Here is a 115,343-nt window from a genome sequence, read left to right on the forward strand (position 1 = left end):
AGCAATCGACTGAAATACCAAATCCACGGGAGCGCCGCGGTTGATCGCTTCTATCGTGTTGGTGACATGCGTCAGCACGCAGGATTGAGTAGGAATGCGGTATTGTTGAATGATCTGATCCAGCATCGATACCAGTTTGATGACTTGCCCGACGTTATCGGTGGCCGGATTGATACCAATCACCGCATCGCCGCTGCCATACATCAAGCCGTCTAGAATGCTAGCGGCAATTCCTGTGGCGTCATCGGTCGGATGGTTCGGTTGCAGGCGGGTCGATAGACGGTTAGCTAGTCCAATGGTATTGCGGAAGCGGGTGACGACGCGACATTTTTTGGCAACCAGAATCAAATCCTGGACGCGCATGATTTTTGAGACCGCTGCCGCCATCTCCGGCGTGATGCCGGGCGCGATCGCAGTGAGTAATAACTCTGTGGCAGCGTCGCTCAGAAGCCAGTTGCGGAAGTCGCCAATCGTTAAGTGTCGGATGGCGGCGAAGGCATTGGCATCGTGGTCATCGATAATCAATCGGCTGACCTCGTCGCTTTCGTAGGGGACCAGTAAATCGTTAAGGAATGTGGTTAGTGGCAGCGCCGCCAGAGTCATCTGTGCAGCGACACGCTCTTCGGCACTGGCGGCAGCGATACCCGCCAGATGGTCGCCCGAGCGTGTGGGAGTGGCTTTTGCCATCAGGTCTTTCAGGTCGCGAAATTGGTAGGTTTTAGTCCCTACCACGTGACTGAACCGGACAATCGGACGGTGCATAGGCGGCCTGTTTTACGTTTGAAAAAACGTGCGGTCCAAAGCGGAGCCGAACGACGTATTTACAGAGATTAGCAGAGATAAGCCGATATTAGCTGATATAAACTAAAAGTTGGCCGAGGATGCCAACGGCAATAGAAGCGCGTTGAACGTCGCGCGTCGTTTCTTTGGCGTCGATGTGGCTTTTTTAGTATCATCGGGGCGGTGATTCACGCGTGATGAATGAACCACAATTAACAAACCATGAAATACGGCGACTAATACTGAATCGCAGGAATTTAACGACCCGGCTTGGTAGCTGCTGATCGGATTTTAGCTATCGTCAGTCCGGACCAGACTGCTTTAGTTTGGGTCAGGATACTGTCTGTTTTCCAAGCAGTTGGGGCAACTTTGCCAATGCATCGTATTCCTCATCGCTAAACAGCCTTGATCGCGTCAAAAAGCGACGTCCTGATCCGTTGTCTAGTGAGAACATGCCACCGTTGCCATTGACAACGTCAATGATTAATTGCGTATGTTTCCAGTATTCGAATTGCTCGGCGCCGATATAAAACGGTTCACCATCCAGTTCACCCAAATACACATCTCCGTCGCCAACCTGAAAATCGTCTCGGGCGTAACACATGGGGGCACTGCCATCGCAGCAGCCGCCGGATTGAAAAAACATTAGCGCACCATGTCTTTTTCTTAGCGTTTGTAGCAATTCTAGCGTCGCTTCAGTCGCAACGACTCGGGCGGGGGTAGTTGACATAAGAAAGGCCTTTCGTGAAAAATAGGACTTACGCAAATCCGCACCAGCGGCGCTATGCTTCACAATTTTATAATGCGGCATAAGCTTCGTAAAATAGGGGCGATAAACCTGCTACTGAGCTGTTGCTGGGACGATTTTGCGTAAATCCTAAGAAAATTGAACTCTGCCTTAACCGGCGGTAAAGCAGAGTCCACATTACAATCTAGCAGCGAACTTTAGAAAAAGCCTAAAGCGTTAGGGCTATAACTGACCAACAGATTTTTGGTTTGTTGATAGTGATCCAACATCATCTTGTGATTCTCACGACCGATACCAGACTGCTTGTAACCACCAAATGCTGCATGCGCAGGGTACAGGTGATAACAGTTAGTCCAGACCCGACCCGCTTGAATCTCGCGACCCATACGGAAAGCACGTGAGCCATCGCGTGTCCACAGCCCTGCGCCCAGACCATACAATGTGTCGTTGGCGATTTCCAGCGCTTCTTCTTCGTCTTTGAAAGTCGTGACAGACAACACAGGTCCAAAAATTTCTTCCTGGAAGATGCGCATTTTGTTATTACCTTCGAACACGGTTGGTTCCATGTAATAACCCGCATCCAGATCACCGCCATGTTGCGTGCGACCGCCGCCGGTGAGCAACTTGGCGCCTTCTTGTTTGCCAATGTCGATGTATGACAGAATTTTTTCGAGCTGTTCCTGCGATGCTTGTGCACCGATCATCGTGCTCATTTCGAGTGGATTGCCTTGCTTGATGGCTTTTACGCGTTTTAATGCACGTTCCATAAAGCGGTCATAGATGGATTCTTGAATCAACGCGCGTGATGGGCAAGTGCACACTTCACCTTGATTTAGCGCGAACATGGCAAAGCCTTCCAGGCATTTGTCAAAGAACGCATCGTCCTGATCCATGACATCAGCAAAGAAGATGTTAGGCGATTTGCCGCCTAGTTCCAGCGTTACAGGGATGATGTTTTGCGATGCGTATTGCATGATGAGGCGGCCGGTAGTAGTTTCACCGGTGAAAGCGATCTTGGCAATCCGCTTGCTCGAAGCCAACGGTTTGCCTGCTTCCAGACCGAAACCTTGAATAATATTAAGCACACCCGGTGGCAACAAATCTTGCACTAGTTCAATCCACACCATAATCGAGGCTGGTGTTTGTTCAGCTGGCTTAAGGACGATGCAATTGCCTGCCGCCAACGCCGGTGCCATTTTCCAGACTGCCATCAATATCGGAAAATTCCACGGAATGATCTGACCAACGACGCCCAAAGGCTCATGGAAATGATAAGCGTAAGTTTCTGCATCGATGGTCGCGACAGTGCCTTCTTGGGCACGGATGCAACCGGCAAAATAGCGGAAATGATCAATAGCCAATGGAATGTCGGCTAATGTTGTTTCGCGCAGAGGTTTACCGTTGTCGATCGTTTCGGCAATAGCCAGCAACTCCAGATTAGCTTCCATCCGGTCTGCGATTTTAAGCAGGATGTTGGCGCGGTCGGCAGGTGAAGTCCGGCCCCAGGCACGCTTAGCGGCATGTGCGGCGTCTAATGCCAGATCGACATCTTCTGCGCTGGATCGTGCTACTTCGCAAAAAGCGCGACCGAGAACAGGACTAATGTTTTCAAAATACTCACCCTTTACCGGTGGGACAAATTTTCCACCGATGAAATTGTCGTAACGTTGCTTGAAGGGATTTTTAATGCCTAGTTTGGTGATGTCTGCTAGATTCATGTCGTCCTCCGAAAGGGATTTTAGTTAATTGATTACCAAGTTGGCGTTAGGCCAAGGTGCAACAGGCACTCAACCTATTTGCAAAGGTCGTGCCAATCAATATTCCGCAGATTATTAGCCGGAATTTTTTTGCCATAAATCGCTGAAAACCCGCATGGATATTAACTATCACCTATCCGTTATGGGATAAATTTATCAGTTTCAAATTGCCCATGTCACAAACATAAAACCACTGCTGTTTTATTTTGGAACACTCTTGCATTGGCAGTGTTCCGAATTTGAACTGCCTTTGAAGTGATGCAATTTTGATTAATGACAAGTGGAGAAGTTCAGTCGCTTTGTATTCGGCAACGATTGGTTTGACACAAAAAAAACAATAAAATGTGGCGGTTAAAACCACCAAATGCAACTTGGTTGCACTATAATCGGCACGCTGCAACTAGGTTGCAATTGGCTTTCATCTGATTACAAAGAGCAACTAGTGGGCGAATGTAAAGAGACCATAGAGCAAAAATAGAGCCGGTTCGGACTTGGTTTTGCCTTGGGTTTGCCGCGGTTTTGCCCTTTTGTGGCCCGATCGTGTCTAAACAATTTGTTGTAAATATAAAGCTAAGATGTCGATCAAATCGTCCTCCCTTATGAATAAAAAGCGCAGTAGTATGCTGGCGCGTTCGGCATGGTTTCGACTAATGCTGGTACTTCCCGTGTGCGTTTTATTTTGGGTTGGCGTCTGGTGGGCACTGGCGGGAGCGACAGGATGAAACCGGCAGTAACGTTGCACAACCTGACGGTCGCCTATCGTCAGCATCCGGCTTTGCACCATATCAGCGGAAGCTTTGAATCCGGTTCACTGACCGCGATTATTGGCCCGAATGGTGCAGGGAAAAGTACCTTATTGAAAAGCTTGCTAGGATTGGTTCGCATCGATAGCGGTCGCGTCGACATCAGCATTGCGCGCAAGCGTATCGCGTATTTGCCGCAGCAAGCTGAGATTGACCGCGGTTTTCCAATTTCAGTGATGGATTGCGTATTGCTGGGCTATTGGCAAAGTGCCGGGTTATTTGGTGGGATTACGAAGGCAATGTCAGAAAAAGGCGATGCCGCCTTACATGCGGTTGGCCTGGATGGATTTGCTGATCGCTCCATTGGCAGTTTGTCGGCGGGACAGTTTCAGCGTGTCTTGTTTGCGCGGATTTTGTTGCAGGATGCCGAGCTAATTTTGCTCGACGAACCGTTCAATGCCGTGGATGCAAAGACGACGGAAGATTTGCTGGTGATCGTACAGTCATGGCATGCGCAAAAGCGCACCGTGATTGCTGTGTTGCATGACAACGAACAGGTGCGCCGCTATTTTCCCCAATCGGTATTGCTGGCACGGCGCCTGGTGGCATGGGGTGACACGACACACGTATTAACCGACGATCATTTGCGGCTGGCTAAAAATATGCCTGAAGCGCAGGATCCGAACGCACCATTTTGCCAGCCGGAGACGACGGCATGAGTTTTTTCTCCCTGCATTGGTTGACCACGTTTTATCAATTTACCTTAGCGCCATTTCAGGAGTTTGCCTTCATGCGGCGCGCTCTGATCGGTATTCTGGCGCTTGCGCTCAGCAGTGCGCCCCTTGGCGTGTTGTTGACGTTGCGCCGGATGAGTCTGTTTGGTGATGCGCTTAGCCATGCCGTGCTGCCGGGTGTCGCAGTCGGATTCATGTTATTCGGCTTGTCGCTGCCAGCGTTAAGCATCGGTGGCTTTCTGGCTGGCGTGATTGTGGTGGCGATTGCCGCGTTGATCAGTCGCCATACCGATTTAAAGGAAGATGCCAGTCTTGCGTCGATCTATTTGATCGCGCTGGCACTGGGCGTGATGCTGATCTCGGTCAACGGCTCCAAGCTAGATTTATTACATATTCTTTTTGGCAACGTACTTGGGGTCGATCGCGAAGGCTTGTTTCTGGTCGCCGGTGTCACAACGATCAGTTTGGTAGTAGGTGCCATGATGTATCGCGGGCTGGTATTGGAAAGTTTTGACGCCTCGTTTCTGGCGGCTTGCGGTGTCAAGGGCGCACGTGGTGCACTATTCCAGCAACTATTTTTGATGCTGGTAGTGCTCAATCTGGTGGCGTCTTTTCAGACGTTGGGTACGCTTATGGCGGTGGGATTGATGATGTTGCCAGCAGTTTCTGCGCGTCTTTGGCATGATACTTTGCCCGCACAATTGCTCAACAGCGCTTTGCAAGCGGCAGCGGCGGGTTATATCGGTTTATTGTTATCGTATTACACATCAACCCCTTCCGGTCCGACCATCATTGTCTGCGCCGGTGGACTGTATTTGATCTCGTTGCTGATCGCACCGCGTGGTTGGTTGGCAAAATTATGGAAGCGACCGCATCGGCTTGCCTGATTTGCGAACAATTACCAGGAGCGACTTGTCAGTTGACGGATGAAAGCGGAACGTAAAAATAATCGACCAGAGTCAATTTTGTGATCGGTTTGGTTGCCGATTTTTCGAGGTTTGACGTTTAGTTCTCGATGGCGCTCTACGCCAACTCTTTCTAGTTTTGTGTTTTGTGGGCCGACGTCGTCGGCCCAGCAGCGCCGTGCCTAATAGTTTTTGATTCCAATCCTCAAGGAGTATCGCATGATGCGTTTTAAGCAATTTCTATCCATGATGATGGCGGCGGTTATAGTAACGATAGTCAGCAGTTCTGCATCGGCGGCCACAAAAATGCCGGTCGTGGTGAGCTTTAGTATACTCAGCGATATCGTCAGCAATGTTGGCCGGGAACACATCAGCATATCGACGCTGGTCGGGCCGGACGAAGATGCGCATGTATATGCGCCGACGCCAAAAGACGTGAGAACATTGGCGCAAGCAAAGGTCGTGGTCATTAATGGTCTTGGTTTTGAGGGCTGGATTGAGCGGCTTGCCGATGCGGCAAATTACAAAGGTGCAGTAGTGGTCGTTAGCAATGGTATAACAGCCCGTCAACGCCCGGACGGCGGCGATGCCGGGCATCATCTTGATCCGCATGCATGGCAAGATCCGGCTAATGTGATGGTCTACATCCGCAATATTGTTGCCGCACTGAGCAAGGCTGACCCAGCCAACGCTACAGCATATAAAAATAATGGTGCCGAATATACGCGCGCATTAGTGGCACTGGATAATTGGGCACAAGCGCAATTTGCGCAAATTCCCGACGCACGCCGTAACGTGATCACCTCCCATGATGCATTCGAATATTTTGGCGCACACTTTAAGGTACGTTTTCTTGCACCACAAGGCGTTTCAACCGAAAGCGAACCAAGTGCCAGAGATGTCGCGATGCTGATCCGGCAAATCCGTGAGGAGCATAGCAAAGCGCTCTTTTTTGAAAATATGAGTAATCCGAAGCTATTGCAACAAATCAGCGATGAGGTTGGCGTTAAGCCTGGCGGCAAGTTATATGCGGATGCATTGTCGCAGGCTAATGGGGATGCCCCGACCTATTTGCGCATGATGCGTTTTAATGTGGCGCAAATCATGGATCGTCTGAAGTAGGAGTAATTTGCAATGCACCACCGTCAAGTCACTACGCCATATTGCGCGTCTTTACGGTAGTCGTTCGGAAATGATGGCGCCAAGCAGATGTGACGATTGAACGGTAACATACTGACTTTCGTTAATGCGCCAAAATGCCCGATATTATGAAACCCAATCTGCTTATTCTCAGTGCTTTTTCCGATGAACATCTGGAACAGATTAAACAGGGTTACGAGGTTTTATACGCGCCGAACCTGAAGCAGCGCGCCGAAGCGATTACTACCAACGGAATACACTTTCAAGCTGTGCTGACAATCGGCAGCATAGGATTAACAGCGGATGAAATCGCCGCGATGCCAAAGTTGGAACTGATCTGCGCATTGGGTGCCGGATACGAAGAAATTGACATCGCGGCCGCTCGTGCGCGCGGGATCATCGTCTCGAATGGTGCTGGTACAAACGACGCGTGCGTTGCCGATCATGCAATGGGATTGTTGCTGGCGGCGGTGCGTGGGATTCCGCAACTGGGCGTGGCGTTACATCAAGGCATTTGGCGGACTGCACTACCATTGCCAGCAAGCGTATCGTTCAAGCGGCTTGGAATTCTGGGGCTTGGCACTATCGGGAAACAAATTGCCCGGCGTGCACTCGGATTTGACATGGAAATCGGTTATCACAGTCGCTCGGTTCGCAATGATGTGCCGTTTACCTATTTTGATTCGTTACTAGGCCTGGCCCAATGGGCTGATTTTTTGGTGGTGGCGACACCTGGAGGTAAAGCAACGCGTCACCTGGTGAATGGTCCCGTCCTTGATGCGCTTGGGCCAACTGGCGTATTGGTCAATATCGCGCGCGGAAGTGTGGTCGATACAGAGGCATTATCGCAAGCATTGCGGCAGCACCGCATCGCCGCAGCCGGTTTAGATGTGTACGAGAGCGAACCATTGCCGCCGCAACAGTTGATGCACTTGCCGAACGTGGTGTTGACGCCGCACGTCGCTGGTTGGTCGCCGGAATCGGTGGATGCGACGGTAAACTTATTTCTGGAGAATGCTAATCGGCATTTTTCCGGTCAGGCAGTATTGACGCCGGTCTAAGAATCTATCCTGATACATCGATTGCGCTTGTGTATGATGAATTGTCGAGTTGGGTGTTGATCAATCCTCTGCTGCGACTTCTATGAAGTGGAAGTAATTTTAATTAACTTGTGATCGACACCGAACCAAACCGGCTCATCAAAGCGTTTCACTACTTCGTCCCACTTAATCAAAATACCGCCGCACCGACTCAAAACGTTGCGCATAATATTTGGTCTCGAGACGATCTATTCTGACTTTGCCGTTGGTTGATGGCGCGTTAATAAAACGGCCATCGCCGATATAAATACCAACGTGCGAAAACGGCCGATTCATCGTATTAAAAAATACCAGATCACCCGGTCGCAATTCACTTTTTGGTACTTCTCTGCCTTGTCGGGCGATGGTTGCTGCGCTGCCGGTCACATTGAGGCCGGCAGCCTGTTTGAAGACATAACTGACCATGCCACTGCAATCGAGTCCGGCTTCAGGATTTTTACCGCCGAAGCGGTAATCCGTATCAATCAGCCCGAGCGAATAAATGACGATTTCGTTGCCCAAATCACTCGGTGCAACATGCGAGTTCATATAGGCGCTGCCAGACTGCGGATTTTTGCGAATGTTGTCGCCGCCGCTTCCACACGCTGCTAAAAGCAAAGCGCAACAACATATACAAAAAGTTTTTACTATCGTCATAGGACGCCCGAAGACAAAGGTCATGGCACTCACTCAGCTGAATGCAAACCGCATTCTAAGCAATATTCAATGCGGCGGTTTTATTTTTAATTTGATCCAGTACATCCGACAACATTGAGATCATTTGATCGATTTCTGCAATCGTGACATTAAGCGCCGGCATAAAACGCAGCAGGTCAGGGCGCGGTGAGTTTAACAACAAGCCGACCGGACCCATATCGCGTGCGATGTCGACGATTTGCGGGCCGATATCTTTGCCTAATTTAAGTGCGCGCAGCAACCCTTCACCACGCTCACCGTTCATGCCATATTTCTCAGATAGTTTGAGTAGTTCGGCGCTGAGATAGGCGCTTTTATCGTTAACCGATTGCATAAAGCCGGGCGCCAGCAAAGTCTTCAGAACCGCAGTGCCAACCGCGGTCATTAACGGATTGCCGTTATAAGTGCCGCCTTGATCGCCAGGTTCAAAGCACGCGACATCTTCACGCGCCAACAAGGCAGCTAATGGCACACCACCGCCAATACCTTTGCCGAGCGTCATAATATCGGGCTGAATATCCGAAAGTTGGTAAGCAAACAATTGGCCGGTACGGCCCATACCAGTTTGTACCTCGTCGACGATGAGCAGTAAATCGTGTTTCTCGGTCAGGGCGCGTAGGCCCTGCATGAATTCTCGCGTTGCAGGTAGGACGCCGCCTTCGCCTTGCACTGGTTCCAGCATGACTGCCACGGTGCGGTCGTTGATCAGGCGCTCGACGCTTGCCAGATCGTTGAGGTCGGCTTTTGGAAATCCGGAGACTTGTGGCGCAAAGATCGTGTCCCAACCTGGTTTGCCGCTGGCTGACATGGTTGCCAGAGTTCGACCATGAAAACTGTGGTCAAACGTGATGATTTCAAAGCGATTCTGGCCTGCTTTGTTAGGATTCTTTTTTCCCCATTTACGGGCTAGTTTTATGGCGCCTTCGTTCGCTTCCGCTCCGCTATTGGCAAAAAATACGCGATCAAAGCAGGAATTCGCGGTCAGTAACGACGCTAATTCAATCGATGGAGCGTTGTAAAAAGCGGGTGAAGGATTGAGGATTTTTTTCGATTGCACCACCAATGCATCTTGTATGCATTGTGGTGAATGGCCTAGCGCGTTGACTGCCCAACCTTGCAGGTAATCCAGATAGCGCTTGCCATTGTGATCTGTCATCCACATCCCGCGGCCTTCGGTGAAGACCAGCGGTGGGCGGTTGGTGATATACATCAAATCGTTGACGGCAAACTGGTTGAATTCCATGGTCGGGCTCCGGATAAAGGCGCTGAAGAGGCGCTAAAAAATTGTCAGTAAAGCAAATAAAACGAGGGTAAAAGTACGGGCCATCCATTGTAAACTTTTGTTGCGCGTTACGAGAGAACCGCGCCTCAAAACAAAATGGCCAAAAAAAAACCACAGGCATGGCCTGTGGCTTCGTGATCAAAAAACGCTCACGCGCACGGCATACCGGGCTGGGGTATTGGCGTATGACGTCGGAGAAGTGTAGTGATCATATTCATGTCGCTAATATTAGGGCCTTTTACGGCATGCGTCAAAAAGTTTTTCATGAGAACTTACAAGAACTTGCCGCAACGCCGTAATGTCTTTAAACCTGCCATCGGCATATTCTCGCAATATTTCACATTGGAACAACTTTTCGTCAACGCTTTTTATGTTGCTTAGTTGGTTTTGCCTTGACGCAAAAACATTCACTCTCCGGAAAGATCGGCTTCTGACGTAAACGAATCGGCATAAAACTCTTCCGCCGGTAATTTGCAAGTCCCGATAAAGTCACGTTGCGCCGATTCTACGACAATCGGTGCTCCGCAGGCATAGACTTGATAGTTGGATAAATCCACAAAATCCGTCATCACAGCCTGATGCACAAAGCCGCTACGACCCGTCCATTGATCTTCCTGATGCGCGTTTGATATGACGGGAACATAGGTGAAATGTGGAATGGTGCGCGCCCATTCTTCGCATAAGGCGTGCATGTAGATATCTTGTGGGCGGCGACCGCCCCAATATAAGGTCATCGGGCGACTCGATTCGTTATGAATCAGTTGCTCGATAATGGCTTTGATGGGTGCGAAACCGGTGCCGGACGCCAGAAATACCATCGGTTTTTCTGAATCCTCGCGTAAAAAGAAGGTCCCTAGCGGCCCCTCAAAACGTAAAATATCGCGTTCCTTCATGGTCGAAAACACCTGATCGGTAAATAATCCGCCTGGCATATGGCGAATGTGCACCGAAATTTGCCCCTCTTTATACGGCGCGTTTGCCATACTATAACTACGCCGTTTGCCGTCGCGCAGCATGAATTCGATATACTGACCTGCTAAATATTGCAGCCGTTCGTTTGCTGGCAATTGGAGTGAGATGATAACGACGTCGTCGGCAACTTTTTCAATGGTGGAGATGCGGGATGGCATTTTGCGTACCGGAAATTCGCCAACGCCAGCGACTTCGCGGGCTTCGATGGTGATATCGGAATGCGGTGTGGCGCAGCAAAACAGGGAAAGTCCCAGCGCTTCTTCGCTTACTGGTAGCGCTTTTTCCTGGTGCGCGCCGTGCGTGACGTTGCCCACCATCAACTTGCCTTTGCAGGAACTACATGCGCCATTTTTGCAACCGTAAGGCAAACCAACACCAGCGCGGATTGCTGCGCTTAAGATGGTCTCGCCTTCGTCACACGTGAATTGCCGACCGCTCGGCTGAACAGTTACCTGAAAACTCATACAATCCTGACTATGAAAAAAATATTACAAAATTCGGTTACTAACAGCACGTTACTCTCCAAATTGGGTAAGCCGCGCCTGATGATCTTGGGGTGTGGCGATGTTGGTATGCGATTGTTACCATTATTGCAACAACGGTTCAGGGTGTTTGCTGTCACCAGCCAAGTCGCCCGGTTTGCTGAATTACGCGATGCGGGAGCGCATCCGGTACTTGCAGACCTGGATCATCCTCACACGCTAGGGCGGTTAAGCCAATTGGCGCAAATCGTTGTACATTTGGCACCGCCACAATCGCATGGAAGCAAGGATCAGCGAACCCGTAATCTGGCCGCTATTTTACCCGAGCGCACGACGCTTGTTTATATTAGTACGAGCGGCGTATATGGCGATTGCGATGGGCGATCCATCGATGAGACGCGCACCGTCAATCCGCATAATGCGCGCGCCCAGCGCCGCGTTGACGCTGAGAATGTATTGCGTGCGTGGGCAAAGCGTCGCTCCGGCCGCCTGTCGATTCTGCGTGTGCCGGGGATTTACGCAGCCAATCGGTTGCCAATTGAACGTTTAAAAAAGGGCACGCCTGCGCTACGGGCAGAAGAGGACGTGTACACCAACCACATTCATGCAGACGATTTGGCACAGATTATTTTTTCGGCAATTTATAAGGCTGCGCCGTCGCGGGTGTATCACGCAGTCGATGATTCAGAGCTAAAGATGGCGGATTATTTCGATGCAGTCGCCGCTGCTTTCGACTTGCCGACCGCACCGCGCTTGCCACGCGAAGAACTTACGCAGCAGGTATCGCCGATGCTGTTGTCATTTATGTCGGAATCACGCCGTTTGCAAAATACCCGGATCAAAGCCGAGTTAGGCGTCCGCTTGCGGTATCCGGATATTCATTCAGCGCTGAACCAGATGGGCGCAGATGCCCGCCGTGCGTTGACCGACCAAATTTGACTAACGCAATTAGATCAGGTGGTGAGTTGTTAAAAATTAAACTTTATTAAATTTACAACAAATTTCAGCTTTCGCATAAGCATACAATCTAAAAGTTCTTGTAGCCTTATAGCAACGCCGATAAAGTCCGGTGAAAGCAGCAATGTGCACATTGTGCTTATTCTGACCGTTAAAGGTTATTCCGTTAAGCAACGATGCAATAATGCGTTTGCGCTATTTTGCAAGACCATTGCCACGTTTTTTGCTGCCATCTCTGGCCATTATTATTTACGAGAACAACTGCACATTTCTGATGAAGTTATCTTTTAATCATATTCATAAACAATATTCCGGCTTGCCAGTCGTCGACGACTTCAATTGCGACATCGAAGACGGCGAGTTGGTAGCGTTGGTCGGACCATCCGGCTGCGGAAAATCGACCTTATTGCATCTCGCAGCGGGTTTGGCCGAGGCCAGCAGCGGTAGCGTTCTTGCTGATGGTAAACAAATAACCCGGCCACATCCTGAGCGAATGTTGATGTTTCAGGAAAACGCGTTGTATCCGTGGCTAACATTAGAGGCAAACGTCGCCCTGGCACTGGAATTGCAGAAAATCGCTAAAGCGGAAGCACGCACCCAAGCCCGCGCTTGGCTCGCTAAAGTTAATTTGGAAGGTTTCGAAACTTACTATCCGCATCAGGTTTCCGGCGGAATGCGCCAGCGTGCCGCGTTGGCAAGGGCCTTTATCACCAAACCGCAGGCGTTATTATTGGATGAGCCCTTTGGTGCTCTCGATGCGTTGACCCGTATGACGTTGCAAGATGCGCTGCGCCAGTTGATTCGTGCCGATCATCCGACCGTGTTATTAGTGACGCATGACGTGGATGAGGCACTATTTCTTGCGGACCGGATTTTGGTATTTAGCCCGCGTCCGGCTAAAGTATTGCGCGAATTCAACCTGACCTATCACGAAAAAACCCACGATTTGTCTGAGTTTTCGACAATACGGCGAGAAATATTATGTCTGCTCGGCATTCACGCCGATCAGGATGAACTGTCTAAAACCCTGGAAGGAGTTGGCGTATGAAGATCGACAAGCGTGTACTTAAAAGTACGAACACCAGCATGAATATCAATATCAAACTGAAAAAATTTCTGCTGATTCCAACAATGCTCCTACTCGCTCTGGCATTCACCAGCCAGGCGTCAGCAGCGGAAAAATTCAAAATCGGCTATCTGCGCGTAATGGATGATGCGCAAGCGATTGCCGCATTCGAAGGCGGACTGTATAAAAAATATGGTCTGGATGTAGAACTGGTTGAATTTAAATCGGGCACCGACTTGATCAAGGCCATCCTTGGCGGTCAAATGGACACCGGGGTTTTAGGCTTTACGAACGCGGTAGCGTGGGCGTCCAAAGGTGCCGACCTGAAAGTCGTCGCCGGTGCGCAGCATGGCTATCATGCTCTGGTGGTGCGCAATGATAGCGGCATCAAGGACGTTGCTGGTCTCAAAGGGAAGACACTAGCATCGCAAGCGGAAGGCAGCACCGCCGACACAGTACTTAAAGGCGTCACCCTGAAAGCCGCCGGTCTCAAAGCGGACGATATCAATATCGTCGGCGTTAGCCCGCAAGTAGCGGTGCAATCGCTGGTCGGCAAGCGCGTAGATGCTGCGTTTCTGTTCGAACCGCAAGCCAGCATTGCCAAACTAGTCGCGCCAGTAACCCAGATTTATGAAGTCGGCGCGGTCTGGCCATTCCCGTGCATGGTCGTCATCACATCCGGCGAAACGTTGACCAAACGTCGCGATGCAGTGTGGAAATCGCTTGATGCACAACGCGAAGCCATTCAATTGCTAACGAAAGATCCAGCGGCGGCATCGAAGCTGATCTCGCCTTACTTTATTGCAGAACCCACTTTAAAAACGCTGAAGCATGGGGATTTGCCACGTGATGTCGTGATCACCGATGCGATTAAAACGCAGACATTTAATGCGGCCTTAATGCCGAAAGAATTGGCGCGGATGCAAGAGTTAGCGAATATTCTGCAAGATCAAGGCTCACTAAAAACCAAAGATGGAAAGCCTTTTAACGTCAACACCATAGTTGACCTAGACTGGCAAACTGCACGCAAGCTTTAGGTCTTGGTCGGACTTCCGAAAAACCGCCCCAGCGGCGTTGTGCTTTCCTTGCCGCCAACGTGGCCCGGTACTCGCGTGCTGTCTGCGTCGGCACGCCTTGCTGGGACGATTTTGCGAAAGTCCTGATTCGGTGGTTGGTTAAAGGTTGCCTGCGGCGTGGTTTTTCAGCCGTACCTTTGTGTGCTCTCTTCTTCGTCCGGATTGGTGAGTTCGTTGCTGGGAATATTTCTGATCCCGAAATAAGTAATTGGAATTTTTAGAGTTCTTTTTTTGCTTAAATTTAATCATTATCAATGGCCGGCTCGCAGTCGGCCATTGACCTTTACAGTGTATTTTGAACGTATTTAAATAATGTATGAGTGCTCAGATTCGTGTTGGTGGTGTTCGTAAAAAAATGGCGATGGCGCTGGCTATTGTGGTGATTTTGTTTGGTTGGCAAGTCGCTGCGTGGTCGTTGCCGGATTTTTTGATGCCGGGGGTTATTCCGGTTTTTCATCGGCTTTGGGAAGAAATTCAATCGCCTGATTTTCGTACCGCTTTGTGGGGAAGTCTGACGCGTCTTGGGTTTGGTTATGGGGCGGCGTTAGTTTTTGGTATCGGCTTCGGGCTGGTCGGTGCGGTGCTATTTTTCTTTCGAGAAGTGTTGAAGTCGGCGATCATTATTTTGCAGTCGATTCCATCGATTGCATGGGTTCCTTTGTTTCTGATTTTGATGGGTTTTGGGAATTTGCCGATTATCGTTGTAGTCGCTATCGCTGCTTTTTTTCCTGCCGCGTTAAGTGTGATGAATGCGACCGAAAGTGTGCAGCAAGTACACGTCTCCGCCGCCCGCGTAATGGGTGCGAACCGTTGGGATATGCTGAAGCGGGTGTATCTTCCAGCAGTCATGCCGGAGCTGATTACCGGCGCGCAACTGGCTTTTGGTAATGCCTGGCGTGCGTTAATATCGGCTGAAATGTTGATTGGATTTGGTAAGGGATTGGGGCGCACGTTAGCGTACTCAGGTGAGACCGCTGACATGGTCGGTGTAATGACAAATATTCTGGTGATTGCAGTGTTAGCCGCGTTGATTGATCAATTCATTTTGGAAAAACTTAAACATCATTTGTTACGCTATCAATACGTGTAATTAGTGCGCTATTATCAACAGACGTCATCAATATTAATCACTTATTTTGACCATGAAAATACGTTCGCCTTTGTGGTCTCATTTGCTGCGTAGATTGCATAGGGGGGCGATGACGTGTTTGCCGATCTGGTCCAGATTGCCCCGTTTTCCAGCACGGCAGATTACCATTTTATGTCTGGCAACAAGCGCCATGGTGTCATGGGCCCAGACCGATGTTCCTGGTCGCATCCTGCAACGTGACCGGCTGATTGTGGGGGTTGATTATGTCAGTCCGACTTACATTGCCGGCGCCAAGTTTCGGACCCCGGAAAGCCTTGACAGCGAGGTTGCAGCAGGGCTCGCCAAGCGCCTGAAGGTCGGTGTGTCGATGGTCCGGGTGAAGCCGGAAAATCGCTTGCAGTTACTCACTTCCGGCAAAGTGGATGCCTTATTGTTGCGCGTCTCCGAGGGGGAGATTGCCAGCATGGCAAGCGGCCAAAAAGTGGTGATGACCGGCTATCAGGCGCAACCTAAATTAATCATGCGGACGGACACGACTATCAAGCAGTGGTCGCATCTTAAGGGGCGCAGCGTGTGCGTCTCTGCGGGCAGTCCGTATGTGGACAGTATGCAGGCGCGTTACGGTGCGCAAGAAATAGTGGTGAAGGCGCCGGCCGATGCGCTGTTGGCGGTGCGAACCGGTGTTTGCGACGCGACCGTTCACGATGATGTCTTGCTGGATGAGATGTTAAAGCTTCCCGAGTGGAAAAAGTTTTCGGCGAGCTTGCCGCTAGCGGGGCCGACGACCAAACTGGTTTGGGTACTTCGTCCGGTGGATGTTGAGGTGCGGCGCGCTGCTTTCGACCTGATGCAAGATTGGCGTAGTAATGGATTTTGGTTGAATACGCGTAAAAAATGGGTCAATACCGTTGCTTTTGAGGTGTATCTCGACCAGAACGTGCCAGATTGCCATTAACGCCCATTAGTGTAAGACACTGTGAGTCACTATCAAATGGCCGACTCACTTCTGCTATTTTAGCTGCCGAGCTGCATTTTCTTTCTACTTCTTCTTCTTCTTTTTAGCAGTCACACCTATTTCTCCGCATTTGTCACTCTTTTGTGCGCAAACGTTGTTAATCGCGTTTGCCCTATCGACTTTTTGCCCGATCTAATTCCCCTTATTCCTAGCGATACCGCTTAGTCAAGCGACTTTGTTGTTTCTGAGTGAAGTAGGTATTTATTTGTCAGTAAATCGATATAAACTTGCGCTGTTCGCCATTGAATCTATGGGGAAACTGCCGCACAAAAAAATTAAATGCGGCAAGTACCCTGCTAGGATTGCGGTCTGCAAGAGGTGGTAAGGGAGTTGCATTCGTGCCGGTTGCAAGAGGAATGACAAAAATTAACATTACGAAGACAGACGAAAGGATTAGCCATGTACGCACGGACCAAATTGATGATGGTGATGTTGGCAGCACTTCCAGGACTCGCTATGGCGCAGGAGACACAAGTAGTACAAATCGGTTTCAGCGGCCCGTTGACCGGCCCACAAGCATCTGCCGGTAAGGATAACCAAGGCGGTTTGTCCATGGCGATCGACAAACTGAATGCTCAGGGACTTGTCATCGGCGGTAAAAAAATTAAGTTCGAAGCCTTGATGGAAGACGATCAGGCCGATCCACGTGCAGGCGTTAGCGTCGCTCAGAAACTGAGCGATCTGCACGTTAAAGCGATTATCGGACCTTATAATTCTGGGGTTACTATCCCTGCATCGCGTGTCTACAACGACAGCGGTATTGTGATGGCAACGGTTGCCTCGAATCCAAAAATCACGCAACAGGGCTTTGCCAATGTTTTCCGCGTTGCAGCTAGCGATAGCCAGCTTGGTGGAAAGATGGCGTTGTATGCAGCCAAGGAACTGAAAGTGAAGCAAGTATCGATCATTGATGATCGTACAGCTTATGGCCAAGGTCTGGCTGAAGAGTTTGCTAAAGTTGCCAAGGCCAATGGTATCAAAGTCGTCAGCACTGACTTCACCAACGACAAAGCGACTGATTTCACCGCGATACTGACCTCGATCAAAGCGAAAAAACCTGACGCGATTTTTTACGGTGGATACTCGCCACAAGGCGGTCCAATGACACGTCAAATGAAGCAACTGGGATTAAACACCAAGTTGCTGGGCGGCGATGGTATCTGCGCGCCAGAAATGGGCCGTTTGGGCGGCGATGCAGTGGGCGATCAGGTGTATTGCACCCAAGGTGGCGCGATGCTCGACAAATTGGCTGCAGGGAAGGCGTTTGCCGCTGAATACCAAAAACGTTTCAGCCGTCCTGCTGAAACTTACGCAGCGTCGTTTTACGACGGCATGATGGTCGTGGCTCAGGCAATGAAAGAAGCCAATTCGGTTGAGCCAAAGCAATATATCGCAGCGTTAGGCAAGATCAAATACAAAGGTGTTGCTGGTTTGTATGAGTTTGACGCGAATCATGATTTGAAACAATCGCCTGTGACCGTATTCCGGTTTAAGGACGGCTTGCCAGTCGCGCTGACAAGTTATTAATCAGCGGTGATATGGCGGCACCAGGATTGGTGTTGCCGGGTAATTTAAAATGTCGTCGCCGTTTTTACGGGGACGACATTTTTGTTTGTAAAGCTTAAATTTTAAAGCTTAAATGTTGAGATTTAAATGTTGGGATTTAAATTTTAGAAGCGTCATTTTTGAAATGTAAAAACGGTTTTTCGAGGAACAGCATCATGTTGAGTTACACACGCACCATACACACAGTTGACGCGCATACCGGCGGTGAGCCATTGCGCATCGTGATTTCGGGACTACCGCCGGTGCCGGGCGAGACTATATTGGCACGTCGCGCATGGCTGCAAAAAAACCGTGACAACGTGCGTCAATTCCTCATGAACGAGCCGCGCGGCCATGCTGACATGTACGGTGCGTATCTGTTGCCCGCAGTGACAGCTGAGGCCGACTTCGGCGTAATTTTTATCCACAATGAAGGTTATAGCGACATGTGCGGTCACGGCATTATTGCGCTCGGAAAGGTATTGGTGGAATTGAACCATGTCGAGCGCACGATTCCGTTGACGCGCATTGGTTTTGACACGCCAGCGGGATTTATTGAAGCACAGGTTGAATGGGATGGAACGCGCGCAGGCAGCGTCACTTTTCGTAACGTTCCGGCATTCATCTATCAACGCGATATTGAAGTTGATACCCCCAGTTTTGGAAAAATTATCGGTGATGTCGTGTTCGGTGGCGCTTTCTACTACTACATCAACGCAGATCAGGCGAATGTCCAGATCCGGCCAGAACAAGTCCGCACGTTAATTCAGCTCGGTGCAGAAACCAAGGCGGCGGTAAAAGCCAAAATCAACATTCAGCATCCCATCGAAACAGGACTGAATACACTGTACGGCACGATCGTCGACGGCGCGCCAAACAATCCAACGGCTGATCAGGCAAATGTGTGTATTTTTGCAGATCGTGAGGTCGATCGTTCGCCAACCGGAACCGGTACCTCGGGCCGTGCTGCCCAATTGTTTTTGAGAGGAAAACTTTCACTGGACCAACCGCTGATCAACGAAAGTATCGTTGGTAGCTGTTTTAGTGTGCGTGTTGTTGGCACAACCAAGGTTGCTGATTTTGATGCGGTAATGACAGAGGTAACCGGTGATGCGCATATCATGAGCTTCAATCAATGGGTGTTGGAAGAATCAGATCCATTCCCAGAGGGTTTCTTTTTACGCTAACGGCAATTCCTAAACGCAGTTTTAAAGGCGACCAAAATATGCATATTCTCAATTCGCAACAAACCGCAGCAGCGTTGCCGTACAAGGCTTTGGTTCCCGCAATCGCATTAGCTGCAAAACAGTTATATGATGGTCAGATCAACGCACCAGAGCGCATGGTCGTCGAGATCGATAAGGCTAGTGTGTTGCTGTGCATGCCGGCGATTGGTGCAGATATCAGTGTCACAAAATTGATTACCGTTCACGCGAATAATAGCCATCATCAGCTTCCTGCTATCCAAGGTGAAGTGGTGGTTTTTGAAACAGGGACCGGGCGCCGTCTGGCGCTACTTGACGGTCCGGTGGTATCGGCGCGCCGCACGGCGGCGGTTACGCTGCTAGGTATTCAAACGTTATTACCGCGTAAACCGGAGACCGCATTATTGATTGGGACAGGTGTTCAGGCGGCAGCGCACGCTGACGCACTCGCGGAGTATTTTGGCGTACGCACGTTTTGGATTGCTGCCCGCGACACGGCTAAAACCCAAGCATTTTGCGATGCATTAAGGCAACGTTATCCGCAAGTTTCAGTGCATCCGATTGCCGCCGATACGCTGGATAATGCGCTGCCGTTGACGGATGTAGTGATCGCGTTGACGACGTCACGGTCAGCGGTTATTCCAAAGCATATTTCGGCAGATACGTTAGCTGTTGGCGTGGGCGCGTTTAAACCGGACATGGTTGAGTTTCCTGCCGAGTTATTGCATGAGCGCACTATTATTGTCGATTATCTGGCAGGTGCGAAGCATGAAGCCGGTGATTTGCTACAGGCCAAAATTGATTGGTCTGCGGTCGTTGAATTGCCGCAAGTATTACGACAACGCTCGTTACAAACGGATACATTGCCTGTATTTAAAACCGTTGGCCATGCCGCCTGGGATTTGGCCGCAGCACGGGTTGCAATGACATCGTTAACGTTTTAAAAGAACTAAAACACAAACCATGTGTGGGGCAAAAGTGGGGTAAAAGTAAATGGTTTGGGCTGCAAAAACAGGGTCCGTAGATTGCCGCTTTTCATTGGCGTTTAACATCACTTTTCAAATAAGCATTGAACTTTTATTTTTGAGGGACGGTCTATCAGGAGCCTGTTTTGCATTTCTGCATACGAACGGCGAATTTGCTTGCTAACGCGGATTTTTAATTCTGTGTACATCGTGCCGCCGTTTTTCGAACGCGGTATTTGCCATGGTATTTACGCCAGCAATTAAGCTGGCAATCACCATGGTAATCAACCTTTTTGAAGGAGTTCTCATATGCTAACGTTACGCAATCTATTGACTGCCTCAGCTATCGCTGCCTGCGCCACTACTGCTTATGCACAAACACCTGCACCAGCAGCGCCTATGATGGATGCATCAGGGCAACAAGTGGTGATGATCCCTATTCCGGGCACTGATAATTCAATGATGAATCGCTTCGACGATCCTCTTGTTCAAGCGCGGGTTGCCAGATCGGGAGGCGACGCTTCTAGTAAAAATATGAAGATGAATCCGAAGCAAACAGTTGATGAAAAAGATAAAGGGAAGTAACGTATTTCAGCGTTATGCGGTCAATCCTGCAGGGCATTTGAGGCGGGATTAAATTAACATCTGCTGATGTTTCTTCGCATTTTTTGCTTAGCATTGCGCAGTATTCTACTTAGGGTTTTTCATTGCAATTGTGCGATTGGTATGTTTTAACATCGCTTCTGGCATTGAAGTTAGACCAAATCAATATCGTCCGCCAGACTGACAGCGGACGATATTGATTTCGGTGCATCTTTCCTTGTTGGGCTCACACTTTATGCATTTTATTTATCAGGAATGCGTAGTATTTGTTCATGCCCCCATCCAAGGCAAGTCGGCCTTGCACCATCCACCCACAGTTTTCCTATGTCCTGCGGCGTCTTTATCGCCTTCAAATCCTTCGAGAATATCAAAGCAAGCGACGTAGCCGTTTTCAGTCGCTAGCGTTGCTGCGTGACGCGAGCGTACGCCCGATCGGCACAGGAAGACTAGCGTTGTTTGTTTATTGGCAAATAATGCTAATTGATTTAAAAAGTCGGGGTTTGGCGTACCGCCCGGATATTGCGTCCATTGCACAGCGGCGTGTTGTTTCTCGTTGATCGTCACCCGACCAATCCAATCCCTTTCTGCATTGGTCCGAACGTCGACTAAAATTGTATCGGGACTAGCTGTTAACAACGCATAGGTCTCGGCTGGCGTAAAAGCGCCTGCATACGGTAAGTTTCCGGCTTGACCACGGGTGCGGCCGATTTCTAACAACTTCGCGGTGCCTGGCATGTTGTGTCTCCGAATAAAATGGTCGAATAGTAAAGATACATAACCATTATATGATTGAAAAAGAGTGTCCGAAAAGGATCGATCTTTATTGCACTAAATTGGTGCGCAATAATTCCGCTTGAATTCAAGAGCTTTATTTTGGTGCGTAAATTTGATATTGCCCCTGAATGAAGCATCTAAATTGATTGCGTATCGATAGCTGGCGTTATTTTTTTACAAATAAGCCTCCAAACTAGCAAATATGATGAATGAATAACGAATCGCGTTCCACCCGACGGTGGCATGGATTCTGCTATCATTCTCCGTTGAATTCAGTTGTATCGTTTTCTTGTTGTATTGATATTCTCTTGTTTCGCTTATGTGTTGCTTGCATGAGTGAGGCAGGCAGGACATTTATGCACATATTGAATACCCAAATTTGCAAGTCCATTTAAAACATTCGCAGTACTTTCTGATATTAGGAGCTCCACATGGCAATGACGGCCGCAGAAGTCTTGAAGATGGTGAAAGACAACGAAGTAAAGTTCGTTGATTTTCGCTTCGCTGATACCAAAGGCAAGGAGCAGCACGTAACTGTCCCTGTTTCCCATTTTGATATGGACAAATTTGAGTCCGGTCATGCTTTTGACGGTTCTTCGATTGCTGGCTGGAAGGGTATTGAAGCATCAGACATGATTCTGATTCCTGATCCTAATACCGCCAACATCGATCCGTTCATGGAAGAAACCACATTGTTCATGCAATGTGACGTAATCGAGCCAGCCGATGGTAAAGGTTATGATCGTGACCCGCGTTCGATCGCCAAGCGCGCTGAAGCGTACTTGAAATCGTCCGGTCTGGGCGACACTGCCTATTTCGGTCCAGAGCCGGAATTTTTCATTTTTGATAATGTTCGTTGGGGCGCCGACATGTCGGGTTCCTTCGTCAAGATCGGTTCCGAAGAAGCATCATGGAGTTCGAGCGCGGACCTGCCAAACGGCAATACAGGTCACCGTCCTACCGTAAAGGGTGGTTACTTCCCAGTCCCACCAGTCGACAGCTTCCAGGACATGCGTTCGGAAATGTGTTTGATTCTGGAATCTCTGGGTATCCCGGTTGAAGTACATCACCACGAAGTTGCAGGCGCTGGTCAGAACGAAATCGGTACCCGGTTCTCGACGCTGGTTGAGCGTGCTGACTGGACCCAGAATCTGAAATATGTGGTCTGGAACGTGGCCCATACCTACGGCAAAACAGCGACTTTTATGCCTAAGCCTATCGTTGGCGATAACGGCTCCGGTATGCACGTTCACCAATCGGTCTGGAAAGACGGCGTCAACCTGTTCGCAGGCGACGGTTATGCTGGTTTGTCTGAATTCGCACTGTATTACATAGGCGGTATCATCAAGCATGCCAAGGCATTGAACGCGATTACCAATCCGGGTACTAACTCGTACAAGCGTCTGGTCCCAGGCTACGAAGCGCCGGTCAAACTGGCTTATTCAGCTAAAAACCGTTCTGCTTCTATCCGTATTCCACACGTGTCGAATCCAAAAGGACGTCGGATCGAAACACGTTTCCCTGATCCACTGGCTAACCCGTACCTGTGTTTTGCTGCGTTGCTGATGGCTGGTCTGGACGGCGTGCAAAACAAAATCCATCCGGGCGAAGCAGCATCGAAAGATCTCTACCATTTGCCGCCAGAAGAAGACAAGTTGATCCCAACTGTCTGCGCGTCATTGGAAGAAGCATTGGAAGCGCTAGACAAGGATCGTGAATTCTTGACCCGCGGTGGTGTTTTCAGCGACAGCATGATCGATGCTTATCTAGAGTTGAAGATGCAAGAAGTACAGCGCTTCCGCATGGCGACGCATCCGATTGAGTTTGACATGTATTACTCGGTGTAATTCGTTACGAGTTCGTAATGAATTTATAACGGATTTGTTTCGAATTTGTATCGATAGATAGCGATTTAAAATATTGTTTTAATTCGTCATATTTTTTAAGCGATATTTTGATCAAAAAAAAAGGACCGGAAAAGTCATCTTTTCCGGTCCTTTTATACTATTGGACATCGTTTTAATAGTCATTCTGGCACGATAGAATACCAAGTAATTACCTAGCAACTACTTAGCAGGTAGTCACGACAGTCTGGTTTGACTTAAACTAACGTCTTCATTGAATTGCGAAGAGAGTCTATGAAGCACCTCATTCCGGGAATTCTGATCGTTGCTGCCATGAGCGCAATCGGTGGGGCTGCCATGGCCCAAAGTAATATCTATCTTTGTGTCGATGCGCAAGGCACCAGGGAATATAAAAATACAGGTGATACCAAAGGCTGCAAAAAGGTGGATTTACCACCGTTGTCAGTAGCGTCATCACCGCGTCCAGCAGTTGGATCAAACGCGGCGAATAAGTCGTCGCCAGTGACGCCGCCAGACTTTCCTAAAGTCGACGGTGGGACTCAAAAAACGCGTGACAATGACCGCCGTCAGATTCTGCAGGACGAATTAAAGACAGAACAGCAGAAGCTCGCAGATATTGAAAAAGTGTACAACAACGGTGTGCCGGAACGTCAGGGCAATGAGCGCAACTATGCGAAATACCAGGAACGGGTAGCATCGATGAAAGATGATTTGGCGCGCACTCAAAAAAATATTGAAGCGCTTAACCGCGAGCTTTCGAATTTAAAATAAAGATAGTGCGCTATTGCATGTAGCACTTGGTATTAACTTTGCTTGGAATAAGGCCGCGTATGCGGCTTTATTTTTTTGCTATAGATACTGCGCGGCAGCCTGCACTAAGTTCCACTCATTTAAGAGGACGTTGAGGTGTAAAGTGCATTCTCATAGTTTGTTTATATTAAAGAGATTTTTGAATGACAACTAAAACTGCAGTACCGACAGCAACTGAAGGGCTTGAACTACTGGCCTCGGCGGTTCTATTGCTGGACAGAGAAGGACGTATTGTCTATGCCAATCCTACCGCAGAAAGTTTACTCGAAAGTTCGGTTAAGGCACTCAAGCAACAAAAGCTGAGTGATCTATTTTTAAATGGTGGTCAGCTGGCTGCTGTCTTTGAGAAGGCGGTCGCGCATCAGTTTGACGATCTGCGGCAGGATTTGATTTTGGACCGCATTGGTCGCGAACCGCTTTGGGTCGATACCATCGCGAAGGTACTCGACAATCCCGCCACACCTGTTCTGATCGAGTTACGAGAAAATGTTCAACAACTCAGATTAGAAAGAGAAGAACGGCTGTTCGATCAAAGTCAGGTGAATAAGGAATTAATTCGCAATCTGGCGCATGAAATTAAAAATCCTCTCGGTGGCATTCGGGGTGCTGCGCAGTTGCTCGAACTGGAACTGCCCGAGCGTCACCTGAAAGAGTTACGCGAATACACGCAGGTAATTATTAAGGAAGCCGATCGGCTGCAAACATTGGTGGACCGTCTACTCGCGCCGCATCGACGAGCGCACATCGTCGGCGATGTCGACATCCATGAGGTGTGTGAGAGGGTGCGCAGCCTTATGGTCGCCGAGTTTCCGCATGGCTTAAGGATTAATCGCGATTACGACTTGTCGATCCCACAATTTCGCGGTGATAAAGAGCAGCTCATTCAAGCCATACTCAACATCGCGCATAATGCCGCGCAGGCTTTAGCGCACCGTATTCAGGACGGAGATGCCGATTTGACATTTCAGACCAGAATTGTGCGTCAGGTAACGTTGGCGAAGGTCCGTTATCGCCTGGCATTAGACTTGCATATCATTGATAACGGACCGGGTATTCCTATCGACATTCAGGAGCGTATTTTTTATCCTCTCGTATCGGGGCGTGATGGTGGGAGTGGTTTGGGGCTGACGCTGGCACAGACCTTTGTACAACAGCACTCGGGAGTAATCGAGTGCGAAAGTCGCCCGGGCTGTACTGATTTCAGGGTATTGATTCCTCTGCCTTAATAGACTGCGTGGACCGCGTAGTTGTGCAGCTCAGAGGATCACAAGGCCGAAAAGCTACCGACAGAATGCTAACCGCAAGATTATTGAAGCCTGGACACATATGAAACCAATTTGGATTGTTGACGACGACGAATCGATACGATGGGTGCTGGAAAAAGCGCTGGCCCGTGAAAATCTGGTCACCAAGAGTTTTTCGAATGCACGCGATGCGATGGATGCGTTGCAATCCAGCACACCACAAGTGCTTGTCTCAGACATTCGTATGCCGGGGACATCCGGACTTGAATTATTGCAAACAATTAAAGCGCAACATCCGGGCGTGCCGGTTATCATCATCACCGCGTTTTCGGATCTTGATTCAGCCGTCGCCGCATTTCAGGGCGGTGCGTTTGAATATCTCGCAAAGCCGTTCGATCTGGAAAAAGCAGTCGAACTCATTCGGCGTGCGCTGGACGAAAGCTTACGCGAAGTCAATATAGAGCAAGCCTCCGCCGAAACGCCGGAAATTCTGGGTCAGGCGCCCGCAATGCAGGATGTGTTTCGCGCCATTGGACGTCTTTCACAATCGCATGTAACCGTTTTGATAACGGGCGAATCGGGTACTGGAAAGGAACTGGTGGCGCGCGCTCTACATAAACACAGCCCACGTGCGTTACAACCTTTTATCGCATTGAACACAGCCGCAATTCCAAAAGATTTGCTTGAATCCGAATTGTTCGGGCACGAGCGTGGTGCATTTACCGGTGCGCAGGCGTCACGACGCGGGCGCTTTGAGCAAGCTGAAGGTGGAACCCTGTTTCTGGATGAAATTGGTGATATGCCGTTTGATTTACAAACGCGCTTATTACGCGTTCTCTCTGATGGTCATTTTTATCGGGTTGGCGGTCATCAGTCGCTCAAAGCCAATGTCCGTGTCATAGCCGCCACGCATCAGAATCTGGAAACGCGGGTGCGGGAAGGTCTGTTCCGTGAAGACTTATATCACCGACTAAATGTCATCCGTTTGCGCTTGCCAAGTTTGCGTGAGCGACGTGAAGATATTCCCATTCTGACGCGTCATTTTCTAGGACAAAGTGCTAAGCAACTAGGCGTTGAAAGCAAACGTGTTTCCGAAGGTGCGATGCGTTTTATCAGTGCTTTGGACTTGCCCGGTAACGTCCGACAGCTAGAAAATCTCTGCAACTGGATCACTGTGATGGCGCCCGGCCAGACAGTTGAAATCAAGGATTTGCCGCAGGAATTAATTGCTGAATATGATAAGCCGCTTGGCCAGCTTAGCCACGATGTGACTGGTAACACCTATGTATCGGCTGGTCTGGCGCCATTTGATCTGCACGTCGCGTCGACTACAAATATCTCTCCGGAAGATGTAAATCGATTTGCAAAGTTGTCAGATACGAACTTAACTTCTGCTGCCAACGATGGCCGAAATTGGATCAGTCTTTTAGAAGTGGAGGCCGCTACGATGCTGACCGGCGGTGATACCGACGTGATGGATGTATTGGGACGGCAATTTGAATCTGCGCTGATCAAGATCGCTCTGAAGCATACTCATGGACGCAAGAACGATGCAGCAATCAGATTGGGGATCGGGCGCAATACTATCACGCGGAAAATTCAGGAATTAGGAATAGCTGGCGCAAAGGACGATTAATCTGTGAAATTGGCAGGGCTAAAGCCGACGCTAGTGAGCGTTGGCTGGCTCGCTGATTATTTAATCGACACTGATTAGCCTCGAAGCAGTCAAAAATGGTGGACACCAGTAAAATAGGGCCTTTACTATCCTGGTGAGGCAAATAATGCGTCTTGCGATCCTGTCCGATCTACACCTGACCGTCGCGGAAATGTCCGTACCGCCCAGCAATTGCGATGTCGTGATTTTGGCCGGAGACATCGCTCGCCCGCAACAGGCGATTACCTGGGCGCGTCAATTTGACGTGCCGGTTGTCTATGTTCCTGGTAATCATGAATATTACGGTGGCAGCCTGACCGGTACTTTGGCAACCTTGCGCACACTTGCAGAAGGTACGAACGTTCATATTCTTGAGCGTGACGAAATGTGCTTGCATGGCGTACGCTTTCTAGGATGTACCTTGTGGACTGATTTTCGACTGGCACCGACCGTCGAAGAATGTGACGCATCAATGACCATGGCTCGCGAGCTTGTTCGTGATTTCAGTCGTATAAAACTGGATGTGGACAATGAAACTTTATTTACGCCTGTTATATCGCGGCAGATTTTTGATCAGTCGGTAACTTGGTTGGGGCACAAATTTGCTGAATCTTTCGACGGTACAACAGTCGTTGTCTCGCACCATGCGCCTACAAGAGATAGTATTCATCCAAAATATGAGGGCTCACCTTTCAATGGATGTTTCGTTTCTGACATTGAACAAAAACTTGCATCCTGGCAGCCAGCGTTATGGGTCCACGGACACCTGCATGACAGTTCCGATTACCAAATAAAGCAGACGCGTGTGGTGTGCAATCCGCGTGGTTATGTACGCGATGGCATTGCCGAGAATCCGTTGTTCGATCCGCATCTGGTGATCCAGATATGACCGATCAAGGTCTGCCGATCCTGTACACATTTCGTCGCTGCCCTTATGCGATCCGTGCACGTTTGGCAATCAAGGCCAGCGCAGTGCCGGTTCGGATGGTAGAAGTCAGCCTGCGTAATAAACCACAAGCGATGCTGGATTGCTCTCCAAAAGGGACTGTGCCGGTATTGCACTTTCAGGATGGAACAGTCATCGACCAAAGCATCGATATTATGCGATGGGCGCTGGCGATTAACGATCCGCAGGATTGGTTGATTGGGTGCGATGACTTGTCGCCTGATGTCGCTGCGTTGATCGCGCAAAATGATGGCAGCTTTAAGCACAGCCTTGATCGTTATAAATATGCAGAGCGATTTCCAACATTCTCCGCAGCAGATTATCGCCTTCAGTGTGAACTATTTCTATCGATCTTAAATGCGCGCCTGTCGTTGCATGGCTACTTATTGCGAGACCAGCCGAGCCTCGCCGACATGGCACTTTTTCCATTCATTCGGCAATTCGCGCACGTGGATAAGGAATGGTTTTATGGCGTCAATAATGCGCATATACACGTTATCCGATGGTTAGATTCGTTGATCGAATCGCCCCTGTTTGGTGCCGTCATGGAAAAGAAATGCGCGCCAACATAGCGACTTTTGTCGTTGTTGCCAACGCACGTCGAGTACATTTTTTTGGTGAGGTTCTACATTGACCGACAACATGCAAAAAATAAGATTCTTTCGGTCGCACATACCGACATTTGCTTGCGTTCCCGGTTGCCACGATTGCTGTGGACCGGTAAAGGCCTCATCTGACGAGATGGCGAGAATGCCCGTTAAAAGTGACACAGAACATGATGTTGCATTAGCCAACTTAAGCTGCCCACATCTCGGTGAGAAGGGCTGTCAGGTTTATGAAGACCGGCCGATCATTTGTCGTCTGTTTGGCACTACGCCGCGACTTGCATGTCCAAACGGGATGCGCCCGGACCAGATGATCGATACACGAATCGAGGCAAAAATTGATCAGTTTTTTCGAGGAGTGCGCCATGTGTTGGTGTGAAGTGGCAAACAGTTATGCTATGTGCTGCATGCGCCAGTCTGAGAGCGCGAGTTTGTAGAAATTTCTGCACGCGTTTGTTCTCCTCATAAAATACGATTTCCCTCAAAATCAGGTGCGACGCCCTATCGGTCATTAGTCCAAACACTCAAAATATTATCGCGTTTATGTGGAGCTTTCAGGGAAGCGCTATTTTGATTATGTCGACGCGTTTAGCTGCAAATCTTCTCATTAATTCTAAGCTGCCGTTGTTAAGTGTTGATGTTTGGATAGATACTACTATCGTTTTACCGGCCCACGCATTGGAGGGATGACCTGTTTCGTTGTTGTGGCGCAATCAGTTTTCTCATAAAAATTATTTTTTTGAGCAATACACGTTATCCCTATAAAGATAGATTGGATTATTTTCCATTGTAGGTCACGTGTAGGGAAGCACTGTCGGCGCTGACAGTTTCCTCCGACGAGAAAATCAGACGAAACACTATAGAAATCATCTGCTTCAACTCATACCATGGTTAGGCATTTCACCGGGTAATCTTTTCAGTTTAGTTGCCGGGAAAAAATGCGTATTTGCAGCATTGTCACTCTTTCGAACTTTGAAAAGGAACTATGATGAGCTCATCAAATAATACTGGTAATAATCAAAATGATCCAAGTAGAACAAGCCGCGACGGCACTCAAGGGCAGCATGTGAGAGCTGGCGACCAAAACCAAAAGAATACCCCTCAACAAGATACTGGCCGTAGTGGCACTCAGGATCAAAATACAAAGTCTAACGATCAAAATAAAAATGCTGGCGGCGGAGATAAAAACGGCCAACGTCAAAGTGATCAAAGAGACCAATCAGGCCCCGGACGTTCAAAATAGTTGAATCCATCCCGGCGGCGTTGGATGGGATTGGTTATACGAAAACTTGAGCCTTGCTGAATTGCATTAATTTTTATTGAAATCAATCATCTGTTCGGCAGAAATGAAGAAGTGAAGAAACAAAGAAACGAGGTAAAGCCAACTGACTAGTTGGCTTTACTTTTTTCTACTAATGTTTTGTACTAAACAGGGAGAGGGATGTTGGCCCATAAGTCGGCGCATCAATTAGAGAAAAGTGATGCGGTGCCAGCACAGGGAAGTGGCGACAAACTTTTTAACGTTATTTTTGATGAGGCAGGATGCGTGGTTAAGGGTGATTTTTACGAATATTGGACTGCTTATTTCATTTTCCGCCACAGGGTGGTTCGGCTAATGCCAAGGTGTTTCGCCGCGGCCTCCCGGTTTCCTGCAAAGCGCTTGAGAACCTCTTCGATCGATTCTGTCGGTATGTCGGCGATGCGCGTGGCGCTATCCTGATATTCAATCTTGATTGCACCCAATTCCGGTGCAAGTCTTAATATAAATGCGGGGGTTAGCGCCTGCAACGGTTCGGCTGCCAGATACAATGCCAGACGTTCCATCAGATTTCGGAGTTCGCGCACGTTGCCTGGCCATGAATAGCGTGCGAGCAACGGCATGCAGGCCACGACTTCGGCGTGTAGGTTGGCGTGTGGTCGCACTCCTAAGGATGCCAGCGCGTGTTTTAAACGCCACTCCGCAAGTGTGACCAGATCGTCCGGGTGTTCACGTAAAGGCGGCAAATTCATCCGCAATACCGTCAGGCGATAAAATAGGTCACCACGGAAGCGACCGTCTCGGACACGTTCGTCCAAATCGCAATGTGTGGCGCTGATAATGCGTACATCGACGGGAATTGGTCTGGTACCGCCGACACGCACGACTTCGCGTTCCTCCAGAACGCGCAGCAATCGGGTCTGTAACGGAAGCGGCATTTCGCCTATTTCATCAAGAAATAAGGTCCCTCGATTGGCGGCTTCGAACAAACCAGCCCGACCACCGCGACGGGAACCGGTGAAGGCACCTTCTTCATGCCCGAATAATTCCGACTCCAGTAACGACTCAGCCAATGCCCCGCAATTAACGGCGACGAAAGGCCGGCCTGTTTTGGCGGCGGTTCCTTGTTCGTGAGGATGCTCCCGATGAATAGCTTGCGCGGCTAGCTCTTTGCCGGTGCCGGTTTCTCCCTGAATCAACACGGTTGCTGGCGAGCGCGCAAATAAGACGATCGTTTGGCGTATTGTCTCCATCGCTTCCGAGTTGCCACGTAAATCGTTGATGCTATGTTTGGTACGTAAGGTGTCGCTGACGGAATGGCCGCGGCCGCGCGAAGATTCCAGCTGCGTTAAGCGTGCCACTTCCAAGGCATCTTCAAAAGCCTGCCGAATAGAATTGGAGGAGTAAACAAAAATGCCCGCCAGACCCGCTTCTTCCGCCAGATCGGTGATCAGTCCGGCACCGACGATCGCTTTAATGCCGATTGATTTCAGTTCGTTAATTTGGGCGCGTGCGTCCTCTTCTGTTGCATAAGCGCGCTGTTTGATATTCAAGCCGAACACGGTTTGAAATTCTCGTAAAGCCGGTAATGTTTCCTGATAAGTAATCACTCCCAGGTAAGGAGAAATTTTGCGCGCCTTTGCTAGCGCTTGCATAAAATCGAAGCCGCTGGCCTTGGCGATAATCACCGGCACGGACAAACGGCTTTTTAGGTAGGCGGCGTTTGAACCGGCTGCAATGACGGCATCACAACGTTCAGTGATCAGCCTTTCGCGAATATGTTGCACCGCATCTTCAAAGCCAAGATTGATCGGAACAATATGCGCCTGATGATCGTATTCCAGCGTGATGTCGCGGAAAAGGTCGAATAGGCGCGAAACCGATACTGTCCAAATGACAGGCTTATCGGCATTGTCGGTATTTCCCGCCTGACGATGCGGGGTAGCGTTGCTGGAAAAAGGACGAGACTGGGACATGATGGTTTTGCTTCAATGGATGTTCAATAGATGTTTCAATCAATCGTTCCATCACTGTTTCATATTCTCACATGTTACGCAACATGAAACGAGGAATAACCCGCGATAATAAAAATTATTCCTCCATCGGCATAATGTGGGTCCAGAAGACTTAGAATTTGTACTAATTGGTCTGCGAAAATAAACGCCTGAATGGAGAAGGGCTTGCAGAGTGCCAATTTATCTCATGTCCCGTTCTCTATTTTCAGGAAAATGCTATGAATGTATCAAAGATTGCAGTGAGTGTAATAAGCCGTCGGTTTGTGAAAATCTCGATTGTTGCTGCAGTGGTTGCTATGACGGGTTTGTTGGCCGCGTGCGGATCGTCGGTGCCGCTGACCGAAACCCGATCACCTGCCGCAGAGTTGCCGATACTCAGCAAGCTGGTTGCGCCGCCAGCATTGGTGACGGGACGATTTAATTGCGAATTAGGCAATCGCGTTGAAATTGAGTCGGATGGAAATACTGGTGCAAATTTAACCTGGAAGGGTAGTAAGTACCCGATGGTGCCGGTGGTAACAACGACTGGCGCAGTGCGTTTTGAAAATCTGGCCAGTGGGTTGGTGTGGATACAGATACCGGCCAAATCAATGTTGTTAAATACAAAGCAGGGCGCGCAGTTGGCGAATGAATGCAGAGTGCAGTAACACATTGATTTTTTTGCCAGATTGAAATTCAAACCGTGAGGGCGGTTTCGGAGCACAACTTTGCTTCCAGCAGGGAAGAAATTAAAGCAATCCAGCCAGCCGTGACCCCGCCATCAACAAGGAAAAAAATGCCTACTCATATTTCCAACGTCCGCCCAAAATACGACAAAGTCCTGGTCGATATCGTCGACTACGTCACCAATTACAAGATTGTCTCAAAAGTAGCCTTCGACACGGCACGCAACTGCCTGATCGACACGCTAGGTTGTGGTTTGGAAGCGTTGGAATATCCGGCTTGCAAAAAATTGATGGGTCCGATAGTGCCTGGTACCGTTGTGCCAAACGGTGCGAGAGTTCCCGGAACGCAATTTCAGCTTGATCCGGTGCAAGCCGCTTTCAATATCGGCATGATGATCCGCTGGCTCGATTTTAATGATACCTGGTTGGCCGCAGAATGGGGCCATCCATCGGATAACCTGGGCGGCATTCTGGCCACGGCTGATTGGTTGTCTCGTAACGCCGTCGCCGCTGGCAAAAAGCCGTTGAGGATGAAAGACGTGTTGACCGCCATGATTAAGGCGCACGAAATTCAAGGCTGTATTGCGCTCGAAAATTCTTTCAACAAAGTCGGTCTGGATCACGTTGTGCTGGTCAAGGTTGCTTCCACTGCGGTGGTCTCTGAAATGTTGGGACTGACGCGCGAAGAGGCGCTCAATGCCGTGTCGTTGGCGTGGGTCGACGGTCAGTCGCTACGGACATATCGTCATTCGCCCAATACCGGTTCACGCAAATCATGGGCCGCTGGCGATGCAACTTCGCGCGCGGTACGTCTGGCGTTGATGGCAAAGACCGGCGAGATGGGTTATCCGTCGGTCTTGACCGCCAAGACCTGGGGATTTTACGACGTCCTGTTTAAAGGTCAGGCGTTTACATTTCAGCGCAAATATGCGTCTTATGTGATGGAAAACGTCTTGTTCAAAATTTCGTTTCCTGCTGAATTTCACTCGCAAACAGCGGTCGAAGCCGCAATGGTATTGCATTTGCAATTAGCCAAAGCGGGGAGATCAGTTGACGACATCAAAAAAATCACGATCCGCACCCACGAAGCGTGCATTCGTATCATCGACAAAAAAGGTCCACTGAACAATCCCGCTGATCGCGACCACTGTATCCAGTACATGGTTGCTATACCATTGATTTATGGCCGACTGACAGCCGGCGATTACGAAGACCATATTGCTGCCGACAAACGTATTGATATCCTGCGTGACAAAATATTCTGCGTTGAAGATCCCGCTTTCACCAAGGATTATCATGATCCTAAAAAACGTTCAATCGCCAATGCGTTGACTGTTGAATTGAACGACGGCAAGAAACTGAAAGAAATCGTCGTAGAATATCCTGTCGGTCATGCACGGCGTCGCAAAGAAGGCATTCCATTGTTGGAAGAAAAGTTTAGAATCAACCTCGCGCGTCAGTTTCCGATCAAACAACAGCAGCGCATTCTGGAAGTGTCCCTCGACCAGAAAAAGCTGGAAGCAATGGCAGTGAATGAATATGTAGATCTATATGTCATTTAACGGCGGTTTACCTGTTTCAATGATAGTGTTATGGGGGAATGGCGCTACGTGATTTTCTGAGTGCGTAAAAAATAACAATGCAATAGTGTGGTAATCGATTTTTAAATCAAGACGTTCTGTAAGCCGTAGTGTGGTTTAAGCGCAACTCTGTGATGCTTCTCGCGGCAGTTAGAACATATGGACGACTGCATGTGGACGTGGATCTTGAATTGCTCGTGCGCGCTTCTGAAAACGTCCCTACGCGAGGAGACAGCATGACTTACGCCAGCCTGTATAAACGATCGATCGACGACCCACAAACTTTTTGGGCTGAGCAAGCCAGAAGAATCGATTGGCATAAACCCTTCACCCAAGTCCTTGATTACAGCAGACCACCTTTTACCAAATGGTTCGTGGGCGGTACCACCAATTTATGTCACAACGCCGTTGACCGCTGGGTTGCGACCCGAGGCGAGCAGGCAGCGCTGATCGCGATTTCCACTGAAACCAATAGCGAACGGGTGTATTCGTATCGCGAATTGCAGGCCGAAGTCATCCGTGCGGCAGCGATGATGCAATCACTTGGTGTGGAGAAGGGCGACCGCGTACTTATTTATATGCCGATGATCGCCGAAGCAGCGTTTGTGATGTTGGCATGCGCGCGGATTGGTGCGATCCATTCAGTGGTATTCGGCGGCTTTGCGTCCCATAGCCTGGCAACCCGCATTGATGATGTCAAGCCAGTGTTAATTGTCTCGGCAGATGCCGGATCACGCGGCGGCAAGGTCGTGCTTTACAAGGGTTTGCTGGACGCCGCCATCGCGCTTTCGCCGTATAAGCCAGCGCATGTCCTCATGGTCAATCGGGGATTGGCGGACATGCCGATGACGGGCGAGCGCGATGTTGATTACGCCGAACAAAGAGCGTTGCACATGAACGCAAATGTGCCGGTTGTCTGGCTAGAATCGAATGAAATATCGTATGTTTTGTACACATCCGGCACAACTGGCAAGCCAAAAGGCGTGCAGCGAGATGTCGGTGGTCAGGCGGTCGCGCTGGCGACGTCTATCGACTACATTTTCTGTGGCAAGGCGGGCGGTACGTTTTTCAGTACCTCCGATATCGGTTGGGTGGTGGGACATTCTTACATCGTCTATGGACCATTGATCGCGGGTATGGCGACCATTATGTACGAAGGATTGCCTATTTCTCCCGATGGTGGAATTTGGTGGAGCATCGTCGAAAAATATAAAGTTACACAGATGTTCTCAGCACCAACGGCCATCCGCGTGTTGAAAAAGCAACCGCCAGAATTGCTGGAGAAATACGACGTGTCGTCGCTACAAGCGCTTTACCTGGCCGGTGAACCACTTGATGAAACGACTTCTAGCTGGATTGCCGATGCGCTCGGCGTGCCGGTTTACGATAACTATTGGCAAACCGAATCCGGCTGGCCCATGATGACAATCGCCAAAAATGTCGAAGACAAACCGACGCGCCTGGGTAGTCCCGGCGTGCCGATGTACGGCTATAAAATGCAGCTCGTCAACGAAACCACAGGCGTCGTCTGCAAAGCGAACGAAAAAGGTGTGTTGGTGGTCGATGGACCACTACCGCCCGGCTGTCTGCAAACGATCTATGGTGATGACGAGCGGTATGTTAGTACTTACTGGTCGAATTTTGAGCGTCAGGTCTACTCGACCTTCGATTGGGGCGTACGTGATGATGACGGTTACTATTTCATTTTGGGTCGCACCGACGATGTGATTAATGTCGCCGGTCATCGTCTCGGCACGCGAGAAATTGAAGAGAGTATTTCCAGCCATCCAAACGTATCCGAAGTCGCGGTGGTTGGCGTCGAAGACAAACTGAAAGGACAGGCTGCCGTAGCGTTTGTGATTTTGAAGGATGCCAGCGGCCTGACCGATGACGCCGCCAGAGCAAAGACAGAAAAAGAAATCATGGGTGTCGTTGACAAGCAAATCGGTGCAGTCGGCCGCCCGTCGAGAGTGTATTTCGTCAACTTGCTACCGAAGACGCGTTCTGGCAAATTGTTGCGACGCGCGATTCAGGCAATTTGTGAGGGCCGTGATCCCGGCGATTTGCCGACGATTGAAGACATCACCTCACTCCAACAAATACGCAGCGTGCTGATTTAGGACTTACGGAAAACCGCTCCAGCGGCGTTGTGCGCTCCTTGCTGCCGACGCGGCCAGGTACTTGGGTACTATCTGCGTCGCAACGCGGCGTAAGCCAGTCTCCACAAAATGCGGCTTAATGCTCTGTACTCCTTTGGTCCCCGATAAAGAGGGGAGCGGGTTTGAACGCCTGATAACAAAAAACCGCACAGACGGCGTAAAGCCGGTTTTTACCTGTGTTGGTCTTCGTGCGTCCTCTTTGGGCGGCGGTGACGGGGAAGCCTTCGGGCTTGCCGGTTTTTTGTTGTTTTTTCACCGGTCGTTCAATCCTGTTATTTGCCGCCCACCCCGTTTGAACGCGGGAAGCGATTTAACCGTATAGAGAAAAAACACAATGCCTGACATCAAATTTCACCAAGCCTTGTTACACACCATTCCGCGCATTCCTGGTCGACTCAAAGTCGGAGGCGTAGCCGATGTTACCCTTCACGCAGCCAAAGTGATGCCATCATGATCCATGCAATGGCCTGCGTGCGTGACGATCTGTTCGGCCTCAAGCGCAACCACCTCTTTTGGTATGGCCGCAAGCAGCGTTTTCGCTTCCAGAAAAGTCAAACCAAGGCCGATTGGTGGAATGGTTGATTCGACGCTTTGTTCGATACGGAGAACTTCCCTTTCATTTGAGACACGGGAATCATCGTCCGAATCCATGATCATTTTCAGCGCAATATGCATCGCCGCCTCCACTCGACTATCGAGAGTTCTTATGGTGAAGCAAACGCGACCTTAATTCAGTGCTTTCAATTTCCCGCGTTTTTCGCACTCTCTGCTGCATGGGTGGGCAGCTTTTTGCATGTATTTTGTTACTTTATAATCAATATTTATCTCCATTATCAGGTATGGGAGTAGCTATTTTTTCATCATCCTTCGATTGTTGGCGCATTGGCAATTCCGCATGGTTATCAATAGCGCGTTATCATTACAGTCATTCGCTGGTTGAGTTCGTTATGCCGTAGTTGTTTGTCGCGGGGGTTACTTCGGATTTGACTGTGAATAACTTATTTTTACGCCGGCAGTTTCCTTTCTTCATATCCACACTATGACTTATATTATTCGTCCCGCGACGGTCAGCGATGCCGCCGCAATCTGCGACATTTACAATCCCTATGTATTGAATACAAACATTAGTTTTGAGACGGTCGCTGTAAGCGTGCCGGAGATGGCGCAGCGCATCCTGGATATCACGGCGTCTTTTCCCTGGTTGGTATGTGTTGACGATGGCGACGATGGTGACCATAGCGGCATAATCCAAGGTTACGCCTACGCGACTAAATGGCGCGCGCGTGCCGCCTACGCGCAGGCGGTGGAAAGCTCGGTTTATCTATCGGATAACGCTGCTGGAAAGGGCCTCGGAACAATGTTGTATCGTGCGCTGTTGGACGGTCTGGAAAAACTTCCCGTTCATACCGTGATCGGCGGGATTGCGCTGCCCAATGCCGGTAGCGTGGCTTTGCACGAAAAAATGGGTTTTGAAAAGGTCGGCGTTTTTCGAGAAGTCGGCATTAAATCGGATACGTGGATTGACGTTGGTTACTGGCAACTGAACCTTTCATGAGAGCGACCGCCACTCCGTCCGGAGTCAAGACAGAGGAATGCATAACGGCAGAACTGACCGAAATTTCTTTGTCCCCGGAATCGTCACCGCTGCCTATCGTCGACGGTGTTGCGCCCAGTTATGTCTGGTTGCCAGCGGGCGACTGGCCGGATTTGCTGACATTTTTGATTCAACGCTTTCCGGCTATTCCCGCAGCGACGTGGATTGCACGGATGGAGAGCGGCCAGGTGGCGGATGCTAACGGCGTCAAGCTGACATCATCGGCACCGTATCGGCATGGTTGTCGTATCTATTATTATCGCGCGCTGGATGCAGAAACGCCGATTCCTTTTGAAGAAGTCATCCTGTATCAGGATGAGCGTTTGTTGGTGGTGGATAAGCCCCATTTTCTGCCGGTGATTCCGGCGGGGCGCTTTTTGCGTGAGACACTATTGGTACGATTGAAAAAGAAGACGGGCCTGTCAGAACTTTCGCCGATTCACCGACTTGATAGAGAAACCGCGGGAGTGATGATGTTTTCACTCGACATTGCGACGCGTGGCGCTTATCAGTCATTATTTCAGCAGCGTTTAGTGAAGAAGGTTTATGAAGCGTTGGCACCGACCATGCCGCAAATGGCTTTTCCGTTGATACACCGTAGCCGCATGGTGGAGGGTACGCCTTTTTTTCGGATGGAAGAAGTTGACGGAGAGCCAAACTCTGAAACGCAGATTGATTTGATCGAACATCGGGAAGAAAATAGTTTGTATCGATTGCAACCGCTAACGGGGAAGAAACATCAGTTACGCGTTCACATGGCAGCGCTTGGTGTGCCTATCGTTAATGACATTTTTTATCCGACGATTAATCCATGCAAAGGCGATGACTGGTCGTCGCCACTAAAGTTGCTGGCGAAATCGATTTCTCTTAACGATCCGGTAACCGGCCAGCGCCTGGTCTTTGAAAGTAATCGCACGCTCTGAAATTGTTTGAAATTGTCTGAAACTATCGGGATAGTTTATCGCCTCAACGACGCTGACCTGGCCTTAGTTGAAAACGCGCAATGCAGCATGCGCGGGAAAGCCTTATGAGGCTAATTAAGCCTGAAAGCAATGAGGCAGATCCACCCAAAAGCGCCCGGAACTATATTACATCCTTGCATTAAGGTTATCAAGAATCTTCAGGGATCAGGAAAAAATGTATATCAGGAGTAAATTATGAGATCTACCCGCGCCACCTATGCTATTGAACGCCTCAATGCCCGAAGCACTGATTTGCGCTATTCAATGATCCGCACAGCGACTGAGTTATTTATTCTGGCTCAAAATGCGGGTCACGATCTTCCTATTCGGGTTAGCGAACCATTGGAACTGGATGCGTTTGTCAAGTTTGTTAACGCCTATGGACCGCAAAAACCCAAGCGCGTCAGCAAACTGGATGTCGAGTTCGAAAAGCAATTACAGAAAAGAGACTAATAGCCGTCATCATGGATGCCGATCATGCCGCGATAACCGACAAAAGCGCTACAAAAGTGCGCGCTATCCTGGTCCATGGAATGGGGCGCACCCCTTTGTCGATGCTGATTCTTGCTGCTCGTTTGCGCGCTGCAGGACTGCGCCCGGCGTTGTTCGGCTACTCTGCAGCATTCGAACGATGGGATCCATGCGTAAAAAAGCTGCATCACTATTTAGCGCGGAATGTAGCTGGGCAGCGTTATATTGTCATCGGACATTCGCTTGGTTGCCTGCTTACTCTTGCGGCTTTGCCGGATATGGTGCAACAACCAGAAGCATGTTTTTTTCTGGCACCTCCCATGCAAGCCAGTCAAATGGCGCGCACCTTTTCGCGTTGGCGTTTGTTCAAACTGATGACAGGCGAAATTGGCCAATTTCTTGGGCAACAAGATTGGACCAGGCAGTTGCCCATCCCCGCAGTCCCCACCACTATCTACGCTGGAAGCGCCGGACCACGCGGGCGCTGGTCTCCTTTTGGCGGTGAAGCGAATGACGGAATTCTGACCGTTTCTGAAACGCAAATGGCGAATATTCCGTCGATTGTTGTCCCTTCCCTGCATACTACGATCATGAACTCGCGGCGCGTTTGTGATGATATCGTCGCCAAGGTCAACAATAAAAAGTTTGTCGAGTGACGGATCAGCAAGCGATGAATTGAGCAAAATACGCAACAAAATTCAGCAACACATACATGCCGCACTCAGGAGAAATAATGGCTATAGGAATACTAGCGGCGATGCATGATGAAGTCGCCGACTTGATCAGCGTGATGACAAAGCAGAGCGGCAATCATGTGCAACGGATCGGTATGCGGGATTATCACGTGGGTAAACTGGATGGACAGGCCTGTGTGGTGGTTCTTGCCAGAATTGGTAAGGTCGCTGCGGCGGCGACGGCGGTGACATTGATCAGAGAGTTTGGGGTCACTGAGATTGTTTTTACGGGACTTGCGGGTGGAATTGGCGCGCAGGTTGCGGTGGGCGATATCGTTATCGCAGACCGCTTAATCCAACACGACCTGGATGCGCGTCCGCTATTTCCGCATCACGAGGTACCGCTATTGGGAATCGCCGAATTTATGGCAGATATCGCACTTAGCGCCGAATTGAAAACTGCCGCTGATATTTTTTTAAGAGAAGATTTGCAAAGTATTGTGCCAGCTCATGTGCGGCGACATTTTCAGATTGGTCAACCAGTCTTACATATTGGGTTGATTGCCAGCGGTGACCAGTTTGTGGCTGACCTTGAAAAAACGAATAACATCTTAGCTGATTTGCCCGATGCCCTGGCCGTTGAGATGGAAGGCGCTGCCGTGGCGCAAATTTGTTTTGAATACGGGGTATCTTGCGCGGTGTTACGCACCATTTCTGATCGCGCTGACGCCAGCGCCCACGTTGATTTTGGGTCATTTTTAGGTGAAGTTGCCAGCCACTATTCAAGCGGTATTTTGCGACGGTTTTTCGCTGGGCGTCTTGCTGATCGGGTGAAATAGAATACTGCGCCTATTTTTCCACTTCAACTTTTTCATTCTCGATATTTGATGGAATAAAAAATGGACCCACATAATCGTCTGTCCGTTTTAGGCGCTATATTAGTTGCTGTATTGGTCCCCGAGTATTAACGCATCGCGGAATAGGACGTTGGTGTCAGAAATTGATTTTCAATTCTCTCGACAATAATCGCTTGTGCCTCTGTTTCTGCACGTTTCGCCAGCCATTCCGGATCGCTGGCAAACGCGTTCCACTTGGTCTCACGTTCCGCTAAGCTTTCCCATTGCAACATATAAGTCAACGTTTGGTTGCTTGCACCCACCAACGTCGTCCAAAATCCGACTTGCCGAATCCCATACTGCTCCCAGAATTTGAGTGTAATTGTTTCAAATCGGTTATTCAACGCTGGTAATCGTCCTGGTGCACAATGATAAGTACGCATTTCATAGATCATTTTTCTTCTCTTTCTATTCTGCTTTGCTGTTGATAGTCGCCTGTTGGTAGGAGCGACAATTTAAATGCTTTGTGTTGCTTTGCTTCGCTTCGATCATAGCGCAGAGAATAAAACCGCGCTGGCGCTTATCCTAAGTCGAATATTACAGCGTTCGTTCTCCCCGCTATTTAAATCCCAGACTTGATCATAAAAATATCGCCAGTAATAAGCCACCCTCTGAAAGTCAGTCGTACTTTCTATTCAAAACATCGATTGATCATCGTTTTATTCACCAGAAATTTATCAAAAACTGTGGACGCCTAAAAATATAAAAAAAAGAAAAACTATTTTTGAATCCGCTTGGTTAGTTACTGCGTATCAACGTACGGGTTAAAAAAAATGTTGATCGGTTTCGCCTTTGGCGTCCGAATCTATCGGGATGGACAAATTTTAGGAGGACGATATGCGTATAAACACCACTATGGTGGCGATGGTTGGTTTGTTGATTTCCGTGAGTGTGCATGCAGATACGGGAAAACTGCTACTGACCGGCGGTGTGAGTTCAATTGACGGTGCGGCAGGCGGGGGATTGACGCCGTGGGCTGTGATTGGCAGCAATGCTACAGCAGATCAAATTGGCGGAACGGCACATATATCGCGCGCGGTAGTAAATGACTATTCGTTGACGACCTATGGCGCGGCTGTGGGAATTATGGACCGCGTGGAAGTCAGTCTGGCACGTCAAGACTTTAATGCGTCGCCGGTAGTTGGCGTCAACGGCTTGGGTTTTAATGTGAGTAACAACCAACACATAAGGATGGATATTTTAGGTGTGAAGGTAAAAGTTGCCGGTGATGCGATCCTGGACAGCGATTCATTCATGCCGCAAATTTCAGTCGGGATGGAGTATAAACACACGGATGCAGGATCGTTCGCCCCGGTCATTTCTGCGTTGGGCGCGAAGAACAGCGACACAGATTTCTACGTGAATGCGACTAAATTATTTTTAGCCCAGGGAATTTTGGTCAACGCCACGTTGCGGGCTACAAGAGCTAATCAAAATGGCTTGTTAGGTTTTGGTGGTGCCGTCGGTGAAAATAATTACAAATTCGAACCGGAACTATCAGTCGCTTATTTGGTTACGAGAAAAATCGTTATAGGTGCCGAATATCGCTTCAAACCAGACAATCTGCGGAGAGTGGGCAACACCTTGCCTTTGCCGGCGAACGGCCTGCGCGAAGAAGACTGGAAGGATATTTTTATTGCTTACGCCCCGACCAAAAATGTTTCGTTCACGCTGGCATATATTGATTTAGGTCACATTGCGCCGGTGCTGGTCAACAATCGGAAGCAGACCGGTGTCTTTCTTTCTTCACAGATAGCATTTTAAATTTCGGGGCATTAACATGAAAAAAATTCTTTATACTCTGCTATTCTCCGCTGCCGGCATGATGTCAACAAATCTGCTGGCTCAAAGTCCGCCGCTTCAAAATACGCCATTAATGAAGCCAGCCCCGGTTGCTGTGTATGAGGCGTTTGGCGAGAAGCCGGGCCTCGTTAAATTGATGGATGATTTTATGGTGCGACTGGTGGCGAACCCTCTGACCGGTCCTGTATTTGGTCCGGCCAATCAGGTCCGAATCAAGGCAGAACTCGTCGAGCAATTTTGTCAGCTCTTAAGTGGTCCGTGTACCTATCAAGGCCTTAGTATGAAAGCGGCACATGCCAGCCTTCACATCAATAAGCCGCAATTTAATGCATTGGTGGAAGAGTTGCAGAAATCGATGGATGCGATGAACATTCCGTTTCGGGACCAAAATCAACTTCTGGCACAACTCGCTCCGATGTATCGGGATGTGATAACCGTTAAGTAATGTATCAAGATTTGGTTGATAGATTGCTATAAAAAATGGTGATCTATTTAATCGACAATCGACTCTATCAAAAATGTCCCTTTGAAGTTCGGAGGGACATTTTTTAATGAGCAACGCAGGTAACGTAATGCAGTCTCGTTTGGATCTGTGATTTAGGTCAACACATCTGCCCAAATATTGAGTGCCCAATATTGCGCATCTGCAAATTCTTGAGAAGATGCATGGGCCGAAATGCCACCGCCCGGTGACGATTTCATTAATTTTTCCGCTGCATCATAGCGATACACTGTCGTTACATGCATTGCCGTTTTGTCGTCGGCGTAGCTATAACAAGTGTTCGCAAATACCGGAGCCGGGTCGGGCTTTTCGTTTCCCATCATAAACGCTAGCGCATTAGCGCACACTTTCGCCTGCGAGGTGGCGATGTGAGCAGATTTGGGTAGTCCTGAATCTACTGCATCGCCGATGACGTGAATGTTGGGAAATACTGTTGACTCGTAAGTCAGAAAATCAACTTCGCACCAACGTCGACTAACGTTTGCAAGGCCGGTATCGATAGTTAGTACGCTAGCTCTTTGGGGGGGAATCACGTTTAATACATCGGATTTTACTTTGTCAAAATCCGTTTTTACGGTGCGGGTAGCCACGTCAATGTCTTGTATGCTGCTGCTGGGAATATACTCAACCATGCCGGGATATAAATCTAACCATGCGCGCTCGAACAACGGTCTCTTTGAAGTGATGGCGGGATTGGCATCCAGCACTAGCACTTTCGATTTGGGCTTGTGATTTTTTAAATAGAAGGCTACCTGGCATGCGCGTTCATATGGCCCTGGTGGGCAGCGATAAGGCAGCGCTGGAATCGTGATAGCAAACACGCCGCCGTCCGGCATCGCCAACAATTGATTTCGCAGATTTTGTGTTTGTGGTCCGGCTTTCCACGCATGAGGAATCTTTTCTTGCGCTTCTTTATTGTTCAGCGTCGGCATACTTTCATACATAAAATCGATGCCTGTCGCGACGATCAACTTATCGTAAGAAAGCTTTCCTTTGGTAAAGCGTACTTCCGCTTTATCGGGATCAATGGCGACTACTTTATCCTGTATCCAATGTATCCCGTGATTATGTTTCAGGAGGTCATAGGGAAGGGTTATATCGTCCAGTGTTTTCTCTCCACCAAGAACAAGATTGCTGACCGGGCATGATACAAAATGGGGATTCGGTTCAATCACAAACACTTCTATTTTCCCGCCGCTCCACATTCTTAAATATTTCGCTGCAGTGGCACCGCCATAGCCTGCACCGATGATCACCACGCGTCCTAATTTTTTTTGGTTTGCATATACCGGTGACGACATGGATGCCCATAATGCACCGCCAACGCTATATTTTAAAATTTCCCGACGATCCATTTTATTCACCGAACCTTGTTTGAGAATGAGATTTCAAGGAGTGACTTTGAAAGCGAGTAAATGATCTTGGTTGCATCGAAAAGTATTCTCCAAGCAGGATGAGTTCTTCAGATGTCAGTGCCCGCGCTTGTTGCGGCATGACCTCGGTTGATTCAGTTTGCTTTTGATACTCTAGCATTCGCTTGACGAAATAGCCTTTATCTAATCCGGCGAGGACTGGCGTTCCGCCCAGGCTTAATCCGTTGGTTCCATGGCATGCTGCACAGGAACCTGCCAGCACCAGAATATGAGGATTACCCACGCTTGGGAGCGCGGGCGTTATAGACATTGCAGGCGTTGTAAATGAAAGCAAAACCAGTAATGTGAACAACGAATTTTTTAGCATGGATTTTTTTTATGGTTCTAGTGACGTTTCGGGCCGCGTAGTTAGTTTATATTTATCTCATCGCGCAGGTTCCTGCGTTGGCACGTTGGTTGAGGTCGAGGAAACGGTCCCTAATATGGACTGACCAGTTTGTCGTCATGTTTATTCCCATTCCAATACCGGATAAATTAAATTGACGTTGCGGCGATTCACCCTGTCAAAAAGCATCCATCGTGATTTTTCTGTTTGAGCGGCCGAACCCATGGCGCGGGTCATGTCTTCGCCATTTTTGATGCTGGTCCTGACATCTTTTAACAGTATTTCCAAATACCTACGTTCATCTTCAAATGCGGCATTCTTATTTTTGGTTGCCGGACCGTGGCCCGGTATCGTCAGATTAGCCTGCATTTCTTCTAGGGGCGCAATCACACTGAGCCAGCCTTTAATATCGCCATCGATCGAGGGTGTTCTTTCAACGAACAGCAAGTCGCCGGTCCAGAGGGTCTTGGTGTTCGTATCGAATACGGTCAAGTCGGTATTGGTATGTGCGGTTGGCCATGCTTTTAGTTCAAGAACGCGATTGCCTAAATCGATTTGCCGAGGTTTGCTGACAGTCTCAGTGGGGGCAATAATTTTGCTACGATCAGCATCCGTACCTAACTCGGTTTTAAGATTGCGTAAATAGGCGTCCTTGCGTAACGCCATCGCATGCGGCAAATTTTCATGTCCGAGAAAAACCGGATGATCATCGGTAAATGCCGCGTTGCCAAAGATATGATCAGGATGAACATGGGTATTGATTACATAGCGTATGGGGAGTTTGCTGATGAGCCGAAGCGCTTCTTTCAAAGACACCCCGGTTTTGTACGAGCCACCGGTATCAATGACAGCAACGGCATCAGCGCCGATGACAAAACCTATATTTGCTATATCACCGTGATAGTTCTCATCAAAATCTTCATGCACGCCCTGATGAACATACACACCGGCAGCTACCTCGGTTACTGACAGTGGCTTGGCTTGCGTTTGGTGAAAACCGCTGAGTGCTGTCAATAACGCGGTCGTTAGCAAGGCGGTGAAATAGTGTGAACGAAATCTCTGCATCAGGTTAGCTTTCCTCGACATCAATTGATGCACTGAATGTCTCACCTTCATTATCTTTTATCGTCAGCTCAAGCTTGCCAGGTTTGTCGGGTATAAATCCAAATTGTACATTTGGGTCCTCGCTAATTCCTATGAAGGTATCGGCATGCATGACGATTTTGCCGTTATATTTTGCCTCGATTTTATTGATAAAAAAGGCTGGGCGAAAGGACTGCGTCGCAAGATCTTTTTGTAGTCCAGTGAACATTGGATGTTTGATTAATAGCTTCACCCGATTGAGACTGCCTATCTTCAGTGGTTTCTCTATGGCTAACCGCATCTTTCCTGCCGAGGCTTTGGCTGCCGCTTCGTCGCCATCTACGGTACCACCACAGCCGCCTTCAGCGCGAATGGGGACCGCGTTTATGTAGAGTCGACCATCATTTGCTTGAGCTACTACATGGACAAGAGAATCACTTTCAAGGCGGATTCTTGTGGAAATTTCTGCTTTACCGCTGAGTGGATTAAAGTAAAAAGTAGCAGCCAGGGGAACCGGATTTTGGTCGACATATATCGCCACTGATTTGATGTATTTTTCAGCCAGCATCGGATAATCGACGCTAAAGACAAACGGTACTTGTGCACCGCTATCGGCGCGGCGCGGAGCAGTCAAGTGAATAAAGGGACCGGGTTCTATTTTTTTTCCGTGGTAATACATGTCTTGCAGCGGTGTCCAGTATTTATCAACTATCTCCGCTCGGACGTTAGCCGAGAGCAACACGTACGCGGCCATAACTAGCAGACGCACAATCACTTTTAGTTGAGTGTTCATGAGCGTGGCCTGCATGACTTTAGGCGGCGATATAAATGGCATTTTTTGCCGTGGTCGGGCATTGAGCGAAGGGGCAATGGCATTGCACTTCTCCAGTAAATATAGAACTTACCCAAAATCGTCTCAACTGCGCTGCGCTTTCCTAGCCACCTAAGCGGCTTGACCTACGAGGCCCGACCTACGAGGCCCGACCTACGAGGCCCGACCTACTCGAAACAGCATGCTGTATTCGTTGGCTGTGTTGATATGTCCGTTGCTAGGACAGTTTTGCGTAATTCCTAAAATAGATCGACGGACCATCGCCTTCATCTTTTATTGAAAGGTCAGGGCAGTGCTCGTTTCATTCATACAGGGTGAACAGATTCATGTCTCATTGGCGAGTTTTTATTAAATTCTTCGGCCCAATTATTTTTGAGTATGTTCTTATTTTTCTAAAGCGACAAGCCTAAATGTAAATAAATGCAGATGACATAGAGTGAAAACCATATGTTGGTTTGAGCATAAGCGAGGCTTATGGGTGATGTAAACGACGATCCTCTTCCGATTGTTTTTTGATAAAGCTTCGGGCGCGTTCACAGAAAAGCAGGGCAGGTCAGGTGATAGTCATCGCCGGTATTGAGACGAAACGTGAAATGCTAAAAATCTACGATAAACTGCTGAAAAACTCGTTTTAATCAAGGATTCGAAATAATGTTGAAAATCGCAACCTGGAATGTTAACTCTATCAAAGTACGCTTACCGCAAGTTCTGCAATGGTTAGCCGATAATCCGGTTGATGTGTTGGCGGTGCAAGAAACCAAAATGACTGACGATAAATTTCCTCAGGCTGAAATAGAAGCGGCTGGTTTTCACGTCGTGTTTAGCGGGCAGAAAACGTATAACGGGGTGGCAATCATTGCACGCCATCCTATCGAGGATGTCGTAAAAAATAATCCGCTATTCGAAGATGAGCAACAACGTTTGCTGACCGCCACGATCGCCGGAATTCGCATCGTCTGCGCCTATATTCCGAACGGACAATCGTTGGAATCGGATAAATATCAATACAAGCTGAAGTGGCTAGATGCCTTGCACGACTATCTGGATGCCGAGCGAAAGTTACATTCGAATCTTGCGTTGCTGGGCGATTACAATATCGCACCAGAAGATCGTGATGTCTACGATCCCGCCGCGTGGGTCGGTGAAAATCTGGTGTCACCACCGGAACGTGCCGCGTTCGTGCGCTTGCAGCATTTGGATCTGACCGACGCATTTCGGATGTTCGATCAAGCAGATAAGCTATTTAGCTGGTGGGATTATCGACGCATGGGATTTCGCCTGAACCGCGGCATGCGTATTGATCATATTTTATTGTCGCCGCCACTAGCTGCGAAATGTACGGCTTGCGTGATCGACAAAGTGCCGCGTAAATGGGAGCAGCCATCAGATCACGCCCCCGTCATTGCGACTCTGAGTGATTAATTGGCTAAATTGCGCTAGGTAATGTTGCCGGATGAATAGCAATTTATGTGTAGTGATTGCCTGGTATTGCTGGTCGACGGTTTACGAATTACCCACGGGAGTTGTGGCGTTTTATAAATTGCATTTTTAGCATTTAAATTTGCTAGCGAAATCACTGTGAAATTTTTTGAAAACCACTCAATTGAAGAGTGGTTTTTTTTTGCTTGATGCATTTAATGTGCTTGAATATAAAATTGATTGAACGTCCAATCAATTTAAAGTACACTCAAGTGATGAAACGGATTGGCTATTTGCCATTCTCGGCGGCTTTAGCGGAGAAATAGTGAGAAAAAGAAACGAAATGCTGCCTTTACGACGGCAGCAATTAATTCAGGCAACACTTGCCGTGATTGACCGGGTCGGTCTCGCTGATGCGACGATTGTATTGATTGCGCGTGAGGCGGGACTGTCTACAGGGATTATCAGCCACTATTTCGGTGATAAAAGCGGTTTGTTGGAAGCGACCATGCGTCAGATATTGCGCGATCTAAGCGACGATTCATCGCGTCGTCGACATACATTGTCGGGGCCAGAAGATACTGCCCGAAATCAGTTAATGGCATTAGTCGATACTAATTTTAGCGACAATCAGATTAGCGGCCCGGTGATGAAAACATGGTTTGCTTTTTGGTCGTCAAGCATGCATCAACCAGCGTTAAGGCGCCTCCAACGAGTGAATGATCGCCGTCTTTATTCCAACTTATGCAGTCAATTTGGACGCACGTTAGCATTGGCGCAGGCGCGTCAGGCGGCACGCGGTTTGGCGGCAATTGTCGATGGATTATGGTTGCGTGGATCGCTGTCGGCTGAAAAGTTTGATGTCAGCGCTGCCCGTCAAATTGCCTATGAATACCTGAATATGCAGTTGCGTCAAGCCAACTGAAACTATCGAAGAACGAAGGAACTCCTATGTCAGTCTTTCCATTGCAACAGCTTTATATTGACGGTCGTCGAGTCGACGCAACTGGTGGAAAAACCTTTGAAAGCATCAATCCCGCTAATGGCGAAGTGCTGGCGGAACTGCAATGCGCCTCAAAAGCCGACGTTGATTTAGCGGTTGATAGCGCAAAAAAAGGCCAACGTGTTTGGGCGGCGATGACTGCCATGCAACGTTCACGCATACTGCGCGGCGCCGTGGAAATTTTGCGTGAGCGTAATGATGAATTGGCAGCCATCGAAACCCTGGATACCGGAAAAGCTCTGTCGGAAACACGCTACGTCGATATCGTCACCGGTGCGGACGTGTTGGAGTACTACGCCGGTTTAGTGCCATCGATAGAAGGCCAGCAAATCCCTTTGCGTGAAAGTGCATTTGTCTATACTCGGCGTGAACCGCTTGGCGTCGTGGTCGGCATCGGCGCATGGAATTATCCGATTCAAATTGCATTGTGGAAATCAGCACCTGCGCTGGCTGCGGGAAATGCGATGGTTTTTAAGCCAAGCGAGGTGACGTCGCTGACGACCTTAAAATTAGCAGAAATTTATACGGAGGCAGGTTTGCCGGATGGTGTTTTTAACGTGCTAACAGGTGGTAGTGAAGTTGGAGCGTGGTTGACAGAACACCCTGGCGTGGCAAAAGTATCGTTCACTGGTGGTACCACTACTGGCAAAAAAGTGATGGCCAGTGCTTCAGGTTCAACACTAAAAGAAGTAACGATGGAGTTGGGCGGTAAGTCGCCATTGATCGTGTTTGCCGACGCTGATCTGGAGCGCGCCGCTGATGTTGCAGTGATGGCTAATTTCTACAGTTCTGGTCAGGTCTGCACCAACGGCACGAGAGTGTTTGTACATCGCTCGTTGAAAGAGTCGTTCGAGGCCAAGGTGTTGGAACGAGTTGCACGCGTCCGTCTTGGTGATCCGCAAGACATGAATACAAATTTTGGGCCTCTGGTCAGTTTTGCGCACATGAATAACGTGCTGGGTTATATCGCTTCCGGGATTGCGGAAGGTGCGCGATTACTCATCGGTGGTGAGCGTGAAATGCGCGGTGATTTTACGAAGGGCGCGTTTGTGCAGCCAACCGTGTTCACTGATTGCCATGACGAGATGAAGATTGTCAGGGAAGAGATTTTTGGCCCGGTGATGAGTATTTTGGTGTTTGATGACGAGGACGAGGTGATTCGCCGCGCCAACGATACGCAGTATGGATTAGCGGCTGGTTTGATCACGGAGAATGTAAGCCTTGCGCATCGGGTAATTCATCAGTTGGAAGCGGGGATTTGCTGGATTAATACGTGGGGTGAATCAGCGGCTGAGATGCCAGTTGGCGGGTATAAACAGTCGGGAGTCGGGCGGGAGAATGGCTTGGCTACGTTGCAGCATTACACGCGTGTTAAGTCGATTCAGGTGGAGTTAGGTGGTTTTTCGTCGGTATTTTAGGGCGTCTGGTGACGGTCTTACTTTATTTGCCAAGCATCCACAGAGTAAGAGCTGCGTTAATTAGAGATGACCATAAAAGACATGAACCTAAAACGCGTGAACGTTATAACTCATCGTCAACGTAGCTGAAATTACCTCAAAAAAACCGAAGGAGTGATCTCTTGCACCAATCAAAAGAATACGACTACATCATCATCGGAGCTGGTTCCGCTGGCAACGTTCTAGCGGCCCGCCTGACCGAAGACCCGGACGTTACCGTGCTATTGCTAGAGGCTGGCGGCCCGGATTACCGGCTCGATTTCCGTACGCAGATGCCAGCCGCATTGGCTTTCCCGCTCCAAGGACGTCGCTACAACTGGGCCTACGAAACCGATCCCGAGCCGTTTATGAATAATCGCCGGATGGAATGTGGGCGCGGTAAGGGGCTCGGTGGATCATCGCTTATTAACGGCATGTGCTACATCCGCGGCAACGCGATGGACTATGACGGTTGGGCGCAACTTGATGGACTGGAGAGCTGGTCTTATCTGGATTGTCTTCCCTACTTCAAAAAAGCGGAAACCCGCGACGTCGGCGGCAATGATTATCACGGCGGAGAAGGGCCGGTTAGCGTGACCACGCCAAAGGCGGGGAATAATGTATTGTTTCACGCTATGGTTGAGGCCGGGGTTCAGGCGGGATATCCCAGAACCGATGATCTCAATGGATTTCAGCAGGAGGGTTTCGGTCCGATGGATCGCACCACCACGCCTAATGGTCGTCGTGCCAGTACCGCGCGCGGTTATCTGGATCAGGCGCGTGGTCGTCCCAACTTGCATATCCAGACACATGCATTGACGGATCGCATTCTATTCTCCGGAAAGCGCGCTATCGGCGTCGCCTATCTACATCGCGATAAGTCAGTTGTATCTCGCGCTAAACAGGAGGTGTTGTTGTGTTCGGGGGCAATTGCGTCGCCCCAAATTTTACAGCGATCAGGTGTCGGACCGGCAACATTACTACGCCAACATGGCATCCCTGTGGTACAAGATCTGCTTGGTGTAGGAGCGAACTTACAGGATCATCTGGAAGTTTATCAGCAGTATGAATGCAAGCAACAGGTCTCACTTGCACCCGCATTGAAGCTATACAATCAGCCAGTGATTGGGGCGCAATGGTTGTTTATGGGAACCGGAACCGGGGCTAGCAACCAGTTTGAAGCTGGTGGGTTTATTCGTTCTGATGAACGCTTTGAATGGCCAAATATTCAGTATCATTTTTTGCCGGTGGCGATCAATTACAACGGTAGTAATCCGATTAAAGTGCATAGCTTTCAAGCGCATATGGGGTCGATGCGCTCGTTAAGTCGGGGGCGTATTCAGTTGCTTTCGAAAGATCCACGTGATCATCCGAGCATTCTGTTTAACTACATGTCTGATGATCAGGATTGGCAAGAGTTCCGCGCTGGTATTCGCATTACTCGCGAGATCATTGGCCAGCAAGCATTGGCCGCTTATGCTGGCAACGAAATTTCTCCAGGCAAAAATGTGCAGACGGATGCTGAGCTTGATCAGTTTGTCCGTGACCATGCAGAAACAGCGTTCCATCCATCTTGTTCAAACAAAATGGGAGTGGACGAAATGGCGGTGGTTGATGCGCAGGGGCGCGTACATGGAATTGAAGGATTACGCGTAGTTGATGCATCGATTATGCCGATTATCACCACTGGTAATTTGAATGCTCCAACGATTATGATCGCGGAAAAAATTGCTGATTTAATTCGTGGGCGTACACCTTTACCACGACTGGAAGTGCCGTACTACAAGGCAGGCGATGCACCTGCAAAACGTCTGAAATAGCGATTTATCTTAGTTGAAAAAAATGCGACCAGATGGTCGCTTTTTTTTGGCTATGCTATCTGTGCCCACTCCGAACTTTGAGTGCTTATAGTTAGATACTAGTTGCCAGGCAACATTTTCTAGGTGGCACACATTACCGTTACAGAGCATAAATACCCAATGACTAATGCCCAAGGAGCATTGGTTAATGACTTATTGACGTTTCTTTTCTTCTTTTTTAACTTTTTTATCAGCCTTTTTTTCTTTCATTGTCTTGGCTGGTTCTTTCTTTACCGCTTTTTTTGTATCTTGACCCTTGCTCATGATTTAACTCCATTGGTAAATTTCGATACGCCATCGTTGATCAAATAATCGCCGTAATCGGTATCGTTGCGTGATGATAATCCTTTAGTCACAGTCTGTGACGGGTTACATGCAATAACCGTAGGTATTGCATAGAAAAAACACTATTTATCTTCAATAGTTATTGGTCTGAGCAACTATCGCGTTGATCCATGCGTATTTTTACACTGAAATTTCTTTTGGTGTGTCAGGTTTTGAATGCAATTTTAATTCATAAACCGACTGTCAGATATAAGCAGATCGGTGCGATTTTGATGGAATCAGTCTATAAGCCAGACCATGATTTTATGAGGCGCTATTCTAGTGCGCTCATCCGAGCGCGTCCTGTTGATTGCTGCGGTTTATTGTCGATTTAAGACATCGCCTTAGAGAGTGTGGAAGCGCGGATAAAATTGACCAGTTCGCGCGCATATACCGGCAAAATATCTAATTTCTGAACCACGATACTTCTTTCACGTAGTGCCCATGGTTCATCTAGTTCAATGATAGAAAGTTGCATGGTGTGACTGTGGCGCTGCGCAGCTGATTGGGGCATGACGGCGATACCGACATTAGTTTCAACCATCCGACACATGGCTTCAAAACTCCGTACCTTAATCCGTAATCGTAGGGTTTTTCCGCTCTCAGAGACGATTTGATGCAAAAAATGCTGTAGCGAACTTCCTTCATACAAGCCGATTTGCTCGTAAGGAATTGTGTCGGCAAAGGTGATATTGCCGGTTACCGCAAGCGGATGATTGACCGCCGTCACCAAAACCAATCGGTCGGTCGAAAAATTAATAATCTCAAGGCCTTGATTGTGAACTGGTCCCGCGACAATACCGATGTCTGCAGTACCTTCCAGTATGCCTTGCAAAATACCCTGATTGAGTCGCTCTTCGAGTGAAATGTTGACATGCGGATACTTGGTGAGAAAAGCACCGAGAACTTCTGGCATGAATTCTGTTACGGCAGTAGTGTTGGCGAAAATCCGAATATGACCTTTGATGCCATTGTTGTATTGCTGCAAATCGCTTGTCAGTCGTTCAACCTGTTGCATGAATTGCTGTGCGTGATGTAAAAAAGTTTCGCCTGCGGGCGAAAGGCAAATGCCTTTATTTTCTCGATAAATCAGCCGCATACCGAAGCGTCCTTCCAACGCCTTGACCCGGCTGCTGGCAGCGGCAAGAGACATGTGAATTCGCTCGGCACTGCGGGTAAGACTTTTCAACTCAGCGATATATATAAATAAGCGTAAATCAGTCAGGTCAAACAACATAGAGTAATTTCCTTCGAAAAATAGCAAATGTCGGAATATTGTCGAACGGTAATGAATATGCTGTCTGCTTTGGTATTACCGCGATTATGAATGGGTTGCGTGTTATAGATTAGTTTGTAAGTTATTAAACTTTAATTTGGCTTTTTTTTTCTATATCCAGTGGGAAAATTCTTTTATTTTCATGTGTTTTTAGACCACAATTTATTCTTGGAAATGTTGTAAAATAAAAAATTCTTAGCTTCACGGTTGTTGTAATAAAACATCTTTCTGATAGTTTGAATGTGAAAATTCCCTATAAATATGTGGATGTAGCTAACTTCTCGTGGTTTGAATTACGAGGTAGCGCAGTTGTACACTATTTTCTGGGTTATAAATTTCTGTGTAAAAAATCCTTTAAACTTTGTCGGATTATGTTTGGTTTGCCGGATTTTATGTTCTGCATTTTTTTAGCTTACGCTTACTGCAATATAGAAAAAAATGGCTATGTGTTTAATTTCTTAAACCTTTTTGTTGTCCATCCTTTTTTAATTGTTGCGGCGCTGTTGATAAGCGTTCGGTTTTTTCTGAAACCTGCGTTGATGCGGACTTATTGCATGGCATGGTTGGCAATACAAGCTCTTTCCGAGATTAAGGTGGCAAGAAAATGTATTGCCCAAAAGATGAATTTTTTTGGGCTCAGGATGGATAGATAAAACTGATTTCTTATGCTATTCAACGGGATCGTTTAGCTATAACTTTTTTACGATCCGCATCTACTCTCTTAGACTAGTTTCTGAATGCCATTATTCAATCACCCTAAAACCCGGCGTTTTATCGAAGCCGGTAACCTATCTCAAATGTCCGCGTGGTACGAGGCTGAGCGAAATGTAATGTGGATGATGCTACACGCGCATCCTCGGCCCTGTTTCAACCCCGAACTTCTGAAGGACATTTCAAATCTCACGCGTGCGGCGCGTGAGTGTCATCTACCGATCGATTTTTGGGTCACTGGTTCAACGGTGCCCGGCCTTTACAATGTGGGTGGCGATCTATCTTACTTTGCGCAGCATATCAGGTCGGGTGAGCGCGCACCATTAATGGCATATGCCCGCGCTTGTGTCGACGCCGTCTATGAGGCGATGAATGGCTTTGGGGTTGGTGCCATTACGATTGCAATGATAGAAGGAACCGCTTTAGGAGGTGGTTTTGAAGCTGCTTTGGCGCACGAATATGTATTGGCGCAAAAGGACGCGAAGCTAGGCTTTCCAGAAATTGCGTTTAACCTATACCCCGGCATGGGAGCTTATTCGTTGGTCGCCCGGAAGGCGCATATGCGCCTTGCCGAACAGCTTATCAGCACGGGTGAAGCGCATAGTGCAACCTGGCACCACGAAAAAGGATTAGTTGATCGCTTATTCGAGCCGGGCGAGGCTTATAAGGCAACGCGCACTTTCATTGATAACGTCAGGCCAAAGCTCAACGGGATTCGCGCCATGCTGCGAACCCGTCGGCGCGTATTGCCGATTACGAAGACGGAACTGCTTGATATCACTGAAGATTGGGCGGAGTCGGCGTTTCGTCTGCAAGAGAAAGATCTCGCTTATATGGAGCGTTTGGTACTGCTTCAAAATAAGCGCGGTATTAAACCCGCTGCGATTTCTTCAAATGAAGGTCTGGCCACATCTACTGTAGTAAATGCCGGACCAGACAAACAAGCGTCGTCGAGCGTATCGTTGTCCAACGGTTAAATCGCGTTGCAAAGGCGGATGCGTGTTGGCACATTTTATTTATCGGTGAGCTGCTAACGCTTGTCATTGACTCGGCGTGTTCAAGAATAACTATTCCTGAGCACGCCGAGGTAGCATAAATTCCCGAGGGAAAGCTATTCTCAAGTCTGCTTTAATTCAGATTCCGGTGCGAATGCGCACTAGTAAATAGGTATTGATTTTGCATTAAATAGAGCGTGCCTTTGTCACGAGGCGCACGACCTTGTTAGAGGATGCTGGCATCCAAGCGTTAAAATCTGACAGTTTCATCGGTTTTGCAAACAGATAACCCTGCGCGTAGTCAATTCCTATATTACGCAGAAATTCTGCTTGCTCGGGTGTTTCGACGCACTCAGCCACAATTTTTAGACTCAACTCATGACCTACTGCAACCATAGAGCGGACTAAGGCCTGGGCTTTGGCATCGGTGTGAATCGAATGGATGAAGCTGCCGTCGAGTTTAATGACGTCTAATGGTAAACGGGATAATTGCGATAGCGACGAGTAGCCAGTACCGAAGTCATCCAGATGTACTTCTGCGCCCAGTTCGCGGAACATCCGAATAAGACGATGCGCTAGTTTTTCGTCCTCTATCAGGCAGCTCTCGGTTAACTCAATGTCGACCATGGATGGACATAAATCGTTAGACAGAATGGCTTTTGTAAAGTCTTCTATGATGGTTGGAATACGTAATTGGCGGGCCGATATATTAATGGCTACGCGCACGTTGAGGCCTTGCTTCTTCCATGCTCCAGCTTGCTTGGCAGCTGTCTCCATCACCCAGCGCCCGAGTGGAACGATCAATCCGGTCTCTTCAGCATAAGGTATAAACTCACCCGGCATGATTAGGCCTCGCTCTGGATGATTCCAGCGAATTAAGGCTTCAACGCTATCCACCTTGCCAGTCAAAAGCGATACTTTCGGTTGGTAGTACAACTCGAACTGATTATCAGCCAGTGCGTTGCGCATGTTAGTGTCAAGCCACACGTATTCGCTGGCTTTTTTATTCATCTCCCTTGAAAATATACAAAATGTGCGTTTACCGTTGTCCTTAGCGACATACATTGCGGTGTCGGCGCTTCGAATCAACTCTTCGAGGTTTGCCCCATGTTCCGGGAACATGGCAATACCAATTGAACAGCCGGAATAGACTTCTGTGCGTTTAAGGTGGAACGGCAACTTCATCCGTTCCAAAATACGTTGCGCGGTAGCCTCAATAACGTCCTGCGAAGGACTAGCTATCATGATCAGGAATTCATCTCCACCGATTCGCGCTAGCACATCCTTTTCTGTAAGGCATGATGAAAGAGCAACGGACACTTCTTTAATAAGCTCGTCACCGGTGATATGGCCATAATGGTCATTCACTTTCTTAAAGTTATCCAAATCAAGGAATATTAGCGCAAAGGCTTCAGCATTCGGTGGCGCAATGGCGGTTGTGATTTTATCTTGAATAGCATTGCGGTTCGGCAAACCGGTCAACATGTCCGTTGTAGCCATCTCGACCATTCGCTCTTGCGTACGAAGTTCGTCGGTCACATCGGTACCAGAGCAGACCAGAAATTTTTCTTGTACGCCGCTTCCAGATTCGATGATGGTGTTGCGCCACTTTATGATTCGCACCCCTTTCTTTGTATTGATGGGGCGCAATGTTTCGTAAGTCTTTTCGCGGTGAAAAAAACTATTGACATTTGACCGCGTGTCTTCGCGTTGTTTCTCGTGGACAAACAAATCCAAAGCATTTTTACCCACAACATCGGATTCCATGACGCCTGTCACTTCTTCGCACAGCCGATTGAATCGTTGAATTTTTCCTGCGCTGTCGATGATGACGACTAATGAGTTAACCTCGGAGACAACTTGTTCAGCAAATGAGAGACCGCTTTCTAAGTCCTTTGCGACAGTATCTGTATCCCCGTATTGCGCTGCAGTCCCGCCCCATAACCAGGTATCAGTTTTTCTACCCACGAGATGAAGGCGAATGGGGTTGCCAAAAATAGTTACTGAAATCGCTATGCTTGAAGTGACCCCGGTCATTGATCGAACGTCCCGAGCTTGTGCCGGAGAGAGTTCAACTGAAACGGTGACTGAATTAACGTCGCCAGATAAATCGAGTGCATCGCTATCGGTTGTTAATCTCCAGCAGGGACTAGAGGTGCCGAAATGGGTAAAAAGCTGTGGGTTATCAATGTCTTCTTCGAAGTTAAGCATTGCGACTCTTTCATGTCAGCGTCTAAAGATATGTTGTGGAATATGTTCTTATAAGTAACATTACGCTAATAGTGTTTTTTACGCCAGAAATAATAATTTGTTTTATCATAAGAACGTTCTTTCGACAGAATAGCAAAGGAATAGTCTTAGCAAGTGAAGAAAGTATGACATTAATTAATTAGCACCACTATGACGTAATGTTTAATTAATTTCATCAACCAATTTGAACTAATTTGCCCAATCGAAGGATGCACGATGGCTGTACATAATCAAGGTACCCCAATTGCGTCTCGCTCCCGTGTGTTCCTGAATGTCCAAAAACTCACGGTTAGTTCTTCCCTCAGCGACCGTAAGCTGACTAACAGATAATATATTTTCGCCCTTTTATTGACCTTAACGAAGGCTGACCTAAAGTCGCTATTCTTATTTATGTTGGTGATCTGGAAAACATGGCTGCAACGTTGTATTCTACGAGAAGTTTGGCAATATAATAATCATAAACATCTAGTGAATAATGTTAAGAACTGCATAATCATGCAAGCCTCTAGTGGGAAAAGAAAATGCATAACAAACCAGATCGAGGCAATTTCAAATTGTGTGATGAGTCGGTATATATGAGCAGAGATATAAGCCCAAATACGAACCCGGCCGGACAGGGGTCAGACAGGGGTTGCATCTTGAGCGTGCCGTTCCAATCATGCTGAGGAACGTAAGCATGTAACGGAAAGAGAAAGATTAGTCACTGCTTATTGCGCTTTTGCGTTGCACCATTCTGAGGATGGTGTTGTTGCTTATATAACTGGGCGCAATATTGCCAGCATCACCAGCGAGGCTAGTCTGTAGTCGTGGACATGTTAGCCGGTTGTTTGTAACTGATGGAATGACGACCCGCGGTGATCCCGCCGTACATCTTCGATTAAGGAATATAAAACGTGCGCTACTAAATTGATTCTGAAGTGGCGAATAGTCGACTAGACAGTGTGTGACCAAGAACCACCCAATACAATAATTACATGGAGATAACGATGTTAAAAACAGCAACTGGCAATACCACGCAAGAAAAGAGCTTTGAGGAGGAAACGTATGCCAAGGTGACCTGGCGTCTGATTCCGTTTCTATTCATATGCTACGTATTCGCTTACCTGGATCGGGTGAACGTCGGTTTCGCCAAACTACAAATGCTGTCAGATTTAAAGTTCAGCGAAACCGTTTATGGACTAGGTGCAGGGATCTTTTTCATCGGCTATTTTCTGTTTGAAGTGCCAAGTAACATCGCCTTACATCGTTATGGTGCGCGTAAATGGATTGCGCGAATAATGGTCACTTGGGGCGTTGTTGCGGCAGCGATGGTGTTTGTAAAGACGCCAACCATGTTTTATTTGCTGCGTTTTCTTCTGGGGGTTGCTGAAGCTGGCTTTTTCCCTGGCATCATTCTGTATCTGACCTACTGGTATCCTGCCGCACGTCGCGCAAAAATCACCGCGCTGTTCATGACTGGTATCCCTATTGCCGGAGTCGTCGGTGGACCGCTCTCGGGCTGGATTTTAAACAGGTTTCATGGCGTCAATGGCCTTCCTGGCTGGCAATGGTTGTTTTTGCTGGAAGCGATTCCATCGGTCTTGACCGGTATTGCTGTGTTCTTTTATCTTGACGATAAGATCAACGTGTCCAAATGGCTGACGCCAGCGGAGAAATCGTTATTGGAAAAAAATATCGCGGGCGATCAAGGCAATCTGGAAGTGCATAGTGCCATGGGCGCATTTAAAACCAAACGCGTCTGGGTGTTGTGTGCAGGCTACTTCGGTATCGTGATGGGACTTTACGGAGTCGGTTTTTGGTTGCCAACCTTGATCAAGGCATCCGGCGTTACTGATGCGCTCGATATTGGTTTGCTGACGATGATTCCATATGGCGCTGCCGCGATCGTGATGGTATTGGTAGGTCGTAGTGCTGATCGCATGAATGAGCGCCGCTGGCACGTTGCGGCACCTGCGGTGTTGGGCGCCATCGGTTTGGTGTTCAGTACCTTTTATGCGGACAACACAGTATTAGCCATTCTAACCTTGACCGTCGCAACAGTCGGTATCCTGGCAGCACTCTGCCAGTTCTGGTCAGTGCCAACCGCATTTTTGGGTGGTGCGGCAGCGGCAGCGGGTATTGCGCTGATTAATTCGGTCGGTAACCTTGCCGGTTTCGTCAGTCCTTACCTTGTCGGATGGATTAAGGACAAGACGCATAGTACAGATATTGGTCTGTACCTTATCGCCGTTTCATTGGTGATCGCTGCAGTGATAATGTTAAGGATGCCAAAAGCTATTGTAAATCGATAAATTCTAGCGATTGAGTCAGATTTTTTAGATAAGATTGCTGCGGCTGCGGAAATATTCGGCAGTCGCAGCTTTTGCATTTAAAAGTGCAATAAGCGTGCCATTAAGCGTGCCCATAAGTATGCCAATAAGCGCGTCAATAAGTCGCTAGACAGCGGTTCGGTCCATAATGCTGGAAGTGCTTTAAACAGGAGGTCATGATGCAAGCAGCCGTTCTCAATCCATTTAGTTTCGACACCGTGGCGCACATTCATTCTGAGCCTGGTGCGACCAAGCGTCTCGGCGCACTCTTGACGCAACGCTTTCCCGCGGCGAAATGTGTGCTGATCGTCACCGATAGTGGCTTTTTATCTACCGGTCTGGTTGATCCAATTGTGGCCAACGTACGCAGCGCCGGTCTAACGGTACAGATTTTTTCCGAAGTAGTGGCCGATCCACCTGAAGCCGTAGTGTTACAGGCGGCTGCTTTCGCGCGACAGCATCAGATTGATGTGGTGATCGGATTGGGCGGTGGTAGTTCTATGGACGTCGCCAAACTGATCGCTGTGTTAGCCGGAGGAGCGCAAGCACTTGATACGATGTATGGCATCGGTAATATCAACGGTCATCGCCTGCCGCTGGTGCAGATTCCGACGACCGCCGGGACGGGATCAGAGGCAACCCCGATTGCGATTGTGACGACCGGCGAGACGACCAAAATGGGCGTCGTTGCGCCGCAACTTTATGCCGATCTGGCGTTACTGGATGCCGAATTGACGCTCGGCTTACCATCGCACATTACTGCTGCTACCGGCATCGACGCCATGGTGCATGCGATTGAAGCTTACACCAGCAAGGTGAAGAAAAATCCACTATCAGATATGCTGGCGCGGCAAGCCCTGACGTTGTTATGGAATAACATTCTTCCAGCGTGCAGAGATGGCCGCAATTTGGCCGCCCGACAAGCCATGCTGCTGGGGGCGCTTTTAGCTGGGCAAGCCTTCGCGAATGCGCCAGTAGGTGCGGTGCACGCGCTGGCCTATCCGATTGGCGGCATTTTTCATGTTCCGCATGGACTATCGAACTCTTTAGTGTTGTCGCATGTTTTGCGTTTTAACGCGCCGATTGCAGCGCCGCAATACGCAGAGCTGGCCGACATCATCGCGCCATCTGCAAGCGGCAGCGCTGAAGCACGTGCCGAGACCATGATTATGGCAATGACGAGGCTGGCCCAAGAACTAGGGATTGAAACGCGGTTGCAGCAAGTTGGGATTAAGGCGACTGATCTTGATCGTCTGGCGGACGATGCAATGCTGCAAACACGACTGCTAGGCAACAACCCACGCGAAGTTACCCGGGCTGATGCGCATGCCATTTATAGCGCTGCATTATAAGAAGCAGCTAAAAGCTGGGCGGCTTATTGTGCATCTTGAATACTGAGCCGGTCGCGCATCACGTTTTATGCTGCGCACAGAACTTTGTCAACGTTTGTTTCGCAGCGGTTGAGGCGATATTTATGTAGGCTTATAAGCTGATCTGAAATACCACGGCGACGACCTTAAATGCACGTCGTCGCCGTTTTTTTTTCAAGTTTTTAGAGTTTGCTTATTTCCAGAGTGAGCATTTTGATTCTGCTTTGGTGGTGAATGCCTGATCGCCTGGAATCGTTTGAATGACTTTGTAGTAATCCCAAGGATATTTGGATTCTGCTGGCGTCTTGACTTGCATCAGGTACATCTCATGGACCATGCTGCCGTCTGGACGGATCTCACCATTTTTGGCGAAGAAGTCATTAACTTTGGTTTTGCGCATTTGCGCCATGACTTTCTCACCATCGTCAGTACCGGCGGCTTTAACCGCATTCAGATAAAACATGGTTGCTGAATAATCGGCGGCATGTAGCATCGATGGTTCTTTCTTTTCCTTGGCAAAATATTTTTTCGCCCAAGCGCGGCTTTCTTCATTTTGATCCCAGTACCAACCGTCGGTCAGGTACATGCCTTGGGTCAGCTTCAGACCGAGAGAATGCACATCGTTGATAAACATCAGAAGACCGGCCAGCTTCATGTTTTTAGTCAAACCAAATTCGTTGGCGGCCTTGATCGAGTTAATCGTATCGCCACCAGCGTTTGCCAAACCTAGAATTTGTGCCTTGGATGCTTGGGCCTGTAACATGAATGAAGAAAAATCGGCCGCTGAAAGGGGATGCTTGACTTCACCTAACACCGTACCACCGTTGGCTTTCACCACCGCAGATGTATCTTTTTCCAGTGACGCGCCAAACGCATAATCGGCGGTCAAAAAGTACCATGATTTACCACCTTGCTTAACGATTGCCGAACCTGTGCCTTTTGCCAGCGCCACGGTGTCATACGCATAATGAATGGTGTAAGGAGTGCAATCTTCATTGGTCAAACGGGCAGTGCCACCACCGATGGAGAGGAAAGGTTTTTTCTTTTCTGCCGCGACCTTGGCCATGGCCAGACTGGTTGCTGAATTGGTGCCACCAATCAACATGTCGACGCCTTGCTGATCGAACCACTCGCGTGCTTTGCTAGCCGCAATATCAGCTTTATTTTGATGATCAGCGACTATAAATTCAATTTTTTTACCGTTCAGCGTTCCGCCGAAATCGGCAATTGCCATTCGGATGGCATTGGCGCCACCGGGGCCATCGATATCTGCATACACGCCGGATAAGTCGGTAATGAAACCGATTTTAACCACGTCGCCTGAAATTTGCGCTGAAGCCGGACTGATCAACCCGGCCGTAGCCAGGGTGACGAATGTGGCAGCTAATATCTTCATTTTTGGTTTGATTTTCATGTCTTCTCCGTTGAGTGTCTGAACAGGGTCTTGAGGTTAAAAAATGCGTTGATGGTTCTTGTTTTTTATACGCCGGAATAGTGTGCAACACTGATAGCCTGGCCGTCAACCCCGTCTTATAGAGCTGCCGATAAATTATCCGTGTCGATCACTTAAAACTGATTCGTCAACTTGGTAAAAAATTTATTACTGTATTTTTCATGTTGATCTAATAAATTATAGAATTTACACAAAACCATCCCAACAACGGGCTTGCTAACCCTGCCGACGACGACAGTGTGCTAGTACCGGGCCACGCTGGCCGGGCCACGCTGGCCGGGCCACGCTGGCGGTTAGGAGAGCACAACGCAGTTGGGGCGATTTTGCGTAAGTCCTATTACAAACTGCTGCATAAATGGCCACCGTCGACCACGATTTCCGAACCTGTCATATAACGACCTGCATCGGAAGCCAGCAACAGCAATGCGCCATCCAAACTTGAACATTCTCCGAAGCTGCGTGAGGGTATTCGTGACTTGAGCTGATCGCCAGCCGGACTGCGTAAAAATTCTTCATTTAACTCGGTCACAATATAGCCCGGAGCAATCGCATTAACCCGTATTGCGTAGCGGGCCAGTTCCAGCGCCATGGAGCGGGTGAGATGACTTAATCCCGCTTTCGCTGCACAGTAAGGGCCGACGCCACCTGAAACGCGCTCTGCGAGGATAGAGGTCACGTTTATTATGCTGCCGCCACGGTTGAAACCGACCATGCGCTGGGCTGCTTCCTGTGCCAAAATCCATGCACCTTTGAGGTTGGTGTCGATGATGGCGTCCCAATCGTCATCGTCGTACTTTAAGACATTTTTAGTGTTGCTGACGCCCGCATTGTTGACGACAATATCGAGTCGGCCGCACGTCTCAACGGTGGCATCAAGACACGCCTGTATTGAGTGACGACGGGTGACGTCAAGTGCAATTGCATGGGCTTTACCGCCGTTGGCTTCGATTTCCGCGACCAGTGTATGCAGCAGATCAATGCGTCGGGCGGTGACCATAACCTCAGCACCAGCGGCAGCAAGCGTCACCGATAGATGTCGACCGATGCCGCTGGAAGCGCCGGTAACCAACGCGACGCGGCCACTGAGGTCAAAAATGCTCATAATCGATTTAACCGAACTATCAGTCATTTAATTCTCCGGTGACCGCAGCATAATTTTTTTAGCCAGACTCATCCGATGTATTTCGCTCGGACCATCGTAAATACGGAAAGCGCGCACATCGCGGAAGATGCGTTCGACGATGGTTTCACCAGTGACGCCTCGCCCACCGAGGATTTGGACGCAACGATCAACCACGCGCCAGATGGCTTCGGAGCTGATGACCTTGGTCATGCTGGATTCGACGTTACCGCGACCGCCGCCGTCAAGTACATCAGCGCAATGCCAGATCGCCAGTCTGGTTGTATGCATATCCATCTCGTTATCTGCCAACATAAAACCGACGCCTTGATGATCGCCTAGCGGTTTTCCGAAGGATTGCCGGGTGCGCGCGTAGTCGCAGGCGATATCGTGGGAGCGTTGCGCGGCACCTAGCCAACGCATGCAATGCGTCAGGCGCGCCGGTGCCAGGCGGATTTGTGCATAGCGAAATCCTTTGCCGATTTCGCCCAAAATGTCGGTCGCCGGTATCCGCAGATTTTCGAAACGGAGTACTTGATGACCGCCAGCAAAGCAGCTGTCGAGAGAATCCATGGCGCGCTCGATGATAAATCCCGGACGGTCGGTGTCGGTCAGAAACATGGTGGCTGAACCGTCTTCCATTTTCGCCATGATGATGGATACACTCGCACCTTCAGCGCCAGTGATAAGCCATTTGTGACCATTGATCACATAGTCGTCACCATCTCGCACCGCTGTGGTGGCGAGCATTTGAGGATCGGAACCAGCACCATCCGGTTCACTCATCGCAAAGCAGGAACGGGTTAAACCTTGAACCATTGGTACTAGCCAGCGTTCTTTTTGTGCTTCGGTAGCCACCACTTCCATCAGATGGACATTACCTTCATCAGGTGCATGGATGTTTAATGCAACCGGGCCAAGTGGCGAATAACCTGCCTCTTCAAACACGATCGCTTTTTCGATATGCGAAAGACCCAGGCCGCCCATTTTTTTCGACGCATGGGGCGTGAGCAAACCATGCGCCCGAGCTTTCTCGATCAGCACTTGCCGCAGTTCTGCACTTGGGCCATGCGGCGACTGACGTGGATCGTTCTCCATCGGAATAATTTCTTCGGCAATAAAGCGCCGGGTTTTCTTCTGCAAAGCCAGCAGATCTTCGGGAATACTAAAGTTCATCTTGTTATTCCTATCGTAAAAAATTGTGTCAATACCTGCTCAATGCGCCTGAATGTAAGCGCAGTTGGGATCGCCTTAGTGGGCTTGCGTATAGGCCTGGTATATTTTTTCCATGACTGTGAGATTGCTATCGGATTTTGATAAATCATATGGCGTCAGATTAACGGTCCTGACCAGACGACGTATTACCTGATCACCAAGCATATCGATATCGATAATATTGACGCAGGCGGTATCTTGCTCCAACGCAGACAATCCGCTCAGACCGCAGCCGATGGCCCACCCAAGAAGAACGCGATTGACGCCATCGTGACTGGCAATGAGCAAACTGTTCCAATCCGGCTCGGCCAGAAAAAGGAGAAATTGCTCCACAACGCGGCGCTCAAATGCGACCCATGCTTCGCCGCCGATAAACTGCCCATTTGTGCGGTTTGCCAGTTCGTAGGCATAGCCCATTTCCGCCGACTGTTCTGATGTTGGAATGTCTGATAACCGGCCCGCCCTGATCTCGCGTAATGATGCTGTTTCCTGGATGTCGAGGCCGCGCCCTGCGACTAATAGATCCAGCGTTTGCCGCGCGCGCGGGTAGTCTGAACAAACTGCGCGATCCAATGGTAACGGCTGCAACATTTCGGCCAGTTTTTCAACTTGCTGCACGCCTAGTGTGGATAGCGCTACTGTGCGTGGATCAAGCGGTTTTCCATCATCGCTAAAATAGCGCACGTCACCATGACGTACCAGATAACAGCGACGCCGGCGAATTGCGTGCACTGACGTCTCCGACGACGGTGTTAATGTATTTGATATCTCCATAGACAGTTTATCCACGGTGAATTGCTCGCGGATTGGAGATCGCCAGCTTGGCCAGGGTAATCTCTGTCAGCGCTGTTATTAACGCGTCTTGTTTAGTATCGGTGGTATCAAACTCTCCAGCGCGGATAGCGAGACACAATGTACGCTGGTCTTTTGCGATTTTCTCTGCAATAGTGGATGGAGAGATGCTGCTATCGGTCTGCGTGCTGCCGACTAGCTGACTTAATATGTCCAACTCCAGATGGTTGGTGCTGGCACCTAGCGCTAGCTCACGACTGGCAATGCGCATTGCATTGGCAATCATTCTGACTTCGTAGTGCAGTCCTTCCGGCAGGTTCGGCAAAATATTTTGCAGCAACGCGTCGCGTGCGGTTGTCAACAGTTCTCGTGCATCTACTTGCTTATTCATCGTGTGCCCCTTTTGTCAGAGCCAGGATTTCACGTTCCAGGTCTGGCAGCATGCGACCGGTCAGAGCGAGTTCTAAAGATGTCTGTTGGCCGGATAAATGACGGTCTGCTTGTTGTAGCGCAATAATGGCCCATCGTAAATGCGCCATGACTTGCCAATACGTCAGATCGCGGCGTGTTACGACCATGTCGGATACCGTGGCATATCCGCGTAAAAAGTCATCAATGTCACCGACACCGCCGGCTTCACGTTGCGGGGCGACAAAACGCCAGCACCTGGCGGTAAACCAGCCGATGTCTTCCCGTGGATCACCCCAGCCTGTGAATTCCCAATCGAGTAAGCCGCTCAATGCGCCGTCGTGAATCATGTAGTTTCCGGTGCGGTAATCCCGATGAAGCAAACAAATAGGGGCAACTGACGGACTGTTGAGTTCGCACCAGCGCAAGCCCCATTCCAACACCGGTGCAGATGCATTAAGTGCATCCAGATAACTTCGGTAGGCGGCAATGGTGGCGAGTGCCGGATTAAGGGCTGGCGGTGGTAAAAATGCGAGATCGTCATTCGGTGGTTTGATCGTATGCAAGCGTGCCATGTTGGCGCCGAGTTGTTCGACCAATGCAGAGCGATCAGGGACGAGAGCGTCATTGCCGGTGATGCGGTGTCCGGCCGCCACGCCCGGCACACATTCCATGAGGAAGAAATCGCGTCCGATGATGCTCCGATCCTGACAGCACCACAAAACCTTCGGAGCCTTCACGCCCGCCTGGTATGCCACACGCAATACGGCAAACTCTTGCGCCCGACTGAGACTGACAGGAACGCTGGACAGTGCGTCTGTGCGTAATACCCAACGCTGACAACCTTCGTAGGCACCACCGCTGACATGGGCAACGAGAAGCCAGTTCTCTTGTATTGCTCCACCTGAAAGTCGTTCGAGTTGCGTGATACGTACTTCCCTCGCGGCAGTCATCGCGCAAAGGTAATTTGTTAGTTGATCCTGTGATTCTGTTATTTCGCCTGAAGAAACGAGGGCTGCCTTATTGTTACTAGTTGTCATGTTTTACGTGCTCGCTTGTTCAAATAGTCGATGTCTGCGACATCAGAGTTTCATGAAGGCTAATACGCGAATAATGCAAAGGGCGTGCCAGATTAATTGGGAAGTAAAATGATTGCATAAGGGAAATTATCCACATAAAGAAAGATAGGATTTCCTCTGAGGAAGCACGTTCTTATTTTTTCTACAATACACCTATTCGCTGTGAATGTAAGGCGTCTTTTAAGTGTGAGTTTCAAACTATTGATTAACATATAGTGATTTTTTGTATCGCCTGAATATGTGTCATATTTGAAAAATAATGTTTCAAATTTGCGATACACTGAAATGCCAGAATCAATTAGCGTGAATTGATTAAAAGGCTATTTAGTCAAATGCCATGTCAGCAACTATGCGAAATACTATGTTTAACTCTTCTGTCGCCGCCATCTCCCCCGCTTCAGCCATCACTTCCTCTTATCGTCCGCAAGTCGTGGTGCTGATCAGTCACTTGCGACGCCCTGATTTTCCTAGTCGGCTGGCACAAGTGGTACAAGAGGTCATGCCTGCTTATGAAGCCAATGCCCGTATTCAAGTTGTCGATACGGCCCTTTCGGATGCTTTGCAGATTGCGCGTGAACTTGAGAAGAACAACGCTGTAGATGTTTTTGTGTGTGCCAGTGCGACTGCAGCCTATCTGCGAAAACGTCTCTCCAGCGCCGTAATCTCGATGCGCGTGGGCGGACCGGATTTATTGCGCACACTGGACCAGGCCCGTATTGTCTCGCCAAAAGTGGCGATTCTCAGCTATCGAAGGATTAATGCGGATCTCGACAAAATGGGGCCGCTGTTCACTGTACAAATTCGGCAAGAAAGTTACACCACATTGGAAGAGGCGAGGCGCATTGTTCAACGCCTGGCGGTAGATGGCTATAAGGTGCTGATCGGTTCTTCGTCGACTACGGATCTGGCAAAAGAAGCGGGTATCGAAGGTATCTTGTCGTTGACAACAGATGCCGTGCGAAAAGCGCTGGACGACGCATTGGCGATATGTCGTAGCCAGAGAATTGAGGTGGTTAAGAGTCAGCGACTTAACGTCGTTCTACAACATTTGACTGACGGCGTCATCGCGGTTGATAGCAAAGGCGATGTACAGTCGATTAACCCGTCAATGTTACGGCTTCTCGATGTGAGTCTGGAATGGGCGCAAGGACGACCGATTAGTTCCGTTGCTCCGGGATTGGATGTAACCGACGTTCTACGCACAGGAATTAGCGAAGAGAATCGGGTAATTTTGATCAGTCATAAGTCAGGCGTCAGGCCAGAGAATAAGCTCGGTGAAAAGCCAAATGAAAAGATCGGTACTTTCGGAGACGACAAAGTAAGCAATAAATCGGGCAATACGCTTAGTAATCGTACGGTGATCGCTAACATCATGCCGATTCATGAGGACGGAATACTGACTGGAGCGGTGCTGACCTGTCAGGAGATGACGGCAGTGCAGCGCGCAGACCGACGTATTCGTTCTGCTACACGACCTAGCCAGTTTACGGCCAAATACCAGTTGGATCAGATAAATGGGCATTGCCCCGAAATTCGTGAAGTAGTGCGTCTCGCTCAGCGCTATGCCAGTACCGATTCAACCATTCTGGTGACGGGAGAAAGTGGAACCGGAAAGGAACTCCTCGCGCAAGGTATTCATAATGCGAGCCGCCGTCATCGTGGTCCATTTGTCCCGATCAACTGTGCGGGCTTTCCTGAGACGTTAATTGAAAGCGAATTGTTTGGTTATGAAGAGGGCGCTTTTACTGGCTCACGCAAAGGTGGGAAGCCTGGTTTGTTTGAAGCAGCGCATACCGGCACGGTATTTTTGGATGAAATAGGCGATATGCCGGTTTTTTTACAAACGCGGCTACTCCGCGTTTTGCAAGAACGTGAAGTGTTACGTCTGGGGGCCACAGAGCCGATCCCGATTGATATTCGGATTGTGGCGGCCACGCATTGCGATCTTCGTCAGCGAATACGCGAAGGGCGATTCCGTGAAGATCTGTTCTACCGATTGAATATTTTGCGTCTGGAGGTACCATCCTTGCGCGAAAGAAAAGCCGATATTCCAGTTATTGCACGTAGCGTATTGCAGCATATGATTGCGCGTTCGGATAAGCCGATACAGATTGATTTGTTGCTTGAAGCACTCACACCTTATCTGCAAGAATATCACTGGCCAGGCAATATTCGGGAGCTTGAGAATATTATTGAACGTGCGGCATTATCGGTCGGTGATTTGGCCCAAGGTCGCGGTATTGACCAACACTGGCTGCGTAGTCTGGTCCCGGAGTTTTTTGAAAAGTCAGCCAGGATAGATTTTACAGATGGTATAGAGGGGATATCAACAGTAGGATCTGTCCCCGCAGTGTCTGATTTGCGCTCTCTAAGCAAAGCCGCAGAAATTTCGCATATCAAACAGGTACTCGACGATTGCGATGGCAATCTGGAGAGTGCAGCTCGCCAATTAGGCGTAAGTCGATCAACCTTGTGGCGGCGCTTGCGTTCCGGTCGGATAGTGGAATAGAAATAGGGTTTTTCAATTGCGTCCAACGTGTCATTTTTGTTTTGAGATTATCGCGCGCGATTGTGTTCGGTTGATTGTCTAAAATTGTGACCGGAAAAACACACAAAAATGCGCTGCGGGAACGCGCAAAAAATTATAGTGCGCGAAAGATATGTCCGGCAAATTGCACTCGGGAATATTATCCGATCGAGTTGTCGGGTAGATGTGAAGGCATTGAATAACTTTATTTCCCAGGTGATATTTTCATGGCGGATGTTGCATAATATTTAATTAATACATAATGTTTTATATCGTTTATGATCGGATTTTATGACCTTCTAAATGGTATGAAATGCTTCGCCGTCGCCTTCCTGTTTCCCTAAAGTTATCGGCGACTTGCATTTTGATGTTCGGATTACTTGTGTCCGTTGCGTTGTTTTTCTGGGTCTGTCATCAAGAGCAGCACAGCGAACAGATTAATTTTGAACGGCGTGCGCAGTTCCGGGCGGCAATGGTGAAACAGGGCATGCGGGATGCCGTGGAAGCGCTACGCGTGGTCAATCAGTTATTTGCGACAGACGGCAATGTCACTCGGGAGCAATTCCATTCTTTCACGCAGCCGCTGCAAGAACGCTATCCCTATATTGAAGCATTTGGCTTTCATCGATTGGTTTCTGCAGCGCAGAGATCTGCCTTTGAGGCGCGTATTCGTGCGCACTCTCCCGGTTTTACCATCGATGACATGGTCAACGGAAAGCGTGTAGTTGCAGGCGTAAAGAAAATTTATCGGGTGGTTGAATATATTGAACCGATGAAAGGTAATGAAGAAGTTTTTATTGTAGATGCCTCTTCTTTACCCTATCAAAATGAAGCGATTCAACGTGCCGAAGATACCGGTCTGCCTTCGGCAACCGGGTTGTTTCGATTCTTCAGGGTGACGGGTGAGCAGCGCGGTTTCCACATTATGATGGCGGTGTACCGGGATGGTGCGGCCCATGATAGTGTTGCTTCACGGCGACTCGCTGTCGTTGGCTATACCGTGGCGATGTTAAGGGCCGGCGATCTGTTTGAGAAAATATTTGCACCTTCGGATGGCTTTGCGAATGCTGGTCTGGATGTTCGTGTGTACGCTTCAGCGGCGGCGGATGAAAGCAAGCGTGTATATGGTGCATCAACTAGCATGGACGGTCAGCTTGACGGCAGGTGGTCGGAATGGATGCTTGGCGCTTCACCGCAACCTCTTGGCTATAGCATTGATATCGCAGGTACGACATGGCACATGATCGTTTCTGCACTTCCTAATCCGTTCATGGCAAGCCATGCCAGCGCAGTGTATGTCCTGATAATGGGGCTCATGGCCACGCTCGCCGCTACTGCTTACTTACAGTCGAACGCATTGGCCGCTCAGGGCGTAAAAAAATTAGTGACTCAGCGTACCGCCGAACTTAAACAGGTAAACCATCTGTTGATTGCAGATATCAAAGCGCGGAAACGGGCCGAAGAGGCGCTCCAGATTTCTCGCGCAAAGCTGCGCAAAATGGTTGATCACCAAGAGAGTATCAAAGAAGAGGAGCGCAAACGGATTGCGCGAGAAATACACGATGACCTGGGCGGCGTATTAACCGGCATTAAAGCAAACGTCTCGGTGTCTATCGAACGGGCTATCCGCGCAGGATACGCTGCAGACCCATTACTCCTTGAAGCAGCCGATCAGGCAGATACGGCCATCGAAACTGTTCGCCGCGTGATTTCTGACTTGCGACCAAGCGTGCTCGATCAGCTTGGCGTATGGGCGGCGTTGGAGTGGTACGCGGAGCAAATTCAAGAGCGGACCGGACTCCTTTGCATCTGCAGTATTAGCGAAAGCGCTGGCAAGATTGATCTTGATCCCGAGCGTAGCACGATGTTGTTTCGGGTAGTGCAGGAAGCGCTCACGAACGTGGTGCGACATGCTGGCGCAACTCAGGTATTGATCGTAATATTGCACGAAAAAAACACCATCATTGCAGATATTAGAGATAACGGTAAAGGCATTGATGCGCAGCAATTACTCAATGGCGAGGCTTGGGGTATCTTGGGTATGCATGAGCGTACGCGGCATTTCGGAGGAGAGTTAAAAGTCAGTGGCGTGTCAGGTGTTGGTACGGCGGTGCTGTTGCGCCTGCCATTGGAACAGGATTATGTTGAATAAAAAAATAAAAGTATTACTTGTGGACGATCATGCTGTCGTAAGAAACGGGGTGCGACTGATGCTGAGTGTGGCACAGGATATCTTGGTAATGGGCGAGGCAGAAACAGCCGAGCAAGCAGCAAGGCTGGTGAGAAAACAGGAGTTCGATGTTGCGTTGGTAGATATCGCACTCGCGGGACAAAGTGGTCTGGATCTGTTGAAGCGTCTGCGTGTCGAAAAGCCGACATTGGCTGTGTTGATTCTTTCGATGTATTCCGAAGAAGTGTATGCGGTCAGGGCGCTTAAGTTAGGTGCGGCCGGTTATCTGACCAAGAGCAATTCAGCTACAACGATGATTGAAGCAGTACGAAAAGCCGCCACAGGGGGGAAATATCTCAGTCCAGCCTTGGTAGAACGGTTAGCAAACATGATTGGGAATGACCGCGTGATCCCGCATGAGGCACTTTCTGATCGCGAACTGGAGGTGCTAAAACTGCTTGCACTGGGTGAAAGCTTGGTTAACATCGCCAAAAAACTACATCTAAGTCCGAAAACCGTCACGACTCACCGAACCCACATTTTGGAAAAAATGGGTATGAGTAGTAATACTGCTTTGGTGCGCTACGCCTTGGAAAATGGCCTCCTGATTTGATGGCACGCGCAAGGCGTGTCAGTTGGTTTCCGTCAGCAATAAGTCTGGTTATAGCAAAATATTCTCATTCCATATGGAACATTGTTTCTGTGTGGTATCAGGCAATCCCTTATACATAAAACTGTATTCCCCGATGGTAACTATCCCCTTGATTGGGGATACTGGTTGTGGAATCGCGATTTTATGCACCTTCTTTGCAGTTGCGGTGGTTTATCATTTTTATTGCTGTAAGGCTATTTATGGGGAGATATATATGTCGATTTCCAACGAATCGTACGGCACCATGGTTGCCGATTTTATTAATTCACAGCGCGCATTATCGAGGACACTTGGAGAAGCCTCTAGTGGCTGCTCTGAGGAATTAATGCGCATTAGTATGGTTGCTGTTAAAACCGGGCTCGCAGAGAGCATAGTTTTTACCCGTCAATTAATGACCGCGGTCAATGCTAGTGATCGGTTTGAATTGATCTCCGCTCGGATGCAAGCGCGGATAGAAAGTTCTCTTTCTCTCACGCAACGGATTAGCGACATTTGCTTCAATGCACGATCACAGATGAGCGATGCAGTTCAGCGACAGATAGAAGTCGTAAAACCCAATGTTGATGGCATAGAAAATAATGTTGTGATCGCGGCGATTGATGGTCTGGAAATTCCTGCCGAAGTTACGGAGCCAGTAGTAATCAACGCGCAACAAGAGCCTGACAATTTAATTAGGTTAGAGAAAAATAAATTGCAGATCGACAAGATTTGACTGAAATTTATGTAGTTGATTTACCCTAAATAACCAAAATCGTTACGACGAACCGTCGGCGTCCTTCACCGGCGAACCGCTCATGAGTAGCGACAAAAATAAGATGGAGACGTACAGATGAAACGTATTGCGTTAGTGACTGGTGGTATGGGTGGCTTGGGTGAAGCGGTGTGCATAAAGTTGGCTGCCTTGGGTTATCAGGTAGTGACGACTTATTCACCTGGTAATAAAACAGTGGATCAATGGTTGACGGCAATGCGTAAGATGGATTTTGAATTTCGTGCTTACCCGTGTGACGTCGCGGATTACGAGTCCGCCAGAGAGTGTATCAAAATGATTCAGACCGAAATTGGCGCCGTTGATGTGCTGGTTAACAACGCCGGTATAACGAGAGATATGACATTCAAGAAAATGGATAAAACCAACTGGGATGCAGTGATGAGTACCAATTTGGACTCAGTGTTCAACATGACCAAACCGGTCTGCGATGGCATGGTCGAGCGTGGTTGGGGGCGTATTGTGAATATTTCGTCGGTCAACGGTCAAAAAGGCGCATTCGGTCAAACCAATTATGCCGCGGCAAAAGCGGGTATGCATGGCTTCACCAAGGCTTTAGCGCTGGAAGTAGCGCGAAAAGGCGTAACTGTTAACACGATTTCGCCAGGGTATATCGGCACCAAGATGGTCATGGCGATTGATAAAGAGGTATTAGAGGCCAAAATCATTCCGCAAATTCCAATGGGACGCTTGGGGAAGCCAGAAGAGATAGCAGGGTTGGTCGCATACCTTGCATCGGATGAGGCGGCATTTTTGACAGGCGCGAATATTGCAATCAACGGTGGACAACATATGTCCTGAAGTGGACTGGATTCGTCGAAGTAAGGAGTTACTTATCGTTGATGTAGAAGCAGTGGAGCGCGCTGACCAGCGCATTCGCAGAGAATTTATTTTTAAAAATTTGTGCAACGTCTGGGGCGTCTCGGAAAAAGCGAATAAGGACAATATGGAACGCCAACAAAAAAGTAATCCGGAGATGCGGGAAATTGGACATCTTCAACCGGCCTTATTCGCAGAGCTTACAGCGCTTCGCTCCTGTGACGACAGTGAATTTGAGGACGGTTTCAGCACGTTTATTGTGAACCTTAAAGAGGATTTTTTTATTAAAGAAAAATTAATGGAGTCCAAGAATGTTCGTCAAGTCAAAGCCTATAAAAAAACGCATGCGGAGTTATTGATGCTGCTGCAACATGCGGAAGCACGTGCGATGTTAAAAGACCTCAATCTTGGTCGAAAAATTGTAGATATGCTTCCGCATTGGTACCTTCGCCATTGTTTTGTTTGATGGCATAAGCGTAATTCTTTCATTCGTGTGTCCGGTCATGAATGAGAAAGACGACTTTTAAGCGTTTTTTAACCAGACATTGGTTTTACTTTCATCCGAATTTTCAGGATGGATGTCGTTGTACTGATTAATCGGGGACGCATTAGACGGTCTTCATACGCTTATTTGAATTTTCTGTGGGATCAAAGGCGATCCTGCTCAAGATTGTTCATTCAAAATATCGCCTGTCCTACCCTCGTGCGTGCGCGTCCAATGTCAGATCATGCTTAAACATTAATTGAGGCTCAGCAATGCCGATTTTCTGGAATGGCTACTTGATAGCTCTCTCGTTATTGGTTCCTATGTTCGGCGTATTTGCAGCGCTTTCCCATGTTGAAAATATGCGCGAAAGTAACGGCAGAGTGGCATTTTTATTGATGTGCTGTGGCGCCGGTACGTTGGGAGTAGCTATATGGTCGATGCATTTTATTGGAATGTTAGCATTCAATATGCCAATTCGTATGGCATACGATATTTCGCTCATCGCCTTGTCAATCGTACCTGCCATAGCGGGCACACTTGCCGCGTTTTTGTTAGTTCAAAATCAAAAGTTAACGTTGGATCGGATTTTAATCGGTGGAACTGTAATGGGCCTTGGCATCGCTGCGATGCACTACACCGGTATGGCGGCATTGAAAATGCAGCCCGCCATTAGCTATGATCCATTGTTGTTCTCCCTGTCGATTTTTATCGCGATTGCTGCGTCTATTGGAGCTCTTCTGATCGTTTTCAGTGGGGAAAAAAAGCACCGATGGCACTTAAACAGCAAATGATGGGTGCTATGGTGATGGGGTTTGCTGTTGCTGCCATGCATTACACGGCGATGGCTGGAGCGAGCTTTTCTGCCCAGAGTTTTTGTATGGCTAAGGGTTTCGGTATTGACACCACTTCACTTGCTTTGATTGTGACGGCTCTGGTGCTGATTTTGTTCATGGGAAGTTTTATTATTAGCACTTTCAGGCGCAGCGCCGTGCTGGAAAAACTGCGTATGGCCCATTCGCGGTTAATGTTGCACAGTCATGAGCTCTCGGAGGTAGAAGATAAACTGTCTGGAATTTTAGAGTCCATTCCGATGGTGCTCTGGTCTGTCTCTACCACGCACGAGCTACTTTATATAAACCAGGCTGCCGATGTTATTTATGGTCGTGCGGTGGCCGATTTTAAAGCTGATCCAGCGTTGTGGAGAAGTATTGTTCATCCGGATGACCGGTTGCGCGTGATGCAATGGCTGGTGCAAGTGTTAGCCGCTAAGCCTCTAACGCTCAAATATCGGATCGTACGTCCAGACGGTGAAATTCGCTGGTTAGAGGACCGCGCGAGGACAGTACGTGATGCGGAAGGACACCCGTTGCGTCTGGATGGCGTTGCGACAGATATTTCTGAACGCAAGGCGAGTGACGAACGGATTGAATATCTGGCGAATTACGACGCTTTAACGAACCTCCCTAACCGCAATTTGTTGATGAACAGATTGCATCAGGGATTAATCCGGGCACGCCGATCACATGGAAAACTGGGAATTTTATTTCTGAACATTGATCGGTTTAAAAATATCAATGACTCCTTCGGACACCCTTTCGGCGACAGCTTGCTCAAGGAGTTCGCGCACCGTTTGAAATTAACATTACGAGAGGGCGATACAGTCGCCCGTCTAGGAGGTGACGAGTTTGTGATCATCCTGAGCGATATACGCGAATCTGGGAATGCAGCGCATTTAGCGATGCGGGTTTTAAAAACATTCTCACAATCAGTCTTTTCGGGCGGTCGCGAACTGCATGTTACGACCAGTATCGGCGTCAGCGTTTATCCTGAAGATGGCGACGAAGCGGATTTGTTGCTGAAGCATGCGGACGTCGCGATGCTCCGTGCAAAAAAGGAGCAGGGCGGTAATTGTTTTCAGTGCTATACGCTGGAAATGGGGTGTAAAGCTCTGGAAAAAGCAAAGCTCGAACATGCCTTACATCAGGCACTCGATAATAAAGAGTTCGTTTTGCATTATCAACCGCAGATAGATTTACAAAGCGGCCACATCGTCAGCATTGAAGCATTGATACGCTGGAATCATCCAGAAATGGGTGCGATTCCCCCAGGACGCTTTATTCAGTTGGCCGAAGAAACCGGGTTGATCATTCCGATTGGCGAATGGGTGTTAAAAACAGCGTGCGCTCAATTGAGTGCATGGCGCGATGAAGGGTTCCAGTTGAATGTTGCCGTCAACGTATCGGGGCGGCAGCTTGAGCAAAAAAATATGCCTTTAATGGTGCAGTCCATATTGGCTAGTAGCGGGCTGGATCCGTCATGTCTTGAGCTCGAGTTGACAGAAAGTATGTTGATGAATGATTCCGAAGGCACGATTTTAATATTGAATCAGTTGAAAGAAATCGGCATCAAGATGTCAATTGATGATTTTGGAACCGGTTTCTCTAGTCTGAGTTACCTCACGCGGTTTCCTGTCGACATTATTAAAATTGATCAATCATTCATTGCAAATTTAGATAAAAAACCGGAAGCCGGATCCATTATTCTGACTGTCATTGCACTCGCAAAATCGCTTGCACTTCGTACCGTCGCCGAAGGGGTTGAGACGGTTGAACAATTGGATTTTTTACATGCGAACGCGTGTGATGCAATCCAAGGTTATTATTTTAGTCGACCATTACCCAGTAGCGAAGTCCTCGCATTATTGCGTTCAGGGAAACGCCTAAGCCTCGACAGCGTTGCGCTATCCGGTCCAGCCCTCCAATTGATTCGATGTTAGTAATCCACTTCCATGACCCGACTTTTTATCCCCACCCTGTTGATGATTTTTTTTATTACCGTATTTCTCACCGCATGCAATCGGCAAAATGCAACGGACGATAGCGGTGCTAACGGTACTGCGCCAGCCGGTTCAGTCCTGAAAGGACATTTGCTGATAACTGGATCAAGTACGACAGCACCGTTGATGGCACAAATTGTCAAACGTTATCAGTTGCTGCATCCAAACGTTAACATTAGGATCGAAATGGGTGGTGCCGAGCGTGGTATTACCGATACGCGGAATGGTATCGCGGACATAGGAATGGTATCGCGACTGGTGACAGATGAAGATGTCTACTTGAAGGGTTTTCCGGTAGCACGCGATGGTGCCGGATTGATTATCCATAAAAGTAATCCGGTAACGTCGCTGACTTCATCCCAGATTGCGGATATTTTTAGAGGGCGTATCAAAAACTGGAAAAAGGTTGGGGGGGTAGATGCTCCGATCATGGTCATAAACCGAGAGGAAGGGCGTGGTACCGTGGTACTGTTTATGCATCATTTTAAGATGAACTATAGCGAGATGAAGGCAGAACAAGTCTTGGGTGAAAATGCCGATGTCATTGATGCAGTTGCAGCAAGCTCGAATGCAATTTCGTTGATGTCAGTTATCGTAGCCGAAGATCAAATACGGGGAAGTGTTCCGATCAAGATTCTATCGGTTGATGGGATTGCAGCAACCCAAGCGAATATTTTCAGCGGTGATTATCCGCTGACGCGGCCGCTGATGCTCGTAACACGCGGTCTTCCACAAGGTTTAGCCAAAAAATTAATTGAGTATTCTCTTTCCCCTCAGGTGGCCGATATCATTGATAAAATGGGCTTTGTGCCCTACCAGGAATGATGGCGCTTCTGCGGCTTATAGTAGCGCTACTTCGGAAATTTTGGACGTTTTGCACAGTACCTTCCATGAGTTTAAGCGGCTCTCTAGCGGCTGGTTTTGGTGTGGTTCTGGGACTTTTTGCGATTGTTCTTGCGTTTGCTATTTCGGCAGAGCGTACGACGGTTGGAGATTTCAACAAACTTTTGGCCGTCGATATCAAAACTGCTGGTTTGAGTCAAAAGAGCGTCGTATCGATGATGAACGCGCGGCGTTACGAAAAAGCATTTTTAATGACATATCATGAGTTCGGCTTTGAGGAAGCTAAGTCGCGTTACGTGATGCTGATGCAAGCCAATCTGGCTGATGCTCGGCAGTCGCTTGAGGATATTCGCCATTTAGTAACCGCTCCACGTTCGCTAGAACAACTTAGGTTGGCAGTGGACGGTATCGATAATTACGAAAAATCTTTTGTCACTGTCGTAAATCTGCACGGGCGATTAGGGTATATCGATACCGGTCTAGAGGGTGAATTCAGGGATATGGGCCGGCAGATGGAGGCGCTGCTAAATCGAGACAAGGAACCCTTACTTATAATCGACATTTTGACGATACGTCGACATGAAAAGGATTATTTGTGGCGTGGTCGCAGTATTGACAATCAAGTTGTTCAATTGGCGCTAACCAAATTTAGAAAAGATGTTTCTTTGGCAGTAAAGGGTGATCGCGAGAAAAAATTATTTGAGTTAGCGGACCTTTACGAAATACATTTTTCAAATTACGTAGAAACAAATCTGCAAATCGAGCGTGAAAAACGTCGCTATCTGGCTGCAGCCCAGACTATCGAACCCTATTTGGAAAACTTGTTAGCTGACGCTTTGACTAAAAGCAACGTGACCCAAAATATGATTCTCAGAAAGGCAATGCGGACCGAGAGATTGATCGAGGCAGTTGGTGTGATTGCTATCTTTCTTGGCATCTTGATGGCATGGAAGGTGTCGCAACGGATTACGACGGCGATCGGCCTAATGATAATCTTCGCCAAGCGTATCACCGCCGGTGATCTGCGTACTCGTACTTACACTGGTAAAGATGAGTTCGGCGTACTTGGCCGCTCATTAAATCACATGGCAAATGCGCTGCAAGAGGCGATACAGGCACGGGAAGATCGTGCAGCGGAACTAGAAAGTATTAACGCGACATTGAAAAATGAAATTATTGGTCGAAAACAAGCAGAACTGGAGATAAGAGAAGCTAATGCAGCGCTGGAGCAACGCGTCTTAGACCGGACCGCAGAGTTGGTAAAAAGCGAAAAACGTTTCCGCCAGTTGGTGGACTTGTCATCAGATTGGCATTGGGAGCAAGATGAGAGTTTTTGTTTTGTCGTTATTTCGAATGCATTGACGACGCTTTGTGGCCAACATATTCAGCAATACGTTGGACGTCCACGGTGGGATATGCCGACTAACTTGACTCCAGACCAATGGGCAGCCCATCGGCTAATATTGAATGCTCATCAAACGTTTTCCGATTTTGAATTCCAAATTTTATTTGATCCTGCCAATCCTCAATGGTTAAGCGTCTCGGGTGAACCGCAGTTCGATGTTCATGGCACGTTTACCGGTTATCACGGAATGGGAAAGGATATTACAGAACGTAGGAAAATCGAAGAAAGCATCAAACATCTTTCACTCCATGACGTGTTGACCGGGCTACCTAATCGGACCTTGCTGCATGATCGTCTGGCGCAAGCATTGACCTATGCGGCACGTTATACACACGCTGTCTGGGTCTTGTTTATCGACCTTGATGACTTTAAGTGCGTCAATGACACATTTGGACACAAAGCTGGTGACAAGGTGTTGAATTTGGTTGCAAAACGGCTTCAATCGGCTGTCCGTGAAAGCGATACCGTAGCGCGTTTGGGAGGAGATGAATTTGTTTTGGTGTTGGCAGAACACACGCATGGTGAGGAAATTTCGAGTGCGATAGAGCGTATTATGAAAAAATTGAGTCCGCCATTAATCATTGATGAGAAAGAGATTACTCTGGGATGCAGTATCGGTATTTCTTCGTATCCCCGCGATGCGACCGATGCTGATGCGCTAGTCGATTGTGCGGACGTGGCAATGTACCGTGCCAAGCAACGCGGTCGTAATAACATTCAGTTTTATGAATACAAAGCGAAAGAGAGGCTAAGAACTAAAAACGATTTTCGTTACGTCTCTTAGGCCCACAAAATTATATAGTTGAGAGGACGATGTGGAAGAATCGCACTTTTTTGATTCTTCTTACGGCCCTCATTCCCTTTAGATCTCTTGAATTGGTCTGTATCTTGCCGTCAAACCTGGACTCAGAGACACGACTTAAATGACAGATGAATCATCGTTGCCAGTATCGTTATCATTGGAAGCAATGTCATCTGCGCTACTGTCCGAATTATCCGAGCTTGAATCGTCGCCGTAATAATTATTGACGGTGGTATTTTCTACAGTTCCAGCTGATGGGACCATGCCATTTTGATTCATTAGTCCTGAACCGCTGTTCGGGTGCATTAGATGTTCAATTCCCTGAAATAAAAATGCACCGCCCGCGACGCCAGCTGCAGTAGCAGCAACGGTCCCAAGTATATTGCCAGCACCACCGCCAAAAAATCCCGGTGATGCGGCTGGCGCGGCACTTTGCATAGTCGATGCTGGCTGATATACCGGCGCTGGCGCAGCCATCATAGGTGCCGCCGGGCGGGTCGTCGGCGCAGGCGCTGAATTACCCCAGGCATTTGCATCGAAGAAATTGCCTGCTGGCGCAGCCTGCAGCGCTTGCGATTGTATTTGGCGCTGTAATGTGGCGATTTGCGTTTTTGCGGTATTTAATGCTTGCTCCATCAATAGCGTGCGCTGGACGAGAAGGTAGGCCGCGTCCGGTTGTTGTGCGACAGCATTATTGATCACCGCATCGGCTTGCGGATCTTTCGCAATGCCGCGTACCTGAATAAGCTGATTCAAAAAGGCCTGCAGCGACTGGGTTTCTTGTGGTGACATGTTTGTTGCTCCTTTGGCAGCGAAGGGAAGTAGTTTCGACCAATATTATGCGCTTTATTTGCAACCGGGAGTCGGTGGGGGCTGCTTTGATTCTGGCTAGCTATGGTGAAATTATCTTCCGTGTACCAGCCAAAAAACGTGACCATTGAAACTGCCGTTGTTAAGTACTCAATTAGAGGCGAAAACACTTTGACGAACACGCAATGGATCCACATAATTCAGAGGTAACGTTACGAACAGAGTCTTTGTTAAATCTGATGACTCCTATGGAAAAGGAAAGTTGATTCTTTTTTGAACTACTTATTTATCCTATTTTGACCATACAAAAAATGACAATGTGATGTTCTTTCATCGCACAAATACCGGAGACCGCAGCATGTTTAATGCAATATTGCTTAACAAGAATGATGATGGGTCAACTAGCGCCAAATTGACTCAGATTAGCGATGAACAATTACCAGCAGATGGGGATGTAACGGTCCGTATTGATTATTCCACCGTTAATTACAAAGACGGCCTGGCGATTACCGGTAAAGCGCCGGTAGTGCGCAACTGGCCAATGGTGCCGGGCATTGATGGCGCGGGAGAAGTGATTGCATCTTCCCACCCGGATTGGAAAGTGGGGGACGCATTTATCCTCAACGGTTGGGGTGTTGGAGAAACGCATATGGGTTGCCTCGGGCAACGTGCCAAACTGAAAGGCGATTGGCTGATTAAACGACCCGCAGGCATGTCGGCACGGACGGCGATGGCGATCGGCACAGCAGGTTACACGGCGATGTTGAGCGCAATTGCGTTGCAAGAGCAAGGTGTCGATAAGGGCGACGGTGAGATTTTGGTCACCGGCGCTTCGGGCGGCGTCGGAAGTATTGCTATTGCCATTTTGTCGGGTTGGGGTTATCGGGTAGTTGCGTCAACCGGTAAGTTGGACGAGTCCGATTATCTGAAATCTTTGGGGGCGACGGAGATCATTGATCGTGCAACCTTATCAGCCCCGGGAAAACCATTGCAAAGAGAGCGCTGGGCGGGAGTCATCGATTCAGTTGGCTCGCATACGCTGATGAATGCCGTCGCGCAAACTTGTTACGGTGGAACGGTCACGGCATGCGGTTTAGCGCAAGGGCTAGATTTTCCAGCGTCGGTTGCTCCGTTCATTTTACGCGGTGTCAAATTGATCGGGATCGATAGTGTGATGGCACCGTTGAATAAGCGCATCGCTGCGTGGCAATGTCTGGCCGATGAGTTGGACCTGGATAAACTGGCCACGATCACGCAGGAGATTTCACTTGCTGAGGCGCTGGTTAAGGCACCCGAAATTCTGGCAGGAAAAGTACGGGGTCGTCTGGTGGTGAACGTTAATGCCTGAGATGGTCAGCGACTGCTTACCTTTTTAAGCTAGATATAATCAGCAAGGTCATAGATAGCTATGTAAAAGATAGCAAGACGTCAAAATGCCGGGCGTGCCCGGCATTCTGGTAGGAATTGCGTTGAGTTAAATCGTAGTAAACGATCTTTAACCACATAATCTGCTACCTATAAGAAGCACAATGTCCCAGGATTATTTACATCCTCAGTAACAGTGTTACGCGGTAACTGCTACTTGCTCCGCAGGGGCAACTACTTCTTCGTCATCAAACGAATTCCGGATCAGGTGATCGAATGCACTCAACGATGCTTTAGCACCTTCGCCCACGGCAATCACGATCTGCTTGAATGGGACCGTTGTGACGTCACCCGCTGCAAACACACCAGGAATAGAAGTTTGACCTTTTGCGTCTATTTCGATCTCACCATGACGCGATAAAGCAACCGTACCTTTTAACCATTCAGTGTTTGGCACCAAGCCGATTTGGACGAATACGCCTTCCAGTTCAACCTTTTTGCTGTTGCCTGACACGCGATCGGTGTAGCTTAAGCCATTAACTTTTTTGCCATCGCCATGGATTTCTGTGGTTTGTGCTGAAGTATGAATCGTTACGTTGCCAAGACTTTTCAGTTTCCGTTGCAGGACCGCGTCAGCGCGCAATTCTGCACCGAATTCGATCAGGGTGACGTGGCCGACGATACCAGCCAGATCAATTGCTGCCTCGACACCAGAATTGCCGCCGCCGATAACCGCCACGCGTTTGCCCTTGAATAACGGACCATCACAATGCGGGCAATAGGCAACGCCGTGGTTACGGTATTGCTGTTCGCCAGGAACATTGATCTCTCTCCAGCGTGCACCGGTGGCGAGAATAACGGTTTTGCTTTTCAAGATGGCGCCGCTTGCAGTTTTGATTTCGATCAGCTTGCCAGGAACCATACTTGTGGCCCGTTGCAAGTTCATGATGTCGACTTCGTACGACTTAACGTGCTGCTCCAGCGCGACCGCAAAATGCGGACCATCGGTTTCTTTCACCGAGACAAAATTTTCAATCGCCAACGTATCGAGAACCTGACCACCAAAACGCTCCGCCAGGACACCTGTGCGGATGCCTTTACGTGCTGCATAAATTGCGGCAGCCGCGCCAGCAGGTCCGCCGCCGACGATCAATACGTCAAACACTTCTTTACTGCTAAGTTGTTCGGCCTTACGTGTACTTGCACCACTATCCAGTTTTGCGAGGATTTCTTCGACGCCGGAACGACCTTGGCCGAACACTTCACCGTTCATATACATAGTCGGTACAGCCATGATCTGGCGACTCTCGACTTCTTTTTGAAACAGTGCGCCGTCGATCGTGACAGTGCGAATACGCGGGTTGATGATCGACATGACGTTGAGCGCCTGAACAACTTCAGGGCAGCTTTGGCATGACAAAGAAATATAGGTTTCAAACTGATAGTCGCCGTCCAGATTGCGGATTTGTTCAATCACAGCATCGTCCAGCTTGACTGGATGGCCACCAACTTGTAGCAGCGCTAAAACCAGCGAGGTAAATTCATGGCCCAACGGAATACCGGCAAAACGTACGCTGATATCTGTTCCAGGGCGGTTAATACTAAACGACGGCTTGCGCTCTTCGTCGTCAGTGCGTTCAACCAACGTAATGCGGTCGCTCAACAGGAGGATTTCCTGGAGCATGGCCTGCAATTCGCGGGATTTGTCGCTATCATCGAGAGACGCGATGATCTCAATCGGCTGCACGACCTTTTCCAAATAGGTTTTCAACTGGGTTTTGAGATTTGCATCTAACATGATGTTGCTTTCTATTTAAATAATTTTTGAAGCCGGTCTGGACAATTCCCGACCGGCGTCGGTGTTGCTAGTAGACCCTGAGTGGGATCTTAGATCTTGCCAACCAAATCAAGCGATGGTGTCAATGTTGCAGCGCCTTCAGTCCATTTCGCAGGGCAAACTTCGCCTGGATGTGATGCGACGTATTGTGCTGCTTTTACTTTACGCATCAATTCTGAAGCGTCGCGGCCAATACCGTTGTCATGCACTTCCATGACCTTGATCTGACCTTCTGGATTGATCACAAAAGTACCGCGCAGTGCCATGCCTTCTTCTTCGATCAACACTTCGAAGTTGCGTGACAACACAGCAGTTGGGTCACCGATCAGTGCGTATTGCACTTTTTTGATGGCTTCTGATGTGTCGTGCCATGCTTTGTGAGCAAAATGGCTATCAGTTGATACGCCGTAGACTTCAACGCCCAATTTTTGGAATTCAGCATAGTTATCGGCCAGATCTTCTAATTCTGTCGGGCAAACAAAAGTGAAATCTGCTGGGTAAAACATAACGATAGACCACTTGCCTTTGAAGGATTCTTCAGTCAAGTCAATGAACTTGCCGTTCTGGTAAGCGGTTGCTTTGAATGGTTTTACTTGGGTATTGATGAGAGACATTGTGTTTTCCTGTAAGGGGTTGTGAATCATTAAGACTGAAGTGTAAAGAATCCAGATCCATATGTAAAATTAATTATTAAATTATATTTAATAAATTTTAGCTATCGATCGATGGGATTAAAGATCGTATGATGCGATCTTCGAGCGCTTTTTCGAAATCCCATACGCCCTATGAAAAAAGCCGTTTTCCTCATGAGGGATACGGCCTTTTTGTAGAATGTTGCGCTGATGTTGCGCTGATGTTGCTATTACTATTGCTAATTAATAATTAATTAATTTTGTTAAAGACCCAGTTCACTGAGACTCGGGTGATCGTCTGGACGACGTCCCAATGGCCAGTGAAACTGACGATCAGTCTCTTTGATAGGGAGATCGTTGATACTGGCATGACGTACAGCCATCAGACCATGGGCATCGAATTCCCAGTTTTCATTGCCATAAGAACGAAACCAATTGCCCGCATCGTCGTGCCATTCATACGCAAAACGTACTGCAATACGGTTGTCCGCACACGCCCATAGTTCTTTGATCAGACGATAGTCCAGCTCCCGATTCCACTTGCGTGTGAGCAGCGCAGCAATCTCTTTTCTGCCAGTAATAAATTCCGCCCGATTACGCCATTTGCTTTCTTCGGTGTAGGCCATTGAGACCCGCTCGGGGTCGCGTGAGTTCCATCCGTCTTCGGCTGCGCGTACTTTTTGGCGTGCAGTCTCGGGCGTAAACGGAGGTAGCGGCGGCCTGGACGTGTTCTCTGTCATACAAAACTCCAATATAAGAAGCCAAGCGAATTGGTCGAACTAACAGTGTTGAGAACAGGATACCAATCAAGCGTTAAGGCGAGCATTTTGCGGAAACATTTGTTTGCGCGCATCGTCATCCATCTCTGCCTTAAAGGTGAACTTTGTTTTTAATGCCTCTGCGCGCTGCGCTGCCGGTCTGGCGTTGATTTCGTCTAAGTGGCGCTTCAAGTTCGGGAGCTGATCCCATGCATCTGGTCCAAGGATGAATGGAACGGCGCGAGCCCAACCCCAGACCGCCATATCGACTAGTGTATAGGTGTCGCCTAGCATATAGCGGTGCTTTGCCAGTTGCGCCTCAAGGATGGCGTAATGGCGTTCCGCTTCAAAGATGTAACGATTGACCGCGTATTCCTTCGGCTCAGGCGCGAAATGTTTAAAGTGGACTGCCTGACCAGAATACGGACCGATCCCGCTGGCGACAAACATCAACCATGACAACATCTGACCGCGCGCAGCCGGTGTATCTGCAGGCAGAAATTGACCCGATTTTTCAGCCAGGTATAGCAGGATTGCGTTGCTGTCAAACACCGTCGCATCGCCATCAACAATTGCAGGTGTCTTTGCATTTGGGTTGATTTTAAGGAATGCCGGCAAGTGTTGTTCGCCTTTGCGGGTATCGATGGGAATCGCTTCATAGGGAAGGCCGGACTCCTCGAGAAAAAGCGCCACCTTGAGTGGATTTGGTGAAGGATGGAAATATAACTGAATCATGATGATGTCCTTTTCTGGTTAATGTTGAGAACTTGCTCAATGGGAAATATGTGCTGCCGAATCCGTGTCTGCTGATAATACACGCATCCCCGAAACGCTTCAGCGCACCTTCTGATAGCCAAATTCTTACCGTCAATTTTGGGATGCGGGTATTAACAATGCTTCTAACGACCCGGGCGATACATGCGGAACAAGCTTTGAGGTAAGGTTTGAAAGTAGTCGCCAGGCCCACCGCCGCGCAGAATTGGTTCAGCGGCGGCGGTATCGTAGACGCCGTCGACCAGTAGTGCCGTATTAATGTGCACGCCAACGACTTCGCCTAACACGAGCCAACTCTCTACCGCCGCTCCTGACACGCCGCGTAACTGGATAACTTGGGTCAATTTACATTCGAACGAGACCGGGCTTTCGCCTACGCGTGGAGGGCCAACTATGTTTGAGCGGACCGGCGTAAGTCCGGCTAGCTCAAATTCGCTGACGGTGGGAGCGACTGGCGCCGAGCATTGGTTCATGGCTTCTGCTAATGGCATGGTGGCTAAATTCCAGACGAATTCGCCAGTGGCTTCGATGTTGTTAAGCGTGTCTTTGCGTCCGATACTGGAAAATCCAACGATGGGTGGCGTGTAATTGAATGCATTGAAAAAACTATACGGTGCCAGATTAAGTTTCCCGTCGGCATCCTGCGATGAAATCCAGCCGATGGGGCGTGGGCCGACAATGGCATTGAAAGGATCATGTGGCAGACGATGGCCCTGCGATGGCTGGTAGAAGTGGATTGAATCTGTCATGGTCTATGGCTTCTTGTTACAGTCTAGGTCTGGTGTGTTGCTGAAATGTGGTCACCCGTGCACAACCATTTTTATATGCTTTAGGAAGATAACGTTAATATGCAGAATGGATTGTAGTGGATGGGGTTATTAGAATAGCGCGAACGTAAGCGTACCAGTAATATCGAAACGGCGAGTGTCATGCCAAGTTAACGGTTTTCATGCATAGTATTAGCGCGTGAAGAAAAACACTATGACCGATCTGATTCGCGGGGTAATCATGGAGAGTACTTCGTGGAGATCACTAAAAGCGGTCTGTGAGGTTCCGCAAGCTTGGTTATAAATCGCAAGATTGCTTTATGCACCCTTTATTTTCCCAATATTTTTAAGGATTAAGCTATGCCAGATACCAAACTCGCTAATATTCGAGCGTGTGTTTTCGATGCCTATGGAACCTTGTTTGACGTCAACAGTGCAGCCGAACAGGTGCAAGACATGCTGGGAGATAAATGGCGTCCGCTGGCCGACATGTGGCGCACCAAGCAGCTTCAATATACGTGGCTGCGCAGCCTGACCGGACGACACGCGGATTTTTGGGATGTTACCGGTGATGCGCTCGACTTTGCACTAGAGAGTTTAAAGGTAACCGATGCGGGTTTGCGTCAGCGGTTACTCGATCTTTATTTGCAACTCCGCCCTTATCCTGAAGTCGAGAGTACGTTAGTTGCCTTGAAAGCTAGCGGCTTACGATGTGGGATTCTTTCAAATGGTTCGGCAGGTATGTTGTCGAGCGCGGTCAGCAATGCCGGTATTGGTCATTTACTTGACGCTGTGCTGTCAGTGGATGAAGCAGGGATATTTAAGCCGCATCCGTCTGTGTATCAAATGGCGGTCGACCAATTCGGCTTAATGCCGAGTGAGATATGTTTTGTGTCTTCCAACGGCTGGGATGCTTATTCTGCCAAAGCATTTGGCTTTCGCGTCATCTGGTGTAATCGTTTTGCGCAACCTGCGGAGAGAATTCCCGATACGCCTGACGGTGAAATTATCAATTTGTCAGAGTTGCTGGGGATCGTTGGCGCCCGGTGACCTTCTTTTGATGTTCTCCCGTTCGGTAAGTGTTAGTAAATGTACCATGGTTTTATCGTATCAAAGGAGTGCTGAGATCAGTGATAGCGTTGGCGTGATTCTCTTTTAGATGCAAGGCTTCAAACTGTTCTAGCGGAAGCGGTCGGCTAAATAAATATCCTTGATAAGCACTGCAGCCGTTATTGGAAAGGAACGTCATCTGTGATGCCGTTTCTACCCCCTCTGCGATAACCGATAAACCGAGACTTTGCGCAAGTGCCACGATAGTCCGAACAATGGCGGCATCGTTCGGGTCCGTAAGGACATCTCTGACGAAAGTTTGATCGATTTTGAGTTGATCGAGTGGTAGGCGCTTAAGATGGGAAAGTGACGAATAACCCGTCCCGAAATCATCTAAAGAGAAGCGGATGCCCAATGCGATCAAGGCGCTCATCTTGATGATAATATCTTCCACGTTCACGAGCAGCATACTTTCGGTCAGCTCAAGCTTCAGCATGCGAGGATCAGCCCCCGTCAGCTCTAGCAATTCCGTGACGTCTTTGACGAAGTCTGGTTGTCTGAACTGACGCATACTGACGTTGACCGCCAGCGTCAGGTGCGAGGTTTCCGGTCGCAATGACCACACGACAAGTTGGGAACAGGCTGTTTCCAGAACCCAACGTCCCAACGTAAGGATTAACCCGTTCTCTTCAGCTGCCGGGATAAACTCGGCAGGACTCACCAATCCCCGTTTCGGATGCTGCCAGCGTATCAGTGCTTCGGCCCCGGTCCAACGTCCGCTATGATCTACCTGCGCCTGATAATAGAGAATAAATTGTGCGTCTTGTTGCCCGTGACGCAAATCAATCTCAAGCTCTGCGCGGGCAGAAACGGCTGCTTGCATATCGGGCTCGAAGAATCGTAAAGTGTTACGGCCCGCTGACTTTGCCTGATACATGGCAAGATCGGCGCGTTTCAGCAGATCATCTGTCGATTCGTCCCGTCCGCTGAACAGCGTGACGCCGATACTTGATGTGCTGCGGTACAAGTGATCAGCTAGTTGATACGGCTGATTCAGGTGCATCAGGATTTTTTCGCCGACTTGTTCAACCTGAACTGCTGCCGCTTCAAGGTTTTCGCTTAGTTCACTGATCATGATGACAAACTCATCCCCGCCTAGTCGGGCGACAGTGTCGGCAGTGCGTACGCAACTCACAAGGCGCCTGGCGACCTCTTGCAATAGAAGATCGCCCTTGTCATGACCGAGCGTGTCGTTGATGGTCTTGAAGTTATCAAGATCTATAAATAATAACGCGTTGTGTAATTTATTACGCGTGCTGATAGCCTGGACGTGTTCTAACCGATCAATAAGAAGGCGGCGGTTTGGCAGACGTGTAAGAGGATCGTAGAATGCCAACTGCCAAATTTTGGGTATTCTGGCCGATCGTGACCACCGATTCTGGTCTATCGTGACCGACCATTCTGGCGCATCGTGACCGCTCATTCCGGTCTATCGTGACCGATTTCAAGCCCGACCAGAATCGGCGGTCACGATAGCAGAATCATCGGTCACGATACCGGAATGGTGTCGTACAGCACCGTGATGATGTTACGCATAGAGCAACCGAACGGGTACGCTTCCAGTTTGTCTGGAGACAACGTGCCCGTACAAAGGATCACTATGCGTAAGATAAAAGACGTATTACGTTTAAAACTGGATGCCAAACTATCGCACCAGCAGATTGCCGCAGCACTGGGGATTTCAAAAGGAGTCGTCACCAAGTATGTCGGCCTGGCCGCCGTTGCCGGTTTGGACTGGTCGGCGGTGCAAGATGTAGACGACACCGAGTTGGCGCACCGGCTTTTGGTCACGCCAGAACGGACCCGAGACCATGTCCAGCCAGATTACGCCAGGCTGCATCACGAACTGCGGCGCAAGGGGATGACGCTGATGTTGCTATGGGAAGAGTATCGTGCCGATTATGCCCAGCACCAGACCTATGCCTACTCACAGTTCTGCGTGAATTACCGGCAGTTTGCCAAACAGCTCAAACGCTCTATGCGCCAGATTCACCGGGCTGGCGAGAAACTGTTCATTGATTATGCTGGTCCGACTATCGGTCTCACTGATGGTAGCCGTGCCCACATCTTCGTCGCTGCTCTGGGCGCATCGAGCTACACCTATGCCTGTGCTACGCCGCGTGAGACGATGGCCGACTGGCTCACTTCGACAGCGCGTGCGCTGCGCTTCTTCGGCGGGGTACCGCAGTTGATTGTTCCCGATAATCCGAAGGCTATGATCGCCGACGCCAATCGCTACGAACCACGCAGTAACGACACCGTACGCGATTTTGCGCGCCACTACGGCACCTCCATCTTGCCAGCCCGTCCGCGTCATCCTCAGGATAAAGCGAAGGCCGAATCAGCAGTGCAGATCGTCGAGCGCTGGATCATGGCGCGTCTGCGACATCAGCAATTTAGCAGCGTCCACGAGGTCGATGTCGCCATCGCACCGCTGCTGAGCGTACTTAACGATAAGCCGTTTCAGAAGCTACCCGGTAGTCGCGCCAGTGCGTTTGCCCAACTCGATGTCCCGGCGCTACGGCCTTTGCCATTGCAATGTTATGAGATGGCGCATTTCAAGACTGTCAGGGTGCATAACGATTACCACGTTGAGATCGGCCGCCATCACTACAGTGTGCCGCAAGCCCTGGTCGGTCAGGTGCTGGAAGCCCGGATGACAGCGACGACAGTGGAAATCCTGCATCGCGGTCAACGTGTCGCCAGTCATCCGCGCAACAGTGGCGAAGGCGGGTTCACCACCGACACCCTGCATATGCCGGTGGCGCATCGTGCGCAATTGGAATGGACGCCACAGCGACTGATTCACTGGGGACAGACCATCGGTACGGCGACAGCGGAGGCGGTGACGCGTCTGATGGCCGAGAACAGACATCCCGAGCACGGCTACCGTGCCTGTCTTGGTCTGCTGTCATTGGCCAAGCGCTACGGCAAGCCACGTCTTGAAGCAGGATGCATGCTGGCCTTACAGCTCGGTGCCTGCCAATACCGCCACGTCCGTGACATTCTCAAAAATAACCGTGATCGCACACCGTGTGCCCCAGTTGGCGATTGGGTCAGTCCTGACCATGCCCATGTGCGTGGCCCTGATTACTATCAATGAGGATGTCAACGATGATGATGCATACCACTCTGGCCCAATTGCGGACCTTAAAACTCGATGGCTTAGCGACCGGACTGGAGGAACAATTGACGCAGGCCAGTATGGCGGCGATGAGTTTCGAGGAACGTCTGGCACTCTTGGTTGATCGCGAAGTCCATTGCCGCAATGACCGCAAGCTCCTGCGCCTGCTTAAGAACGCCCACCTGAAATACGCACAAGCGGCGATTGAAGACATTGATGCCCGCTCGGGGCGTGGCATCGACCGCCGTGAAGTGATGAGTCTGGCGCTGGGAGATTGGGTCAGTGCTGGCCACAGCATTCTCATTACCGGACCGACCGGTGCTGGCAAATCGTGGCTGGCCTGCGCACTGGCACAGTACGCCTGTCGGCGCGGATACTCTGCTGTTTATCAACGCGTACCCCGTCTACAGGAAGAACTACGCATCCGGCACGGCAGCGGCAGCTTTGGGAAATGGCTGCTCCAACTCGCCAAGATCGATGTCTTGGTACTTGATGACTGGGGCATGGGCGCGATCGACAGCACGACCCGTTCCGACTTGCTGGAGATGATTGACGACCGGGCGGCAAACAGAGCGACGATTATTACCAGTCAACTTCCTGTTGACCATTGGCATGCCTGGATTGGCGACGCCACTATTGCCGACGCCATCCTGGACCGCATTCTGCAGCGCAATCATCGGCTGACACTGACCGGCGATTCACTGCGTGGCGCAGAACGACCTAAAACCAGCAAAAAGGAGAAAACTATCGACCCATCGTGACCGCAGACATTACAATTTAACCGCGTAACAACATCGCAGGCGCAGCGGTCACGATCGGCCAGAATGAGCGGTCACGTTGACCAGAATACGCAAAATTTCTTCTTTTGCTGCTCTGCGTCCGATGAACTGACCAATTTGCAAGCCTATAGATCGCGTTACTGCAAGCAGCGCGGGGTCGGAGTGGCGCACATCACGGGCGTAAAATTCCATTACGCCATACAGTTCAGTACCGATTTTGATTGGAAATGCGAACGCGCCCAACGGTCCGGCTGTGGATGTCATCTGTGTAAGCTTGAAACCGGCGTGTTCGGCAACGTGGGGGATCCATAGCGGTTCGCCTGTTGACCAAACACGTTGGATCAATTCGGGCATGATCGAGGCCGGTGGACGTTGCTTGCCCATGCTGACAAATGCGCTTAAATCGCTTGATGCCGCGCTCCATGACTCACCGCGTGTCAGGATTTGTGCTGATCTATCCCAATGCCAGCAAGCACCGCAGTCCCATCCGAGTGTTTCGCAAACGGTCTGAATTATTTTTGGAACAACGTCCTCAAGGGTCTCGGATTTTGCCAGTAACAAGGTGACGGTATATTCCATCGCCTGTTGCTGCTGGTTTTGTTTCTGCTCGCTGATATCTCTACCCACGCCGACAATGCCGCCACTGCGCGTATGTTGCTCTGTCACCTCCAGCCAGCGTCCATCGCTTAGCCGTAATGTGTGTGTGGGGTGACTTGGGTCGCGATGGCGCCGGACTTGTTCTGCGACCCACGCTTCCACATTGCCGTGAAATGCTGGCTCGATTACTTCTCCTTTGGCAAGCGATGATCGCACAATATCTTCAAAGCGCATCCCGGCGATTTCTTCGAATCGTTCGAAATCTGTATAACTCCGGGCGAACTTTCGATTACATAAGACCAAGCGGTCATCGGCGTCAAATAACCCGAAGACTTCGGTCAGGCTTTCGATAGCATCTACCAACGACGCGCGCGCCGCCGCCGCCTGATCGCGCGCAAGGGTGAGTGCTTCTTCCTGAGCATTATGTTCGGTGGTATCCATGACGGTGCCGCGCAAGAAGGTTGTCGGCCCTGCGACATCGAATACTAACTGTCCTAGCAAGTGGACCCAGCGAATTTCACCGGTCGGCAAAATGATACGAAATTGAGAGTCTATGGTGCCGCTCTCGGAGCGCGTGGCGTCCATCAACGTGTAGTAATGGGTATGATCTTCGGGATGTACTATTTGCAGGAACTGCGCGTCCGTCGGTGCTGGAAGGGTGGGGTCAATGCCGAACAAGCGGTAGGTTTCCAGCGACCAAATAGCGGAGCGATGAACGAGATCAAACGTCCAGCTTCCAAGTCCAGCCGTGCGCTGAGCCACAGCCAGGCTTGATTCGCTGGCCAAAACCTGTTGCAACACACTGGCAAGTTCGGCGTTGGTTTTACGTAACTGGTTGCGTAATCCACTAATAAAACTACCCATGGTAGCGAACCAGGGCAAGGTGAGTGCGAGAGTCAGCCACTGCAATACTTCGAGACGCAAGTCTAGGGATTGAGGTTTAAATCGTATCAATAGTCCAATTATCAGGCCATAAGCGACCAAAATACTCGCAGCGTAAATCAGTAAGGCACGGCTCGAGAACTGTAGAACGCTGAACAGAAAAGCCATCAGCAAAAGTATGATAAATACCGACCGTCCTCCGTTCGCCGCGTACATGGTGTATAGCGTGATCAGCGTTGCCGCTCCCATTTGAGGAAGGGCCAGATTCGGATCTCGACATTTGAGATTGAGTCCGCTCCGGAATAATACGTAAAAAATGACTACTCCGAGCAACACCATCGTGCTGCTTTGATAGAAAGAATTAAGTGACAGAAGGCCCTGGAAGTAGCAAACAAACATCAGGCAAATCGCCAACAAGGATGTCCCGGCAGCCATAAAATAGCGACGCATGCGAAGTGCCTGTTTAGGGTCTTACTGGCGTACGAATAAAACGTTGGGGAATGTCTGCGGATGTAGTGATTTCCCCGACTCCTGATGTGATTGTGCATCCAGGAGGTTGTGGTCTTTTAACGTCTGCTCGCTCGAAAGTATGGTCTTCTTCAACTTATTCTGTGGCATGTGAGGAGAGAATGTGCTGCTTGTGTTACTGCTACCTGCTTCTAATCACTTAAGCTAAGGAGTCCGTGTGTGGCGAATGATTGTTTAACGCTGCATCTGTTCCAGTCGGTCGCAATGCAACTTAATTGTCTGTATAGACCTGAGTCGGTCGGTTTTTTTTATATTGTGTATTTTATGATAGTACAGTCTTATGAATATATCGTCATCTGGAAAAAGGCACTATTAACAATTACATTTTTGTTAAACCTTTTATAGAGGATTCGGGTTAATACCTTGAATTTTTTATGATTAAAATAACACTTTTTCTACTTTTTATCACCTTGGTAAACAAAAAAGCGCGACCCTAAGGCCGCGCTTTATGATTTATCTGACTACAGCAAAATCATTTCTCGCATTTTATGTCGTCGTTCGGGTTTAATAGGCGCCCATGAAGTCACGCTTGCCAATTTCAACGCCGTTGTGACGCAGAATGTCGTAAGCGGTGGTGACGTGGAAGAAAAATTGCGGCAAACCGTATTGGAGCAAATAAACCTGACCTGTCAGTTTCTTTTCTTTCGGTGTGCCAGGACGCAATACGATTTCTAACGTTTCGCTGCCGTCAATTTGCGCTGGTGTCAGACCTTCGATAAACGCAAGCGTCTTTTGGATACGCGCTTGCAGTTCAGCAAAGCTTTGCTCGTTATCGTCGTAAGCGGGTACTTCAATACCCGCCAATCGTGAGGAAACGCTTTTAGCGAAATCGGCAGCGATTTGGACTTGGCGCGTCAACGCAAACATATCTGGAAACAAACGTGCTTGAAGAAATGCGTTAGCGTCAATTTTCTTTTCGGTAGCGTGGGCTTCGGCTTTGTTTAGTACGTCGCTTAAACCGTTTAGTAATTGTTTGAAAACGGGGATAGATGAGGTGTACATTGAGATCGTCATTTTTTAGCTCTTGGTGGGTGAAGTCGACTTGAAAGTGACGAAAGTATAGCCGGTTACCCGAATTCGTGAATAAATTGCCACCGACTATCAAAGCCTGCGCATCTCTTCCACTTTGATCGCTCCACCAGGCCGACTCTGCTGTTGATCCGGATAGCGCTATATATCGATCCGATAACCGTTTTGAATTAGGCAAAAGCACAAATAGATGTAACTTCGACGTACTATTGTGTGCTTAGCTAGAAACGCTTTATTGACGTTTTTTAGTAAGGATCTGCGTCTGGAGCAACGCCCAGCCAATAGCTCGGACAACGCGCTATGTACGGATAATGGGTGACCAACTACCTTACTAATTCATTAATTAGTATGGTAGCGGAAACCTATGAGCGATTAAATAATAGTCAATTGAAATAATTAATTACAATAAGGGAATAAGACAATTAATTATTTACCCCAACTATCTTTCAGTGTCACTGTTCTGTTAAACACAGGTTTACCAACGCTGCTATCGACCCGATCAGCGACGAAATAGCCATGACGTTCAAATTGATAACGTTCGTCGGGCATTGCAGCCGACATGCCTGGCTCAAGATACGCGGTGACTACTTCTTTGGAGTGAGGGTTCAAGGCTAGTTTGAAATCTTTGCCGCCCGCATCAGGATGCGGATCGCTAAATAATCGGTCGTACAATCGGACTTCCGCTTCTAACGCGTGGGCTACGCTTACCCAGTGGATGTTGCCCTTGACCTTATAGTTGGCGCTGCCTTCGGTTCCGCTCTTGCTATCTTCGAAACGGGTGCAGTGCACGGCGGTCACATTGCCCTCGGCGTCTTTGTCGAAACCGGTACATTCAACCACGTAACCGTGGCGCAGACGAACGCGGCTACCGGCTTTATCTTCAGTCGGGGGCGTCAGACGGAAATACCCTTTTACTGGCGTTTCCATGAAATCTTCCCGTTCGATCCACACATTTTTTGTCATGGGAAAGTGACGCAACGCGGTGGCGTGATCCGGATGGGCTGGCGGATATACAGGTGCATGGCATTCGACGATTTCATCTTCCGGGAAGTTGTCGATGATGAGTTTGAGCGGGCGCAACACAGCGGTTGCGCGTGGGGCTTTTGGGTCGAGATCCTCACGCAATGCACCTTCCAGCGAACTCATATCAATCCAACCGTCCGACTTGGTGACGCCAGTGCGTTCGCAAAATAGTTGCAGCGATTCTGGCGTATAACCGCGTCGACGGATGCCGACCAGCGTGGACATACGTGGATCATCCCATCCATCAACAATCTTCTCGTCCACCAGTTGACGCAACTTGCGCTTGCTGGTGACAACGTAAGTAATATTCAGGCGCGAAAATTCATACTGATGCGGAACCGGCTTTTGGAGGAAGCCACCATCGCTCAATTTTTCGAGAACCCAGTCATAAAAAGGTCTGTGATCCTGAAATTCCAATGTGCAAATCGAATGGGTGATGTTTTCGAGCGCGTCCGAGATCGGATGTGTGTAGTCATACATCGGATAGATGCACCACGCGTCGCCGGTGCGATGATGATGTGCATGGCGGATACGATAAATCGCAGGATCACGCAAATTCATGTTGGGCGACGTCATGTCAATTTTGGCGCGAACGATGTGCGCACCATCCTTGAATTCGCCCGCTTTCATGCGCCGAAACAGGTCCAGCGATTCTTCTGGCGAGCGTTGACGGAATGGCGAGTCTTTGCCTACTTCGCCAAAGTTGCCGCGATTGGCAGCCATATCTTCGGCGCTTTGGCTGTCAACATAGGCCAGACCCGCGGTGATCAGATATTCGGCCATTTGATACAACTGGTCGAAATAATCGCTGGCGAAGAATAAGTGATCGCCGGTCGCATCTTTCCAGTCAAAACCTAGCCATCTGACACTATCAATGATGGTGTCGACGTATTCCTGCTCTTCTTTTTCCGGATTTGTGTCATCAAAACGTAAGTGACAGCGGCCAGCATAATCACGTGCCAAACCAAAGTTCACGCAAATGGCTTTTGCATGACCAATATGCAAGTAACCGTTAGGCTCAGGCGGAAAGCGGGTGACGATGGACGGTATGGCTTGACCCTGACCATCCTTGCGACCAGCGTAGACACCCGCAGTCATATCGGCTTCGATAATCGTGCGCAGGAAGTTGGACGGTGTCGGTGCGGGTGCTTGATTACCGTTAGCGGGGATATTCTTGGGATCGTTGCTCATGAATGTTTTTTGCGCAAGCGCTTTGCGGAATAAGTATAAAGATGAAAAGCATTTTACCGTAGCGAGGTGGTTTGTCGTTCGGTTTGTCAGTTCTGAGAGGGTGTTTTTTGTTAACCTGTCAGGCGCAGTCAATAATCCGCGCGTGAATAAGATAAATGACAGACAATTTAGTCATCTCATCGTAAGGACTTAGCAATGCCTCCAGACGCAACCCAAAACGCTGGTATGCGCGCCATGACAGTGCGTCGCGCCGATCATCCATCCATGCCGGTTGCACTGTTTTATCCCAGTAAATCCCCGGCCAAAATGATGCGGCTAGGTCCGTATGCGCCTGTTTTGGCATTTAATGGGGTACCTGAACTTCCCCTAAAAGGGGTAATTTTATTGTCGCACGGCTCTGGCGGCAGTCAGCTGGCTCACTATAATCTTGCCATACAATTAGCAAAAAACGGTTATCTCGTGGCCGCACCACAACATCCCGGAGATAACTGGGATGATCGCTCTTTGGTGCTTTCTGACGATTATTTTTCCGAGCGGCCCCGGCAATTATCGCGTTTGTTGGATGCTTTGCTGATCGATTCCTATTGGAGCGCGCATATTGTAGGACTGAAAATCGGTGCGTTAGGGCATTCTGCCGGTGGTTTTAGTGTCTTGGCGTTGGCCGGAGGGATGGCCGATCGTCAGCAAATGCTGCACCATTGCGCCACCACCATTGATGATCAATTGTTTTGTCAGTTGGGCGGTGATCCCCATGGCTTGGCCAAGGTTACTGGTTTTGAGGCGAACGAGGCAGAGAGGGTTGCCGGATCGGCTTCAGCGGGAGCTTCGGTCATAAATACCACGCTAACTGACGCTGATGCTGATGCAATTGATTTTGACGTACGTGATCCGCGCATTCATGCGGTATTTGCGATGGCTCCAATTGGTTTGGCGTTCGCACCGGCTTCCCTGAAGCGATTAGACGTGCCGCTTCACATCGTCACTGCGCAAAAAGATACGGTACTGACACCCAAATATCATGGAAACTGGCTTCGTGCACGGCTGCCACAGGCTGTCTTTGAGGAGGTCGCTAATGCTGGCCATTTCGCGTTTATGGCACCGCCTTTAATACAGTTGAACTCAGATGCCGGTGACCCAGGAGAGGATCCCCCGGGCTTTGATAGAGCAAATTACCTGTTAAGGCTCGAACAGCAAGTCGTGCGGTTCTTTGATAGCGTATTGCTTAAAATCGAAAAGGCTCGAGTAAGCGACAGGTAATAGGGCGCTCCTGTTGGCGATGATTCAAATGATTGACCATTCGACTGTTGTTAATTAATTGGGAGAAAATAATCATGTGGCCGTATCCTAAAATCGTCGCCCATCGAGGCGGTGGGACGTTAGCACCCGAAAACACTCTGGCGGGGATGCGCTGCGGACTTCTACACGGGTTTCGCGCTGTCGAGTTCGACGTGATGTTGTCCGGAGATGGCGAGCCGATTTTGATGCACGATCCGGTTTTTGGTCGCACTGTCAGGGGAGTAGGCAAGGTCAATGCATTTACGACGGCGCAATTGACAGCCATGGACGCTGGTGGTTGGTTTGGCTCAGAGTACATCGGCGAACCGGTTTGTACCTATCAACAGGCAATGGCCTTTTGTCGGCAGCACGGAATTTGGATGAATGTAGAAATTAAACCGGTGGAAGGGTTTGAGGTCGAAACCGGACGCATCGTGGCACAAATGACGCGCGCGGTTTTTGAGGTGGAGGCAGCGGCTCACAGGGTTTCACCGAGTCTTGCTACCGCGGCTAATTTACCGTTGTTATCTTCGTTTTCGTTAGAGGCCTTACGCGCCGCACAGATTGCTGCTGAAGTGATTCCCAGGGCTTATTTGACAACCACGGTTAAAGATGACTGGCTTGAGCGCCTAAAAGAGTTGGAGGCGGTTTCTCTCCATACTAATCACAAGTATCTATCACCAATGCAGGCGAGCGCTGTTAAGGCATCAGGCGCTGGTCTGTTCTGCTACACCGTCAATTCAGTAAAGCGAGCCAGAGAAATACTGGCTTGGGGCGTTGATGGTTTTTGCACTGACCGGATTGACCTTATTTCGGCAGATTTCTCTAGTGTTAGGTTTGATCAAGAGGCGCTTTAGTAGCGTTTAAGTTGCACCTGCGCTAGAAAACGCATAAAGGATTACACTAAATAGTGCCTGGAAAAAACTTATTGTGAGTTTCATGTCAACCTCAGCGATTAACCTCGCGTTAAGAAGGGGCAGGTCACACTGGTTGACCTTATTCAATTTAACCTTTGTTGGTTAACGTCTTAATTAGGATTTATTACGGTAGCAATAAATTGAGTAAGTTGAGTAAGCGCCAGTTTTTCGCAGCAGTAGATAGTATTTTTTTAATCAACGATGATGAAAAGGAACTCAAAATGAAAATCAATAAACTGTTAGCCGCCGTAATCGTCGCTGCTTTCGCTCTGCCTGTGATGGCGCAAAATGCACCTGTTCCACCAGCACCAGCGCCGGCAGCAACAATGGCAGCGCCTGCCGCTCCGGCTGCTAAACCGGCGCCTAAACATCACGGCAAAAAACATCACCATCGTCGTCACCATGCCAAAGCATCAGCCACTGGAAAGATTAATACAGGTCATTAATTAACCTTTGGCAGTTCGGGTTTGGCGAGGTTGCGCCATATTCTCTTAAAAAGCCCGTCAAAAGTGATTTTGATGGGCTTTTGCAATAGGAGGTCGGGCTGTCCGACTGACAGGAAGCGGTCGCAAAATGGTGTGGTCGTTGCGTGCATTGCAACGGGGGCCACAATTTGTCCTCATCTAACCCGTTTTTCTCCCTTTGTCTGACTGTCCGACAGCCGCCCGGCTTTTTGAAGCGCGTGGCTGGTATCACGTATAATCAGTGCTTTGCAAAATGACACTTCCCTTGCACGCTTTTTTTTCGCCCAAGAACATGAACTCAGCCGATATACGCGATAAGTTTCTCACTTTCTTTGAATCCAAAGACCATACCGTGGTTCGTTCCTCCAGCCTTGTGCCGGGTAATGATCCGACGCTGCTATTTACCAACTCTGGGATGGTCCAATTTAAGGACGTCTTTCTCGGTACCGAGAAACGTAACTACGTTCGTGCGACATCCGTACAGCGGTGTTTGCGTGCAGGCGGCAAACACAACGATCTGGAAAATGTTGGATATACCGCTCGCCACCACACTTTTTTCGAAATGCTGGGAAATTGGTCTTTCGGGGATTATTTTAAACGCGACTCTTTAAAGTGGGCGTTTGAACTATTGACTGAGGTCTATGGTTTGCCAGCTGAAAAGCTTTGGGCCACCGTATATGAGACCGATGATGAGGCCTACGATATCTGGGTGAATGAGATCGGCCTACCGCCAGAGCGCGTTGTCCGGATTGGCGACAATAAAGGTGCACCATTTGCATCAGACAATTTCTGGCAAATGGCAGATACCGGCCCTTGCGGTCCCTGTTCTGAGATTTTTTTCGATCATGGCCCGGATATTTGGGGCGGTCCTCCGGGCAGTCCGGATCAAGACGGTGACCGTTACATCGAAATCTGGAATAACGTTTTCATGCAGTTTGACCGTCAGGTCGACGCCAAAACCGGTGAAGCGACATTGACGCCATTGCCGCGCCAATGTGTTGATACCGGCATGGGTTTGGAGCGATTGGCCGCTATATTGCAGCACGTGCATAGTAATTATGAGATTGATCTGTTCCAAAATTTGATCAAGGCAGCAGCGCGCGAAACCAATGTTGCCGATTTGACAAATAACTCGTTGAAAGTGATCGCCGACCACATTCGTGCTTGTGCGTTCCTAATTGTGGACGGCGTTATTCCCGGTAATGAAGGTCGTGGTTACGTCTTGCGTCGCATTATCCGTCGCGCATTACGTCACGGACATAAGCTGGAGCAAACCAAACCGTTTTTCTACAAACTCGTCAAAGATCTGGTCTTAGAGATGGGCGCAGCCTATCCTGAATTGCCGGAAGCTGCCGAGCGCGTTGAGCAAACTTTGAAGCAGGAAGAAGAGCGTTTTGGGGAAACGCTAGAACACGGAATGAAAATTCTGGAAGCCGCCTTGGCAAAAAATCCTAAAAAATTAGATGGTGATACAGCTTTCACGCTATATGACACTTTCGGGTTCCCGCTTGATTTGACTGCAGATATTTGTCGTGAGCGTGAAGTTGCGCTCGACGAGGCTGGTTTTGACGTCGCAATGAAACGTCAACAAGAAGCTAGCCGTGCTGGTGGTAAATTCAAAATGGCGTCGGGCGTTGAGTATAGCGGTGAGAAGACAAATTTTGTCGGTTATACCGCGCTGGCGCACGATGCCAAAGTGTTAGCTTTATACGTTGATGGCAGTGCGGTACAAAAAATCGAAGCTGGTCAAAATGCGATTGTCGTGCTCGATACCACACCATTTTATGCCGAGTCAGGCGGTCAGGCTGGCGACTCCGGCGTACTTGAAACAGCGACGGCAACATTTGTGGTGACCGATACCCTCAAGATTCAGGCCGAGGTGTTTGGCCATCATGGTCGATTGGAGCAAGGCACACTGAACGTCGGCGATCAACTTGGTGCCAATGTCGATACTGCGCAACGCGCACGCACTATCCGGAATCATTCAGCGACGCATTTAATGCACAAAGCATTGCGCGAGGTGCTGGGCGTGCATGTGGCGCAAAAGGGTTCGTTGGTTGATGCTGATAAAACCCGATTTGACTTTAGTCATAACGCGCCTGTCAGTGCCGATCAAATTCGTCTGATCGAAGACATAGTCAATGGCGAAGTGTTGGAAAACATCGCCACCAGCGCCACCTTGATGTCATTCGACGACGCCGTTGCAAGCGGTGCTATGGCCTTGTTCGGTGAAAAATATGGTGATGAAGTACGCGTGTTATCGATCGGTTCTTCGACCGAATTATGCGGCGGTGTCCACGTCAATCGTACTGGTGATATTGGCTTGTTCAAAATCGTTGCAGAAAGTGGTGTCGCGGCCGGTATTCGTCGTATTGAAGCGGTAACAGGACTTGGCGCATTGGCACTCGTTCAAAGCTTGAGTAGCCGTGTCACCGAAGCGGCGACAGCGTTGAAATCACCGCCGGAAGAATTAACGCAACGTATCGGTCAGGTGCAAGATCACGTTAAGGCGCTAGAAAAAGAGATGGCTGCGTTGAAGTCTAAACTGGCTGCAAATCAGGGTAATGAACTGGTTAACCAGGCGGTGGATGTCAACGGCATCAAGGTATTGGCTGCAATGCTCGAAGGCGCGGATAGCGCGACTTTACGTGAAACGATGGATAAGTTAAAAGATAAACTGAAAACCGCAGCGATCGTGTTGGCGACCGTCAAGGACGGAAAAGTCAGCTTGATCGCAGGTGTCACAGCCGATGCGATTGCCAAAGTAAAAGCCGGTGATCTGGTCAATTTTGTGGCCCAGCAAGTTGGCGGTAAAGGCGGCGGGCGGCCTGACATGGCGCAAGCTGGCGGTACTGATCCAAGCGGATTGGCGGCAGCGCTGCAAGGAGTCGTTAAGTGGGTTGGCGAACGCGGCTAAAAATGCCCCTTGCCAAGCGGCGGCTAGTACTTGAAGCGGGTTTGAGGCGCTCTTAAATCTTGCCTGGTGTTTGCTTGCGGCTGAAATAATGCATGCTGCCGGTTGGCATTTTGTCTTGTAGATGAATGGTGAGCGATTGATTTCGCCGAATGGTTGCTGATGAGTGAATTTAAATTTTGCCCGATCTGTGCTGCTTCTTTGACGTTGCGTGCAGATGAGGGCGAGGCAGGAAAACCCCGGTTATCCTGCCCGGAAGGTCACTGGACGCATTGGGATAACCCGCTGCCCGTATTGGCCGCCGTGGTTGAGATCGATGGGAAAATTCTGTTGGCTCGGAATGCAGCATGGCAGGAAAATATGTTCGCGCTGATCACTGGTTTCATGGAGCGTGACGAGACGCCAGAACAGGGAATCGCCCGCGAATTAAAAGAAGAAACGAATCTCGATGCTGATCAAATTACATTGATCGGGGTGTATGAGTTTATGCGTAAGAACGAACTGATCATTGCTTATCACGTAAAAGCTTCGGGAACGATTCAGTTGTCAGAAGAGTTACTGGAATATCGGCTGTTATCGCCGGCCAAGTTAAAGCCGTGGCGTGCCGGCACTGGTTACGCCGTGGCAGAATGGATGCGCCAACAAGGGCTGAATGTCGAGTTTGTGGATAGGCCTATTTTGGTAGATTAAGCACGACTATTCGTCGGAAAAACGTAGCGTGCAAGGACGTATTCATTAGCGCGAGGTTTTTTATTTAACTAGCAATATGGGCGAGTTGAGTAGCGTTATTTCAGAGCTAATTTTCAATATGCGGTCGTACATTCTCTTATGTAACCTATTCAACAAACTGCTTTGAATGGGCGCATAATTAAGCAGCAGAAACGAGCAGTTGAACGCATTTGATAAGGGGATTTGCAATAAAAATTATCAGAATTATGATTTTTATTCATGGTGTGCGGAATTTGTTGTAAAACTGGTGGATTTTTGTTGCAATGCATCATGCGGCAAGTGTTTGGAGTAGAATCGCCAAAAAGCAGCAACGTTAAAATAATTTTGATACAAACTGGTTATGGAATTTAATAGAGAACTTGATGCTCGCGGTCTACACTGTCCGCTGCCGATTTTGAAAACAAAAAAAGCGCTGGCCGATATGTTGAGCGGGCAAGTTTTACGAGTGTTAGCTACCGACTCTGGATCGGTGCGTGATTTTCAGGCGTTTGCCAAACAAACCGGCAATGACTTGTTATCTCAAAGCGAAGAAAATAGAGAATACGTTTTCTTTATGAAACGTAAGTAATCACGCTTATTGTGAATCAGACGCATTTCAAGGCGCAGGTGAAACATGTTAGTTGTATTGTCAATATGGTAATTAAGCGACTTGCACTTGTACCGCTATTCAAGGCTTTGGTATGCCGTACCAAATTCGCTATTTCTTTTCTAGCCTCCATTTCGATTCCCTATTTTAGTTCACGCCTCTAGGTAATTTCATCTACAAATTAATAGTACGTTCGTGCTAAATTTTGGTTGCGGAGCTATTTCTCTCTTATAATCGCATAATCAATTAACGTTAACGTCAACTCGATTCTCAATTTTTAATTAAAAGGCAGACCGATGAAAGTATTAGTTCCAGTCAAACGTGTAGTCGACTACAACGTCAAAGTGCGCGTTAAATCCGATGGCACAGGTGTTGATATTGCAAACGTCAAAATGTCGATGAATCCGTTCGACGAGATCGCTGTAGAGGAGGCGATGCGTCTGAAAGAGGGCGGCAAGGTCACTGAAGTGATCGCGATCTCTTGCGGCGTTACCCAATGCCAGGAAACCCTGCGCACAGCAATGGCAATTGGTGCAGATCGTGCGATTTTGGTGGAGTCGGATGTTGATTTGCAACCACTGGCCGTTGCTAAGTTATTGAAAGCGATTGCGGATAAAGAGCAACCACAATTGATCATCCTTGGTAAGCAAGCAATTGATGATGATTGCAATCAAACCGGTCAGATGTTGGCTGCTTTGCTAGGTTGGCCACAGGCAACATTTGCCTCCAAAGTCGTACTGGAAGAAGGCAAAGTGTTAGTGACGCGTGAAGTAGACGGTGGCCTGGAGACGCTTGCACTGACGTTGCCAGCGATTATCACAACGGATTTGCGTCTCAACGAGCCACGTTACGTGACGTTGCCGAACATCATGAAAGCCAAGAAAAAAACGCTGGATGTGTTTAAACCAGCTGATCTGGGTGTTGATGTCACGCCGCGATTGAAAACCTTGAAAGTGGTAGAGCCAGCCAAACGGAGTGCCGGTATCAAAGTGCCGGATGTTGCTACGTTGATTGCGAAGTTACGCAATGAAGCAAAAGTAATTTAAGACTTAATAGAGCGTATTGAAGGCGCATATTTGTTGCTATTAAAGTGATGTGGTGTGCAAGCGCCCCATTGTGCAAAATACCTTTATGCGTTTAAACAAGTGAGGATCGAACGCGATAAATCGCGAACATTGTCACCCGAAGAAAACCAGCCGGCCGCCGCACAACATTTGATGCCCTCTAATGGGTGGCGACCGTAATACCCATCATCAGGAGATACCATGACTGCTCTCGTCATTGCTGAACACGATAATGCAACCTTAAAAGGTAGCACCCTTAACACCATCACTGCGGCAGTGCAATGCGGTGGTGAAGTCCACGTACTAGTGGCAGGAAAAGACTGCGGCGCGGCGGCGCAAGCTGCGGCAAAGGCTGTTGGCGTCACTAAGGTGTTAGTCGCCGATACTGCTTATTTCGCCGATGGTTTGGCAGAGAATATCGCTGAGCAAGTGCTTGCGCTGGCAGCTAACTACAGCCACATCCTGGCACCGGCAACCGCGTACGGCAAAAATATCCTGCCACGTGTCGCGGCCTGTCTGGATGTCGGTCAGATTTCAGAAATCGTTAAGGTTGATAGTCCAGATACGTTCGAGCGTCCTATTTATGCGGGCAACGCCATTGCTACCGTCCAATCTATTGATCCGATCAAAGTGATTACGGTACGTACCACTGGTTTTGACGCAGCTGCTGACGGTGGCGCGGCCACGGTCGAAAACATCACTGCGGCTGCAGATTTTGCTAAGTCGTCGTTTGTATCGCGTGAGCTAGCTAAATCGGATCGTCCAGAACTGACGGCCGCCAAAGTGATCGTCTCCGGCGGTCGCGGTATGGGTTCGGCAGAAAACTTTAAGATATTGGAGCCTCTGGCTGACAAACTGGGCGCGGCGATGGGCGCTTCACGGGCTGCGGTCGATGCGGGTTTTGTGCCGAATGACTGGCAAGTCGGCCAGACCGGGAAAATCGTGGCACCGCAGCTCTATATTGCGGTCGGTATTTCGGGTGCGATTCAGCATCTCGCCGGGATGAAAGACTCTAAAACGATCGTTGCAATCAATAAGGATGAAGAGGCTCCGATTTTCTCGGTCGCTGATTACGGCATCGTGGGTGATCTGTTTGAGATCGTTCCGCAATTTGTGGCCGAACTTGGTTAATTGTCACCGCGACAATATATTGAGCAAAGTGTAAAGAGACTGGTCTGGGATTCAGGTAACTCATTGGGTAGCTGCAGCTTGATTGCTGCTTAGCTGCTGCTCAATTGCAACTTTATGGTACCTGGCGGTTAGACCTATTAATGAGAACGTTTGCAAAAACGCCAAGGCAGTATTACGGAAGTGGTACTGCCCATTTTTTTGGAGTACTTGATGAGTTATGTCGCGCCGTTAAAAGATATGTTGTTCGCCCTGAACGCCCTCGCTGGGCTTGAGCAAGTCAGTCAACTGCCGGGTTGCGCAGACGCGACACCGGAAACTGTCGAAGCAGTACTCCAGGAAAATGCCCGATTTTGTAGCGAAGTGGTGGCACCTCTGAACCGCTCGGGAGATCAGGAGCCAAGCTTTTGGCGCGATGGCGATGTGATTACCAGCAAGGGTTTTAAGGAGGCGTTCAAGTCATTTGCAGAGGCGGGATGGCAAGGAGTTCAGCATCCAGAAGAATATGGCGGCCAGGGTTTGCCAAAACTCGTGGCCACACCGTGCATCGAAATGCTGAATGCCGCTAATCTGTCCTTTGCGCTATGTCCGTTACTAAGCGATGGCGCGATTGAAGCGTTGATGACGGCTGGCACAGATGCGCAAAAAAGCATGTATTTAGAAAATCTGGTATCCGGAAAATGGACAGGTACTATGAATCTGACTGAACCGCAGGCTGGTTCCGACTTGGCACAAGTGCGCACGCGCGCTGTGCCGCAAGGCGATGGCACGTTCAAGGTTTCGGGTACAAAGATTTTCATTACCTTTGGCGATCACGACATGGCCGAGAATATCGTCCATCTGGTGTTGGCACGCACTCCTGATGCGCCTGAAGGCGTAAAGGGGATTTCGTTATTTGTTGTCCCGAAATTTCTGGTGAACGCGGATGGTTCACTTGGTAATCGCAATGATGTTCATTGCGTCTCCATCGAACACAAGCTTGGCATAAAGGCAAGTCCAACTGCTGTCCTCCAGTTTGGCGATCACGGTGGTGCAATCGGGACATTGGTTGGGTTAGAAAACCGTGGTCTGGAATATATGTTCATCATGATGAACGCCGCACGTTTTGCTGTTGGCATGCAAGGTGTTGGCATCGCTGAGCGGGCTTACCAAAAGGCGGTGAGTTTTGCCAAAGACCGTATGCAATCACGCGATTTAAGTGGATCAGCGGGGCCAGTTGCCATTATCAATCACCCTGACGTGCGCCGTATGTTGATGTCTATGCGCTCGCAAACTGAGGCGGCACGCGCCTTGGCTTATGTCACAGCCGCGGCATCTGATATAGCGCATCACCACGTTGACGAGGCTACGCGCAAAGCCAATCATGCGTTTTACGAATACCTTGTACCTATCGTCAAGGGTTGGTCTACTGAGATGTCGATTGAAGTCGCCTCGACCGGTGTGCAGATACATGGTGGCATGGGTTTTATTGAAGAGACCGGTGCTGCGCAGTTTTACCGCGATGCACGTATTTTGACAATCTATGAGGGTACAACAGCGATTCAGGCGAATGATCTGATCGGCCGTAAGACTGCTCGCGACGGCGGTGCTGTTGCGAAAGGTATTGTTGCGCAAGTCAGAGCAACTCAAGTTCAATTGGCTTCTAGTAGCGATGCTGATTTACTTGCCATTGGCAAACAATTGGCAATTGGAGCAGATGCATTGGAGCAGGTAATTGACTATGTCGTCGCAAATCTAAAAAGCGATATTAAAGCAGTATTTGCCGGCAGTGTGCCGTACCTGAAGTTAGCCGGCATTGTCCTCGGCGGTTGGCAATTGGGGCGGTCGGCTTTGATTGCTTCAGAAAGATTAGTGGCGGGTGAGGGCGACGCTAGCTTCTATCGCGCCAAAATAGGCACTGCACGGTTTTTTGCCGATCATATATTGGCGCAATCGACGGGACTGCAAACGTCGGTGATAAGCGGAAGTGCAGGCGTGATGGCCTTAACTGAAGATCAATTTTAATCAGGGTTAATTTGTTTGAGTAAATAAAAAAGCAGCCATAGGCTGCTTTTTATTTACTCATTTCTCTGGATGCAAGACTTGCACAGTCAATACCTGACTAAACATTCTTTATCCGTACGAACCACCAGTAAATAGCAGGTCAAAAGTGCGAGCGATGGTTCCTATCAAGCCAATTGCGCCCACGCCGACACTTAGTACGATAATTAATGCTATCAGCCATGTCGATTCCGATTTTTTGCCTGAGTTGGTATTTTGTTGTGCATCCCATTTTTCATCAGGCATTAAGCCAGTGACCAATGCCTCCAGAATCGCAATTAATGCCGAGGCGATAAGAGGTGCAAATACAAACAGTTTTTGCTGTTCAGGCCACAGTGTGAGAGCTAATAAAGATAATGGCAATGTGGCAAGATGCAGCCAGCCCCAAACGTCTTTTGCTCCGTGTAAATAAAATCTGTGTAACCCAATGCTGCCAAATACGGTGGTTATAAAGGTGGTGAAGGTCTTGTTTTTATGGTTTGTCGTCATTGAAATGAGAGGCAATAGGGTGTTGCGTTGTCGGTAACGGGGCCGTGAGTGAAACGGATATCGGGAAAAGATGAAAAGTCAGCAGCGCTTCGCAAACTGTTATTGATGTTGGTGCGCTAACTATCTCCGTAGTGTAACGTAACCGTTGCGATGTTGTATGGTGGAAATCGCGGCGTCAGTATATCTAAAACAAGTATGGAAGCGCCCTATAAAAACTAGCGCGACATAATGGCGCGACCGAGCTCTCGGAGCAGGGAAAGCGTTAAAAAAAAATCACAGTAAGCCTATAATGAAGCCCTTTTAGAGCTGGCAACTCACCTTTATAGCGCGATTGATGCAGCGCCGCGACACTGTAGGATAGTCCGAGGTTGCAGGGTTGGCCTAACTTGCGTTATAATTTGCGGCTTTTTCCGTGTTCGACAACACTTTTTGGAATCATTATGGTCGTTATTCGTTTATCTCGTGGTGGCGCTAAGAAGCGCCCGTTTTACAACATCGTAGTAACTGATTCGCGCAATCGTCGCGATGGTCGCTTTATCGAGCGTCTGGGTTTCTACAATCCAGTTGCATCTGGTGCTTCGGAAAGCTTCCGTATTGCGCAAGATCGTCTGACCCATTGGGAAGGCGTTGGCGCGCAAATGTCGCCAACTGTTGCTCGTCTGGTCAGCCAGGCTGGTAAAAAAGCTGCAGTTTAATTCTGTAGCTGGTAACTGATTTGTCTACGCTTACTTCAGCAACTATCGTGGCTCCGGTCGCAACAGTCGCAAAATCAGCGGAAGCGGCGCAATCAGGAGTCATGACTTGCGTTGTGACTCCAGCAGATTTGATCATGGTCGGTTATATAACCGGCGCCTATGGACTTCAGGGCTGGGTGCGGATCAAACCGTATTCACCTGACGCTGATGCGTTACTGAATGCCAAAAAATGGTGGCTGGGTAGGCCAAATGTGGCAGATCTGCAAGATATTGAGATGATGCAGGCCAAAAACCACAGTGGTGACATTGTGGCGCGTTTGGTTGGCGTTGTTGGACGTGAAGCTGCGGAGGGCCTTAAAGGCACTGCAGTACATGTTCGCCGTAGCCATTTTCCTGCATTGGAAGATGGAGAATTTTACTGGATCGATTTAATCGGTCTGGCGGTTGAAAATCTGCAAGGCGAGCAATTAGGTGTTGTATCAGACCTGATGGATAACGGGGCGCATCCTATTTTAAGGATCGCGCTTCCGGCTATTGTCGGTCAGGATAAGGCTTCACCTGAATTGCTGGTTCCTTTTGTGGATCAATTCGTCAAGACCGTTGATCAGAAGGCAAAAAAAATCACGGTGGACTGGGGTCTGGATTATTAGATTCTTAATTGTAGGCTCTGCAAACCTGATGGTTGGTGTCGGATTTAGCCCGGCCTTCCATCTTGATGCGATCTTCCAGCTTAAGCGGCCGACAGTTCTGGTGGACGGTGAAATAGGTGGGCGTTATGCAATTTGATGTCGTCACACTGTTTCCAGAAATGTTTGCTGCGTTAACGCAGTCGGGTGTTACCCGGCGTGCATTCGAGCAAAAAAAGTGTGAGTTGGCGTTGTGGAATCCGCGTGATTTCACCATCGACAATCATCGCACGGTTGACGATCGGCCTTACGGTGGTGGTCCTGGCATGGTAATGCTGGCGAAACCACTGGAAGCGGCGATTGATGCTGCAAAAAAACGTCAGCAGCAACAGAATTTATGTTTGCCACGTGTTGTGTATCTGTCGCCGCAAGGCCAGCCACTTACACATCAGCGTGTCATGCAACTGAGCACCGAGTCTGGTCTGGTGTTGTTGTGTGGACGTTATGAGGCTATCGACCAACGGTTGCTGGACCGCTGTGTGGATGAAGAAATCAGCCTTGGCGATTTTGTTTTATCCGGCGGTGAGTTACCGGCAATGGCATTGATGGATGCCGTTATCAGACAATTGCCTGGCGTACTAAATGACGGTGCTTCGGCAGTCGAAGACAGCTTTGTCAATGGCTTGCTGGATTGTCCGCATTACACCAGGCCAGAAGCATATGAAGGTGTGGTCGTGCCGCCTGTTTTAATGGGTGGGCATCACGCCGAGATCGAAAAATGGCGACGCCAACAGATGTTACTGGCAACTGTTAATAAACGACCAGATTTGATCGTGAAGGCACGTCAGGATGGTTTGCTGACGGCCAGTGACGAAAAGTTTATACGAACTATTGCCAGCGTTTAATTCAGCATTTTTACGCTGTTTGAAATGTTGCTAGCTTGTTTTGACAGAGGTAATAATAAGTGGCGCCCAATAAGTAGATTTTGTAATTCTTATAATGTTGTAAGAAGAGCGACCAACCGGTCGCATGTGTAACCCCATCCTCTACTGAGCAGTGCATTGCACATAGTGTCAGCAAGATGGTATTTGGAGCTAAAAATGGATCTGATCCAGCAACTTGAGCAAGAAGAAATTGCTCGCCTAGGTAAAGTTATTCCTGAATTCGCACCTGGCGATACTGTTATCGTTAGCGTCAATGTAGTCGAAGGTACGCGCAAACGTGCTCAGGCTTACGAAGGCGTTGTGATTTCACGTCGTAACCGTGGTTTGAACTCTAACTTCATCGTCCGTAAAATTTCTTCCGGCGAAGGCGTTGAGCGTACATTCCAGTTGTACTCGCCACTGATTGCTTCGATCGAAGTGAAGCGTCGCGGTGATGTACGTCGCGCTAAGCTATACTATCTACGTGAGCGTTCGGGTAAATCGGCGCGTATCAAAGAAAAATTGCCACAACGTCGTACTGTCGCTAAAACAGCAGCGTAAGCAGTTACAGATCTGGCATGTAGTTTGCATGAAGAAGGGCGCCGGTAGGTGCCCTTTTTTGTTGTTTGATTTAAGTGTTTATAGTGATGTTGTTGGGGTATGAGTGCTGCCTCAACACGCTGCCACGTATGGGCAGACCTTGGTTTTGCGAATACCTCTCTTGAAATACATGTAGAGATACCACAGCAAAGGGATTGCACTAGATCGTAATGCGCCGCGGAATAGGAATTGTTTTGGTCAAACTTACTCTCGATCCTCTGATGATGCCAATTGATGCCGTCGCAGGTGAGTTGGCGCTCGCGCCTGATAGGATGAACGCCGACTGGTTACGTCAGCGTTTCGCACAGCCGCCCCTATGGTTTCCTGAAAGCGTCGGGCAACAATTACGAGGCCTGGCTGGAGAAGGAACGCCTACTGCCGCTGCAGTCCTGATTCCGATCATTATGCATCCTGAAGGGCCGACGTTACTATTCACCCAGCGTACGGCACATCTTACGGATCACGCAGGTCAGGTCAGTTTTCCCGGTGGCAGAACAGAGCTTACCGACAGTTCACCCACTGAGACGGCATTGCGCGAGGCCGAAGAAGAGATTGGATTACCGCGCGGTGAAGTAGAAGTGATTGGCACGCTGCCAGAATACTTTACAGGTACAGGATATCGGGTAACGCCTGTAGCTGGACTGATTCAACCCCCAGCATCGTTGCGCGCAAATCCCGATGAAGTGGCGGAAATTTTTGAAGTCCCACTCGCTTTTTTGATGGATGGTCTGAATCATCAACTGCGTACGTTTGATTTGCCAGATGGTTATCGACGTACGTTTTACGCGATGCCTTACGAGCGTTTTTTCATATGGGGCGCGACCGCGGCCATGCTGCGTAATTTATTCCACTTTCTGCGCGCGTAATTATCACGTTTTGGCTTATCTAAGGGCCACGAACCGGTGTCTCGTGTAATTGCTCTGGTACGGCGAATACTAGTCAGCTTTCTTTCAATGCCTGGTATTGCTTCTTTTTGCTTCTAATACGCACAAAACTATCTTTTTCCAGCGCCTCTAAGAAATAAACTCTGTTAAATGACGGACAAATTTGATTCTGTCACTAGGCTGCGTTATCGTATGGTTTATCGTTTCGTTTAAATGACAATTCATGCAAAATTGTTGGAAGTAACACGCTTTATTGCGAGCTTGGCTGGAAGCCACACGAATCGTCGCGATCATTAAGACGTTATATTTTTTATGTACGCATGATTTGTACATAAAAAATGTAACTCTCTGCGACAATTTTGCATAGATTCTATAAATATAAAACAGGATTTGCTGACTTTTAAGGCTGGTTGATGACTTTTCTCTCTATTCTGTTTGCGTTATTAATCGAGCAATTAAAACCGCTCCGTGCGGACAATCCGGTGTACACGTGGATTAAGCATTTTGCACTTATGGTGGAAGGCTGGCTAAACGCCGGTCAGGCACGCCACGGTCGCTTAGGTTGGTTTTGTATCATGTTGGCATTGATGGTTCCGACGGCGTTGATTTATTGGGTGTGCGTTCATATTGGTGCTTGGGCCGCGTTTGCATGGAACGTTATTATTGTCTATTTAACACTGGGATTTCGGCATTATAGTCATTACTTCACGTCGATCCAGCTGGCTTTAAATACCGGTGATGATGCCACTGCCCGGACTCTCCTGGCCGAATGGACCAAGCAAGATACAACCGATATGGAAGTGGGCGAGATTTCGCGTATTGCGGTGGAAAAGGCTTTAATCACCACGCATCGAAACGTATTTGGCGTATTTTTTTGGTTTTTGATGCCGCTCGGCCCGGCCTGCGCAGTGATGTATCGGGTTGCTGAATACTTGGCACGGGCCTGGAATGAACCTGACCACATGAAAAACGAACAGTTTGGTCGGTTTGCAACCCAAGCGTTTTATTGGATAGATTGGATTCCTGCGCGACTGACAGCGTCTGCCTTTGCCGTCGTTGGCAATTTTGAGGATGCTATTTTCGCGTGGCGCAATTTTGCTGATCGGTGGAAAAGTGAGACTGATGGCATTATTTTGTCATCTGGTGGTGGGGCAATGGGTGTTTTGCTTGGAACCCCCAACGAGAATGCCAGCGATTTTCTTCCGATTGACGCCGCTACGGTAGACTCTACCGGGATTGAAACGGACAGTCCGCCTGGTGAATTGCCGACTCCGCGTGCATTGCAAAGCACAGTGGGCTTGGTCTGGCGTGCCCTGCTGCTATGGATGTTTTTGTTGTTACTTTTTTCAGTTGGCGTGTGGTTGGGCTAAGTGCTTTTTGAACGGAGCCATCTAATTTTTACATAGTCTTCTATAAGATATAATACGTAAGAATTGATCGCGTAATTGTAGATTGGATCAACCGACCGGCTTCGATCGAATGAT

General features: G+C 48.9%; 99 protein-coding genes and 2 pseudogenes (1 of these 101 running past the window's edge). 67 read left to right on the forward strand and 34 right to left on the reverse strand.

The features are described from left to right. The 3 genes from RGU75_RS12005 to adh all read right to left on the reverse strand — a co-directional run. Positions 1 to 762: the 5' portion of an ethanolamine ammonia-lyase subunit EutB gene (locus tag RGU75_RS12005; RefSeq protein ID WP_322236199.1), read on the reverse strand. It extends 642 nt beyond the left edge of the window; 762 of the gene's 1,404 nt are visible here — the first part of the coding sequence; it begins with the start codon at positions 760 to 762; its stop codon lies off the left edge, out of view. Between the two features lie 349 nt (positions 763 to 1,111). Further along, positions 1,112 to 1,510, reverse strand: coding sequence for a DUF779 domain-containing protein (locus tag RGU75_RS12010; RefSeq protein WP_322236201.1), 399 nt, complete (start codon positions 1,508 to 1,510; stop codon positions 1,112 to 1,114). Positions 1,511 to 1,725: 215 nt separating this feature from the next. Then, positions 1,726 to 3,246, reverse strand: coding sequence for an aldehyde dehydrogenase (adh, locus tag RGU75_RS12015; protein WP_322236203.1), 1,521 nt, complete (start codon positions 3,244 to 3,246; stop codon positions 1,726 to 1,728). A 757-nt stretch (positions 3,247 to 4,003) separates the two neighbouring features. Here adh and RGU75_RS12020 point away from each other — a divergent pair. From RGU75_RS12020 to RGU75_RS12035, 4 genes are all read left to right on the forward strand, one after another. Continuing rightward, positions 4,004 to 4,747 (forward strand): ABC transporter ATP-binding protein, encoded by a 744-nt coding sequence (locus tag RGU75_RS12020; protein ID WP_322240474.1) that lies wholly within the window; start codon positions 4,004 to 4,006, stop codon positions 4,745 to 4,747. Next, positions 4,744 to 5,649: a metal ABC transporter permease gene (locus RGU75_RS12025; protein ID WP_322236205.1), complete on the forward strand. Its 906-nt coding sequence runs from the start codon at positions 4,744 to 4,746 to the stop codon at positions 5,647 to 5,649. Before RGU75_RS12020 ends, RGU75_RS12025 begins: the two co-directional genes overlap by 4 nt. Before the next feature lie 240 nt (positions 5,650 to 5,889). Next, complete coding sequence (locus RGU75_RS12030) at positions 5,890 to 6,789, forward strand: metal ABC transporter substrate-binding protein (protein ID WP_416186863.1); 900 nt, start codon at positions 5,890 to 5,892, stop codon at positions 6,787 to 6,789. A gap of 146 nt (positions 6,790 to 6,935) precedes the next feature. Beyond that, on the forward strand, positions 6,936 to 7,868 hold the full coding sequence (locus RGU75_RS12035) for a 2-hydroxyacid dehydrogenase (protein ID WP_416186864.1): 933 nt from the start codon (positions 6,936 to 6,938) through the stop codon (positions 7,866 to 7,868). 165 nt (positions 7,869 to 8,033) lie between these two features. Here RGU75_RS12035 and RGU75_RS12040 read toward each other — a convergent pair whose 3' ends face one another. The 3 genes from RGU75_RS12040 to RGU75_RS12050 form a co-directional block, all read right to left on the reverse strand. After that, positions 8,034 to 8,567, reverse strand: coding sequence for a C40 family peptidase (locus RGU75_RS12040; protein ID WP_416186811.1), 534 nt, complete (start codon positions 8,565 to 8,567; stop codon positions 8,034 to 8,036). A gap of 31 nt (positions 8,568 to 8,598) precedes the next feature. Then, a complete protein-coding gene (locus RGU75_RS12045) occupies positions 8,599 to 9,825 on the reverse strand; it encodes an acetylornithine transaminase (RefSeq protein ID WP_322236213.1) in 1,227 nt (408 codons plus the stop codon). 446 nt (positions 9,826 to 10,271) lie between these two features. Continuing rightward, complete coding sequence (locus RGU75_RS12050; protein WP_322236215.1) at positions 10,272 to 11,300, reverse strand: CDP-6-deoxy-delta-3,4-glucoseen reductase; 1,029 nt, start codon at positions 11,298 to 11,300, stop codon at positions 10,272 to 10,274. A 12-nt stretch (positions 11,301 to 11,312) separates the two neighbouring features. On the opposite strand from RGU75_RS12050, the gene RGU75_RS12055 reads away from it, so the two are divergent. The 9 genes from RGU75_RS12055 to RGU75_RS12095 all read left to right on the forward strand — a co-directional run bounded on the left by RGU75_RS12055 (position 11,313) and on the right by RGU75_RS12095 (position 20,822). Continuing rightward, a complete protein-coding gene (locus RGU75_RS12055; protein ID WP_322236217.1) occupies positions 11,313 to 12,257 on the forward strand; it encodes an SDR family oxidoreductase in 945 nt (314 codons plus the stop codon). Between the two features lie 292 nt (positions 12,258 to 12,549). Continuing rightward, on the forward strand, positions 12,550 to 13,323 hold the full coding sequence (locus tag RGU75_RS12060) for an ABC transporter ATP-binding protein (RefSeq protein ID WP_322236219.1): 774 nt from the start codon (positions 12,550 to 12,552) through the stop codon (positions 13,321 to 13,323). 50 nt (positions 13,324 to 13,373) lie between these two features. Further along, positions 13,374 to 14,378: an ABC transporter substrate-binding protein gene (locus tag RGU75_RS12065; RefSeq protein ID WP_322240477.1), complete on the forward strand. Its 1,005-nt coding sequence runs from the start codon at positions 13,374 to 13,376 to the stop codon at positions 14,376 to 14,378. Between the two features lie 355 nt (positions 14,379 to 14,733). After that, positions 14,734 to 15,507 carry an ABC transporter permease gene (locus tag RGU75_RS12070; protein ID WP_322236221.1) on the forward strand — a complete coding sequence of 258 codons (774 nt, stop codon included), beginning with the start codon at positions 14,734 to 14,736 and terminating at the stop codon, positions 15,505 to 15,507. Positions 15,508 to 15,697: 190 nt separating this feature from the next. Next, complete coding sequence (locus RGU75_RS12075; RefSeq protein ID WP_322236223.1) at positions 15,698 to 16,462, forward strand: transporter substrate-binding domain-containing protein; 765 nt, start codon at positions 15,698 to 15,700, stop codon at positions 16,460 to 16,462. 459 nt (positions 16,463 to 16,921) lie between these two features. Next, a complete protein-coding gene (locus tag RGU75_RS12080) occupies positions 16,922 to 18,049 on the forward strand; it encodes a branched-chain amino acid ABC transporter substrate-binding protein (protein WP_322236225.1) in 1,128 nt (375 codons plus the stop codon). A gap of 194 nt (positions 18,050 to 18,243) precedes the next feature. Continuing rightward, positions 18,244 to 19,254, forward strand: a complete 1,011-nt coding sequence (gene lhpH, locus RGU75_RS12085; protein WP_322236227.1) for a trans-3-hydroxy-L-proline dehydratase — start codon at positions 18,244 to 18,246, stop codon at positions 19,252 to 19,254. Between the two features lie 38 nt (positions 19,255 to 19,292). Continuing rightward, positions 19,293 to 20,216 carry a delta(1)-pyrroline-2-carboxylate reductase family protein gene (locus tag RGU75_RS12090; protein WP_322236229.1) on the forward strand — a complete coding sequence of 308 codons (924 nt, stop codon included), beginning with the start codon at positions 19,293 to 19,295 and terminating at the stop codon, positions 20,214 to 20,216. A 330-nt stretch (positions 20,217 to 20,546) separates the two neighbouring features. Further along, the gene (locus tag RGU75_RS12095; RefSeq protein WP_322236231.1) at positions 20,547 to 20,822 is read left to right on the forward strand and encodes a hypothetical protein; all 276 of its coding nucleotides are present in this window, start codon (positions 20,547 to 20,549) and stop codon (positions 20,820 to 20,822) included. Between the two features lie 288 nt (positions 20,823 to 21,110). On the opposite strand, the gene RGU75_RS12100 is transcribed toward RGU75_RS12095, so the two are convergent. Continuing rightward, positions 21,111 to 21,575 carry a rhodanese-like domain-containing protein gene (locus tag RGU75_RS12100; RefSeq protein ID WP_322236233.1) on the reverse strand — a complete coding sequence of 155 codons (465 nt, stop codon included), beginning with the start codon at positions 21,573 to 21,575 and terminating at the stop codon, positions 21,111 to 21,113. 470 nt (positions 21,576 to 22,045) lie between these two features. Here RGU75_RS12100 and glnA point away from each other — a divergent pair, with 470 nt between their 5' ends. From glnA to RGU75_RS12140, 8 genes are all read left to right on the forward strand, one after another. After that, entirely contained in the window at positions 22,046 to 23,461 is a 1,416-nt protein-coding gene (gene glnA, locus RGU75_RS12105) for a type I glutamate--ammonia ligase (protein ID WP_322236235.1), read from the forward strand. Between the two features lie 291 nt (positions 23,462 to 23,752). Continuing rightward, positions 23,753 to 24,250, forward strand: coding sequence for a DUF4124 domain-containing protein (locus tag RGU75_RS12110; RefSeq protein WP_322236237.1), 498 nt, complete (start codon positions 23,753 to 23,755; stop codon positions 24,248 to 24,250). A gap of 182 nt (positions 24,251 to 24,432) precedes the next feature. After that, the gene (gene glnL, locus RGU75_RS12115; protein ID WP_322236239.1) at positions 24,433 to 25,515 is read left to right on the forward strand and encodes a nitrogen regulation protein NR(II); all 1,083 of its coding nucleotides are present in this window, start codon (positions 24,433 to 24,435) and stop codon (positions 25,513 to 25,515) included. Between the two features lie 100 nt (positions 25,516 to 25,615). Then, positions 25,616 to 27,169, forward strand: coding sequence for a nitrogen regulation protein NR(I) (gene ntrC / locus RGU75_RS12120; RefSeq protein WP_322236241.1), 1,554 nt, complete (start codon positions 25,616 to 25,618; stop codon positions 27,167 to 27,169). Between the two features lie 145 nt (positions 27,170 to 27,314). Next, the gene (locus RGU75_RS12125) at positions 27,315 to 28,076 is read left to right on the forward strand and encodes a metallophosphoesterase family protein (RefSeq protein WP_322236244.1); all 762 of its coding nucleotides are present in this window, start codon (positions 27,315 to 27,317) and stop codon (positions 28,074 to 28,076) included. Next, positions 28,073 to 28,705, forward strand: a complete 633-nt coding sequence (locus tag RGU75_RS12130) for a glutathione S-transferase (protein ID WP_322236246.1) — start codon at positions 28,073 to 28,075, stop codon at positions 28,703 to 28,705. The genes RGU75_RS12125 and RGU75_RS12130 overlap by 4 nt, the downstream gene beginning before the upstream one ends. 58 nt (positions 28,706 to 28,763) lie before the next feature. Further along, the gene (locus tag RGU75_RS12135) at positions 28,764 to 29,117 is read left to right on the forward strand and encodes a YkgJ family cysteine cluster protein (protein ID WP_369124712.1); all 354 of its coding nucleotides are present in this window, start codon (positions 28,764 to 28,766) and stop codon (positions 29,115 to 29,117) included. A 606-nt stretch (positions 29,118 to 29,723) separates the two neighbouring features. Then, on the forward strand, positions 29,724 to 29,981 hold the full coding sequence (locus tag RGU75_RS12140; RefSeq protein WP_322236250.1) for a hypothetical protein: 258 nt from the start codon (positions 29,724 to 29,726) through the stop codon (positions 29,979 to 29,981). A 338-nt stretch (positions 29,982 to 30,319) separates the two neighbouring features. On the opposite strand, the gene prpR (RGU75_RS12145) is transcribed toward RGU75_RS12140, so the two are convergent. Beyond that, complete coding sequence (gene prpR, locus RGU75_RS12145) at positions 30,320 to 31,972, reverse strand: propionate catabolism operon regulatory protein PrpR (RefSeq protein WP_322236251.1); 1,653 nt, start codon at positions 31,970 to 31,972, stop codon at positions 30,320 to 30,322. A gap of 257 nt (positions 31,973 to 32,229) precedes the next feature. On the opposite strand from prpR (RGU75_RS12145), the gene RGU75_RS12150 reads away from it, so the two are divergent. From RGU75_RS12150 to RGU75_RS12160, 3 genes are all read left to right on the forward strand, one after another. Beyond that, positions 32,230 to 32,658 carry a hypothetical protein gene (locus RGU75_RS12150; protein ID WP_322236253.1) on the forward strand — a complete coding sequence of 143 codons (429 nt, stop codon included), beginning with the start codon at positions 32,230 to 32,232 and terminating at the stop codon, positions 32,656 to 32,658. A gap of 128 nt (positions 32,659 to 32,786) precedes the next feature. After that, positions 32,787 to 34,238, forward strand: a complete 1,452-nt coding sequence (locus RGU75_RS12155; protein ID WP_322236255.1) for a bifunctional 2-methylcitrate dehydratase/aconitate hydratase — start codon at positions 32,787 to 32,789, stop codon at positions 34,236 to 34,238. Between the two features lie 254 nt (positions 34,239 to 34,492). Next, positions 34,493 to 36,376 carry a propionate--CoA ligase gene (locus RGU75_RS12160; RefSeq protein ID WP_322236257.1) on the forward strand — a complete coding sequence of 628 codons (1,884 nt, stop codon included), beginning with the start codon at positions 34,493 to 34,495 and terminating at the stop codon, positions 36,374 to 36,376. Positions 36,377 to 36,491: 115 nt separating this feature from the next. Here the strand turns inward: RGU75_RS12160 and RGU75_RS12165 are convergent, their stop codons facing one another. Next, on the reverse strand, positions 36,492 to 36,671 hold the full coding sequence (locus tag RGU75_RS12165) for a hypothetical protein (protein ID WP_322236259.1): 180 nt from the start codon (positions 36,669 to 36,671) through the stop codon (positions 36,492 to 36,494). 170 nt (positions 36,672 to 36,841) lie between these two features. After that, positions 36,842 to 37,090 carry a hypothetical protein gene (locus RGU75_RS12170; RefSeq protein WP_322236261.1) on the reverse strand — a complete coding sequence of 83 codons (249 nt, stop codon included), beginning with the start codon at positions 37,088 to 37,090 and terminating at the stop codon, positions 36,842 to 36,844. Between the two features lie 364 nt (positions 37,091 to 37,454). Between RGU75_RS12170 and RGU75_RS12175 the strand changes: the two genes are divergently transcribed. The 5 genes from RGU75_RS12175 to RGU75_RS12195 all read left to right on the forward strand — a co-directional run bounded on the left by RGU75_RS12175 (position 37,455) and on the right by RGU75_RS12195 (position 40,955). Beyond that, positions 37,455 to 37,970, forward strand: a complete 516-nt coding sequence (locus RGU75_RS12175; RefSeq protein WP_322236263.1) for an arsinothricin resistance N-acetyltransferase ArsN1 family B — start codon at positions 37,455 to 37,457, stop codon at positions 37,968 to 37,970. Next, positions 37,967 to 38,932, forward strand: a complete 966-nt coding sequence (locus RGU75_RS12180) for an RluA family pseudouridine synthase (protein WP_322236265.1) — start codon at positions 37,967 to 37,969, stop codon at positions 38,930 to 38,932. Before RGU75_RS12175 ends, RGU75_RS12180 begins: the two co-directional genes overlap by 4 nt. A 234-nt stretch (positions 38,933 to 39,166) precedes the next feature. Next, entirely contained in the window at positions 39,167 to 39,424 is a 258-nt protein-coding gene (locus tag RGU75_RS12185; RefSeq protein ID WP_322236267.1) for a hypothetical protein, read from the forward strand. A gap of 11 nt (positions 39,425 to 39,435) precedes the next feature. Then, on the forward strand, positions 39,436 to 40,098 hold the full coding sequence (locus RGU75_RS12190; protein WP_322236269.1) for an alpha/beta hydrolase: 663 nt from the start codon (positions 39,436 to 39,438) through the stop codon (positions 40,096 to 40,098). Between the two features lie 77 nt (positions 40,099 to 40,175). After that, entirely contained in the window at positions 40,176 to 40,955 is a 780-nt protein-coding gene (locus RGU75_RS12195) for a 5'-methylthioadenosine/adenosylhomocysteine nucleosidase (protein ID WP_322236271.1), read from the forward strand. 125 nt (positions 40,956 to 41,080) lie between these two features. Here the strand turns inward: RGU75_RS12195 and RGU75_RS12200 are convergent, their stop codons facing one another. Further along, entirely contained in the window at positions 41,081 to 41,407 is a 327-nt protein-coding gene (locus tag RGU75_RS12200; RefSeq protein WP_322236273.1) for an NIPSNAP family protein, read from the reverse strand. A 442-nt stretch (positions 41,408 to 41,849) separates the two neighbouring features. Between RGU75_RS12200 and RGU75_RS12205 the strand changes: the two genes are divergently transcribed. Together RGU75_RS12205 and RGU75_RS12210 are read left to right on the forward strand one after the other, a co-directional pair. Continuing rightward, on the forward strand, positions 41,850 to 42,776 hold the full coding sequence (locus tag RGU75_RS12205) for a DUF3034 family protein (RefSeq protein WP_322236275.1): 927 nt from the start codon (positions 41,850 to 41,852) through the stop codon (positions 42,774 to 42,776). Between the two features lie 16 nt (positions 42,777 to 42,792). Next, positions 42,793 to 43,260 (forward strand): group 1 truncated hemoglobin, encoded by a 468-nt coding sequence (locus RGU75_RS12210; RefSeq protein WP_322236277.1) that lies wholly within the window; start codon positions 42,793 to 42,795, stop codon positions 43,258 to 43,260. A 152-nt stretch (positions 43,261 to 43,412) separates the two neighbouring features. Here the strand turns inward: RGU75_RS12210 and RGU75_RS12215 are convergent, their stop codons facing one another. The 4 genes from RGU75_RS12215 to RGU75_RS12230 form a co-directional block, all read right to left on the reverse strand. Next, positions 43,413 to 44,672, reverse strand: a complete 1,260-nt coding sequence (locus RGU75_RS12215; RefSeq protein WP_322236279.1) for an NAD(P)/FAD-dependent oxidoreductase — start codon at positions 44,670 to 44,672, stop codon at positions 43,413 to 43,415. 1 nt (position 44,673) lies between these two features. After that, positions 44,674 to 45,057 carry a hypothetical protein gene (locus RGU75_RS12220; protein ID WP_322236281.1) on the reverse strand — a complete coding sequence of 128 codons (384 nt, stop codon included), beginning with the start codon at positions 45,055 to 45,057 and terminating at the stop codon, positions 44,674 to 44,676. Positions 45,058 to 45,198: 141 nt separating this feature from the next. After that, the gene (locus RGU75_RS12225) at positions 45,199 to 46,140 is read right to left on the reverse strand and encodes a quinoprotein relay system zinc metallohydrolase 2 (RefSeq protein ID WP_322236283.1); all 942 of its coding nucleotides are present in this window, start codon (positions 46,138 to 46,140) and stop codon (positions 45,199 to 45,201) included. 4 nt (positions 46,141 to 46,144) lie between these two features. Continuing rightward, complete coding sequence (locus RGU75_RS12230; protein WP_322236285.1) at positions 46,145 to 46,951, reverse strand: quinoprotein dehydrogenase-associated SoxYZ-like carrier; 807 nt, start codon at positions 46,949 to 46,951, stop codon at positions 46,145 to 46,147. 693 nt (positions 46,952 to 47,644) lie between these two features. Here RGU75_RS12230 and xth point away from each other — a divergent pair. The 4 genes from xth to betA all read left to right on the forward strand — a co-directional run bounded on the left by xth (position 47,645) and on the right by betA (position 52,668). Further along, positions 47,645 to 48,412, forward strand: coding sequence for an exodeoxyribonuclease III (xth, locus tag RGU75_RS12235; RefSeq protein ID WP_322240480.1), 768 nt, complete (start codon positions 47,645 to 47,647; stop codon positions 48,410 to 48,412). A gap of 340 nt (positions 48,413 to 48,752) precedes the next feature. Then, a complete protein-coding gene (gene betI, locus RGU75_RS12240) occupies positions 48,753 to 49,334 on the forward strand; it encodes a transcriptional regulator BetI (protein ID WP_322236286.1) in 582 nt (193 codons plus the stop codon). Positions 49,335 to 49,360: 26 nt separating this feature from the next. After that, positions 49,361 to 50,830, forward strand: coding sequence for a betaine-aldehyde dehydrogenase (betB, locus tag RGU75_RS12245; protein ID WP_322236288.1), 1,470 nt, complete (start codon positions 49,361 to 49,363; stop codon positions 50,828 to 50,830). Between the two features lie 161 nt (positions 50,831 to 50,991). After that, complete coding sequence (gene betA / locus RGU75_RS12250) at positions 50,992 to 52,668, forward strand: choline dehydrogenase (RefSeq protein ID WP_322236291.1); 1,677 nt, start codon at positions 50,992 to 50,994, stop codon at positions 52,666 to 52,668. A gap of 694 nt (positions 52,669 to 53,362) precedes the next feature. On the opposite strand, the gene RGU75_RS12255 is transcribed toward betA, so the two are convergent. Then, positions 53,363 to 54,268, reverse strand: a complete 906-nt coding sequence (locus RGU75_RS12255; RefSeq protein WP_322236293.1) for a LysR substrate-binding domain-containing protein — start codon at positions 54,266 to 54,268, stop codon at positions 53,363 to 53,365. A 776-nt stretch (positions 54,269 to 55,044) separates the two neighbouring features. On the opposite strand from RGU75_RS12255, the pseudogene RGU75_RS12260 reads away from it, so the two are divergent. Continuing rightward, a pseudogene (locus RGU75_RS12260) lies at positions 55,045 to 55,884 on the forward strand (crotonase/enoyl-CoA hydratase family protein); the annotation flags it as partial. 315 nt (positions 55,885 to 56,199) lie between these two features. On the opposite strand, the gene pdeR reads toward RGU75_RS12260, so the two are convergent. Next, positions 56,200 to 58,224 (reverse strand): cyclic di-GMP phosphodiesterase, encoded by a 2,025-nt coding sequence (pdeR, locus tag RGU75_RS12265; protein WP_322236295.1) that lies wholly within the window; start codon positions 58,222 to 58,224, stop codon positions 56,200 to 56,202. A 1,025-nt stretch (positions 58,225 to 59,249) separates the two neighbouring features. On the opposite strand from pdeR, the gene RGU75_RS12270 reads away from it, so the two are divergent. Continuing rightward, complete coding sequence (locus RGU75_RS12270; RefSeq protein ID WP_322236297.1) at positions 59,250 to 60,554, forward strand: MFS transporter; 1,305 nt, start codon at positions 59,250 to 59,252, stop codon at positions 60,552 to 60,554. A gap of 194 nt (positions 60,555 to 60,748) precedes the next feature. Continuing rightward, positions 60,749 to 61,924 (forward strand): iron-containing alcohol dehydrogenase, encoded by a 1,176-nt coding sequence (locus tag RGU75_RS12275; protein ID WP_322236300.1) that lies wholly within the window; start codon positions 60,749 to 60,751, stop codon positions 61,922 to 61,924. Positions 61,925 to 62,135: 211 nt separating this feature from the next. Here the strand turns inward: RGU75_RS12275 and RGU75_RS12280 are convergent, their stop codons facing one another. The 6 genes from RGU75_RS12280 to RGU75_RS12305 all read right to left on the reverse strand — a co-directional run bounded on the left by RGU75_RS12280 (position 62,136) and on the right by RGU75_RS12305 (position 67,970). After that, positions 62,136 to 63,338, reverse strand: coding sequence for an ABC transporter substrate-binding protein (locus RGU75_RS12280; protein WP_322240482.1), 1,203 nt, complete (start codon positions 63,336 to 63,338; stop codon positions 62,136 to 62,138). Positions 63,339 to 63,732: 394 nt separating this feature from the next. Continuing rightward, the gene (locus RGU75_RS12285; RefSeq protein ID WP_322236302.1) at positions 63,733 to 64,524 is read right to left on the reverse strand and encodes a glucose 1-dehydrogenase; all 792 of its coding nucleotides are present in this window, start codon (positions 64,522 to 64,524) and stop codon (positions 63,733 to 63,735) included. Further along, the gene (locus RGU75_RS12290; RefSeq protein WP_322236304.1) at positions 64,525 to 65,691 is read right to left on the reverse strand and encodes an acyl-CoA dehydrogenase family protein; all 1,167 of its coding nucleotides are present in this window, start codon (positions 65,689 to 65,691) and stop codon (positions 64,525 to 64,527) included. Positions 65,692 to 65,766: 75 nt separating this feature from the next. Further along, positions 65,767 to 66,462 carry a histidine phosphatase family protein gene (locus RGU75_RS12295; protein WP_322236306.1) on the reverse strand — a complete coding sequence of 232 codons (696 nt, stop codon included), beginning with the start codon at positions 66,460 to 66,462 and terminating at the stop codon, positions 65,767 to 65,769. 49 nt (positions 66,463 to 66,511) lie between these two features. Next, positions 66,512 to 66,913 carry a DUF6285 domain-containing protein gene (locus tag RGU75_RS12300; RefSeq protein ID WP_322236308.1) on the reverse strand — a complete coding sequence of 134 codons (402 nt, stop codon included), beginning with the start codon at positions 66,911 to 66,913 and terminating at the stop codon, positions 66,512 to 66,514. Beyond that, positions 66,906 to 67,970: a phosphotransferase family protein gene (locus tag RGU75_RS12305; RefSeq protein ID WP_322236310.1), complete on the reverse strand. Its 1,065-nt coding sequence runs from the start codon at positions 67,968 to 67,970 to the stop codon at positions 66,906 to 66,908. Before RGU75_RS12305 ends, RGU75_RS12300 begins: the two co-directional genes overlap by 8 nt. A gap of 400 nt (positions 67,971 to 68,370) precedes the next feature. On the opposite strand from RGU75_RS12305, the gene prpR (RGU75_RS12310) reads away from it, so the two are divergent. From prpR (RGU75_RS12310) to RGU75_RS12355, 10 genes are all read left to right on the forward strand, one after another. Continuing rightward, positions 68,371 to 70,518 (forward strand): propionate catabolism operon regulatory protein PrpR, encoded by a 2,148-nt coding sequence (prpR, locus tag RGU75_RS12310; protein WP_322236312.1) that lies wholly within the window; start codon positions 68,371 to 68,373, stop codon positions 70,516 to 70,518. 385 nt (positions 70,519 to 70,903) lie between these two features. After that, entirely contained in the window at positions 70,904 to 72,688 is a 1,785-nt protein-coding gene (locus tag RGU75_RS12315) for a CHASE domain-containing protein (protein ID WP_322236314.1), read from the forward strand. Next, the gene (locus tag RGU75_RS12320; RefSeq protein WP_322236316.1) at positions 72,678 to 73,319 is read left to right on the forward strand and encodes a response regulator transcription factor; all 642 of its coding nucleotides are present in this window, start codon (positions 72,678 to 72,680) and stop codon (positions 73,317 to 73,319) included. Before RGU75_RS12315 ends, RGU75_RS12320 begins: the two co-directional genes overlap by 11 nt. 22 nt (positions 73,320 to 73,341) lie before the next feature. Continuing rightward, complete coding sequence (locus RGU75_RS12325; RefSeq protein ID WP_322236317.1) at positions 73,342 to 74,070, forward strand: phasin family protein; 729 nt, start codon at positions 73,342 to 73,344, stop codon at positions 74,068 to 74,070. 117 nt (positions 74,071 to 74,187) lie between these two features. Further along, positions 74,188 to 74,928 carry an acetoacetyl-CoA reductase gene (phbB, locus tag RGU75_RS12330; RefSeq protein WP_322236318.1) on the forward strand — a complete coding sequence of 247 codons (741 nt, stop codon included), beginning with the start codon at positions 74,188 to 74,190 and terminating at the stop codon, positions 74,926 to 74,928. After that, a complete protein-coding gene (locus RGU75_RS12335; RefSeq protein WP_322236320.1) occupies positions 74,897 to 75,412 on the forward strand; it encodes a hypothetical protein in 516 nt (171 codons plus the stop codon). Before phbB ends, RGU75_RS12335 begins: the two co-directional genes overlap by 32 nt. A 290-nt stretch (positions 75,413 to 75,702) precedes the next feature. Then, positions 75,703 to 76,224 carry an MHYT domain-containing protein gene (locus RGU75_RS12340; protein ID WP_322236322.1) on the forward strand — a complete coding sequence of 174 codons (522 nt, stop codon included), beginning with the start codon at positions 75,703 to 75,705 and terminating at the stop codon, positions 76,222 to 76,224. Continuing rightward, positions 76,203 to 78,209 carry an EAL domain-containing protein gene (locus tag RGU75_RS12345; protein ID WP_322236324.1) on the forward strand — a complete coding sequence of 669 codons (2,007 nt, stop codon included), beginning with the start codon at positions 76,203 to 76,205 and terminating at the stop codon, positions 78,207 to 78,209. The genes RGU75_RS12340 and RGU75_RS12345 overlap by 22 nt, the downstream gene beginning before the upstream one ends. A gap of 12 nt (positions 78,210 to 78,221) precedes the next feature. Continuing rightward, positions 78,222 to 79,094, forward strand: a complete 873-nt coding sequence (locus RGU75_RS12350; RefSeq protein ID WP_322236326.1) for a phosphate ABC transporter substrate-binding protein — start codon at positions 78,222 to 78,224, stop codon at positions 79,092 to 79,094. Positions 79,095 to 79,159: 65 nt separating this feature from the next. Then, positions 79,160 to 81,301 carry a diguanylate cyclase domain-containing protein gene (locus RGU75_RS12355; protein WP_322236328.1) on the forward strand — a complete coding sequence of 714 codons (2,142 nt, stop codon included), beginning with the start codon at positions 79,160 to 79,162 and terminating at the stop codon, positions 81,299 to 81,301. 135 nt (positions 81,302 to 81,436) lie between these two features. On the opposite strand, the gene RGU75_RS12360 is transcribed toward RGU75_RS12355, so the two are convergent. Further along, positions 81,437 to 82,111, reverse strand: coding sequence for a DUF2076 domain-containing protein (locus RGU75_RS12360; RefSeq protein ID WP_322236330.1), 675 nt, complete (start codon positions 82,109 to 82,111; stop codon positions 81,437 to 81,439). A gap of 376 nt (positions 82,112 to 82,487) precedes the next feature. Between RGU75_RS12360 and RGU75_RS12365 the strand changes: the two genes are divergently transcribed. Beyond that, positions 82,488 to 83,477: an MDR family oxidoreductase gene (locus RGU75_RS12365; protein ID WP_322236332.1), complete on the forward strand. Its 990-nt coding sequence runs from the start codon at positions 82,488 to 82,490 to the stop codon at positions 83,475 to 83,477. A gap of 216 nt (positions 83,478 to 83,693) precedes the next feature. Here RGU75_RS12365 and ahpF read toward each other — a convergent pair whose 3' ends face one another. From ahpF to RGU75_RS12390, 5 genes are all read right to left on the reverse strand, one after another. After that, positions 83,694 to 85,292 carry an alkyl hydroperoxide reductase subunit F gene (gene ahpF / locus RGU75_RS12370; protein WP_322236334.1) on the reverse strand — a complete coding sequence of 533 codons (1,599 nt, stop codon included), beginning with the start codon at positions 85,290 to 85,292 and terminating at the stop codon, positions 83,694 to 83,696. Positions 85,293 to 85,381: 89 nt separating this feature from the next. Next, positions 85,382 to 85,945, reverse strand: a complete 564-nt coding sequence (gene ahpC, locus RGU75_RS12375; protein ID WP_322236336.1) for an alkyl hydroperoxide reductase subunit C — start codon at positions 85,943 to 85,945, stop codon at positions 85,382 to 85,384. 281 nt (positions 85,946 to 86,226) lie between these two features. Further along, positions 86,227 to 86,703 (reverse strand): nuclear transport factor 2 family protein, encoded by a 477-nt coding sequence (locus RGU75_RS12380; protein ID WP_322236338.1) that lies wholly within the window; start codon positions 86,701 to 86,703, stop codon positions 86,227 to 86,229. Between the two features lie 66 nt (positions 86,704 to 86,769). Then, on the reverse strand, positions 86,770 to 87,456 hold the full coding sequence (locus tag RGU75_RS12385; protein ID WP_322236340.1) for a glutathione S-transferase family protein: 687 nt from the start codon (positions 87,454 to 87,456) through the stop codon (positions 86,770 to 86,772). A 164-nt stretch (positions 87,457 to 87,620) separates the two neighbouring features. Beyond that, complete coding sequence (locus RGU75_RS12390) at positions 87,621 to 88,244, reverse strand: flavin reductase family protein (RefSeq protein WP_322236342.1); 624 nt, start codon at positions 88,242 to 88,244, stop codon at positions 87,621 to 87,623. 378 nt (positions 88,245 to 88,622) lie between these two features. Here RGU75_RS12390 and RGU75_RS12395 point away from each other — a divergent pair, with 378 nt between their 5' ends. After that, positions 88,623 to 89,312, forward strand: coding sequence for a haloacid dehalogenase type II (locus RGU75_RS12395; RefSeq protein WP_322236344.1), 690 nt, complete (start codon positions 88,623 to 88,625; stop codon positions 89,310 to 89,312). Between the two features lie 52 nt (positions 89,313 to 89,364). On the opposite strand, the pseudogene RGU75_RS12400 reads toward RGU75_RS12395, so the two are convergent. After that, positions 89,365 to 90,789, reverse strand: a pseudogene (locus RGU75_RS12400) (putative bifunctional diguanylate cyclase/phosphodiesterase); the annotation flags it as partial. A gap of 162 nt (positions 90,790 to 90,951) precedes the next feature. Between RGU75_RS12400 and istA the strand changes: the two are divergent. Both istA and istB read left to right on the forward strand, forming a co-directional pair. Continuing rightward, entirely contained in the window at positions 90,952 to 92,475 is a 1,524-nt protein-coding gene (gene istA, locus RGU75_RS12405; RefSeq protein WP_322240175.1) for an IS21 family transposase, read from the forward strand. Positions 92,476 to 92,486: 11 nt separating this feature from the next. Further along, positions 92,487 to 93,257 carry an IS21-like element helper ATPase IstB gene (gene istB, locus RGU75_RS12410; RefSeq protein WP_322232626.1) on the forward strand — a complete coding sequence of 257 codons (771 nt, stop codon included), beginning with the start codon at positions 92,487 to 92,489 and terminating at the stop codon, positions 93,255 to 93,257. Between the two features lie 48 nt (positions 93,258 to 93,305). Here istB and RGU75_RS12415 read toward each other — a convergent pair whose 3' ends face one another. The 3 genes from RGU75_RS12415 to RGU75_RS12425 all read right to left on the reverse strand — a co-directional run bounded on the left by RGU75_RS12415 (position 93,306) and on the right by RGU75_RS12425 (position 98,525). Continuing rightward, on the reverse strand, positions 93,306 to 95,204 hold the full coding sequence (locus tag RGU75_RS12415) for a PAS-domain containing protein (RefSeq protein WP_322236346.1): 1,899 nt from the start codon (positions 95,202 to 95,204) through the stop codon (positions 93,306 to 93,308). A gap of 582 nt (positions 95,205 to 95,786) precedes the next feature. Beyond that, entirely contained in the window at positions 95,787 to 96,296 is a 510-nt protein-coding gene (locus tag RGU75_RS12420; RefSeq protein WP_322236348.1) for a DUF1993 domain-containing protein, read from the reverse strand. A gap of 441 nt (positions 96,297 to 96,737) precedes the next feature. Next, positions 96,738 to 98,525 (reverse strand): glutamine--tRNA ligase/YqeY domain fusion protein, encoded by a 1,788-nt coding sequence (locus RGU75_RS12425; protein ID WP_322236350.1) that lies wholly within the window; start codon positions 98,523 to 98,525, stop codon positions 96,738 to 96,740. A gap of 195 nt (positions 98,526 to 98,720) precedes the next feature. On the opposite strand from RGU75_RS12425, the gene RGU75_RS12430 reads away from it, so the two are divergent. The 9 genes from RGU75_RS12430 (at position 98,721) to RGU75_RS12470 (ending at position 109,606) form a co-directional block, all read left to right on the forward strand. Then, the gene (locus RGU75_RS12430) at positions 98,721 to 99,782 is read left to right on the forward strand and encodes an alpha/beta fold hydrolase (protein ID WP_322236352.1); all 1,062 of its coding nucleotides are present in this window, start codon (positions 98,721 to 98,723) and stop codon (positions 99,780 to 99,782) included. 74 nt (positions 99,783 to 99,856) lie between these two features. After that, positions 99,857 to 100,657 (forward strand): glycerophosphodiester phosphodiesterase, encoded by an 801-nt coding sequence (gene ugpQ / locus RGU75_RS12435; RefSeq protein ID WP_322236354.1) that lies wholly within the window; start codon positions 99,857 to 99,859, stop codon positions 100,655 to 100,657. A 155-nt stretch (positions 100,658 to 100,812) separates the two neighbouring features. After that, a complete protein-coding gene (locus tag RGU75_RS23970) occupies positions 100,813 to 101,163 on the forward strand; it encodes a hypothetical protein (protein ID WP_416186812.1) in 351 nt (116 codons plus the stop codon). A gap of 310 nt (positions 101,164 to 101,473) precedes the next feature. Then, positions 101,474 to 104,098, forward strand: a complete 2,625-nt coding sequence (alaS, locus tag RGU75_RS12445) for an alanine--tRNA ligase (protein ID WP_322236356.1) — start codon at positions 101,474 to 101,476, stop codon at positions 104,096 to 104,098. Positions 104,099 to 104,257: 159 nt separating this feature from the next. Further along, on the forward strand, positions 104,258 to 104,785 hold the full coding sequence (locus RGU75_RS12450) for an NUDIX domain-containing protein (RefSeq protein WP_322236358.1): 528 nt from the start codon (positions 104,258 to 104,260) through the stop codon (positions 104,783 to 104,785). 373 nt (positions 104,786 to 105,158) lie between these two features. Next, positions 105,159 to 105,392, forward strand: coding sequence for a sulfurtransferase TusA family protein (locus tag RGU75_RS12455; RefSeq protein WP_108439951.1), 234 nt, complete (start codon positions 105,159 to 105,161; stop codon positions 105,390 to 105,392). A 314-nt stretch (positions 105,393 to 105,706) separates the two neighbouring features. Continuing rightward, positions 105,707 to 106,456: an electron transfer flavoprotein subunit beta/FixA family protein gene (locus RGU75_RS12460; protein WP_322236360.1), complete on the forward strand. Its 750-nt coding sequence runs from the start codon at positions 105,707 to 105,709 to the stop codon at positions 106,454 to 106,456. A 219-nt stretch (positions 106,457 to 106,675) separates the two neighbouring features. Beyond that, positions 106,676 to 107,605, forward strand: coding sequence for an electron transfer flavoprotein subunit alpha/FixB family protein (locus RGU75_RS12465; RefSeq protein ID WP_322236362.1), 930 nt, complete (start codon positions 106,676 to 106,678; stop codon positions 107,603 to 107,605). Between the two features lie 210 nt (positions 107,606 to 107,815). Next, positions 107,816 to 109,606, forward strand: a complete 1,791-nt coding sequence (locus RGU75_RS12470) for an acyl-CoA dehydrogenase (protein ID WP_322240488.1) — start codon at positions 107,816 to 107,818, stop codon at positions 109,604 to 109,606. A gap of 108 nt (positions 109,607 to 109,714) precedes the next feature. Here the strand turns inward: RGU75_RS12470 and RGU75_RS12475 are convergent, their stop codons facing one another. Next, a complete protein-coding gene (locus tag RGU75_RS12475) occupies positions 109,715 to 110,131 on the reverse strand; it encodes a hypothetical protein (protein WP_322236364.1) in 417 nt (138 codons plus the stop codon). Between the two features lie 440 nt (positions 110,132 to 110,571). On the opposite strand from RGU75_RS12475, the gene rpsP reads away from it, so the two are divergent. The 6 genes from rpsP (at position 110,572) to RGU75_RS12505 (ending at position 115,229) form a co-directional block, all read left to right on the forward strand. Next, complete coding sequence (rpsP, locus tag RGU75_RS12480; RefSeq protein ID WP_108439946.1) at positions 110,572 to 110,826, forward strand: 30S ribosomal protein S16; 255 nt, start codon at positions 110,572 to 110,574, stop codon at positions 110,824 to 110,826. 101 nt (positions 110,827 to 110,927) lie between these two features. After that, the gene (gene rimM, locus RGU75_RS12485; RefSeq protein WP_322240490.1) at positions 110,928 to 111,476 is read left to right on the forward strand and encodes a ribosome maturation factor RimM; all 549 of its coding nucleotides are present in this window, start codon (positions 110,928 to 110,930) and stop codon (positions 111,474 to 111,476) included. A gap of 125 nt (positions 111,477 to 111,601) precedes the next feature. Further along, complete coding sequence (trmD, locus tag RGU75_RS12490; protein ID WP_322236367.1) at positions 111,602 to 112,357, forward strand: tRNA (guanosine(37)-N1)-methyltransferase TrmD; 756 nt, start codon at positions 111,602 to 111,604, stop codon at positions 112,355 to 112,357. Positions 112,358 to 112,552: 195 nt separating this feature from the next. Continuing rightward, positions 112,553 to 112,936 carry a 50S ribosomal protein L19 gene (gene rplS / locus RGU75_RS12495; protein ID WP_108439945.1) on the forward strand — a complete coding sequence of 128 codons (384 nt, stop codon included), beginning with the start codon at positions 112,553 to 112,555 and terminating at the stop codon, positions 112,934 to 112,936. Positions 112,937 to 113,169: 233 nt separating this feature from the next. Then, complete coding sequence (locus tag RGU75_RS12500) at positions 113,170 to 113,841, forward strand: CoA pyrophosphatase (protein ID WP_416186813.1); 672 nt, start codon at positions 113,170 to 113,172, stop codon at positions 113,839 to 113,841. 431 nt (positions 113,842 to 114,272) lie between these two features. Then, entirely contained in the window at positions 114,273 to 115,229 is a 957-nt protein-coding gene (locus RGU75_RS12505) for a CobD/CbiB family protein (protein WP_322236371.1), read from the forward strand. The last annotated feature ends 114 nt before the right edge of the window (positions 115,230 to 115,343 follow it).

The organism is Glaciimonas sp. CA11.2 (assembly GCF_034314045.1).
In the GTDB taxonomy this organism is placed as follows: domain Bacteria; phylum Pseudomonadota; class Gammaproteobacteria; order Burkholderiales; family Burkholderiaceae_D; genus Glaciimonas.

What these genes read in the sequence shown, in the direction of transcription:
- RGU75_RS12385 (WP_322236340.1), bottom strand. Translation starts at nt 87,456, where the DNA reads ATGATTCAGTTATATTTCCATCCTTCACCAAATCCACTCAAGGTGGCG.
- RGU75_RS12340 (WP_322236322.1), top strand. Translation starts at nt 75,703, where the DNA reads ATGCCGATTTTCTGGAATGGCTACTTGATAGCTCTCTCGTTATTGGTT.
- RGU75_RS12210 (WP_322236277.1), top strand. Translation starts at nt 42,793, where the DNA reads ATGAAAAAAATTCTTTATACTCTGCTATTCTCCGCTGCCGGCATGATG.
- RGU75_RS12460 (WP_322236360.1), top strand. Translation starts at nt 105,707, where the DNA reads ATGAAAGTATTAGTTCCAGTCAAACGTGTAGTCGACTACAACGTCAAA.
- RGU75_RS12425 (WP_322236350.1), bottom strand. Translation starts at nt 98,525, where the DNA reads ATGAGCAACGATCCCAAGAATATCCCCGCTAACGGTAATCAAGCACCC.
- betB (WP_322236288.1), top strand. Translation starts at nt 49,361, where the DNA reads ATGTCAGTCTTTCCATTGCAACAGCTTTATATTGACGGTCGTCGAGTC.
- RGU75_RS12070 (WP_322236221.1), top strand. Translation starts at nt 14,734, where the DNA reads ATGAGTGCTCAGATTCGTGTTGGTGGTGTTCGTAAAAAAATGGCGATG.
- RGU75_RS12010 (WP_322236201.1), bottom strand. Translation starts at nt 1,510, where the DNA reads ATGTCAACTACCCCCGCCCGAGTCGTTGCGACTGAAGCGACGCTAGAA.
- adh (WP_322236203.1), bottom strand. Translation starts at nt 3,246, where the DNA reads ATGAATCTAGCAGACATCACCAAACTAGGCATTAAAAATCCCTTCAAG.
- RGU75_RS12160 (WP_322236257.1), top strand. Translation starts at nt 34,493, where the DNA reads ATGACTTACGCCAGCCTGTATAAACGATCGATCGACGACCCACAAACT.
- RGU75_RS12100 (WP_322236233.1), bottom strand. Translation starts at nt 21,575, where the DNA reads ATGCCAGGCACCGCGAAGTTGTTAGAAATCGGCCGCACCCGTGGTCAA.
- RGU75_RS12475 (WP_322236364.1), bottom strand. Translation starts at nt 110,131, where the DNA reads ATGACGACAAACCATAAAAACAAGACCTTCACCACCTTTATAACCACC.
- RGU75_RS12280 (WP_322240482.1), bottom strand. Translation starts at nt 63,338, where the DNA reads ATGAAGATATTAGCTGCCACATTCGTCACCCTGGCTACGGCCGGGTTG.
- RGU75_RS12060 (WP_322236219.1), top strand. Translation starts at nt 12,550, where the DNA reads ATGAAGTTATCTTTTAATCATATTCATAAACAATATTCCGGCTTGCCA.
- RGU75_RS12320 (WP_322236316.1), top strand. Translation starts at nt 72,678, where the DNA reads ATGTTGAATAAAAAAATAAAAGTATTACTTGTGGACGATCATGCTGTC.
- RGU75_RS12150 (WP_322236253.1), top strand. Translation starts at nt 32,230, where the DNA reads ATGAATGTATCAAAGATTGCAGTGAGTGTAATAAGCCGTCGGTTTGTG.
- RGU75_RS12110 (WP_322236237.1), top strand. Translation starts at nt 23,753, where the DNA reads ATGAAGCACCTCATTCCGGGAATTCTGATCGTTGCTGCCATGAGCGCA.
- RGU75_RS12470 (WP_322240488.1), top strand. Translation starts at nt 107,816, where the DNA reads ATGAGTTATGTCGCGCCGTTAAAAGATATGTTGTTCGCCCTGAACGCC.
- rimM (WP_322240490.1), top strand. Translation starts at nt 110,928, where the DNA reads ATGACTTGCGTTGTGACTCCAGCAGATTTGATCATGGTCGGTTATATA.
- RGU75_RS12075 (WP_322236223.1), top strand. Translation starts at nt 15,698, where the DNA reads ATGGTGTCATGGGCCCAGACCGATGTTCCTGGTCGCATCCTGCAACGT.
- lhpH (WP_322236227.1), top strand. Translation starts at nt 18,244, where the DNA reads ATGTTGAGTTACACACGCACCATACACACAGTTGACGCGCATACCGGC.
- RGU75_RS12220 (WP_322236281.1), bottom strand. Translation starts at nt 45,057, where the DNA reads ATGCTAAAAAATTCGTTGTTCACATTACTGGTTTTGCTTTCATTTACA.
- ahpC (WP_322236336.1), bottom strand. Translation starts at nt 85,945, where the DNA reads ATGTCTCTCATCAATACCCAAGTAAAACCATTCAAAGCAACCGCTTAC.
- RGU75_RS12040 (WP_416186811.1), bottom strand. Translation starts at nt 8,567, where the DNA reads ATGACCTTTGTCTTCGGGCGTCCTATGACGATAGTAAAAACTTTTTGT.
- rpsP (WP_108439946.1), top strand. Translation starts at nt 110,572, where the DNA reads ATGGTCGTTATTCGTTTATCTCGTGGTGGCGCTAAGAAGCGCCCGTTT.
- glnA (WP_322236235.1), top strand. Translation starts at nt 22,046, where the DNA reads ATGGCAATGACGGCCGCAGAAGTCTTGAAGATGGTGAAAGACAACGAA.
- RGU75_RS12360 (WP_322236330.1), bottom strand. Translation starts at nt 82,111, where the DNA reads ATGTCACCACAAGAAACCCAGTCGCTGCAGGCCTTTTTGAATCAGCTT.
- RGU75_RS12200 (WP_322236273.1), bottom strand. Translation starts at nt 41,407, where the DNA reads ATGATCTATGAAATGCGTACTTATCATTGTGCACCAGGACGATTACCA.
- RGU75_RS12380 (WP_322236338.1), bottom strand. Translation starts at nt 86,703, where the DNA reads ATGACAGAGAACACGTCCAGGCCGCCGCTACCTCCGTTTACGCCCGAG.
- RGU75_RS12050 (WP_322236215.1), bottom strand. Translation starts at nt 11,300, where the DNA reads ATGAGTTTTCAGGTAACTGTTCAGCCGAGCGGTCGGCAATTCACGTGT.
- alaS (WP_322236356.1), top strand. Translation starts at nt 101,474, where the DNA reads ATGAACTCAGCCGATATACGCGATAAGTTTCTCACTTTCTTTGAATCC.
- RGU75_RS12365 (WP_322236332.1), top strand. Translation starts at nt 82,488, where the DNA reads ATGTTTAATGCAATATTGCTTAACAAGAATGATGATGGGTCAACTAGC.
- RGU75_RS12270 (WP_322236297.1), top strand. Translation starts at nt 59,250, where the DNA reads ATGTTAAAAACAGCAACTGGCAATACCACGCAAGAAAAGAGCTTTGAG.
- RGU75_RS12090 (WP_322236229.1), top strand. Translation starts at nt 19,293, where the DNA reads ATGCATATTCTCAATTCGCAACAAACCGCAGCAGCGTTGCCGTACAAG.
- RGU75_RS12025 (WP_322236205.1), top strand. Translation starts at nt 4,744, where the DNA reads ATGAGTTTTTTCTCCCTGCATTGGTTGACCACGTTTTATCAATTTACC.
- RGU75_RS12390 (WP_322236342.1), bottom strand. Translation starts at nt 88,244, where the DNA reads ATGACAGATTCAATCCACTTCTACCAGCCATCGCAGGGCCATCGTCTG.
- RGU75_RS12430 (WP_322236352.1), top strand. Translation starts at nt 98,721, where the DNA reads ATGCCTCCAGACGCAACCCAAAACGCTGGTATGCGCGCCATGACAGTG.
- RGU75_RS12255 (WP_322236293.1), bottom strand. Translation starts at nt 54,268, where the DNA reads ATGTTGTTTGACCTGACTGATTTACGCTTATTTATATATATCGCTGAG.
- RGU75_RS12175 (WP_322236263.1), top strand. Translation starts at nt 37,455, where the DNA reads ATGACTTATATTATTCGTCCCGCGACGGTCAGCGATGCCGCCGCAATC.
- trmD (WP_322236367.1), top strand. Translation starts at nt 111,602, where the DNA reads ATGCAATTTGATGTCGTCACACTGTTTCCAGAAATGTTTGCTGCGTTA.
- RGU75_RS12125 (WP_322236244.1), top strand. Translation starts at nt 27,315, where the DNA reads ATGCGTCTTGCGATCCTGTCCGATCTACACCTGACCGTCGCGGAAATG.
- rplS (WP_108439945.1), top strand. Translation starts at nt 112,553, where the DNA reads ATGGATCTGATCCAGCAACTTGAGCAAGAAGAAATTGCTCGCCTAGGT.
- RGU75_RS12285 (WP_322236302.1), bottom strand. Translation starts at nt 64,524, where the DNA reads ATGACTGATAGTTCGGTTAAATCGATTATGAGCATTTTTGACCTCAGT.
- RGU75_RS12170 (WP_322236261.1), bottom strand. Translation starts at nt 37,090, where the DNA reads ATGCATATTGCGCTGAAAATGATCATGGATTCGGACGATGATTCCCGT.
- RGU75_RS12420 (WP_322236348.1), bottom strand. Translation starts at nt 96,296, where the DNA reads ATGACGATCTCAATGTACACCTCATCTATCCCCGTTTTCAAACAATTA.
- RGU75_RS12450 (WP_322236358.1), top strand. Translation starts at nt 104,258, where the DNA reads ATGAGTGAATTTAAATTTTGCCCGATCTGTGCTGCTTCTTTGACGTTG.
- RGU75_RS12230 (WP_322236285.1), bottom strand. Translation starts at nt 46,951, where the DNA reads ATGAACACTCAACTAAAAGTGATTGTGCGTCTGCTAGTTATGGCCGCG.
- RGU75_RS12395 (WP_322236344.1), top strand. Translation starts at nt 88,623, where the DNA reads ATGCCAGATACCAAACTCGCTAATATTCGAGCGTGTGTTTTCGATGCC.
- RGU75_RS12315 (WP_322236314.1), top strand. Translation starts at nt 70,904, where the DNA reads ATGTTCGGATTACTTGTGTCCGTTGCGTTGTTTTTCTGGGTCTGTCAT.
- prpR (WP_322236312.1), top strand. Translation starts at nt 68,371, where the DNA reads ATGTTTAACTCTTCTGTCGCCGCCATCTCCCCCGCTTCAGCCATCACT.
- RGU75_RS12020 (WP_322240474.1), top strand. Translation starts at nt 4,004, where the DNA reads ATGAAACCGGCAGTAACGTTGCACAACCTGACGGTCGCCTATCGTCAG.
- istB (WP_322232626.1), top strand. Translation starts at nt 92,487, where the DNA reads ATGATGATGCATACCACTCTGGCCCAATTGCGGACCTTAAAACTCGAT.
- RGU75_RS12140 (WP_322236250.1), top strand. Translation starts at nt 29,724, where the DNA reads ATGATGAGCTCATCAAATAATACTGGTAATAATCAAAATGATCCAAGT.
- RGU75_RS12190 (WP_322236269.1), top strand. Translation starts at nt 39,436, where the DNA reads ATGGATGCCGATCATGCCGCGATAACCGACAAAAGCGCTACAAAAGTG.
- RGU75_RS12030 (WP_416186863.1), top strand. Translation starts at nt 5,890, where the DNA reads ATGCGTTTTAAGCAATTTCTATCCATGATGATGGCGGCGGTTATAGTA.
- RGU75_RS12505 (WP_322236371.1), top strand. Translation starts at nt 114,273, where the DNA reads ATGACTTTTCTCTCTATTCTGTTTGCGTTATTAATCGAGCAATTAAAA.
- ugpQ (WP_322236354.1), top strand. Translation starts at nt 99,857, where the DNA reads ATGTGGCCGTATCCTAAAATCGTCGCCCATCGAGGCGGTGGGACGTTA.
- RGU75_RS12290 (WP_322236304.1), bottom strand. Translation starts at nt 65,691, where the DNA reads ATGAACTTTAGTATTCCCGAAGATCTGCTGGCTTTGCAGAAGAAAACC.
- RGU75_RS12045 (WP_322236213.1), bottom strand. Translation starts at nt 9,825, where the DNA reads ATGGAATTCAACCAGTTTGCCGTCAACGATTTGATGTATATCACCAAC.
- ntrC (WP_322236241.1), top strand. Translation starts at nt 25,616, where the DNA reads ATGAAACCAATTTGGATTGTTGACGACGACGAATCGATACGATGGGTG.
- RGU75_RS12205 (WP_322236275.1), top strand. Translation starts at nt 41,850, where the DNA reads ATGCGTATAAACACCACTATGGTGGCGATGGTTGGTTTGTTGATTTCC.
- RGU75_RS12350 (WP_322236326.1), top strand. Translation starts at nt 78,222, where the DNA reads ATGACCCGACTTTTTATCCCCACCCTGTTGATGATTTTTTTTATTACC.
- phbB (WP_322236318.1), top strand. Translation starts at nt 74,188, where the DNA reads ATGAAACGTATTGCGTTAGTGACTGGTGGTATGGGTGGCTTGGGTGAA.
- RGU75_RS12345 (WP_322236324.1), top strand. Translation starts at nt 76,203, where the DNA reads ATGGCACTTAAACAGCAAATGATGGGTGCTATGGTGATGGGGTTTGCT.
- RGU75_RS12225 (WP_322236283.1), bottom strand. Translation starts at nt 46,140, where the DNA reads ATGCAGAGATTTCGTTCACACTATTTCACCGCCTTGCTAACGACCGCG.
- RGU75_RS12185 (WP_322236267.1), top strand. Translation starts at nt 39,167, where the DNA reads ATGAGATCTACCCGCGCCACCTATGCTATTGAACGCCTCAATGCCCGA.
- pdeR (WP_322236295.1), bottom strand. Translation starts at nt 58,224, where the DNA reads ATGCTTAACTTCGAAGAAGACATTGATAACCCACAGCTTTTTACCCAT.
- prpR (WP_322236251.1), bottom strand. Translation starts at nt 31,972, where the DNA reads ATGTCCCAGTCTCGTCCTTTTTCCAGCAACGCTACCCCGCATCGTCAG.
- RGU75_RS12155 (WP_322236255.1), top strand. Translation starts at nt 32,787, where the DNA reads ATGCCTACTCATATTTCCAACGTCCGCCCAAAATACGACAAAGTCCTG.
- RGU75_RS12080 (WP_322236225.1), top strand. Translation starts at nt 16,922, where the DNA reads ATGTACGCACGGACCAAATTGATGATGGTGATGTTGGCAGCACTTCCA.
- betI (WP_322236286.1), top strand. Translation starts at nt 48,753, where the DNA reads ATGCTGCCTTTACGACGGCAGCAATTAATTCAGGCAACACTTGCCGTG.
- RGU75_RS12180 (WP_322236265.1), top strand. Translation starts at nt 37,967, where the DNA reads ATGAGAGCGACCGCCACTCCGTCCGGAGTCAAGACAGAGGAATGCATA.
- RGU75_RS12055 (WP_322236217.1), top strand. Translation starts at nt 11,313, where the DNA reads ATGAAAAAAATATTACAAAATTCGGTTACTAACAGCACGTTACTCTCC.
- RGU75_RS12415 (WP_322236346.1), bottom strand. Translation starts at nt 95,204, where the DNA reads ATGCGTCGCTATTTTATGGCTGCCGGGACATCCTTGTTGGCGATTTGC.
- RGU75_RS12305 (WP_322236310.1), bottom strand. Translation starts at nt 67,970, where the DNA reads ATGACAACTAGTAACAATAAGGCAGCCCTCGTTTCTTCAGGCGAAATA.
- RGU75_RS12035 (WP_416186864.1), top strand. Translation starts at nt 6,936, where the DNA reads ATGAAACCCAATCTGCTTATTCTCAGTGCTTTTTCCGATGAACATCTG.
- RGU75_RS12355 (WP_322236328.1), top strand. Translation starts at nt 79,160, where the DNA reads ATGAGTTTAAGCGGCTCTCTAGCGGCTGGTTTTGGTGTGGTTCTGGGA.
- RGU75_RS12465 (WP_322236362.1), top strand. Translation starts at nt 106,676, where the DNA reads ATGACTGCTCTCGTCATTGCTGAACACGATAATGCAACCTTAAAAGGT.
- RGU75_RS12275 (WP_322236300.1), top strand. Translation starts at nt 60,749, where the DNA reads ATGATGCAAGCAGCCGTTCTCAATCCATTTAGTTTCGACACCGTGGCG.
- glnL (WP_322236239.1), top strand. Translation starts at nt 24,433, where the DNA reads ATGACAACTAAAACTGCAGTACCGACAGCAACTGAAGGGCTTGAACTA.
- ahpF (WP_322236334.1), bottom strand. Translation starts at nt 85,292, where the DNA reads ATGTTAGATGCAAATCTCAAAACCCAGTTGAAAACCTATTTGGAAAAG.
- RGU75_RS12195 (WP_322236271.1), top strand. Translation starts at nt 40,176, where the DNA reads ATGGCTATAGGAATACTAGCGGCGATGCATGATGAAGTCGCCGACTTG.
- RGU75_RS12215 (WP_322236279.1), bottom strand. Translation starts at nt 44,672, where the DNA reads ATGGATCGTCGGGAAATTTTAAAATATAGCGTTGGCGGTGCATTATGG.
- RGU75_RS12300 (WP_322236308.1), bottom strand. Translation starts at nt 66,913, where the DNA reads ATGAATAAGCAAGTAGATGCACGAGAACTGTTGACAACCGCACGCGAC.
- RGU75_RS12095 (WP_322236231.1), top strand. Translation starts at nt 20,547, where the DNA reads ATGCTAACGTTACGCAATCTATTGACTGCCTCAGCTATCGCTGCCTGC.
- RGU75_RS12130 (WP_322236246.1), top strand. Translation starts at nt 28,073, where the DNA reads ATGACCGATCAAGGTCTGCCGATCCTGTACACATTTCGTCGCTGCCCT.